The 114,011-nt window shown below is 71.7% G+C and carries 110 protein-coding genes, 1 tRNA gene and 1 pseudogene (1 of these 112 running past the window's edge); 72 read left to right on the top strand and 40 right to left on the bottom strand.

Annotation, left to right across the window (positions count from 1 at the left end):
• The 5 genes from modA to CLV40_RS26135 all read right to left on the bottom strand — a co-directional run.
• Window positions 1-540 carry the 5' portion of a molybdate ABC transporter substrate-binding protein gene (gene modA, locus CLV40_RS26155; protein WP_104481637.1) on the bottom strand. The gene continues 240 nt to the left of window position 1, outside the view, so 540 of the gene's 780 nt are visible here — the first part of the coding sequence; its start codon is at window positions 538-540; its stop codon lies beyond the left edge, outside the window.
• A 73-nt stretch (window positions 541-613) separates the two neighbouring features.
• Window positions 614-1,186: a hypothetical protein gene (locus tag CLV40_RS26150; protein ID WP_104481688.1), complete on the bottom strand. Its 573-nt coding sequence runs from the start codon at window positions 1,184-1,186 to the stop codon at window positions 614-616.
• A gap of 54 nt (window positions 1,187-1,240) precedes the next feature.
• Complete coding sequence (locus CLV40_RS26145; protein ID WP_219824117.1) at window positions 1,241-1,912, bottom strand: response regulator transcription factor; 672 nt, start codon at window positions 1,910-1,912, stop codon at window positions 1,241-1,243.
• Complete coding sequence (locus CLV40_RS38350; protein WP_181043746.1) at window positions 1,897-2,988, bottom strand: hypothetical protein; 1,092 nt, start codon at window positions 2,986-2,988, stop codon at window positions 1,897-1,899. The genes CLV40_RS26145 and CLV40_RS38350 overlap by 16 nt, the downstream gene beginning before the upstream one ends.
• Entirely contained in the window at window positions 2,985-4,142 is a 1,158-nt protein-coding gene (locus CLV40_RS26135; RefSeq protein ID WP_104481636.1) for a sensor histidine kinase, read from the bottom strand. The genes CLV40_RS38350 and CLV40_RS26135 overlap by 4 nt, the downstream gene beginning before the upstream one ends.
• 214 nt (window positions 4,143-4,356) lie before the next feature.
• Here CLV40_RS26135 and CLV40_RS26130 point away from each other — a divergent pair, with 214 nt between their 5' ends.
• From CLV40_RS26130 to CLV40_RS26095, 8 genes are all read left to right on the top strand, one after another.
• Window positions 4,357-4,701: a hypothetical protein gene (locus tag CLV40_RS26130; RefSeq protein ID WP_104481635.1), complete on the top strand. Its 345-nt coding sequence runs from the start codon at window positions 4,357-4,359 to the stop codon at window positions 4,699-4,701.
• Window positions 4,702-5,021: 320 nt separating this feature from the next.
• The gene (locus CLV40_RS26125) at window positions 5,022-5,396 is read left to right on the top strand and encodes a YegP family protein (RefSeq protein ID WP_181043745.1); all 375 of its coding nucleotides are present in this window, start codon (window positions 5,022-5,024) and stop codon (window positions 5,394-5,396) included.
• A 265-nt stretch (window positions 5,397-5,661) separates the two neighbouring features.
• Window positions 5,662-6,672, top strand: coding sequence for a phosphate ABC transporter permease subunit PstC (gene pstC, locus CLV40_RS26120; RefSeq protein WP_104481633.1), 1,011 nt, complete (start codon window positions 5,662-5,664; stop codon window positions 6,670-6,672).
• 51 nt (window positions 6,673-6,723) lie between these two features.
• Window positions 6,724-7,899 carry a phosphate ABC transporter permease PstA gene (gene pstA / locus CLV40_RS26115; RefSeq protein WP_181043744.1) on the top strand — a complete coding sequence of 392 codons (1,176 nt, stop codon included), beginning with the start codon at window positions 6,724-6,726 and terminating at the stop codon, window positions 7,897-7,899.
• Window positions 7,899-9,596 carry a phosphate ABC transporter substrate-binding protein PstS gene (locus CLV40_RS26110; protein WP_104481632.1) on the top strand — a complete coding sequence of 566 codons (1,698 nt, stop codon included), beginning with the start codon at window positions 7,899-7,901 and terminating at the stop codon, window positions 9,594-9,596. The genes pstA and CLV40_RS26110 overlap by 1 nt, the downstream gene beginning before the upstream one ends.
• A 26-nt stretch (window positions 9,597-9,622) precedes the next feature.
• A complete protein-coding gene (locus tag CLV40_RS26105) occupies window positions 9,623-12,211 on the top strand; it encodes a hypothetical protein (RefSeq protein ID WP_104481631.1) in 2,589 nt (862 codons plus the stop codon).
• Window positions 12,208-13,092 (top strand): sortase domain-containing protein, encoded by an 885-nt coding sequence (locus CLV40_RS26100; RefSeq protein WP_104481630.1) that lies wholly within the window; start codon window positions 12,208-12,210, stop codon window positions 13,090-13,092. The genes CLV40_RS26105 and CLV40_RS26100 overlap by 4 nt, the downstream gene beginning before the upstream one ends.
• Window positions 13,093-13,428: 336 nt before the next feature.
• Window positions 13,429-13,992 carry a hypothetical protein gene (locus CLV40_RS26095; protein WP_146108250.1) on the top strand — a complete coding sequence of 188 codons (564 nt, stop codon included), beginning with the start codon at window positions 13,429-13,431 and terminating at the stop codon, window positions 13,990-13,992.
• Window positions 13,993-14,062: 70 nt separating this feature from the next.
• Here CLV40_RS26095 and CLV40_RS26090 read toward each other — a convergent pair whose 3' ends face one another.
• Window positions 14,063-15,103: a substrate-binding domain-containing protein gene (locus CLV40_RS26090; RefSeq protein ID WP_104481628.1), complete on the bottom strand. Its 1,041-nt coding sequence runs from the start codon at window positions 15,101-15,103 to the stop codon at window positions 14,063-14,065.
• A 295-nt stretch (window positions 15,104-15,398) separates the two neighbouring features.
• Between CLV40_RS26090 and CLV40_RS26085 the strand changes: the two genes are divergently transcribed.
• Window positions 15,399-16,199 carry a phosphate ABC transporter ATP-binding protein gene (locus CLV40_RS26085; RefSeq protein ID WP_374066588.1) on the top strand — a complete coding sequence of 267 codons (801 nt, stop codon included), beginning with the start codon at window positions 15,399-15,401 and terminating at the stop codon, window positions 16,197-16,199.
• A gap of 2 nt (window positions 16,200-16,201) precedes the next feature.
• On the opposite strand, the gene cutA is transcribed toward CLV40_RS26085, so the two are convergent.
• The 7 genes from cutA to CLV40_RS26050 all read right to left on the bottom strand — a co-directional run bounded on the left by cutA (window position 16,202) and on the right by CLV40_RS26050 (window position 20,524).
• Window positions 16,202-16,522: a divalent-cation tolerance protein CutA gene (gene cutA / locus CLV40_RS26080; protein ID WP_104481626.1), complete on the bottom strand. Its 321-nt coding sequence runs from the start codon at window positions 16,520-16,522 to the stop codon at window positions 16,202-16,204.
• A gap of 259 nt (window positions 16,523-16,781) precedes the next feature.
• A complete protein-coding gene (locus CLV40_RS26075; RefSeq protein WP_104481625.1) occupies window positions 16,782-17,360 on the bottom strand; it encodes a GNAT family N-acetyltransferase in 579 nt (192 codons plus the stop codon).
• Between the two features lie 289 nt (window positions 17,361-17,649).
• Window positions 17,650-18,423, bottom strand: a complete 774-nt coding sequence (locus CLV40_RS26070) for an SDR family oxidoreductase (RefSeq protein WP_104481624.1) — start codon at window positions 18,421-18,423, stop codon at window positions 17,650-17,652.
• A 132-nt stretch (window positions 18,424-18,555) separates the two neighbouring features.
• Window positions 18,556-18,864, bottom strand: coding sequence for a hypothetical protein (locus CLV40_RS26065; RefSeq protein ID WP_104481623.1), 309 nt, complete (start codon window positions 18,862-18,864; stop codon window positions 18,556-18,558).
• A gap of 132 nt (window positions 18,865-18,996) precedes the next feature.
• On the bottom strand, window positions 18,997-19,341 hold the full coding sequence (gene trxA / locus CLV40_RS26060; protein ID WP_104481622.1) for a thioredoxin: 345 nt from the start codon (window positions 19,339-19,341) through the stop codon (window positions 18,997-18,999).
• Window positions 19,334-19,762 carry a MerR family transcriptional regulator gene (locus tag CLV40_RS26055; RefSeq protein ID WP_104481621.1) on the bottom strand — a complete coding sequence of 143 codons (429 nt, stop codon included), beginning with the start codon at window positions 19,760-19,762 and terminating at the stop codon, window positions 19,334-19,336. The genes trxA and CLV40_RS26055 overlap by 8 nt, the downstream gene beginning before the upstream one ends.
• Before the next feature lie 57 nt (window positions 19,763-19,819).
• Window positions 19,820-20,524, bottom strand: coding sequence for a GntR family transcriptional regulator (locus CLV40_RS26050; RefSeq protein ID WP_104481620.1), 705 nt, complete (start codon window positions 20,522-20,524; stop codon window positions 19,820-19,822).
• A gap of 111 nt (window positions 20,525-20,635) precedes the next feature.
• Here CLV40_RS26050 and CLV40_RS26045 point away from each other — a divergent pair, with 111 nt between their 5' ends.
• Complete coding sequence (locus CLV40_RS26045) at window positions 20,636-20,917, top strand: metal-sensitive transcriptional regulator (RefSeq protein ID WP_104481619.1); 282 nt, start codon at window positions 20,636-20,638, stop codon at window positions 20,915-20,917.
• Window positions 20,918-20,998: 81 nt separating this feature from the next.
• Here CLV40_RS26045 and CLV40_RS26040 read toward each other — a convergent pair whose 3' ends face one another.
• Both CLV40_RS26040 and CLV40_RS26035 read right to left on the bottom strand, forming a co-directional pair.
• The gene (locus CLV40_RS26040) at window positions 20,999-23,236 is read right to left on the bottom strand and encodes a heavy metal translocating P-type ATPase (RefSeq protein WP_104481618.1); all 2,238 of its coding nucleotides are present in this window, start codon (window positions 23,234-23,236) and stop codon (window positions 20,999-21,001) included.
• On the bottom strand, window positions 23,233-24,186 hold the full coding sequence (locus CLV40_RS26035) for a hypothetical protein (protein WP_104481617.1): 954 nt from the start codon (window positions 24,184-24,186) through the stop codon (window positions 23,233-23,235). The genes CLV40_RS26040 and CLV40_RS26035 overlap by 4 nt, the downstream gene beginning before the upstream one ends.
• A 158-nt stretch (window positions 24,187-24,344) precedes the next feature.
• Here CLV40_RS26035 and CLV40_RS26030 point away from each other — a divergent pair, with 158 nt between their 5' ends.
• From CLV40_RS26030 to CLV40_RS26020, 3 genes are all read left to right on the top strand, one after another.
• A complete protein-coding gene (locus CLV40_RS26030; protein WP_104481616.1) occupies window positions 24,345-25,133 on the top strand; it encodes a PIG-L deacetylase family protein in 789 nt (262 codons plus the stop codon).
• A gap of 64 nt (window positions 25,134-25,197) precedes the next feature.
• A complete protein-coding gene (locus CLV40_RS26025) occupies window positions 25,198-26,769 on the top strand; it encodes an alpha/beta hydrolase (RefSeq protein WP_104481615.1) in 1,572 nt (523 codons plus the stop codon).
• 93 nt (window positions 26,770-26,862) lie between these two features.
• Window positions 26,863-27,648: an SDR family NAD(P)-dependent oxidoreductase gene (locus CLV40_RS26020; protein WP_104481614.1), complete on the top strand. Its 786-nt coding sequence runs from the start codon at window positions 26,863-26,865 to the stop codon at window positions 27,646-27,648.
• Here CLV40_RS26020 and CLV40_RS26015 read toward each other — a convergent pair.
• Together CLV40_RS26015 and CLV40_RS26010 are read right to left on the bottom strand one after the other, a co-directional pair.
• Entirely contained in the window at window positions 27,645-28,172 is a 528-nt protein-coding gene (locus CLV40_RS26015; protein WP_104481685.1) for a DUF2510 domain-containing protein, read from the bottom strand. The two genes, CLV40_RS26020 and CLV40_RS26015, sit on opposite strands and share 4 nt — an antisense overlap.
• On the bottom strand, window positions 28,172-28,339 hold the full coding sequence (locus CLV40_RS26010) for a hypothetical protein (protein WP_245931579.1): 168 nt from the start codon (window positions 28,337-28,339) through the stop codon (window positions 28,172-28,174). The genes CLV40_RS26015 and CLV40_RS26010 overlap by 1 nt, the downstream gene beginning before the upstream one ends.
• A 760-nt stretch (window positions 28,340-29,099) precedes the next feature.
• On the opposite strand from CLV40_RS26010, the gene CLV40_RS26005 reads away from it, so the two are divergent.
• From CLV40_RS26005 to CLV40_RS25960, 10 genes are all read left to right on the top strand, one after another.
• Window positions 29,100-30,512, top strand: coding sequence for a glutamate-cysteine ligase family protein (locus tag CLV40_RS26005; protein ID WP_104481613.1), 1,413 nt, complete (start codon window positions 29,100-29,102; stop codon window positions 30,510-30,512).
• A 212-nt stretch (window positions 30,513-30,724) separates the two neighbouring features.
• Complete coding sequence (locus CLV40_RS26000; protein ID WP_181043743.1) at window positions 30,725-31,657, top strand: beta/alpha barrel domain-containing protein; 933 nt, start codon at window positions 30,725-30,727, stop codon at window positions 31,655-31,657.
• 21 nt (window positions 31,658-31,678) lie between these two features.
• Window positions 31,679-32,440: an iron-containing redox enzyme family protein gene (locus tag CLV40_RS25995; protein WP_104481611.1), complete on the top strand. Its 762-nt coding sequence runs from the start codon at window positions 31,679-31,681 to the stop codon at window positions 32,438-32,440.
• A 21-nt stretch (window positions 32,441-32,461) separates the two neighbouring features.
• On the top strand, window positions 32,462-33,379 hold the full coding sequence (locus CLV40_RS25990) for an aminotransferase class IV (protein WP_146108249.1): 918 nt from the start codon (window positions 32,462-32,464) through the stop codon (window positions 33,377-33,379).
• Window positions 33,376-34,698, top strand: coding sequence for a hypothetical protein (locus CLV40_RS25985; RefSeq protein WP_104481609.1), 1,323 nt, complete (start codon window positions 33,376-33,378; stop codon window positions 34,696-34,698). The genes CLV40_RS25990 and CLV40_RS25985 overlap by 4 nt, the downstream gene beginning before the upstream one ends.
• 14 nt (window positions 34,699-34,712) lie before the next feature.
• Window positions 34,713-35,813: an o-succinylbenzoate synthase gene (menC, locus tag CLV40_RS25980; protein WP_181043742.1), complete on the top strand. Its 1,101-nt coding sequence runs from the start codon at window positions 34,713-34,715 to the stop codon at window positions 35,811-35,813.
• Window positions 35,814-35,836: 23 nt separating this feature from the next.
• The gene (locus tag CLV40_RS25975) at window positions 35,837-36,496 is read left to right on the top strand and encodes an RraA family protein (RefSeq protein ID WP_104481607.1); all 660 of its coding nucleotides are present in this window, start codon (window positions 35,837-35,839) and stop codon (window positions 36,494-36,496) included.
• Entirely contained in the window at window positions 36,493-37,992 is a 1,500-nt protein-coding gene (locus CLV40_RS25970) for a M81 family metallopeptidase (protein ID WP_104481606.1), read from the top strand. Before CLV40_RS25975 ends, CLV40_RS25970 begins: the two co-directional genes overlap by 4 nt.
• Window positions 37,989-38,588 carry a nitroreductase family protein gene (locus CLV40_RS25965; RefSeq protein ID WP_104481605.1) on the top strand — a complete coding sequence of 200 codons (600 nt, stop codon included), beginning with the start codon at window positions 37,989-37,991 and terminating at the stop codon, window positions 38,586-38,588. Before CLV40_RS25970 ends, CLV40_RS25965 begins: the two co-directional genes overlap by 4 nt.
• A 47-nt stretch (window positions 38,589-38,635) precedes the next feature.
• A complete protein-coding gene (locus tag CLV40_RS25960) occupies window positions 38,636-39,748 on the top strand; it encodes an aminotransferase class I/II-fold pyridoxal phosphate-dependent enzyme (protein WP_104481684.1) in 1,113 nt (370 codons plus the stop codon).
• A 9-nt stretch (window positions 39,749-39,757) separates the two neighbouring features.
• Here CLV40_RS25960 and CLV40_RS25955 read toward each other — a convergent pair whose 3' ends face one another.
• Window positions 39,758-40,195 carry a DUF2000 family protein gene (locus tag CLV40_RS25955; RefSeq protein ID WP_104481604.1) on the bottom strand — a complete coding sequence of 146 codons (438 nt, stop codon included), beginning with the start codon at window positions 40,193-40,195 and terminating at the stop codon, window positions 39,758-39,760.
• Between the two features lie 158 nt (window positions 40,196-40,353).
• On the opposite strand from CLV40_RS25955, the gene CLV40_RS25950 reads away from it, so the two are divergent.
• From CLV40_RS25950 to CLV40_RS25925, 6 genes are all read left to right on the top strand, one after another.
• Window positions 40,354-41,205, top strand: coding sequence for an AraC family transcriptional regulator (locus tag CLV40_RS25950; protein ID WP_146108248.1), 852 nt, complete (start codon window positions 40,354-40,356; stop codon window positions 41,203-41,205).
• Window positions 41,202-41,915, top strand: a complete 714-nt coding sequence (locus CLV40_RS25945; protein WP_104481602.1) for a PhzF family phenazine biosynthesis protein — start codon at window positions 41,202-41,204, stop codon at window positions 41,913-41,915. The genes CLV40_RS25950 and CLV40_RS25945 overlap by 4 nt, the downstream gene beginning before the upstream one ends.
• Before the next feature lie 91 nt (window positions 41,916-42,006).
• Entirely contained in the window at window positions 42,007-42,606 is a 600-nt protein-coding gene (locus CLV40_RS25940; RefSeq protein ID WP_104481601.1) for a toll/interleukin-1 receptor domain-containing protein, read from the top strand.
• Window positions 42,603-44,255 (top strand): tyrosine-protein kinase family protein, encoded by a 1,653-nt coding sequence (locus tag CLV40_RS25935; RefSeq protein WP_104481600.1) that lies wholly within the window; start codon window positions 42,603-42,605, stop codon window positions 44,253-44,255. Before CLV40_RS25940 ends, CLV40_RS25935 begins: the two co-directional genes overlap by 4 nt.
• A gap of 11 nt (window positions 44,256-44,266) precedes the next feature.
• Complete coding sequence (locus tag CLV40_RS25930; protein WP_104481599.1) at window positions 44,267-44,893, top strand: hypothetical protein; 627 nt, start codon at window positions 44,267-44,269, stop codon at window positions 44,891-44,893.
• Complete coding sequence (locus CLV40_RS25925) at window positions 44,890-47,964, top strand: ATP-binding protein (RefSeq protein ID WP_104481598.1); 3,075 nt, start codon at window positions 44,890-44,892, stop codon at window positions 47,962-47,964. Before CLV40_RS25930 ends, CLV40_RS25925 begins: the two co-directional genes overlap by 4 nt.
• A 57-nt stretch (window positions 47,965-48,021) precedes the next feature.
• Here the strand turns inward: CLV40_RS25925 and CLV40_RS25920 are convergent, their stop codons facing one another.
• Window positions 48,022-48,954: a type 1 periplasmic-binding domain-containing protein gene (locus CLV40_RS25920; RefSeq protein ID WP_104481597.1), complete on the bottom strand. Its 933-nt coding sequence runs from the start codon at window positions 48,952-48,954 to the stop codon at window positions 48,022-48,024.
• 284 nt (window positions 48,955-49,238) lie between these two features.
• Between CLV40_RS25920 and CLV40_RS40420 the strand changes: the two genes are divergently transcribed.
• Window positions 49,239-49,367 carry a hypothetical protein gene (locus CLV40_RS40420; RefSeq protein WP_281261693.1) on the top strand — a complete coding sequence of 43 codons (129 nt, stop codon included), beginning with the start codon at window positions 49,239-49,241 and terminating at the stop codon, window positions 49,365-49,367.
• Between the two features lie 103 nt (window positions 49,368-49,470).
• Window positions 49,471-50,670: a helix-turn-helix domain-containing protein gene (locus CLV40_RS25915; RefSeq protein WP_104481596.1), complete on the top strand. Its 1,200-nt coding sequence runs from the start codon at window positions 49,471-49,473 to the stop codon at window positions 50,668-50,670.
• A 33-nt stretch (window positions 50,671-50,703) separates the two neighbouring features.
• On the opposite strand, the gene CLV40_RS25910 is transcribed toward CLV40_RS25915, so the two are convergent.
• Window positions 50,704-53,637 (bottom strand): AfsR/SARP family transcriptional regulator, encoded by a 2,934-nt coding sequence (locus CLV40_RS25910; RefSeq protein WP_104481595.1) that lies wholly within the window; start codon window positions 53,635-53,637, stop codon window positions 50,704-50,706.
• Window positions 53,638-53,799: 162 nt separating this feature from the next.
• Between CLV40_RS25910 and CLV40_RS25905 the strand changes: the two genes are divergently transcribed.
• Window positions 53,800-54,390 carry a vWA domain-containing protein gene (locus CLV40_RS25905; protein WP_104481594.1) on the top strand — a complete coding sequence of 197 codons (591 nt, stop codon included), beginning with the start codon at window positions 53,800-53,802 and terminating at the stop codon, window positions 54,388-54,390.
• A gap of 82 nt (window positions 54,391-54,472) precedes the next feature.
• On the top strand, window positions 54,473-55,336 hold the full coding sequence (locus CLV40_RS25900) for a hypothetical protein (RefSeq protein ID WP_104481593.1): 864 nt from the start codon (window positions 54,473-54,475) through the stop codon (window positions 55,334-55,336).
• Between the two features lie 5 nt (window positions 55,337-55,341).
• Here the strand turns inward: CLV40_RS25900 and CLV40_RS25895 are convergent, their stop codons facing one another.
• Window positions 55,342-55,677, bottom strand: a complete 336-nt coding sequence (locus CLV40_RS25895; protein ID WP_104481592.1) for a hypothetical protein — start codon at window positions 55,675-55,677, stop codon at window positions 55,342-55,344.
• A 471-nt stretch (window positions 55,678-56,148) separates the two neighbouring features.
• Here CLV40_RS25895 and CLV40_RS25890 point away from each other — a divergent pair, with 471 nt between their 5' ends.
• Genes CLV40_RS25890 through CLV40_RS25860 form a run of 7 tightly spaced genes read left to right on the top strand, consistent with a single transcriptional unit; the run spans window position 56,149 to window position 63,676 of the window.
• Complete coding sequence (locus CLV40_RS25890; protein WP_219824116.1) at window positions 56,149-57,039, top strand: fatty acid desaturase family protein; 891 nt, start codon at window positions 56,149-56,151, stop codon at window positions 57,037-57,039.
• Window positions 57,036-58,130, top strand: a complete 1,095-nt coding sequence (locus CLV40_RS25885) for a 3-oxoacyl-ACP synthase III family protein (RefSeq protein WP_104481590.1) — start codon at window positions 57,036-57,038, stop codon at window positions 58,128-58,130. The genes CLV40_RS25890 and CLV40_RS25885 overlap by 4 nt, the downstream gene beginning before the upstream one ends.
• Window positions 58,121-59,191 carry a MupA/Atu3671 family FMN-dependent luciferase-like monooxygenase gene (locus CLV40_RS25880; protein ID WP_219824115.1) on the top strand — a complete coding sequence of 357 codons (1,071 nt, stop codon included), beginning with the start codon at window positions 58,121-58,123 and terminating at the stop codon, window positions 59,189-59,191. Before CLV40_RS25885 ends, CLV40_RS25880 begins: the two co-directional genes overlap by 10 nt.
• Window positions 59,188-60,939: a beta-ketoacyl reductase gene (locus tag CLV40_RS25875; protein WP_104481589.1), complete on the top strand. Its 1,752-nt coding sequence runs from the start codon at window positions 59,188-59,190 to the stop codon at window positions 60,937-60,939. Before CLV40_RS25880 ends, CLV40_RS25875 begins: the two co-directional genes overlap by 4 nt.
• Complete coding sequence (locus tag CLV40_RS25870) at window positions 60,939-62,144, top strand: beta-ketoacyl-[acyl-carrier-protein] synthase family protein (protein ID WP_104481588.1); 1,206 nt, start codon at window positions 60,939-60,941, stop codon at window positions 62,142-62,144. The genes CLV40_RS25875 and CLV40_RS25870 overlap by 1 nt, the downstream gene beginning before the upstream one ends.
• 21 nt (window positions 62,145-62,165) lie before the next feature.
• Window positions 62,166-62,756, top strand: coding sequence for a sterol desaturase family protein (locus CLV40_RS25865; RefSeq protein ID WP_104481587.1), 591 nt, complete (start codon window positions 62,166-62,168; stop codon window positions 62,754-62,756).
• Entirely contained in the window at window positions 62,753-63,676 is a 924-nt protein-coding gene (locus CLV40_RS25860) for a phosphatase PAP2 family protein (RefSeq protein ID WP_104481586.1), read from the top strand. The genes CLV40_RS25865 and CLV40_RS25860 overlap by 4 nt, the downstream gene beginning before the upstream one ends.
• Window positions 63,677-63,703: 27 nt before the next feature.
• On the opposite strand, the gene CLV40_RS25855 is transcribed toward CLV40_RS25860, so the two are convergent.
• The 6 genes from CLV40_RS25855 to CLV40_RS25830 all read right to left on the bottom strand — a co-directional run bounded on the left by CLV40_RS25855 (window position 63,704) and on the right by CLV40_RS25830 (window position 69,690).
• Window positions 63,704-65,827, bottom strand: coding sequence for an MMPL family transporter (locus CLV40_RS25855; protein WP_104481585.1), 2,124 nt, complete (start codon window positions 65,825-65,827; stop codon window positions 63,704-63,706).
• A gap of 16 nt (window positions 65,828-65,843) precedes the next feature.
• The gene (locus CLV40_RS25850) at window positions 65,844-66,605 is read right to left on the bottom strand and encodes an SDR family NAD(P)-dependent oxidoreductase (protein ID WP_104481584.1); all 762 of its coding nucleotides are present in this window, start codon (window positions 66,603-66,605) and stop codon (window positions 65,844-65,846) included.
• Complete coding sequence (locus CLV40_RS25845; protein WP_104481583.1) at window positions 66,602-67,360, bottom strand: SDR family NAD(P)-dependent oxidoreductase; 759 nt, start codon at window positions 67,358-67,360, stop codon at window positions 66,602-66,604. Before CLV40_RS25845 ends, CLV40_RS25850 begins: the two co-directional genes overlap by 4 nt.
• Window positions 67,361-67,572: 212 nt before the next feature.
• The gene (locus CLV40_RS25840) at window positions 67,573-67,830 is read right to left on the bottom strand and encodes a hypothetical protein (RefSeq protein WP_104481582.1); all 258 of its coding nucleotides are present in this window, start codon (window positions 67,828-67,830) and stop codon (window positions 67,573-67,575) included.
• Between the two features lie 91 nt (window positions 67,831-67,921).
• Window positions 67,922-68,572: a response regulator gene (locus CLV40_RS25835; protein ID WP_104481581.1), complete on the bottom strand. Its 651-nt coding sequence runs from the start codon at window positions 68,570-68,572 to the stop codon at window positions 67,922-67,924.
• Window positions 68,569-69,690: a sensor histidine kinase gene (locus CLV40_RS25830; protein ID WP_245931578.1), complete on the bottom strand. Its 1,122-nt coding sequence runs from the start codon at window positions 69,688-69,690 to the stop codon at window positions 68,569-68,571. Before CLV40_RS25830 ends, CLV40_RS25835 begins: the two co-directional genes overlap by 4 nt.
• A 146-nt stretch (window positions 69,691-69,836) precedes the next feature.
• Here CLV40_RS25830 and CLV40_RS25825 point away from each other — a divergent pair, with 146 nt between their 5' ends.
• Window positions 69,837-70,757: an ATP-binding cassette domain-containing protein gene (locus CLV40_RS25825; RefSeq protein WP_104481579.1), complete on the top strand. Its 921-nt coding sequence runs from the start codon at window positions 69,837-69,839 to the stop codon at window positions 70,755-70,757.
• A complete protein-coding gene (locus tag CLV40_RS25820; RefSeq protein ID WP_104481578.1) occupies window positions 70,754-71,536 on the top strand; it encodes an ABC transporter permease subunit in 783 nt (260 codons plus the stop codon). Before CLV40_RS25825 ends, CLV40_RS25820 begins: the two co-directional genes overlap by 4 nt.
• A gap of 507 nt (window positions 71,537-72,043) precedes the next feature.
• Here the strand turns inward: CLV40_RS25820 and CLV40_RS25815 are convergent.
• Window positions 72,044-73,203: pseudogene (locus CLV40_RS25815) on the bottom strand (IS3 family transposase).
• A gap of 453 nt (window positions 73,204-73,656) precedes the next feature.
• Between CLV40_RS25815 and CLV40_RS25810 the strand changes: the two are divergent.
• Complete coding sequence (locus tag CLV40_RS25810) at window positions 73,657-74,436, top strand: transposase (RefSeq protein WP_104481577.1); 780 nt, start codon at window positions 73,657-73,659, stop codon at window positions 74,434-74,436.
• A 283-nt stretch (window positions 74,437-74,719) separates the two neighbouring features.
• Here CLV40_RS25810 and CLV40_RS25805 read toward each other — a convergent pair whose 3' ends face one another.
• The 3 genes from CLV40_RS25805 to CLV40_RS25795 all read right to left on the bottom strand — a co-directional run bounded on the left by CLV40_RS25805 (window position 74,720) and on the right by CLV40_RS25795 (window position 76,332).
• Entirely contained in the window at window positions 74,720-75,268 is a 549-nt protein-coding gene (locus tag CLV40_RS25805) for a hypothetical protein (RefSeq protein ID WP_104481576.1), read from the bottom strand.
• Between the two features lie 22 nt (window positions 75,269-75,290).
• A complete protein-coding gene (locus CLV40_RS25800) occupies window positions 75,291-75,869 on the bottom strand; it encodes a hypothetical protein (RefSeq protein WP_146108246.1) in 579 nt (192 codons plus the stop codon).
• Window positions 75,870-76,260: 391 nt separating this feature from the next.
• A tRNA-Arg gene (locus CLV40_RS25795) sits at window positions 76,261-76,332 on the bottom strand.
• Between the two features lie 251 nt (window positions 76,333-76,583).
• Between CLV40_RS25795 and CLV40_RS25790 the strand changes: the two genes are divergently transcribed.
• Window positions 76,584-77,684, top strand: coding sequence for an ABC transporter ATP-binding protein (locus CLV40_RS25790; RefSeq protein WP_104481574.1), 1,101 nt, complete (start codon window positions 76,584-76,586; stop codon window positions 77,682-77,684).
• 55 nt (window positions 77,685-77,739) lie between these two features.
• Here the strand turns inward: CLV40_RS25790 and CLV40_RS25785 are convergent, their stop codons facing one another.
• The gene (locus CLV40_RS25785) at window positions 77,740-78,870 is read right to left on the bottom strand and encodes a lytic transglycosylase domain-containing protein (RefSeq protein ID WP_104481573.1); all 1,131 of its coding nucleotides are present in this window, start codon (window positions 78,868-78,870) and stop codon (window positions 77,740-77,742) included.
• 149 nt (window positions 78,871-79,019) lie between these two features.
• Between CLV40_RS25785 and CLV40_RS25780 the strand changes: the two genes are divergently transcribed.
• A complete protein-coding gene (locus CLV40_RS25780) occupies window positions 79,020-79,937 on the top strand; it encodes a cation diffusion facilitator family transporter (protein WP_104481572.1) in 918 nt (305 codons plus the stop codon).
• Between the two features lie 680 nt (window positions 79,938-80,617).
• Window positions 80,618-81,205: a transposase family protein gene (locus CLV40_RS25775; protein ID WP_245931576.1), complete on the top strand. Its 588-nt coding sequence runs from the start codon at window positions 80,618-80,620 to the stop codon at window positions 81,203-81,205.
• A gap of 103 nt (window positions 81,206-81,308) precedes the next feature.
• Here the strand turns inward: CLV40_RS25775 and CLV40_RS25770 are convergent, their stop codons facing one another.
• The 3 genes from CLV40_RS25770 to CLV40_RS25760 all read right to left on the bottom strand — a co-directional run bounded on the left by CLV40_RS25770 (window position 81,309) and on the right by CLV40_RS25760 (window position 83,713).
• Complete coding sequence (locus CLV40_RS25770) at window positions 81,309-81,995, bottom strand: DUF305 domain-containing protein (RefSeq protein ID WP_245931575.1); 687 nt, start codon at window positions 81,993-81,995, stop codon at window positions 81,309-81,311.
• Window positions 81,992-82,861: a thioredoxin-like domain-containing protein gene (locus CLV40_RS25765; RefSeq protein ID WP_104481571.1), complete on the bottom strand. Its 870-nt coding sequence runs from the start codon at window positions 82,859-82,861 to the stop codon at window positions 81,992-81,994. The genes CLV40_RS25770 and CLV40_RS25765 overlap by 4 nt, the downstream gene beginning before the upstream one ends.
• Window positions 82,862-83,011: 150 nt before the next feature.
• Window positions 83,012-83,713, bottom strand: a complete 702-nt coding sequence (locus tag CLV40_RS25760; RefSeq protein WP_104481570.1) for a thioredoxin-like domain-containing protein — start codon at window positions 83,711-83,713, stop codon at window positions 83,012-83,014.
• A gap of 58 nt (window positions 83,714-83,771) precedes the next feature.
• Between CLV40_RS25760 and CLV40_RS25755 the strand changes: the two genes are divergently transcribed.
• The 6 genes from CLV40_RS25755 to rho all read left to right on the top strand — a co-directional run bounded on the left by CLV40_RS25755 (window position 83,772) and on the right by rho (window position 91,948).
• Window positions 83,772-84,638: a DALR anticodon-binding domain-containing protein gene (locus tag CLV40_RS25755; protein ID WP_104481569.1), complete on the top strand. Its 867-nt coding sequence runs from the start codon at window positions 83,772-83,774 to the stop codon at window positions 84,636-84,638.
• Between the two features lie 7 nt (window positions 84,639-84,645).
• Window positions 84,646-86,082: a diaminopimelate decarboxylase gene (gene lysA / locus CLV40_RS25750; RefSeq protein WP_104481568.1), complete on the top strand. Its 1,437-nt coding sequence runs from the start codon at window positions 84,646-84,648 to the stop codon at window positions 86,080-86,082.
• A gap of 14 nt (window positions 86,083-86,096) precedes the next feature.
• Window positions 86,097-87,410 carry a homoserine dehydrogenase gene (locus CLV40_RS25745; RefSeq protein ID WP_181043741.1) on the top strand — a complete coding sequence of 438 codons (1,314 nt, stop codon included), beginning with the start codon at window positions 86,097-86,099 and terminating at the stop codon, window positions 87,408-87,410.
• Window positions 87,407-88,483, top strand: coding sequence for a threonine synthase (thrC, locus tag CLV40_RS25740; protein WP_104481566.1), 1,077 nt, complete (start codon window positions 87,407-87,409; stop codon window positions 88,481-88,483). Before CLV40_RS25745 ends, thrC begins: the two co-directional genes overlap by 4 nt.
• Window positions 88,480-89,394, top strand: coding sequence for a homoserine kinase (gene thrB / locus CLV40_RS25735; protein ID WP_104481565.1), 915 nt, complete (start codon window positions 88,480-88,482; stop codon window positions 89,392-89,394). Before thrC ends, thrB begins: the two co-directional genes overlap by 4 nt.
• Before the next feature lie 457 nt (window positions 89,395-89,851).
• Window positions 89,852-91,948: a transcription termination factor Rho gene (gene rho / locus CLV40_RS25730; RefSeq protein WP_104481564.1), complete on the top strand. Its 2,097-nt coding sequence runs from the start codon at window positions 89,852-89,854 to the stop codon at window positions 91,946-91,948.
• Between the two features lie 7 nt (window positions 91,949-91,955).
• On the opposite strand, the gene CLV40_RS25725 is transcribed toward rho, so the two are convergent.
• Window positions 91,956-92,447: a hypothetical protein gene (locus CLV40_RS25725; protein WP_104481563.1), complete on the bottom strand. Its 492-nt coding sequence runs from the start codon at window positions 92,445-92,447 to the stop codon at window positions 91,956-91,958.
• Between the two features lie 251 nt (window positions 92,448-92,698).
• Here CLV40_RS25725 and rpmE point away from each other — a divergent pair, with 251 nt between their 5' ends.
• The 3 genes from rpmE (at window position 92,699) to prmC (ending at window position 94,971) form a co-directional block, all read left to right on the top strand.
• Entirely contained in the window at window positions 92,699-92,920 is a 222-nt protein-coding gene (gene rpmE, locus CLV40_RS25720) for a 50S ribosomal protein L31 (protein ID WP_104481562.1), read from the top strand.
• An 84-nt stretch (window positions 92,921-93,004) separates the two neighbouring features.
• Window positions 93,005-94,081: a peptide chain release factor 1 gene (prfA, locus tag CLV40_RS25715; protein ID WP_104481561.1), complete on the top strand. Its 1,077-nt coding sequence runs from the start codon at window positions 93,005-93,007 to the stop codon at window positions 94,079-94,081.
• A gap of 20 nt (window positions 94,082-94,101) precedes the next feature.
• The gene (prmC, locus tag CLV40_RS25710) at window positions 94,102-94,971 is read left to right on the top strand and encodes a peptide chain release factor N(5)-glutamine methyltransferase (protein ID WP_104481681.1); all 870 of its coding nucleotides are present in this window, start codon (window positions 94,102-94,104) and stop codon (window positions 94,969-94,971) included.
• 142 nt (window positions 94,972-95,113) lie between these two features.
• Here prmC and CLV40_RS25705 read toward each other — a convergent pair whose 3' ends face one another.
• Complete coding sequence (locus CLV40_RS25705) at window positions 95,114-95,704, bottom strand: hypothetical protein (RefSeq protein WP_104481560.1); 591 nt, start codon at window positions 95,702-95,704, stop codon at window positions 95,114-95,116.
• Window positions 95,705-95,871: 167 nt separating this feature from the next.
• Between CLV40_RS25705 and CLV40_RS25700 the strand changes: the two genes are divergently transcribed.
• From CLV40_RS25700 to atpD, 11 genes are all read left to right on the top strand, one after another.
• Entirely contained in the window at window positions 95,872-96,744 is an 873-nt protein-coding gene (locus CLV40_RS25700; RefSeq protein ID WP_104481559.1) for a tetratricopeptide repeat protein, read from the top strand.
• Between the two features lie 34 nt (window positions 96,745-96,778).
• The gene (locus tag CLV40_RS25695; protein ID WP_104481680.1) at window positions 96,779-97,426 is read left to right on the top strand and encodes an L-threonylcarbamoyladenylate synthase; all 648 of its coding nucleotides are present in this window, start codon (window positions 96,779-96,781) and stop codon (window positions 97,424-97,426) included.
• Between the two features lie 205 nt (window positions 97,427-97,631).
• The gene (locus tag CLV40_RS25690) at window positions 97,632-98,786 is read left to right on the top strand and encodes a glycosyltransferase family 4 protein (protein ID WP_104481558.1); all 1,155 of its coding nucleotides are present in this window, start codon (window positions 97,632-97,634) and stop codon (window positions 98,784-98,786) included.
• The gene (locus tag CLV40_RS25685) at window positions 98,783-99,388 is read left to right on the top strand and encodes a Cg1360 family ATP-synthase-associated protein (RefSeq protein ID WP_146108245.1); all 606 of its coding nucleotides are present in this window, start codon (window positions 98,783-98,785) and stop codon (window positions 99,386-99,388) included. Before CLV40_RS25690 ends, CLV40_RS25685 begins: the two co-directional genes overlap by 4 nt.
• Before the next feature lie 211 nt (window positions 99,389-99,599).
• Window positions 99,600-100,382 carry a F0F1 ATP synthase subunit A gene (gene atpB, locus CLV40_RS25680; RefSeq protein ID WP_104481556.1) on the top strand — a complete coding sequence of 261 codons (783 nt, stop codon included), beginning with the start codon at window positions 99,600-99,602 and terminating at the stop codon, window positions 100,380-100,382.
• Window positions 100,383-100,445: 63 nt separating this feature from the next.
• Window positions 100,446-100,706 (top strand): ATP synthase subunit c family protein, encoded by a 261-nt coding sequence (locus tag CLV40_RS25675; protein ID WP_104481555.1) that lies wholly within the window; start codon window positions 100,446-100,448, stop codon window positions 100,704-100,706.
• A gap of 41 nt (window positions 100,707-100,747) precedes the next feature.
• On the top strand, window positions 100,748-101,302 hold the full coding sequence (locus CLV40_RS25670; protein ID WP_374066585.1) for a F0F1 ATP synthase subunit B: 555 nt from the start codon (window positions 100,748-100,750) through the stop codon (window positions 101,300-101,302).
• A gap of 12 nt (window positions 101,303-101,314) precedes the next feature.
• Window positions 101,315-102,151, top strand: coding sequence for a F0F1 ATP synthase subunit delta (locus tag CLV40_RS25665; RefSeq protein ID WP_104481554.1), 837 nt, complete (start codon window positions 101,315-101,317; stop codon window positions 102,149-102,151).
• A gap of 45 nt (window positions 102,152-102,196) precedes the next feature.
• Window positions 102,197-103,837: a F0F1 ATP synthase subunit alpha gene (gene atpA / locus CLV40_RS25660; RefSeq protein ID WP_104481553.1), complete on the top strand. Its 1,641-nt coding sequence runs from the start codon at window positions 102,197-102,199 to the stop codon at window positions 103,835-103,837.
• A 13-nt stretch (window positions 103,838-103,850) separates the two neighbouring features.
• Window positions 103,851-104,789: a F0F1 ATP synthase subunit gamma gene (locus CLV40_RS25655; protein WP_104481552.1), complete on the top strand. Its 939-nt coding sequence runs from the start codon at window positions 103,851-103,853 to the stop codon at window positions 104,787-104,789.
• Window positions 104,789-106,219, top strand: coding sequence for a F0F1 ATP synthase subunit beta (atpD, locus tag CLV40_RS25650; protein ID WP_104481551.1), 1,431 nt, complete (start codon window positions 104,789-104,791; stop codon window positions 106,217-106,219). Before CLV40_RS25655 ends, atpD begins: the two co-directional genes overlap by 1 nt.
• Before the next feature lie 59 nt (window positions 106,220-106,278).
• On the opposite strand, the gene CLV40_RS25645 is transcribed toward atpD, so the two are convergent.
• On the bottom strand, window positions 106,279-107,655 hold the full coding sequence (locus tag CLV40_RS25645; protein ID WP_104481550.1) for a hypothetical protein: 1,377 nt from the start codon (window positions 107,653-107,655) through the stop codon (window positions 106,279-106,281).
• A complete protein-coding gene (locus CLV40_RS25640) occupies window positions 107,652-108,161 on the bottom strand; it encodes a SigE family RNA polymerase sigma factor (protein WP_104481549.1) in 510 nt (169 codons plus the stop codon). The genes CLV40_RS25645 and CLV40_RS25640 overlap by 4 nt, the downstream gene beginning before the upstream one ends.
• Window positions 108,162-108,283: 122 nt before the next feature.
• Here CLV40_RS25640 and CLV40_RS25635 point away from each other — a divergent pair, with 122 nt between their 5' ends.
• From CLV40_RS25635 to ggt, 4 genes are all read left to right on the top strand, one after another.
• A complete protein-coding gene (locus CLV40_RS25635) occupies window positions 108,284-108,649 on the top strand; it encodes a F0F1 ATP synthase subunit epsilon (RefSeq protein WP_181043740.1) in 366 nt (121 codons plus the stop codon).
• Between the two features lie 30 nt (window positions 108,650-108,679).
• A complete protein-coding gene (locus CLV40_RS25630) occupies window positions 108,680-109,117 on the top strand; it encodes a DUF2550 domain-containing protein (protein WP_104481547.1) in 438 nt (145 codons plus the stop codon).
• A gap of 65 nt (window positions 109,118-109,182) precedes the next feature.
• Entirely contained in the window at window positions 109,183-110,451 is a 1,269-nt protein-coding gene (gene murA / locus CLV40_RS25625) for a UDP-N-acetylglucosamine 1-carboxyvinyltransferase (RefSeq protein WP_104481546.1), read from the top strand.
• Between the two features lie 217 nt (window positions 110,452-110,668).
• Window positions 110,669-112,465: a gamma-glutamyltransferase gene (gene ggt / locus CLV40_RS25620; RefSeq protein WP_181043739.1), complete on the top strand. Its 1,797-nt coding sequence runs from the start codon at window positions 110,669-110,671 to the stop codon at window positions 112,463-112,465.
• Window positions 112,466-112,517: 52 nt separating this feature from the next.
• On the opposite strand, the gene CLV40_RS25615 is transcribed toward ggt, so the two are convergent.
• Complete coding sequence (locus CLV40_RS25615) at window positions 112,518-112,733, bottom strand: hypothetical protein (RefSeq protein WP_104481545.1); 216 nt, start codon at window positions 112,731-112,733, stop codon at window positions 112,518-112,520.
• Window positions 112,734-112,882: 149 nt separating this feature from the next.
• Between CLV40_RS25615 and CLV40_RS25610 the strand changes: the two genes are divergently transcribed.
• Together CLV40_RS25610 and CLV40_RS25605 are read left to right on the top strand one after the other, a co-directional pair.
• Window positions 112,883-113,749 (top strand): helix-turn-helix domain-containing protein, encoded by an 867-nt coding sequence (locus CLV40_RS25610; protein ID WP_181043738.1) that lies wholly within the window; start codon window positions 112,883-112,885, stop codon window positions 113,747-113,749.
• Window positions 113,746-113,925, top strand: coding sequence for a DUF397 domain-containing protein (locus CLV40_RS25605; protein ID WP_104481543.1), 180 nt, complete (start codon window positions 113,746-113,748; stop codon window positions 113,923-113,925). The genes CLV40_RS25610 and CLV40_RS25605 overlap by 4 nt, the downstream gene beginning before the upstream one ends.
• The last annotated feature ends 86 nt before the right edge of the window (window positions 113,926-114,011 follow it).

Here is a 114,011-nt window from a genome sequence, read left to right as displayed (position 1 = left end):
CGCGGCCTTCACGTCCTGCTCCAACGTGTCCGGCGCGGCGGTGATACCGGCCGCGGTGAAGACCTTCTTGGCCGCGGCGCCACAGGGCACCTGCTCGGCGCACAAGGCGATCTTCTTGCCCGCGTCGGCGAAATCCTTGAGCCCGGCGACCTTTCCCGGATTACCCTGCGGGACCGCGATTTCCAGCTTGTTGCGCGCGAAAGCCGTCGGCGACACCGCGTCCGCCACCTGCTGCATGTTGGCGGGCGCGGCCGAGGCGAACACGTCGACGGGCGCGCCCTGGGTGATCTGCTGGGCCAGCGCGGAACTGCCCGCGAAGTTGAAGGTCACCTTCACCCCGGGGTTGGCCGCCTCGAAATCCTTCCCGATCCGCGTGAACGACTCGGTCAACGACGCCGCCGCGAACACCGTCACGGTCCCGGTGACACCCGTACCCGGGGCGCTGCTCCCCGTTGGTGTCCCACCACTCCCGGTCGACGATTCGCTACACCCGGCAACGAGCAACCCCACGCTCACCAGGGCGGCAACTAACCGGCGCACGACAACCTCCCGTAGATGCGGATCCCGGACGCAGCCTAACCCCGCAGATGCGGTTGGACCACGGCCCGGGCGCTCAGGCCGAGGTCGGGTGCAGGCGTGGCCGGTAACCCGCCGCCAGGACCGCCGCCGTCGAGGGCGGGGTCAACATGGCCACCGCGCTCGACGGCACCGGCAGGCGGTCCGCGTAGCCCGACGGTGTCCACCGAGCCAATCGGTCACCGGTCACCAGCCAGCACTCGTCGTCCAATGCCACGAACGCGCCCGCGGGCGGGTCGACGGTCTCCGTGGCCCGGCCTCTTTCCCGGGCCAATTCCCGGTCGATCTCGTCCGCCCGCCGACCGGTCCCCGGCCACAACCGCCGGAACTCCCGATAATCCCCATGCCTGCACTCCGCGCACGGCCGGTGCCCGGCCGCGAAAGCCACCGCCTCGTCGAGGAAGAAGAGTTCCGTGTACCGGCCCGGCGCCATCACCTCGCGGCGCCGCCCCCGGAACTCCACCTCGCACGTGATCCACCGCCGAACCTGCGAGTTCCGCACTATCCGGCCGGTGTCGTCGTGCAGAACCCCGCGATTGCCCATCATCGTCCCACGGGCGGCCGTCGAGATCAGGTTTCCGGCGGGGGTAACCCGGTTCTGCCGCGTCATGCGCACAGCACAACACCGAATCCACCGGACGTCCGGCGGATTCGCGACATCACCCTATTCCGCGGCGTGCGACCGGTACTCCCCGATCTCGTCCGCCCGGATCAACCCGTCCTCGATGGCCCTGGCCAACAGCGCCGTCTTGGTCGGCGCGGGCCTGCCCGACTTCGCGTACTTCACCCGGGCCCGGTCGATGTACTGCCGGACCGTGGCCTCGCTCAGGTTCATCCGCTTGGCCACCGAGGCCTTGGACATCGACTGGAACCACAGCAGCAGCGCCGTGCGTTCCCGTTTGGACAGTTGCGGCGCCTTCTCGTCGGACAGCAACGCGCCCGCCACCGACGGCGTCACGTACGGCCGGTCCCGCGCCGCCGCGATGATGGTGTCCACGCAGTGCCCGCGGCCCTCGTGCTTCGACAGGAACGCCGACGCCCCCGCCTCCAGCACGGTCAGGATCGTGTCCGGGTCGTCGAGCCCCGAGTACACCACCACCCGCCGCCCCGCCGTGCACAGCTCCGCGACCCGGTCGGTGGCCACCACGTCGCCGAGGTGCAGGTCGAGCAGGACGACGTCGGCCGCGCCGCCCGGGCCCGCCAGCACGTCATCGATGCTGTCCCCGGCGGCGACCACCACCGCCCGGCGCTCCGGGTCGGCCTCGATCCAGGTGCTCACCCCGTCGATCACCACCGGGTGGTCCTCGATGATGGCCACCGTCACTGGGTGCGCCACACCGTCTCCAGCCACAGGTTCTCCCCCTCTCGGTCCTGGGTCAGCCGCACCCCCGGCCGCGGCCGGGCGGCCACCTCGGGGGCGTCGGCGACCACCGCGATGGCCACCTCGCCGTCGGCGGAGACCACCGTGACGCGGGCCGTGGTGCGGGCGGTGCTCAGCGCCATGATCGGGGCCTCGGTCAGCGCGCGGCGGAACTCCACCGGTAGTTCGGGCACCGTACCGACAACCGACAGCGTCACCACCACCCCCCGGCGCTCCGCGACGTCCGCGCCCGCCCGCAGCTCGTGCAGCAGCGGGTCCGGCACGTCGTCGGTCTCCGCCAGGAGACGCCGCAGCCGGGCCGCGCCCGCCAGGCAGCGGTACCGCACGGCCGGGTCCGCCGGGTCCGCGCCCGCCGCCAGCTCGCCGAGCAGCGCCGCCGTGGTGCGGTGCAGTTCCTGGTACCGCTGCGCGCGCGAGGCCGCCACCGCCTCCGCCGCCGCGCGTTCCGCCGTCGCCTTGGCCCGGGCCGCCGAACTCGCCGCCGCCCAGCCCGCCGCGGTGCCCAGGCCGTGCGCGCCGACGCTGTAGCCGATCTGCAGCGTCACCGCGCCGAACACGACCATGATCGCGCGCGAGACGTGCTCGCTGCCGGTCACGTCGAAGGTGACCATGGACACCGCCAGCACCACCGCGTTGGCCACCGAGAACGCGACCAGGTGCCGCACCGGGTGCCACCAGAACAGCACCACGGCCAGCCAGCCCACCGCGCCCCAGGCCCAGTTCGCGGGCCGCAGCAGGTTCTCGTCCGGCGCCGCGGCCACCAGCAGCACGTCCAGCGCCAGCGCGCACACCGCCAGCGGCCAGGCGAACCGGTGTGACCGGTCGCGCAGCAGCCAGGTCGCCGCCACGCCGATGGCCAGGAACAGCACCCAGGCCAGCGCGGCCAGCCACCGTCCGGAGTAGACCGACCAGCTGCTCACCGTCGAGGTCAGGTCGTAGCCCAGGTGCCAGCAGGTCACGACGACCACGGCCGCCACCATCGCCCCGTGCGCGTAGCGCTCGGCCACCACGACCGACGACTCGGTGCTCACGCGGGCCACCGCAGCGTGACCGTGGTGCCGCCGGAGTTCGACGACACGTCCGCGTCGCCGTCCACCGCCCGCATCCGCCCGACGATGCCCTCCCGCACCCCGTAGCGGTGCAGCGGCACCTCCGCCGGGTCGAAACCCGCGCCCGTGTCGGACACCACGACGCACACCGCCGCCCGCTCGGCGTGCTGGCGCAGCCGCGCCGACGCGACCCCGGCGTGCCGGGCGATGTTGGTCAGCGCCTCGGCCACCGCCTCGGCGAAGGCCGCCGCCACCCGCAGCGGCACCCGGCACGGCACCAGGTCGCAGTCGACCGCCACGGCCGAGGAGTCCACCGCGGCCTGTAACTGCGGGCGCAGGTCGACGTCCGTGCCGGACTCGTTGAGCTCGCCCAGGTTCTCGATGACCAGCAGGTCCGCCGCCGCCCGCGCGCGCAGCCCCGGGGTGGACGCGGTGATCCCGCCGGTGCCGACGGTGGTCAGCGTGGCCAGCACGGTGTCGTGCAGCTTGCGGTTCTGCGCCCGCTCGTCGGCCCGCCTGGCCCGCAGCACGGCGGCGGCCCGCTCGGTCTCCCGCAGCTCGGCGAGCGCGTCGTCGGCCAGCGCGGCGGCGTGCCGCAGCAGCGTCATCAGCGCCGCCGACGCGGTGATCTGCACCAGGTAGATGCCGATCGTGCCGGGCACCGCGCCCGCCCCCGCCTGCCAGGTGCCCAGCACGTGCGCGGCGGCCAGCCCGAGACCCGCGGGCACGGCGACCCGCGGCCGCCAGGCCAGGCTCGACACGATGATCGTCATGCTGGTCAGCTCGTCGACCCAGCTGATCCCGCCGACCAGCAGCGACTCGGGCACCAGCCACGGGATGCCCGCGCACAGCAGCGTGGTCACGGCGATGTCCGCGGCCATCACCGGCGCGCGCAGCCCCCGGCGGACCGCCAGCCACGCGAACACCGCCGACCAGACCAGGTTCAGCGCGACCGCGGGCAGCAGCCACGACGGCCGCACCGGCGGCGCGGCACCCGCCAGCGCGGCGACCGCGCCGGTGGCCGCGACCGCGACGCGCATCGCCGCGGCGCAGCGGGCGATCAGCCGGTCGAGCGCGACCCGCGCCGCGCCCGCTTCCGGGGTCGATGGGGCGTTCGCTGGAACCTTCCCTGGCACCTTGGTGAGATCGAGCGCGGGGTCGGGTGTGTTTCTTTCCCCCGGTCGGCGTGTCGGTCGATCGGCTGTCAGCCGAACAACCGTCATCCGCCCTCCCGGTGGGGACCGCTCTACTGGAGGACGCGTCGGCCGCGTGCGCGTTGTCCCGATCCGCACCCGGGGTCCGAGTCGAATCCGGGCCGGTGCCGCGCCGGAGAGTGGACTGGGGGCAGCGATGGGCGCCGGGCGGGTACCGGGCGAGGCCGCGGTGATCGCGCGGCTGGCCGCCGCCGTCGGCGGGATCTCGGCGGCCGCGGCCCGCGCGGTGGGCGACCCGCCGGACTGGGGGTGGGCGGGCACCCGGGCGGGCGACCTGTCCCAGGGCTTCACCGTGGTGGCCGAGGCGGCCGGGCTGGCCGTCGGCCTGCGCTGGTTGATCTCGGTGCTGCACCCGGACCCCGGGGTGGTCGGTCTGGTCGCGGTGCTGCGCGGGTTGCTCGGCGCGGTGGAGACCGGGGAGCCGCACCGGGTCATCCTGCACGCGGTGGCCGCCGTCGAGACCGCCGTCGCCACCCCCTGAGGCCGATCCCACCGTCACCGCGCCATAGTGCTCGCCCGATTGACGCCGGGGGTGAAACCGAGTCGAACTCACCATTTCCCCGCACGCCGGCCCGGTCCACTTGATCACGGGAGCGTGAACGCCCCCACTCCGCCCGGTGTTACCCGGCGACGGAAGGGAACCGTTATCGGGCAAGGGAAATGCTTTGGGCGGTTCATCCGATGTAGGTTGTCGCCATAGCTCTCGGGCAGTCCCGGAATCACCCGCATTCGGGTTACCGCGTTTGCTCCATCCGCCGCCTCGGCGCCGATTGTGGCTCGTTCTAGGGAAAGGGAATCCGCGTGGCGCGCTTCCAGTGCTATCGGGTCGACGGCTCGGGGGTCCGGTGGCGGCTGCTCGGCGGCAACAACCGGGTACTCGGCCTGGGCATCGGCGAGCACCGCAACCGCGACGAGGCGCTGGTCGAGATCGACCGGGTGCGCCGGGTGGCCGGGGTGGCCTGGGTCGAGGTGCAGCACGCGGAGAACGGCCAGTGGTGGTGGCGGCTGTGCGTGGAGGCCGGGGAGATAGTCCAATCGGCACAGGGGTTCGCCCGCCGGATCGACGCCGAGCACGCCGCCGCCCGGTTCCAGGTCGGCGCTCCCGACGCGGAGGTCACCCCCGTGGTCGCCGTCTTCAACCACAGCCGCCGGGGCAGGATCGCGCGCTTCGGTTAGGCAACCCCGACGGTCCGCACTGGTCGGATCGCCCGTGCGTCGACGTGCCCACTCGCCCGCGTTCCGGTTGGCGTGCCGAGTCGGGACGGTGCCGGGTGGCGGGAGGAAGTGAACACCGACGTGTTGGGGCAGCGGCTGGTTGTCCGGTGGTTCACCTTGGTCACCGAGGTACTTCACCCTGCGGTGTTCGGATGGGACCCGCGCGGGTCGGTACCCCTGGCCCGTACCGGCAAACCCGATCCAGCAGCCGAGGAGTGCGCGCGCCGTGAGCGGTACGGAAGAGGCGTCACCGGTCGGAACCGCCGACCGGCCGCGCCGGGTGCGGGTGCGGCCCACCGGTGACGACCGGGTGTTCCGGGCCGTCGCGCGCGGCACCGGGGTGCTGGTGCTGGTGCTCACCGCGGGCATCGGCGCCTTCCTGGCGATCCGCTCCAGCGACGCGTTCGCCGCCTACGGCTGGGACTTCTTCACCGAGACGCAGTGGAACCCCGAGGTCAACCGGCTCGGCATCGCGGCGGTCCTGCCGGGCACCATCGTGGTCGCGCTCATCGCGATCGCGGTGTCGTTCCCCCTGGCCATCACGACCGCGCTCTACATCTCGGAGTACGCGCCGCCGCGGGTCAAGTCGGCGCTGGTGAGCGTGCTCGACCTGATGGCCGCGGTGCCCAGCGTCGTCTACGGCCTGTGGGGCTTCTACTTCCTCCAGGACGAGATCATCTACCTGGCCCGCTGGCTGCACCAGGCGTTCGGGTTCCTGCCGTTCCTCAGCGTCGGCACCGACCCGGACGCGGCCAACTGGGCGGAGTCGCGCTACACCTCGTCGGCGTTCATCGCGGGCGTGGTGGTGGCCATGATGGTGCTGCCGATCACCGCGTCGATCATGCGCGAGGTGTTCTCCCAGGCCCCGGTCGGCGAGCGGGAAGCCGCGCTGGCACTGGGATCCACCCGCTGGGGCATGATCCGCTCGGTGGTGCTGCCGTTCGGCCGGGGCGGGATCGTCGGCGGCACCATGCTCGGCCTCGGCCGCGCGCTGGGCGAGACCATCGCCGTGGCGATGATCATCTCACCGGCCTTCGACCTGGACTTCCGGATCCTGGAGAACGGCGCGATCACCGTGTCCTCGCTGATCGCCCTGCGGTTCGGCGAGTCCTCGGCGCTGCAGCTGTCCGCGCTGCTGGCCGCCGGACTGGTGCTCTACGTGTTCACCCTGGTGGTCAACACCCTCGCGGCGATCGTGGTCTCCCGCAGCCGCAGCGGATCGGCGACGGACCTCTAGCGAACCCATGCGGACACCGGAGCCCAGGCGGAGACAGGAGCCGAAGGCGAGATGACCCGAACCCTCCCCGAGCACGAGCGCGTCGACGGGTTCGACGACGACCGCGACAGCCACGACACCGCTGACCGCGGCCACGACGACGGCGACCACACCGACGACACCGACCGCTTCCCCCGCGTCGACGAGGACGAGCCCCGGCGCGTGATCCGCGCGCGCGGCCCGGCGGACCGCGTCGCGCTGATCGGGTCGGCCGCCGCCGGGTTCGCCCTGGTCTGGGTGGTCTACCAGCGGCTGCTGCCCACCTCGGGCCTGCTCGGCTTCGCGGTCTGCTGGTACGCGGCCTTCCTGCTCGTCTACACCCTGGTCACGCTCCAGCGCCACGGCGCGGTCGAGGTGGTCGACCGGATGGCCGCGGTGGTGGTCCGCACCGGCGCCGCGCTGGTCGGCGCCAGCCTGGTGCTGGTGATCGGCTACACCATCATCAGCGGCCTCGACGCCATGCAGTACGCGAACTTCTACACCGAGGAACTCATCTACACCGACCCCGCAGACCTGCGGCAGGGCGGCATCCTGCACGCCGTGGTCGGCACGCTGGAGCAGCTGGCCATCTCGGTGGCGATCACGCTCCCCCTCGGCATCGCCTGCGCGGTCTACCTGACCGAGGTCGGCGGCAGGCTCGCCAAGGTGGTGCGCACGCTCATCGAGGCGATGACGGGCCTGCCGTCCATTGTGGCCGGGCTGTTCATCTACGTCGCCGCCATCCAGCTGCTCGGCGTCCAGCGCAGCGGGTTCGCCGCCGCGCTCGCGCTGAGCGTCATGATGCTGCCCATCATCACCCGGTCGGCCGATGTGGTGCTCCGGCTGGTGCCCAACGGGTTGCGCGAGGCCAGCCTGGCGCTGGGGTCGTCGCAGTGGCAGACGATCTGGCGGGTCGTGCTGCCCACCGCCCGGCCCAGCCTGGCCACCGCGCTGATCCTGGGCGTGGCGCGCGGCGCGGGCGAGACCTCGCCGGTGCTGCTCACCGCGGGCTACAGCCAGTTCCTCAACGCCAACCCGCTCGTGGACTGGCAGACCTCCCTGCCGCTGTTCGTCTACCAGGTCTTCCGGCTGCCGGACGAGGCGATGGCCGCCCGGGCCTTCGGCGCCGCGACGGTCCTGCTCCTGCTCGTGCTGCTGCTGTTCGTCATCGCCCGGCTGGTCGCCAGGGGCAAGCGGGGCGAGCGCTGATGTCGGTCAACCGAAAGTGGGTCAGCACCGTGTGGTCCGTCCGTTTCCCCGCCGCGCGCCGTGCGGTCGCGCTCGGGGCCGCCGCCTCGGTGGTGGCCACCGTCGCGCTCGCGAGCCCGGCGGCGGCGCAGCCGTACGAACCGATCCGCGGTTCCGGTTCGACGTGGAGCGCGAACGCGCTGGGCACGTGGATCGGTGACGTCTCGGCCAACGGCATCCGGGTCAACTACGAGGCCGTCGGCTCCACCCGGGGTCGGACCATGTACGCCCAGCGGCAGACCGTGTTCGGCGTCTCGGAGATCCCGTTCCAGCAGGGCGCCGACGACCGCGGCGTGATCGACGACTCCGGCGGCCGGGCCTTCGGCTACATGCCGATCGTGGCCGGTGGCACCGCGTTCATGTACAACGTCAAGGTCGGCGGCCAGCCCTACCGGGGCCTGCGGCTGTCCACCGAGACCGTGGTGAAGATCTTCACCGGGGCGATCACCAACTGGAACGACCCGCAGATCACCCGGGACAACAACGGGTTCGCGCTGCCCGCCCGGCCGATCATCCCCGTGGTCCGCTCGGACGGCTCCGGCACGACCGCGCAGTTCACCACCTTCATGGACAAGCGGTACCCGGACCTGTGGCGCCCGTTCTTCGGCCGCTCGGGGCTGACCTCGTACTACCCCAACCCGGGCAACAAGTTCATCGCGCAGAACGGCAGCGACGCGGTCGCGGGCTACGTCTCGGCGAACTACGGCGACGGCGCCATCGGGTACGTCGAGTACTCCTACGCCAAGAACAAGCGCGACTGGCCGGTCGCGAAGATCCTCAACGAGGCGGGCTACTACACCCTGCCCACCGACTACAACGTCGCCGTCGCGCTCACCAAGGCGCGCATCGAGACGCAGAACCACGACCCCAAGGTCTACCTGACCCAGATCCTCGACGGCGTCTACACCGACCGGGACCCGCGCACCTACCCGCTCTCCTCGTACTCGTACATGATCGTTCCCGCGCAGGACGACCAGCAGGCGCCACCCGACCCGCCGATGACCAGGGAGCAGGGCCGCACCCTCTCGGCGTTCGCGTTCTACTTCCTCTGCGAGGGCCAGCAGAAGGCGGGCGCGCTCGGCTACTCGCCGCTGCCGCTGAACCTCGTGCAGGCCGGGTTCGACCAGGTGAAGCGGATCCCCGGGCACGAGGAGCGGTTCCTCGACCCGTCCCGGTGCAACAACCCGACCTTCGACCCGGCCAACCCCAGCCGCAACGTGCTCGCCGAGCGCGCCCCCAACCCGCCGGACTGCGACGCGACCGGGAAGGGCCCGTGCCGCGAGGGCGGGCAGGCCGGTCCGGCGGGCAACAACGGCGGCGGCGGGGGCGGCGGTGGCAACGGCAACCGCAACAACGGCAACGGGGCCAATGCCCCTGGGGCGAACAACCCCGGCACCGGGGGGACCAGCCCGGGCGCGAACGGCAACACCGTGCCCGGTGCGGGTGGTGCCGTCGACCCGGAGACCGGTCTGCCCGTCGGGTCGTCGTCCGACGGTGCCGCGAGCGGCGCCGCGTACGGGACCGCCACCGAGCTGGCCGCGTTCCGCGAGGACTCCAGCACGTCCCTGTTCGGCGGGATCGCCGCACTGGAGCTGCTGGTCCTGCTCGTCCTGCCCGCCCTCGTCGCCCGGGCCATCCGCAGGCGGCGGCAGTCATGAGAACGCTCCACAAGGGACGGTTGACGATGAAGACCAGCGACCCCCGGCCGCGCCGGGTGACCCGCCTGCTGGCCGCGGTCGGTCTCGTGCTGGCCACCGGCTCGTTCTCGCTCGCCGCGCAGCTGCCCGCCGCGGCCCAGGCCGACTCGGGGGTGACCAAGGAGGTCACTTTCGAGAACGGCGACAAGGGCCGGGTGACGGTCAACAAGACCGAGAACATGCGCCGCGAGACCGTGCGCGTCGAGTGGTCCGGGTTCCTGCCCACCAACAACGTCAGCGGTCTGCCGTTCAACGCGTTGCAGCCCAACAGCGAGCGGATGCCGGTGGCGGTCATGCAGTGCCGCGGCAAGAACCCGACGCGCGAGCAGTGCGTCTGGTACGAGTACGGCGCCGACCGCTACGCCCTGGAGTTCGACCCGGCCGAGGCCGCGACCGACGGCGTCTACGAGACCGGCTACGTGCCGTTCGTCGACACCAAGGGCGAGACGCACTACCTCGACGACTGCCCGCCGGTCGGCGGCGAGTGCGGCGACGGCATCACCGACCACCCGGGCGACTGGTTCACCTTCGGCAGGCAGGCCCGCCTGGCCTTCACCGGCGCCGACGGCAAGGGCGCCATCGACTTCGAGGTCCGCACCGGCGACGAGATGCCGAACTCGCTGGGCTGCGGCCGGGTCATCGTCCCGGGCACCGCGCCGATCGAGTGCTCGCTGGTCGTGGTCCCGGTCCGGCCGATGCCGTGCACCAGCCCGGACGTCCCGGCGGGCTGCCCGGACTCGATCTCCGACGACTACACCCTGCTCAACAGCTACGTGATGGCGATGTCGGGGTCGAACTGGAAGAACCGCTTCGTCTTCCCGCTGGACTTCCTGCCGCAGGAGGGCTACTGCCCGCTCGACGCCAACGCGCGACTGCCCATGGCGGGCAGCGAGATCGCCGCGGAGGCGGTGTACCGGTGGATCCCCGCGCTGTGCACCGGCGCGGCGGCGATCCCGTCCAGCTACACGCCGGTCGGCGAGGGCGAGGCGCGCCGCCAGTACCACCAGGGGTTGCAGAGCTTCGTGGTGGGCAGCAGGCCGGTGCGGCCGGAGGACACCGACCGGGCCACCGCGCACGCGCCGCTGTCCATCGGCGGGTTCGTCTTCGCCTACATGATCGACCGGCCCGACAACCAGCAGCAGGTCACCCACCTGCGGCTCAACGCCCGGCTCGTGGCCAAGCTGATCACCCAGAGCTACCGCGGCCGCTGGGGCGGTGAACCCGACCTGAGCGGTGTCGACCCGACGACCCGGTTCCTGCCCAACCAGCCGGAAACCCTGTTCGGCGACCAGGAGTTCCTGTCGCTGAACCCGGACCTGACCGGCCTGATCCTCGACAGCACGATGTCGACCCCGCTGCTGGTGACCGGCGACGGCGACCTCCCGCACGCGGTGACCTCGTGGCTGCTCGCCGACCCGGACGCGGCGGCCTTCCTGAAGGGGACGCCGGACCAGTGGGGCACGAAGGTCAACCCCGCGTTCCTCGACTGGCCGACCCCGGCCGACCAGTTCGACTACCGGGACACCTTCGTCGGCAACCGCGACGCGCGCCCGGCCAAGGACGGGCAGTGCACGGTGACCAACCCGACCACCGGCGCGGAGGAGCGGTACACCTGCGCGCGGCACGCCGCCCAGCTGCACGAGCTGCTGGCCCAGCGGTCGTCCAAACTGCGCGACATCGGCACGAACCTGCTGAACGGGCAGACGTTGCAGAGCACCGAGTGGGACCTCAACGCCGGTGTCTGGAAGCGCCCGGCCCCGCAACGGCTCGGTGGCCGCTCGCTGATCGGCATCACCGACTACGCGACCGCGCTGCGGTACCGGGTCCCGGTGGCCGAACTGGCCAACGGCAAGGACGCGACGGGTCGACCGGTGTTCGTCACGCCCAACGACCAGAGCATGCTGGCCGCCGTCCGCTCGGGTGTCCTGGACCAGACCACGGGCACCATCGGCCTCGACTACACCAAGCTCGGCGCGGCCGCCTACCCCGGTACGACCATCGACTACGCGGCGGTCGCCACCACCGGCCTGACCGCGCCCACCGCCGACCGGTACGCGAAGATCCTCGAGTTCGCGGCGAGCCCGCAGGCCCAGACCACCGGCCCGAACCTGGGTGCCCTGCCGCTGGGCTACCTGCCGCTGCCGGAGGAACTGCGCGTCCAGACCCGCACCGTTGCCACAGCCGTGCGGGAGCAGAAGGCGGCGGTCCCCCCGCCGCCGTTCACCGACCCCAAGACGATCGGCACCAGCGGCGGGGCAAGCGCGCGGGGTTCGGTTGGCAACACCGTGAACGCGGCTGGTGGCAACAACAACAGCGCACCCGCGGCGGGCCCGGCCGCCCAGGCCGCGGCCCCGGCGGGCGCCGCCCCGGCGAACGCCGAGCAGGCCACGGCGAAGCGCGCGGTGGTGAACACCCAGGCCGACCGCAGCGGTTTCCTGAAGTGGGGGCTGCCGATCGCCCTGGCCCTGGGTCTGCTGGCGGCCGTCGCGGTTCCCCTCGGCTGGTTGGGTTCCCAGCCCGGCACGCCCGTCAACCGCTTCTTCCTGGGCCTGCGAGACGCGGTGCGCCGCCGATGACGATGGTCCGAACACGGCCCACGGAGGTGCTGACCGGCCGCAGGTCACTGCCCGTGGCCTTGGTCGCGGTGGCCACCTTGGCCGGTCTGGCTCTGGGTTTCGTGGCTTTCGCCTTCCTGCTGACGCCTTTGCAGGCGAACCACGAGCAGGACCGGCTGTACGACCAGCTGCGGGAGCAGTTGGGTGAGGCCACCGCCGCGCCCTTCAGCGCCGACGGGCCGCTCCGGGTGATCGAGCCGGGAACCCCGGTCGCGGTGCTGGAGATCCCGGCCCTGGGGCTGCGGAAGGTGGTGGTCGAGGGGACGACGTCGGGGGACCTGACGGCGGGCGTCGGCCACCGCCGCGACACGGCCCTACCGGGCCAGTACGGCGTTTCCCTGGTCTACGGCCGCCGCGCGGCCTACGGCGGCCCGTTCGGCGAGGTGGTGAACCTGGTTCCCGGCAACGAGATCCACGTGGTGACCGGCCAGGGGACGTTCACCTACCTGGTGGACGGCACCCGCCGGGACGGCGACCCGGTCCCGGCCCCGCTGACCGACGGCGGCGCCCGGCTGACCCTGGTGACCGCGTCCGGCAGGCCGTTCATGCCGGAGTCCACAGTGTACGTGGACGCGACCCTGGCGGAGGGGGACGCGCAACCGGCCCCCGTCCGCCGCCCCCAACTGGTCCCACCGGACGAGAAGGCCATGCGCTCGGACCGCGCGGCCGTCCCCCTGCTGGCCCTGTGGATCCCGGCCCTGGGCTTGGCGGTGGCGGCCACGGTGTGGCTGCGACACCGCTTCGGCCGGGCGGAGGGTCTGCTGATCGGCGTCCCGATCTGCCTGGCCGTCCTGTGGAACGTCTACGACACTGGCCTGCGACTCCTGCCCAACCTCCTGTAGCGAAGCGAACTGTGGGACATGAGCGCAGGCGCAGATGGATCCATTGTGTACAGTTCTATGCGCTCCTCTGGTCCGAGCTCGACCAGCGTTGCGAGATCGCGCCGGTTTCTGGACTGAGCGGTTTCGCGCGGCCCCCGGCCGTGCGAAACCGGGAGGGAAGAAATCGGCTCAAAGGCGATCTCGCCGCCTCGGCGAAGCCGAGGCCATGTAACGGTTAACCGGCAGCTATCCCGACCCGGCGAGTTCGCGAATCGTCCACAGAGGTCTTCCGGGCGGTCCCCGCTTCCCGACATCCTCCTCGCGACGCAGTTAGCGTCTGGTCGAGGAGGAGAACAAATGCGTACTCGTCTGGTGTCGGGTTTGGCTGTTGTCGCGATGTCCGCGGGGGTGCTGCTCGGAGGCGCGTCGGTCGCGTCCGCCCAGGCGGCGCCGCGGGTGCCCGCGGCCGTGGTGGCCTCGGCCAACCAGGCCGCGGTGGGCAAGACGACGATCATCGTGGACCCGTCGCTCGTCGAGGGGCTGGGCTACTACGGCATCCAGTCCCTCGTGCTCTTCGGCACCTCGCAGGTCGTCGACGGCTACACCACCCAGACCTTCGACGTGATCGGTGACCCCACCGACGGCACCGTGGAGCACCGCGGCGCGCTGGTCCTGGCCGACTCCGACGGCGTCGAGGTGCTGTGGCAGCTCGTCATCGACAACAACCGCCGGGTCGTGGTGGCGCAGGACAACCTGCGCGGCCGCATCGACCTGTTCACCTTCGGCAGCAACACCTCCGCGGGTGTCCCGCTGCTGCTCACCGAGGCCGGTGCCGCCGCCATCAACCGGGGCCTGCGCCTCGACGGCGTCTTCACCAGCGGCATCACCTACGGCTACGTCAAGACCGCGCTCAACGCCTGATCCGCGAAACGAACCGAGGCCCGTGGGGGATCCCCACGGGCCTCGGTCCATTCAGGACTGCTCGGCGAGCTTACGCGACCTTGCCGCAAGCGGTGCCGGAGAGCTGGGTGAAGCCCTGGGCGGCGATGACCGAGGTCGCCGCGGAGCTGCAGATCCAGTTGTTGGTGGCGGTGGCCAGGCCGCCGGTGCCGTCACCGAAGAAGCGGTGCAGGCCGGCGTCGACGCCCTTGTTCAGCACGCCGCCGCCGTTGACGTCACGCACGACGTTGAACAGCGAGCGGGTGGCGGTGAAGCCACCGGTGTTCAGCACGATGGTCGACTGCTGAGCCGGGGGCAGGATGCTGTAGCGGCCGGTGGAGAACGGCGCGATCTTGTTGGCGTTGCCCGCGACGGCGGCCGGGTCGTGCTCCTGCGCGGTCTGGTTGACGCAGGAACCGACGCTGGTGACGCCGATCTCGGTCAGGAAGAAGCTGCGGGTGCCCGAGCCGGACTGCGGCAGCACCGGCAGGATGGTCACCGCGGGCAGGCCCGCGCGCACGTTCGACCACAGGTCCGGGGTGGCCGGGTTGCCGTCGGCGTTGCACTCGTAGATCTTCTTCAGCTCGGCGTTGGTCAGGTCGACCGGCGCGTTGCTGGCGGGCGAGGTGGAGCGGGCGTAGCGCAGGCCGTCGGTGGCGTACGGCAGGAACAGCACGGCGGTGCCGGTGTTGTCCGAGGCCTGGCGGGCGCGCGAGGAGCGGGCGAAGGTGGTGGCGGTGCCCGCGCGCTTGAGCTCGGTGATGCCCGCGGAGGAACCGTTCGGCCGGGTGATCGCGGTGGCGCCCGAGCGCGGGACGATGGTGGCGCCGGTGTCGGTCGGCAGCACCGGCTGGCCCGCGGCCGGGACGGTGGCGTTGAACGAGTGGACCAGCACGCCGCCCGCGGGGACGGTCGGGTTGTACGCCGCGGCGAGCGCGTTGAGCGCGTACTCGGTGGTGTCCGAGCCGACGCCGACGGCGTCGTTGGCGTCCGCGAGCACGCCGGAGTCGGCGACCGCGGTGGACGAGAGGATGACGGACAGCGCGGCGGCGCCGATGACGGCGGCGACACCCTTGCGGAAGGTGGAGCGCATTGCGTGGTTCTCCCTTGTCCTTCAACACATCGTGCCCCGTGCGGGGCGAAACCCACTGTGGCGGAACCGGTTTGTGACAAACCACCACGACGCAGCGACTTTTGAGCACGGGCCACACGCAGCGGCGGTGAACTGGCACCCAACTGTCACGGCCCCGCCAACGGCCATGGCGAACGCACACCGCTCGGGCGACCGGCACGGCCATGTGGGGTGCACCGCGGTTTCACGAAATGGTTGCCGCCGCTGGATAGCGTTTCCCGCTGTGACCACCGATACCCGGCTCGACGTCCACCCCATCGGCCCCGACCCCGGCACGCGGCGCGGTTCCACGCTGGAGGCCGTGGGCGTCTCGGCCTGGTTCGGCGACCGCAAGGTGCTCGACCGGGTGTCGCTGACCATGTCGGCCGGTCAGGTCACCGCGCTCATCGGACCGTCCGGTTGCGGCAAGTCCACGTTCCTGCGCATCCTCAACCGGATGCACGAGCTGGTCCCTTCGGCGGCGCTGGCGGGTGAGGTCCGCCTGGACGGCACCGACATCTACGACGAGTCCCAGCGGATCACCGGCACCCGCAGGCGCGTCGGCATGGTCTTCCAGAAGCCGAACCCGTTCCCCGCCATGACCATCGCGGACAACGTCCTCGCGGGCCTCAGGCTGACCGGTACCAAGGTGTCCCGGGGCCACCGCGACGACGTGGTCGAAGAGTGCCTCACCCGGGCCGGGTTGTGGCAGGAGGTCAAGGACCGGCTCAAGAGCCGCGGCGGCGCGCTCTCCGGCGGTCAGCAGCAGCGGCTCTGCATCGCCCGCTCGCTGGCCGTGCGGCCGGACGTCCTGCTGATGGACGAGCCGTGCTCGGCGCTGGACCCCACCTCGACGCGCCGCATCGAGGAGACCATCGCCGTGCTCAGCCAGGAGGTGACGATCGTGATCGTCACCCACAACATGCAGCAGGCCGCCCGCGTCTCCCAGGACTGCGCGTTCTTCCTCGCGGAGGCGCGCCAGCCCGGGCACATCGTGGAGTCCGGGCCGACGAAGAAGATCTTCAGCACGCCGGACGACCCGCGCACGTCCGACTACATCAACGGCCGCTTCGGCTGAGGTCAGCCCCGGGTCTCGTCGCGCACCCAGGCCAGGTACTCGTCGCTGCCCGCGACGACCTCGGTGGCCACCACCTGCGGGACGTCGTAGCTGTGGTTGGCCTTGATGTAGTCGACCAGCGGACGCAGCCGGTCGGCCGCGGTCTTGACCACCAAGCGGAGTTCGAGGTCCCTGGTGACCTTGCCCGCCCAGCGGTAGACGCTGGTCACGGGGTGCACGTGCACGCAGGCACCGAGGTGGTTCTCGACGATCCCCGTGGCCAGGCGGTCGGCCTCGTCCTGGGAACCGGCGGTGGTGACGACCTGGTAGTAGTCAGCGGCCATGCCCCGACCCTACTGCCGACCTGGCGATCGATGCCGCCGCTCAGGAATTTCTCATACCCGGCCCGGGGTGGCCGAAGGACACGTTCGCACAGGTGGTCGTCACTCCGGGGGTGACCACGGCGGCCGCGAACCCACTCCCTCGCGGCCGTCGTGGTCCATCGACGAGCGCTGTCGCACCGACCGGTCATGCCCCGGTCGAGCGCTCGGTTGGGCGCGCGCACCCCCCGCCGCGGTGCCGCGCCCAACCTGAGCTGATTGTCTACTGTGGACCGACCAGCAGTCCGAACATGATCATGTCGCGGTTGGTGCCGCCGATGCGGTGGTAGCCGCGCAGGACGCCCTCCGCGGTGAAGCCGAGGGCGCGGCAGGTGGCCTGGGACGCCGCGTTGTCCGGCTCCACGAGCGCCTGCAGGCGGACCAGCCCGAGGTCGCGGGCGAGCTCGGGGAGCAGCGAGACGGCCGACTTGGCGTAGCCGCGGCCGCGGTGGCGGTCCAGCACCCAGTAGCCGATGCTGCCGCGGCGGTCGTGCCAGTCGATCGAGTTGATCGTGACCATGCCGACGGCCTCGTCACCCGCCGAGATGGCCAGCGGGCAGCCCCGGCCGTCGGTCGCCTGGTCGTGCTGGCGGCGCAGCCAGGCGTGGCCGCCCTCCGGGGTGTAGTCGCGGGGGATGGTGGTGATGAGCGGGATGTACGGGTCCCGGCCCGCCTCGGCGATCACCGGCAGGTCGTCGACCCGCCAGGGGCGCAGGGTCACCAGGTCGTTGCCACGCGGGCCGATCGCGCGCAGGTCGGGGGTGCCGGGGTCGTTCATGCTCGCCTTCCGGTCGCGGGTCACGCGGCTGACGAGCGCGATTATCGGGTACGACCGGGGCGGTGCTGGTCTTGGCCGGTGATCTTGGCGCGCCTCCGGCCCCCGGAATCCATGATACCGGGGCGGGGCGACAGTTCGCGGAGAAGGCGATCTTGGCTGTGGACAACCGTCCCAGTGTGGCGGCAACGGTTCGCTCGCGGCGGGTCGGTTCGCCGGAGCGGGTGCGAGCGTGCGTAGTGTCCACAGTGGACGTGTGATTGTCTCGGCCGGATGGCACCCCGCAGGCGGGGAAGCGGGGTGGTTGGTGCCGGGCCTAGGCCCAGCGGCGGAAGCCGCCCTCGGAGTGGATGACCTGACCGGTGATCCACCCCGCGTCGTCGGTGGCCAGCCAGGTGAGCAGGCGGGCCGGGTCGTCCGGGGCGCCCCAACGGCCGCTGGGGAAGCGGGGGAGCAGGGCCTCGCGGTCCTCCGGTGAGGCCCAGCCGGTGTCCACGGGGCCCGGGTTGACCGCGTTCACCGTCACGCCCCGGCCCGCGAAGTGGTCGGCCAGGGTCCGGGTGATCGCCGACAGCGCGCCCTTGCTGGCCGCGTAGGCCACCTCGTGGATCATCGGGCCGAGGTCCTGGCCGGACACCAGGAACAGCACCCGGCCGCCGGGGCGGCGGTCGTGCTGGTCGCCGAAGGCCTGGGTGAGCAGCACGACCGACCGGGTGTTCGCCGCCCAGTGCGCGTCCAGCATCTCCGCGTCCAGCGTGCCGAGCGGGCCGTCGCCGCCGCCGCGGGCGTGGTTGCAGACCAGGACGTCCACGTGCCCGTACGCCTCGACCGCGGCGGCCATCAGCCGCTCCGGGGCGCCGGGGTCGGTGAGGTCGAGGCCGAGGTGCCGGACGTCGTCGCCCAGGCTCGCGGCCAGCGCCGCCGGGCCGTCCGGGTCGGCGCCCCAGGTCTGCTCGGCGTCGTGCGGCGCGTGGTGGTGCAGGAACAGCCGCGCCCCGGCGTCGGCCAGTCGGCGCGCGGTGGCGTACCCGATACCCGCCCGCCTGCTGACCCCGGTCACCAGCGCGACCCGGCCGTCCAGCGCGCCCATCGCCCACTCCTCGCCTAGTGCCGCCGGGCCCGGTTGCCCGGCAGCACACGGTAGTCGGTCGGCGCCGTGCCGTGCTCGGTGTGCCCCCGGGTCGAACCGGTTCCGGTACGCCTTTCCACCGCGGCGGTGTCGCTAGGACCTCGACCGCGGCTCGACCATGACCGGCACCACCCCCGCGTACGGCGAGTCGTCGAGCTCGACGCGGGCGGGCGCGGCGCCGGTCAGGGTGAGCGACCAGAAGTGGTCGACGTCGATGTTCTCGTTGCAGGCGTTGCAGGAGACGCGCACGACCCCTTCCTGCTCGCTGGCCTGCGCGCGGTAGCCGACCCGCGCCAGGGAGTGGGTGCCCACCTTGCAGGTGGCGGGCAGTATCGCGATCCGCTCACCCACGTTGCTCGTGCGGTAGCGGACGGGGGTATCCGGGGGACGGTCGTCGAACATGCCCCGAACCATAGCCCGTCATTCGAACTTGTGTTCGATTGAGCGGTGGTGGATCACCCGCACGTGTGGACCGGTTGCCCGTACGGTCGCAAGTGGACACCGCGCCGCCACGGACCGTGGCGGCGGCGGTCCTCAGGCGGGGAGCGCGAGGTCGTCGAGGACCCCGGTGAGCTCGCCGAGGAGCTTGGCCTTGGGGCGGGCGCCGACGAAGGAGCGCACCGGCAGGCCGTTGTGGAAGACGAGCAGGGTCGGCAGCGACATCACCTGGTAGTCCCGGCCGGTCACCGGGTTCTGGTCATTGTTGATCTTGACGATCCGCAGCCGACCCGCCAGCTCGTCGGCGAGCTGGGCCAGCACCGGTGTGATCATGTGGCACGGCGGGCACCACTGCGCCCAGAAGTCCACCAGCACCGGGATGTCCGAGGCCAGCACCTCCCGCGCGAACGTCTCGTCGGTCACCACGGTCAACTCAGCCATCGCTGCCACTCCTGGGGGTTCGCTCGGTGACGGTGTCCGCGGCGCCGTCGACGCCGCAGGTACCGGGTTGCCTGGCCAGCGCGCGGGCGAGCTTGGCCAGCAGGTCGGCGCGCACCTCGTCGAGCCGGGCCAGGCACTCGTCGACCTCGGCGAGCTTGCGCCGGTAGACCTCGACCGAGTCGGCGCACGCGTCGCCGCGGTCGTGGCCGGAGCGCAGGCACTCGACGAACGGCCGGGTCTCGTCCAGGCTCAGGCCCGCGGCCTGCAGCGCGACGATCTCGCTGACCTGCCGCAGCTCGGCCTCGCCGTAGTCGCGGTAGCCGTTGACCGCGCGCGGGGCGTCGATCAGGCCGCGCGACTCGTAGAAGCGCAGCGCCCGGGGCGTGGTCCCGGTCCGCTCGGCCAGCTCGCTGATGCGCATGCCCGAACGGTAAACCTTGCCCCGCGCGTCAAGGCAAGGCCGGAACTGCCGCCCACCTCACGCGCCCGACTCCCGCATGCGGGAGACCAGGTGCCGCTCCGCGACGCCGAAGTACGCGGCCAGCCGGTCCCCGGCGGCGGCCACCTCCCCGGCCTCCAGCAGGGCCAGGATCTCCCGGTTGAGCCGGACGTAGTCCTCGTGGAACTCGCGCGGGTCGCCCATGTGGTGGAACATCAGCCGCAGCTCGGCCAGCAGCCGCCGGACCTCCTCGTCCAGCCGCGCGCTGCCCGCCAGACCGGTGACCGCCTGGTGGAAGGCGATGTTGCCGGTGGCCACGTCGTCCCACCGCTGCGCCTCGGCGGCCTCGCGCTGGTAGCGCACCGCCGCCCGGACCCGTTCCCGCGCGGCGTCGTCGGCCGACGGCCAGCGGGCGAGCGCGCCGCCCTCGATGATCCGGCGGGCGGCGTAGAGGTCGACGACGTCGGCGGTGTCCGGGGTGCGCACGAACACGCCCCGGCTGTGCTCGTGCACCAGCAACCGCTCGTGGGTCAGCAACCGGAACGCCTCGCGCAGCGTGTTCCGGGAGACACCGAGCGCTTGGCCGATCAGTTCCTCGGAAAGGCGGAGCCCGGGCCGCAGATCGCCCTCGAGCACCCGCGTCCGCAGGATGTCCGCGACCCGCTGCGCGGTGCTGGCCCGCCCAAGCGCCACCGAGTCCGCGGACAGCGGTGCCAACCAGTCGGAAGAGGGCGTGCCAGTCATGCGAACACCTTAATGTCCCGAACCCCGCGCGAGGCCGTGGGAACCCCCGCCGCCGCGCTCTATGCTGGGAGGACCAGGCGGCGGGGTGTGACAAGAGAGGCGTGGAACGCGATGCGCGGCTACACCGACGACAAAGAGGCATACCTCAAGCGCCTGAGGCGGATCGAGGGCCAGGTCAGGGGTCTGCACCGGATGGTGGAGAACGACGAGTACTGCATCGACGTGCTGACCCAGATCTCCGCCGCCACCAAGGCGCTGCAGGCGGTGGCCATCGGCCTGCTGGACGAACACCTCAAGCACTGCGTGGCGTCCGCGATCACCGACGGCGCGGAGTCGGCACCGGACAAAATCCGCGAGGCCACCGACGCCATCGCCCGCCTGGTCCGTTCCTGAAACCGGGAAAGGCGCGGGACCGATTTCACCGGTGCTCCCGCGCTTTCCCCTTTCCGCCCTTTCGCCGAATCGGTCGGCGGATCAGATCGAGGAACGGAAGCCGCGCAGCCGCAGGCTGTTCGACACGACGAATACCGACGACAGGGCCATCGCCGCGCCCGCGATCATCGGGTTGAGCAGGCCGAGCGCGGCCAGTGGCAGCGCGGCGACGTTGTAGGCGAAAGCCCAGAACAGGTTGCCCTTGATCGTGCCCAGGGTGCGGCGGGCGAGCCGGATGGCGTCCACCGCGGCCCGCAGGTCGCCGCGGACCAGGGTCAGGTCGCCCGCCTCGATCGCCACGTCCGTGCCGGTGCCCATGGCCAGCCCGAGGTCGGCCCTGGCCAGCGCCGCGGCGTCGTTCACGCCGTCGCCGACCATGGCCACCACCCGGCCCTCCCGCTGGAGCCGGGTCACGACCTCGACCTTCTCCCGCGGCAGCACCTCCGCGATCACCTCGTCGATGCCCACCTCGGCGGCCACCGCGCGCGCCGCGGCCTCGTTGTCGCCGGTCAGCAGCACCGGCCGCAGCCCGAGCGCGCGCAGCTCGCGCACCGCCTCGGCGGAGGTCTCCTTGACCGCGTCGCGCACCGACAGCACGGCCCGCGCCTCGCCGTCCCAGGCGAGGAGCACGGCGGTCCAGCCCTTCGCCTCGGCCGCCCGCCGCGCCGCGTCCAGCGCCGGCGGCACGGTCACCGCCCGGTCGGCCAGCAGCTTGGCCCGCCCGACCACGACGCCGCGGCCGTCGACGACCCCCTCGACGCCGAGCCCCTCGACGTTGCGGAACTCCGCCACCTCCGGCAGTGCGCCCAGCCGCTCGGTCGCCGCCTGGCTGATGGCCCGCGCGACCGGGTGCTCCGACGCGTGCTCCAGCGCCCCCGCGATCCGCAGCGCCTCGTCCTCGTCGCCGACCGCCTCGACGGCCGCCAGCGCCATCCGGCCCGTGGTGACCGTGCCCGTCTTGTCCAGCACGACCGTGTCCACCCGCCGGGTCGACTCCAGGACCTCGGGGCCCTTGATCAGGATGCCCAGCTGCGCGCCGCGACCGGTGCCGACCAGCAGCGCGGTCGGGGTCGCCAGGCCGAGCGCGCACGGGCAGGCGATGATCAGCACCGCGACCGCCGCGGTGTAGGCCGTCGCGGTGCCCGCGCCCGCGCCGAGCCAGAACGCCAGCGTGCCGACGGCCAGGGCGATCACGACCGGCACGAACACCCCGGCGACCCGGTCGGCCAGCCGCTGGACCGCGGCCTTGCCGTTCTGCGCCTCGGCGACCAGGCGGGCCATCTGCGCCAGCTGCGTGTCCGAACCGACCCGCGTCGCCCGCACGACCAGGCGGCCGCCCGCGTTGACCGTCGCGCCGACCACCTGGTCGCCCGCGCGCACCTCGACCGGCACGGACTCGCCGGTCAGCATGCTCGCGTCGACCGCGGAGTTGCCCTCGACCACGACACCGTCGGTGGCGATCTTCTCCCCGGGCCGGACCACGAACTCGTCGTCGACGGCCAGCTGCTCGACCGGGACCCGCCGCTCGACGCCGTCGCGGCGCACGGCGACGTCCTTGCTGCCCAGCTCCAGCAGCGCCCGCAGCGCCGCCCCTGCGCGCCGCTTGGCCCGGGCCTCGAAGTAGCGGCCCGCCAGGAGGAAGGTGGTGACCCCGGCGGCGACCTCCAGGTAGAGGTTGCCCGTTCCGGACACGCGCTCGACGGTCAGCGTGAACCCGTGCCGCATCCCGGGTGTCCCGGCCGTGCCGAGGAACAGGGCGTACAGCGACCACAGGTAGGCGGCGCCGACACCGAGGGAGACCAGGGTGTCCATGGTCGCCGCGCCGTGCCGGAGGTTGACCCAGGCCGCGCGGTGGAACGGCCAGGCGCCCCACACCACGACCGGGCTCGCCAGGGCCAGCGACAGCCACTGCCAGTAGGTGAACTGCCACGTCGGGACCATGGCCAGCGCCACGACCGGCACGGTCAGCACCAGCGAGCCGAGCAGGCGCTGCCGCGGCGCGCGGTCCGGGACCTCGGGGGTGTCCCCGGTGTCGGGGGCGGGCGGCGCGGGCAGCTCGGCGGTGTACCCGGTGGCCTCGACCACCCGCACGAGGTCCTGCTCGGTGACCGAACCCGGGAACGTGACCCGGGCCTTCTCGGTGGCGTAGTTGACCGTGGCCGTCACGCCGTCGACCTTGTTGAGCTTGCGCTCGATGCGGGCGGCGCAGGACGCGCACGTCATGCCGCCGATCGACAGCTCGACCTCGCGCACGGTCGCACCTCCTGTCGTCGCGGTCATCGGCCGCCCTCCCCGTGCGCGCCGCCCTGAGTGTCCACAGTGAACTCGGCGGTCCGGACCACGTCATTGTGCCTGAAGTCGAGGAACACCCGGTACCGGTCGTCCGTCGGCACCTCGACCGCGAAGCGGATCTGCGGGCCCGCCTTGGTGACGCCGTCGCCGGGTTCACCGATCGGGTGCACGTGCAGGTAACCCAGGTCGGTGGCGCGCAGCGCGACCAGGTGGCCGTAGGCGCCGAGGTGGGGCTGGAGGTCGGTGACCGGCACACCGTCCTTGGTGACGGTCAAGGTGACCGTCGACGCCTTGCCCGCGATCAGCTCACCGTCCAGCTTGACCTCGAACCCGTCCACCGTGAACGTCCGAACAGGACTGTGGGTGACCGGGTCGAACCGGCCCGCCGCCTGGATGTCCGCGCCCAGGGTCGTTTTCGCGGCACCCGTTGGCTTGAAGTCGGCGAACACGCGGTAGCTGCCCGCGGCGGGCACGGTCAGCGGGAGCCGCCACGTGCCGTCGGCGGCCATCTCCGGGTGCAGGTGCTGGAAGCCCGAGCCGTCGCGGCGCACGAGCACGAGGTGCAGGCGCTTCTCGTGCTCGACGTCGAACGCGGTGACCGGCGCGCCGCCGGGGCCCAGCACGCGGAAGGTGAGGTCCTCGGTGGCACCGGTCGTCACGGTGCCGCGGCCCAGGTCGAGGCGGTAGCCGCCCGCGGCGGAGGACAGGCCGGGCAACTGCGCCGGGTCGGCGGCGGCGTGGCTGTGGTCGTGCCCGTCGTTGTGGCCCGGGTCGCCGGCGGGCGCGGCGTCGTGGCCGTGCTCCGGTGGTGGGGCGGCCCGCGCGTGCTCCGCCGGGTCGTCCCCGAGCGGGCCGACCACCGCGCCCGCCGCCCACGCGCCCACGAACACCACGGCCAGCGCGAGGCCGAAGGCGGACACCTTGGTTGCGGTCTTCACGTCGTCTCCTCGAGGTCTGCGGTCGGCCCGTGCCGGGGCCGTGCCACCTTTATACCCTAGGGGGGTAGGGCAGTGGCAACCGCCCGCTGAGCGCACTTGGCTGATACCCATAGGGGGTATATACAGCCTTTCCGGGCCGGAACTGGGAGAATGGGGCGATGGCTACCGTCATCGCGTTCCACGCGCACCCGGACGACGAAGTGATCCTGACCGGCGGCACGCTCGCCAGGGCCGTCGCCGAGGGCGACCGGGTGCTCATCGTCGTCGCCACGCAGGGAATGGACCCGAACGGTCCGACGCCACGTCAGGGTGAACTCCAGGCCAGTGCCGCCGCGCTCGGCGTCGAGCGGGTCATCCGGCTCGGGTACGCCGACAGCGGCCACGGCCCGCTCCTCTACCCGGACCCGCCCGGCTGGACACGGTTCGCGCGCGCCGACACCGAGGCGGCCGCCGAGCGGCTGGCCGCGATCCTGCGGGCGGAGCGCGCCGAGGTGCTGATCGGCTACGACCCCAACGGCGGCTACGGCCACCGCGACCACCTCAAGGTCCACGAGGTCGGCAGGCGCGCGGCCGAGCTGGTCGGGGTGCCGACCGTGCTGGAGGCCACCGCGCCGCGCGACCTGGCCGTCCGGGTCGGCCGGGTCCTCCGCGCGCTGCGCGTCCCGTTCCGCTTCGACCTCGAGGGCACCTTCAGCCCGTCGGCCGCCATCACCCACCGCGTGGACGTCCGCCGCTACGCCCGCCAGAAGCGCGCCGCCCTGCTGGCCTACCGGTCGGTGGTCCACGGCAAGGGCCGCCTGGCCCCGGCGCTGCGCCTCCTGCTCCGCCTGCCCCTGCCCGTCTTCGCCCTCTTCGCGGGCCGCGAGTGGTTCGTCGACCCGGCGCGGACACCGGTTCCCTACGAGCGGCGGCGAACCGAGGACTTAATCGGCCGGACCTGGGTTTGACACAAACTACGAAGTTTCCCGTGCCGCAGCCGCAAATCTCGGTCGAGTCCATACCGTCGACGGCATGACGACACGGCTGCGCAAGGCGTTCTGCGCTGTTGTAGCGGTGGTCCTCGCGGGTGGCCTGGCCACGGCCGTGCCCGCGTCCGCCGCGGAGGGGGATGTCGGCTCGGGGCTGGAGTGGGGGAGCTGTCCGCCCGACCCGAGCGGGTTCCCGATCGACCCGCGCCTGCGGTGCGCCACGCTGCGGGTGCCGCTCGACTACCGGGAGCCACACGGCCGGAAGATCGACATCGCGGTGTCGAAGCTGGCCTCGGCCACACCGGGGACGCGCCGCGGCGTGCTGTTCCACAACGCGGGTGGACCCGGCGGGGCCAGTCTGAACCTGCCGAGCATCTACGCCCGGTTCTACCCCCAGGAGGTACTCGACCGCTACGACCTGGTCAGCTTCGACCCGCGCGGTGTCGGGTACAGCACCCCGATCACCTGCGGGCGCCGCCTCGGCGGCGACATCGGCCAGCTGCCCGCGGACCTCGTCTTCCCGTTCCCCGCACCGGACGGCTCCATCCAGCGCAACGTCGCGTTCGCCGGGGCGCTGGCCCGTGACTGCCTCGACAAGGGCGGCGAGGTGGTCCGGTACGTCACCACCGCCAACACCGCGCGGGACATGGACCGCTTCCGGATCGCCCTCGGTGAGCCGAAGTTGTCGTACAACAGCGGTTCCTACGGCAGCTACCTCGGCGCGGTGTACGCCGAGCTGTTCCCCGGCCGCGTCGACCGGATCGTCCTCGACGCCAACGTCGACCCGAACCGGGTCTGGCACCGGCAGTGGGCGCTCTGGGACCCCGGCGCCGAAGCGCGGTTCCCCGACTTCGGCCGGTGGGCGGCCGACCGCGATGCCGAACTCGGGTTCGGCGCCACCCCGGAACAGGTGCGCGCCAACTACCTGGCGCTGGCGAAGCGGCTCGACGCCAACCCCGTGCGGCACCCCACAGGCAGGCTGCTGACCGGCGCGCTCTTCCGCGCGATCTACCGGGCCGCGCAGTACCACGTGCTGCTGTTCCCGCAGATCGCCGGTTGGTGGAAGTTCGCCGCGCAGAACGGCCCGCCGCCGCCGTTGGGGCCGGTCGCGGAGACCCCGGGGATACCGCAGGACAACAACCTCGCCGTGCTGCTGGCGGTGGTCTGCGGCGACGCGGAGTGGCCGCGCGACGCCGAGCACTACCAGCACGACGTCGACCGGAACCGTCCCCGCTTCCCGGTGCTGGACGGCATGGGCGCCAACATCTGGCCGTGCGCGTTCTGGCCCGGGCCGGTGGAGCCGCCGGTGCGGGTGACCGACCACGGGCCGCGCAACGTGTTGATGTTGCAGACCCGGCGGGACCCGGCGACGCCGTACGAGGGTGCGCTGGGGATGCGTGCGGCGTTGGGGAAGCGGGCGGTGATGGTGTCGGTGAACACCGGCAACCACGGCGCGTACGACCCGAGCACACCGTCGTGCGCGACCACCGCGGCCCACCGCTTCCTGGCGCTGGGCGAGCTGCCGTCGCGGGACCTGTCGTGTGAACCCGACACGCCCCAGGCTCGGGCGTCGGCGGGCCTGCCCCCGCTGCTGCTCGCGAAACTCGCGCGCTGACCGCGCTCCTTGAGGTCGGCCCTGGCGGGGTCGACCTCAAGGAGTACGCGCCCCGCGTTGGCACCGAGGTCCCGGTCGGCGGAGGATGCGGGTATGGCACGGGTCTTCATCACCGGATCGACCGACGGGCTGGGCCTGCTGGCCGCCCGCCACCTCCTCGACGACGGGCACGAGGTGACGCTGCACGCCCGCAACGACCGCCGGGCGTCCGATGTCCGCCGCGCCGAACCGCGCGCGTCCGCCGTGGTGGTCGGCGACCTCTCCGACATGTCCGCCACCCGCGACGTCGCGGCCCAGGTCAACGCGCTGGGCAGGCACGACGCCGTCATCCACAACGTGTCCCTTGGCCACCTCGAGCGCCGCCGCGCCGAGACGGTCGACGGGGTGGAGCACGTGTTCGCGGTCAACGTCATCGCCCCGTACCTGCTGACCGCGTTGATCACCCCACCCGACCGCCTGGTCTACGTCAGCTCCGGCATGCACCACGGCGCCGACACGAGCCTTGGAGATCTACAGTGGACCCGACGCCACTGGAACGGCTCCGCCGCCTACAGCGACTCGAAGTTCCACGAGATCCTGTTGACCAACGCCGTGTCCCGGCGGTGGCCGCACATCCCCGCCAACTCGATCAACCCCGGCTGGGTGCCCACCCGGATGGGCGGCCGCGGCGCCCCCGACGACCTGACCCTGGGCGCGACGACGCAGACGTGGCTCGCCACCAGCGCGGACCCGGCGGCGCGGGTCACGGGTCGGTACTTCTTCCACCGGGAGGAAGTAGACCCCCACCCGGACGTCTACGCCACCGAACTCCAGGACGAACTCCTGTCCTACTGCGCGGACCTCACCGGAACCCCGCTACCCCAAGCCCAACCGGCCTAGTCGACAACGTCCAACCTCGGCGCCGCCGACGCCGCCACCGCCGCATTGGCAATGGCTTCCGCGTCCTTCACGGACAGCGCGGGCACTGCTCGCTTGGTGCGTTTGGTGGTGTAGACGGCGAACTGCCCGAGGTCCCGGTGGTAGCAGACCTCGCGGGCCTCGCTCCAACCGACTTCGAGGAACTGTCTGCGCAGCAAGCCGACGAACAGGAACAGGAGTCTCAGGACACCCGTGCCGTCGCTCATCGCCCCGGTCAGGGCCAGGACCCGTTCTTCCGGCTGGAGGTAGTCGGCCGGCAGCCGCACCTCCTTCATGGACCCGACCAACATCCCCTTCACCCGCCCCAACGCGGCGGCCACATCGGGCCGCAACACGGGCACCTCCTGTGCCACTGGCTCCGCAGGCTCAGGCACCGGCCGGACATCCGTGTGGAACGTCCAGCGGTGGCCGTCCCAGTAGCGCAGCAGGGCTCCGTCCATCGGGTCCACGAACCAGCCCGCGGGGCGGTGGGTTGTCTGGTTCATCATTCGGTCCCGTCGTCGGACAGGTCGCCGTCGCCACCCGCGTCCGTGCCCACGGCACCGACCGCCGCCGGTACCCGACCGTCACGCCGCCCGGGCTCCGACGCCCGCCACTCGACCGCCTCAGCCACCTCGGTGTAGTCGAGCACGTGGTCATTCCCCAACCCCACCAACAACTCCCGAACCTCAGCAGGCGTCGCATAGAAGAACTCCCGCCGCGGATTGACCATGTTCACCCGCCGATGCGCCCGTGTAGTGCGCCCGCTCCTTGGCCGGCCGCGCGCGCTCCCGCTCGATCTCCTCCATGACCTTGGCTCAATTCCCCGCGACCGCAGACGATGATCCTTCGACGCCATTGCGCCACACATGTGGACACCCGGCTCCCCGATGGGTTCCCAGGTCGTGACCAGCCGCTTCGCACTGTCCCCGTGGTGCCACAACTCCCCGGGTGTGCGACATACCGCCGCCACTTGTCGACCTCCGCCCGCAGCTTCGGGCCGGCCGCGTCGAGCGCGCTCGGCTTGGTGGATCGGTCGCGTGCGTGTCGCGGCTCCGCACTCGCTGCCGTGGTCCCGGCGCCGCCCAGCTGCTCGACCCACCCTGGCAACTCCGCGGTGGTGGTGCACGCGGTGGTCACCTGCTGCTGGAGCGCCGACACGTCAGTGTTCTCCCGGTCATTGCACGGCGGGGCCCGCCAATTCGGTCCACAGTGGTCAACTCCGCCCGAGTCCACGTGCGGGTGCTACTCGATCGGACATCCGCTCACGGAGTGTGAAACGGCCCGGGCCACTCCGGACCGCGCGACCCATCAATGGGGTACTGCTCCCGTCCCCGGCTTGCCCCCACCCCCCGACACTGCCAGCGTGGGGCCGCGCCGCGCGGGGGCTGGGGGCCGCGGTGTCCGGGTCGGCGAGCGCAGGGAGCCGAGTGATGGGTACGCAGGTCAGCAGGCAGTACCCGGCCTTGTCGCCGGGGGATCCGGCGGTTCGCGCGGTGCTCTCCGCGTGCGTCGACGAGGTGCGCGAGGTCTTGCGCACCCCCGGGTTCGGCGACGGCGCCCCCACCATCGGCGCCGAGTTCGAGATGTTCCTCGCCGACGCTTCCGGCAGGCCGCGCCCGGTCAACCTCGACGTCGTGGCCACCGCCGCGGATCGGCGGGTTGTGGTCGAGGGGTCGCGGCACCTGGTGGAGGCCAACCTCACCCCGATCGCCCTCGCCGGTTCACCGTTCACCGCACTCGCGACCGAACTCGCCGAATGCACGGGAATCCTGCGCGCCGCGGCGGCCGAGCACGGCGCGCTCGTCACCGCCATCGGCACCCTCCCCACGCTCACCGCCGCGGACCTGCCCGCCGACTCGTTGACCGCGTTGCCCCGCTACGGCGCGCTCGACCGCGCCATCATGGGTCTCCGGGGCACACCGGTCCGGATCGATGTCGACGGCGTGGATCCGTTGCGGTTCAACTGGGACAGCATCGCCATCATGGGCGCAACCTGCTCCTGGCAATTGCACCTCGCCGTCCCGCCTGCCGACTTCGCCCGGTTCTACAACGCCGCGCAACTTGCCATCGGACCAGCGCTCGCGGTCTCCGGCAACTCGCCCCTGCCGTTGGGGCACCGGCTGTGGGTCGAGTCCCGGATCCCGCTCTGGGAGCAGGCGGCCGACGACCGGGCCGCCGTCCGGCGCGGCGACTTCGGCACCGGGTGGCTGGTCGGCGGCGCCGAGGACCTGTTCGCCGAGCTCGTCCGCGACCACCCGCCGCTGCTGGCCGACCTCGCCCCGGAGCCGGACCCGACGCCGTTCCCGGCCTTGCGCGCGCTGCGGTTGCACCAGAGCACCGTGTGGCGCTGGAACCGCCCCGTCTACGACCCGGCGGGGAACGTGCGCGTCGAACTGCGCGCGCTCCCGTCCGGTCCGACGCCCGTGGACATGTGCGCGAACGCCGCTTTCCTGCTGGGACTGATCAACTGGGTCGCCGACGAACTCCCCGACCTCGCCACCACCGCGCCGTTCGAGCCGGTCCGGACCACCTTCTACCGGGCCGCGCGGTCCGGTCTCGGCAGCGAGCTGCACTGGCCCGGCGCGCACCGCGACACCCCGGCCCCGGACCTCGTCCGCAGGCTGGTTCCCTTGGCGGCAGAGGGTTTGCGCCGCCGCGGCGTCACCGACGCCGACCCGCTGCTCGCCGTGGTCGAAGACCGCGCGACCTCCGGCCGCACCGGCGCGGCCTGGCAGATCGGCGCGTTCGCCACCGCGCCGGGGTCGCGACCGGCCGCGCTCGCCCATACCCTCGCCCGGTATCGCGAACTCGCCGCGGGCGGCGAGCCGGTGCACACCTGGTGAGGCGCTGAAAAGTCCTTTATGGACGGAGCAAGGACGTGCAAGCTATTACACCCGTCCGGTGGTATAGAGCGGTCGCGGAGCGGCAATACCATTGCTAGCCATCGGCCGCCCACCCGCGGCCTCAACGGCAATCGACACCCAGCCGGTTGCGTTCGACCAATCGCGCCCAAAACCTCGAACTACGCTGCCTTCCCTATTCGGGGGTGAGTGGTGTGCCCGACCCTGTCCTGCTGGACGTGACCCTGCGCGACGGCGGCTACCTCAACCGCCACCGCTGGACGCGCGGGCAGGCGCACGCCGTGCTCGCGGCCTGCGCCGCGGCCCGGGTCGACCTCTGCGAAGTGGGCTACTTCCGCCCACGCCACCACGAGCGCGGGGACACCGCCGCGCCCGTGGCCTGCTGCCCGCCGGACTACCTCGCCGAACTGCGCGAGCGGCACCCCGGCGTGCGCCTGGTCGTGATGGCCAGACCCGGCGACACCGTGCCGTCGGACTACCGCGCGCTGGCCGCCGCGGGCGCGCACTGCCTGCGGCTGACGACCGCGCCGAACCACCTCGACGCCGTCGCCGCGCACGTCGAGGCCGCGAAGGCGGTCGGCCTGCGGGTGACGCTCAACCTGGTCCGGGTGAGCGAGTTGACCGCGACCGACGTGACCAGGACCGCCGCCGCGGCGCACCGCTACGGCGCGGACGTGCTGTACCTGGCCGACTCCAACGGGAGCCTGTTCCCCGAACAGGTCACCGAACTCGTCGCGCTGGCCGCCGCGCACGCGGGGGACGCCGGGCTGGGGTTCCACGCGCACGACGGGCTCAGCCTGGCCTTCATCAACTCGCTCAGCGCCGCGGCGGCGGGCTGCCGCTACCTCGACGCCTCGCTCGGCGGTGTCGGCAAGGGCGGCGGCAACCTCTCCCTCGAACTGATCGCCGGGTACCTGCGCACGCGGGCGACCGCCCGCTACGCCACGGTCCCGCTCGCCCGCGCGGTCCCCGCCGTGCTGCACGCGTGCGGCGACGACGTCCCGGCCCGGTTCGACGCCATCGCCAGCGGGCTGCTCGACCTGAACATCGATGACCTGCGCGTGGTGCGCGAGCAGAACGGCGAACTCGCCGCGCTCGTCGACGCGCGCACCGCCCCGAACCCATGAGAGCACAAGGAGACGACAGCCATGTCTGAAGCGTTCGTCCAGGAGTTGGAGGAGCTGATCCACGCCCGGCGCAAGAACACGAGCCCGCTCTACCAGACCATCCTGGCGGGCAAGGCGACCGAGCGGCTGCTCCGGGTCTTCGTCGAGCAGCGCTGGCCGATCAAGAGCTGGTGGACGCGGAACCTGGTGGGCGTCGCGGCCCGGATGGACGACCTGGACATCCGCCGCTCGCTCATCGAGAACGCCTACGAGGAGGAGTTCGGCGCGCTGTCGGACTCCAAGCGGCACGTCGACACCTTCGAGGACTTCGGCCGCGCGGTCGGCGTCGACCCCGCGACGCTGCCGACCCTCGAGCTGTTCCCGGAGACCGTCGCGGTCATCGAGCACAACCGCCGCGCCTGCAACGACACCAACGTGCACTTCACCGAGGGCGTGGCGTCGGTGCTGCTGCTCATGGAGGGCCAACCGCCGATCACCGACGAGCGGGGCCGGAGCATGATGGCGGTCATCCGCGACGACTACGGCGTGCCGGAGTGGGGTTACGAGTTCTTCAAGCACCACGCCTCCGCCGACGCGGGCGAGTCCGGGGTCAGCGAGTTGGAGGACGAGCACACCGCCCCGCTGCGCGTGGTCATCGACCGCTACTGCGACACCGACGAACTGCGGACCGGCGCCCGCCACGCCTTGGAGACCGCGATCGAGTTGCGGCACGCGCACTTCGACGCGATCCTGCGCGAGGCCTACGACCCGGCCGAACCCGTCTTCCGGTACACGGCCGACTAGCCGAGCCGGTGGGAGGCAGCGGTGACCGGATACCCGCACGTCTACTTCGCAGGCGCTTGGCGGCCCCGGGGCCAGGCCGTGGCGTCGATGGACAGCCTGGCGCTGCGCTACGCGCTCTCGGTCTTCGAAGGCGTGCGGCTGTACCGGGGCATCGACGGCGCGCGCCCGCGGCCGTTCCTGCTCGCCGAGCACCTGGACCGGATGCGCACCTCGCTGTCCGCCATGCGGTTGCCCGACCCGGGCGTCGACCAGGTTCCCGCACTGGTGCGGGAACTGGTCGACCGCAACGGCATCGACCAGGACGCGTACGCGCGGATCACGGCGACCCCGCTCAACGCGGGTGGTCTCGGTGACGACGCCGAGACCGCGCTGACCGTCACCGCGACCCCCATGGGCCGCAAGCGCTGGCTGGCCGAGGGCATCGGCATGTCCCTGGCCGTCAGCGCGACGCAACGGGCGCCCAGTGCGGCCTTCCCCGCAGCGGTGAAGAACATCTCCAACTACGCCGGTCCCCGGCTGGCGCTGCTGGCGGCCAAGGACGCGGGCCACGACGGCTGCGTCCTGTCCAACCGGTGGGGACGGCTGTGCGAGGCGCCGACCGCGGCGCTCTTCCTGGTGCGGGACGGCACTTTGCTGACCCCAGCGCTGACGGAGGACGTCCTGCCCAGCATCACCCGGGCCTGGCTGCTCGCCGAGGCCGCGCGGACCGGACTGCCCGCGCGCGAGACCACCCTGACCGCCGAGGACGCCTACCGCTGCGACGAGGCTTTCCTCTGCGGGACGGGTATCGAGCTGGCACCCGTCCGCGCGTTCGACGGCAGACCGTGCGGGCACTGGCCCGACGACCGGGTGACCAGGTTGCTCGCGGTGCGCTACTTCACCGCGGCCCGGGGCGGTGCCGGGCCGCGCTCGGCGCTGCTGGCCGAGACCGCGCCATGATCGACTGGGGGACGGCGACCCGGGGCGCCGCCGCGCTCGCCGAGCGCCCCGAGATCGCGTCCGGGGCACTCGCCGCGGCCGCCGCGCGCGCGGGCCGCTGCCAGAACACGGCGTTTCCCCTGTCCCCCTTGCCGGTCTACGCGGCCGCGGCCCCGGCGCGCGCGGTGGTCCCGGCGTTGGAGCGGTACGTGGGACTGCTGCGCCGGATCGTCGAGGTGTTCCGCGCCGAGCCCGCCGTGCGCGCCTGGTACGGGCTGGGCCCGGCCGCCGAGGCGCTGGTGGCCGCGGACCCGCGCGACGACGTGCCGGTGTGCAGGCTGGACGGCTACCTGGAGCAGGGCACGGAACGGTTGTGGCTGCTGGAGAACAACGCCGACGCCCCGGCCGGGACCTTGTTCACCCCGAGGGTCAACCGGATCGCCGCCGAGACCCTGGCGGACGCGGGCTCCCCCTGTCCACAGTGGTCGGACCTGACGTTCACCGACGAGGCGGCACTGCTCGGGGCCGTCTGCGCGGACCCCAGGGTGGGCAGGGACCCGGCCGTGGCCGTGCTCGCTCTGGCGGGCGCCGTCAGCGCGGAGGTCGAGGAGATGGTCGAGGTGTTCCGGTCGGCGGGCGCGCACGCGTTCGTCGCCGACCCGCGAGCCGCCAAGGTCCGCGCGGGACGGGCCTACTTCGACGGGGAACCGGCGGACGCGTGCTGGAACAAGGTGAACACCGCCGGGTGGCGCGCGGTCGTGGAGTCCGACCCGGACCTCGTGCGGACGTGGTCGGAGGCCGTGTCGGGCGGGAACCTCGCGGCCGCCAACCCGTTCGGCGCGCGCTACGCCGCCGAGAGCAAGTTCGCCCTGGCGCTGCCGCGCGACCCCGGGTTCGCGGACCTGTTCACCGAGGAGGAGCGGGCGGTGGCCGACCTTGTGCCGTGGTCCGTCCGAGTGGACGAGCGAACCCCCACGCCGGAAGGAAACGGATCCCTGGTAGCGGAACTGCTGGAGAACCCCGCCGACTACGTGATCAAGCAGGCGTACGACATCCGAGGCGACGGCGTCACCGTCGGCCGCGCCGCAAAGCGCTCGGTGTGGCGCGCGGCGGTCGAACGCGCGGTGCGCGAACGCCTCCTGGTCCAACGGTATGTCCCACCCGCGGCATATCCCGTGGTGCGACTGGCGGACAAGCCGGTGGTCGCCGCGATGCCGATCAGCTTCGACACCTACGTGCTGGGCGGGAAAGTCGTCGGTTTCGGCTCGAAAGCCAGTTTTCACGCCCGGCTCAACGTCTTCCGCGGCGGGCGGAAACTCGCCGTGCACGTCCTGCGATGAGCACCGGAGGCGCCATGCCCGTCGAACGGATCACGCTGCGCTTCGTCACCACCGAGCTGACCCGCCCGTTCGAGAACCGCTGGCAGCGCTACCACACCTGGACCAAGCTCGTGCTCGAAGTGGACGACGGTGCCGAGACCGGTCTGGGCGAGTGCGCCGCGATGGAAACCCCGTTCTACAACTACGAGACCATCGACACCGCGTGGCACATCACCGAGCGCTACCTCGCGCCGATGGTCCTGAGCGCGGGGGCGTCCACGCCGGAGGAGGCCGCCGCCGCGTGGGCCGAGGTCGACGGCCACGAGGAGACCAAGGGCGGTGTCGAGGCCGCGCTGTGGGACCTGCGCGCCCGCAAGGCGAACCAGCCGCTGTGCGTCGCGCTGGGCGGCGCGGTCCGGCCCGTCCCGGTCGGCGCGACCGCGGGCATCGAACCCACCGTCGACGAACTCCTGGCCAACCTCGACCGCCTGCGCGGACGCGGCTACCAACGGGTGCGGGTGAAGATCCGCCCCGGCTGGGACGTCGAACCGCTGCGCTCGGCCGTCCGCGCCTTCCCCGACCTGCCGCTGCTCGCCGACGCCAACGCCGCGTACCCCGAATCGGCCGTCGACGACCTCGCCGCACTCGACGACCTCGGCCTCGCCGGGATCGAACAGCCCTTCCCGCGCCACCTCCTCGACACCACCGCCGCCCTCCAGGCCCGCATCGCCACCCCGATCTGCCTCGACGAGCAGGTGCACTCCACGCACGAGGCCCGGCGGGTGTGCCTGCTCAAGGCGGGCCGGATGGTCAACATCAAGGTCGGCCGGGTGGGCGGGCTCGCCGAGGCCAGGAAGGTCCACGACATCTGCCGGGACGAGGGCGTCGACCTGCTCGTCGGCGGGAAGTGGGACCAGGGCGTCGGCCGCTGGTGCGCGCTGGCCCTGGCCACGCTGCCCGGGATCACGCTGCCCAGCGACATCGGCCCGAGCGGCGACTACTACCTGGACGACGCCGCCGACACCAAGGTCGAGTTCGACCGGCCCGGCTGGGTCACCCCGCGCGACGCCCCCGGCCTGGGCACCCGGCTGGCCGCGAACGCGCGCATCGAACGCGAACTGCACATAACCGCGTAACCGCTTGAACGACAGGAGATCCGGTGACCGATTGCGCCGCACTGTTCGCCGAGCACGGCACGTCCGCGGTCAGCGACGCGCTCGACCGCCTCGGTGTCGACGGCGGCCTCCCCGGCCTGGCCGCGCGTTCCAGCGCCCGCCGGGTCGCGGGCCCGGCCTTCACCGTCCACTTGGAACCTGTGGCGCCCGGCACCCCGGCACCCGCCGCGGACTACATCGACGACGTCCCGGCTGGCGCGGTCGTCGTGCTGGCCAACGCGGGCCGTGACCACTGCACGGTCTGGGGCGACATCCTCACCGAGGTCGCGCTGCGCCACGGCGTCCTGGGCACGGTCATCGACGGCGTCTGCCGCGACCTCGACGCGATCCGCGCGCTGGACTATCCACTGTGGAGTCTCGGGTCGTACATGAAGTCCGGCAAGAACCGGGTCCGGATGGTCGCCGCGCAGGTCGAGGTGACCGTGCGGGGGACGGCCGTGGCACCGGGCGACCTCGTGGTCGCCGACGCCAGCGGCGTGCTCGTCGTGCCCTCCGGCCTCCTCGACGACACCGTGCGGGAACTGCGCGACGTGCTGCTCGTCGAACAGGCCGTGCGGGACGCGGCGGCAGCGGGCGTGCCGCTGCGCGCGGCGCGGCGCGAGCACGGCTACAACCGCCCGCCGCTGTCCGGGGCACGGCCGTGACCAGGGCGCTGATCGCGGGGCTGGTGCACGAGTCCAGCACCTTCATGGTCGAGGTCATGGGGCCGACCACCGCCGACGACTTCACCGTGCACGCGGGCTCCGACCTCGTCGCCGCCTTCGCCGACACCAACACCGTCGTCGGCGGCTACCTCGCCGCCTGCGCCCGCCACCGCGCCGCGGGCGTGCCCGCGCTGCACGCCCGCGCCGAACCCGGCGCCGCCCTGGCCCAGGACGCCGTCTCCGTGCTGCTGGAGCGGCTGCTGGACCGCGCCAGCCGGGTCGGCGCCGTCGACGTCGTGCTGCTCGACCTGCACGGCGCGGGTGCCACGGCGGCGGGGGAGAGCGTGGACCTGGTCGTGCTGCGCGCCGTCCGCGCCATGGTCGGCACCGGCGTACCGATCGCGGCGACGCTGGACCTGCACGGCAACGTCGGCGACGAGGTGGCCGCCATCGCGGACGTGGTCGTCGGCTACCAGGAGTACCCGCACACGGACATGGCCGCGCGCGCCGAACGCGCCGCGGACATCGCCTTCGCCCAGCGCGCGGGCCGCGCCCGGCCGGTGACCGCGGTGCTGCGGCTGCCGATGCTCATCCCGCCGTCGACCACCGCGTCCGGCGCCGCCGCCGACGCCCGCGACCTCGCCCGGGCCGCCGAGGCCGAGTCCGGCGTGCTGGCCTGCACGGTCTTCCACGGCTTCCCCTACGCCGACACACCGCAGACGGCCGTCTCCGTCGCCACCGTGGTCGACGGCGACCGCGCGCACGCCGACCGGGTCAACCGGCGCCTGGCCGACTGGCTGTGGGCGCACCGCGCGGACTTCACCGTCCCGACCCGCGCGCCCGAGGAGGTCGTGCCCGCCGCCCTGTCCGCGCCGACGTTCCCCGTGGTCATCGGCGACGGCACCGACAACCCGGGCTGCGGCGCCCCGGGGGACGGCACCTACCTGCTGCGGGCGCTGCTCGACCACGACGCGCGCGCCTGCTTCGCCACCATCCACGACCCGGCCGCGGTGTCCGCCGCGATCGCCGCGGGGGTCGGCGCGCGCGTGCCGGTCGCGCTCGGTGGCCGCCACGGCTGGGCCAGCGGGCCACCCGTCGAGGCCGAGGCCCTGGTGCGGTCGATCACCGACGGCCGGGTCGTGCAGCAGGCCATGCGCCGCGGCAAGGCACTCGACTTCGGCCGGTGCGCGCGGCTGCGCGTCGGCACGGTCGACGTCGTCGTGGCCACCCGGCGCAGCCAGGTGTTCGACCCGGAGATCCTGCTGCTGCACGGCATCGACCCGGCCCGCTACGACCTGGTGGCGGTCAAGTCGGTCACGCACTTCCGCGCGGGCTTCGCCGCCGTCGCCGCCGACCTCGTCGTGGCCGACGCGCCGGGACCGCTCAGCCGCGACATCACCGCGCTGCCGCGCACGGGCCCGACCGCCGCGCGCTGGCCCGTCGACCCCGGGACCCGTTTCCCCACACCGAACCGCCCGAGGGAGTCCCTCCGATGAACGCGCCGACCCCGACCGTCCGGGACGCCATCCGGCTGCGCCGCAGCGCCACCCGGCTCACCGGCCCGGCCCCCACCGACGCCGACGTGGTGTCCCTGCTCGCCGCCGCGGCCAACGGCCCAGACCACGGGCTCCTGCGCCCGTGGCGGTTCATCCTGGTGCGCGGCGACCGGCGCGCCGACCTCGGCCGCGCGCACGCGGGCGGGCTGCCGCCGGGGGCCGCGCGGGACCGCGAGGTCGGCAAACCGCTGCGCGCGCCGCTGCTGATCTCGATCGTGTTCGCGCCCCGGGTGAACCCGAAGGTGCCGGAGTGGGAGCAACTGGCCGCGACGAGCGCGGTCGTGCACAACCTGGGGCTGCTGCTGCACTCGGCGGGCTGGGGCTCGATCTGGCGCACCGGCCCGGCCAGCCGCTGCCCCCGGGTGGCGGCGGCGCTGGGGCTGCGGCCGGGGGAGCGGTCGCTGGGCTGGCTCTACGTCGGCACGGTCGAGCGCGTGCCACCACCGCGGTCCGGTCCCGACCTCCGCGACCGGGTCAGCACGTTGTCGGCGCCGGGCGCGGCCACGCCGCTGGCGCCCGCGGCGGTGCTGTCGTGAGCGGGGCGAGCAGGCTGCGCGGCTTCGGCGCGTCGGTGTTCGTGGAGATGACCGAGTTGGCGAACCGCACGGGCGCGGTCAACCTGGGACAGGGCTTCCCGGACAGCGACGGGCCACCGGAGCTGTTGGCGGCGGCCAGGGACGCCATCGCGGCGGGCCACAACCAGTACCCGCCGGTGAGCGGGGTCCCGGTGCTGCGCGCCGCGGTCGCCGAGGACCGGGCCGCGCGGTACGGCACCGAGTACGACCCGGCCCGCGACATCGTGGTCACCACCGGCGCCACGGCGGGCATCGCGGCGGCGGTGCTGGCGCACTGCGAACCCGGCGACGGCGTGCTGGTGTTCGAACCCGGCTACGACTCCTACGCCGCCAACATCGCGATGGCGGGCGGCGTCGCCCGACCGGTCCGGCTCGACCCCGGCCCGTCCGGCTTCAGCTTCGACCCGGCGGACCTGCGCGCGGCGACCGGCCGCGGCACCCGGCTGCTGATCTTCAACTCCCCGCACAACCCGACCGGGAAGGTGTTCACCGACGCGGAACTGGCGCTGATCGCCGAGCACTGCGTCGCGCACGACCTCATCGTCATCACCGACGAGGTGCACGAGCACCTGGTGTTCGACGGTCGGAAGTCCCGCTCGCTCGCCGAGTGGCCGGGCATGCCGGAGCGGACGCTGGTGGTCTCCGGCGCGGGCAAGACGTTCAGCGTGACGGGGTGGAAGGTCGGCTGGGTGTGCGGGCCCGCCGACCTGGTGGACCCGGTCCGCACCGCGCACCAGTACCTGACCTTCAACTCCGGCACGGCGTTCCAGGTCGCGGTCGCGCACGGCCTGCGCGAACTCGGGCCGTGGGTCGACGGGCTGCGCGCGGACCTGCAGGACCGCCGCGACCTGCTGGCCGCGGGCCTGGCGGGGGTGGGGCTCGACGTGCTGCCGTCGGAGGGCACCTACTTCCTGCAGACCGACATCCGGTCCTGGGGCCACACCGACGACCTGGCGTTCTGCCGCGACCTCGCGCCGCGCGGCGTCGTCGCGGTGCCGACCTCGGTGTTCTACCTGGGTGAACCGCTGCGGACGCTGGCCCGGTTCACCTTCTGCAAACGGGTCGAGGTGCTGACCGCCGCGATCGAGGCGCTCCGCGCCGACACCGCGCGCAGGCGATAGGGATCGCGCTCAGGGGTGCAGGGACGCGCCTTTGACGATCTTGTCGACGGATTTCCGGTCCGCCCGGAAGGCCAGGCCGACAATGGCGAGCTTGTCGGTTTCCACGCGGCGCACGGCGGCCCGGTTGTCCACGTCGTTGTTCGTCACGAACAGGTCCTCGGTATAGACCGAACAGGTGACCTCACGGCGCAGGGCGCGTTCGTGGACCTTGGCGACGGTCTCGTGGTCGGCGACGAAGACCAGCACCGGCTGGACGAACATCGGCAGGTAGCGGACCCCGGAGGCGTCCTCGTACGGCTCGCCCGTCACACCGCCCACGGTCGCCGCGATACCGCTGGTGGTGAACGCGGTGACGTTGAGCTTCTGCCAGTCCTTCAGGTCGTCGCGCAGCACTACGGCGATTTTCGTGTCCCATACGACCGGGGAAGGGCCCTGCGCCTCAGTCAACTCGAACTTCTCCTCGAATACCGCCGGTCCGGTGCGCCGGACCGCGCGCGTGCCACTCTCGGGGGTCGCTACACCCGCCGTCTTGTACGATCTTGCTGCTTTTCCGCGCACTCCCCATTGGAGGGGGCGCGACAACGCTTTCCGGTAGACTTTCGCCCGTGACGCCCGGGCTTGAGGTGGGACCGAAAGCGGCGGACGCGTCGGCGATCTGGCGGCCGGGGTTCTCCGGGATCGAGGTCCTGCACGCGCGGTTCCGCAGGCACCGGTACTCCCGCCACGCGCACGACGCGACCACGGTCGCGGTCGTCGACGCGGGCGCGGCCGAGTTCGAGTGCGCGGGCCGCCACCACGTGGCGCCCCGGGGCAGCGTGTTCCTGATCAGCCCGGGGGTCGTGCACACCGGCGTGCCCGGCGACCCGGACGGCTACCGGTACCGCGTGCTGTACCTGACCGACGAGGCCTTCACCCGGCTGCGCCCCGGCCAGGCCCCACCGCGCTTCGCCGCGGCGGACACCGTGGTGCGCGACCCGGAGCTGTACCTCCGCCTCGACGCCGCCCACCGGCTGCTCGCCGGACCAGCCGCCCCGGCGGCCCAGCGCGCGGCCCTGGCCGCCGTCGCCGCGCGGTTGGGCGGGCACGCCGTGCGGGGACCGCAGGTCGAGGACGCGCGCGGCCACCGCGCGGTGGCGGCGGCGCGGGCGTACCTGGAGGCGAGGGCCACCACCAAGGTCACCCTGGCCGACCTGGCGCGGGCCAGCGAGGTGAGCCCGTACCACCTGGTGCGGGTGTTCAGCGCTGAGCTGGGCGTGCCACCGCACGCGTACCAACTGGGCTTGCGCGTCCGGATCGCTCGGGGCCTGCTGGAAGCGGGCGCCACCGCGGCCCGGGCGGCGAGCGAGGCCGGGTTCTGCGACCAGGCCCACCTCTCGCGGGTGTTCAAGAGCTACACCGGGGTCACCCCCGGCCAATTCGCGCGCGCCACCCGGCGCGCGAACCGGGGGGCACCGTGATCGAGGTCCACGTCCTGCGCGTGTTCACCGACGAGCACGGCCGCTTCGGCAACCCGCTCGGCGTGGTGCTGGGCGGCCCCGAACTGGCCGGACCGGTGCGCCAGGCCATCGCCACCGAGCTGGGCTACAGCGAGACGGTGTTCGTCACCGACCCGGCGACGGCCCGGCTGCGGATCCACACGCCCGCCGTGGAACTGCCGCTGGCGGGCCACCCGCTCGTCGGCACGAGCTGGCTGCTGGCCCGCGAACTCGGGGAGCAGCCGACCGAACTGCGCCCGGAACTGGTGTCCGACCCGGTACCGACCTTCGTCGAAGACGACCTGACCTGGATCCGCGCCGCCACCGCCGACGCACCCCCGTGGCTGCACACGCGCCTGGCCGACCCGGCAGCGGTCACCGCCGCCGAACCGGTCGCCCCCCACGCGGCCAGGACCCAGTTGTGGGCCTGGTCGGACGAACCCGCGGGCCACATCCGAGCCCGGATGTTCGCCGCCGACTTCGGCGTCGTGGAGGACGAGGCCTGCGGCTCCGCCACCCTCCTGCTGGCCGCCACCCTGGGCCGCGAAATCCAAGTCCACCACGGCGCGGGCTCCCGTGTCTCCGCCCGCCCCGCCGGTCCCACCGCGGCCGAAATAGGCGGCCGCGTCACCCACGACGGCACGATCACCGTCGACGTACCGGACGCCGCCGCGCCCGCGAAGGACGAATAGCCGCTTTTTGACCACTCTTTGGCCACTGCGGAATCGGCTGCCCACTTTTCTGTCTGTTTTCGACGTTGGTGTGCTGCCTAGCATTTGACTCGTGTCCGGTTACCAGTTCGATGTGTTCATCAGCTACAGCCGCAAAGGGACGGCGCAGAGGTGGTTGTTGAATCATTTCTACGAGCGCCTCGTCGACTGCCTCGCCGATCAGATCGCTCCCGCGCCCGCGGTGTACATCGACCGGTCGATGTCGCGGGGCGTGCACTGGCCGTCCAACCTCCGGCAGGCGCTTCAGCGCAGCAAGATCATCGTCCCGATATACACCCCGCCCTACTTCCAGTCTCCGTGGTGCATGGCCGAGTGGAGGAGCATGCGGGAACGGGAGAGGGTGCTGGGGCTGGCGAGCGCCGATGTGCCGCAAGGGCTGATCCTCCCCATCCTGTTCTCGGACTCCGACAACTTTCCGATGGAGGCGCGAGATCGATCCTGGGTGGACTTCAAGGCGGTGGCCAACCCGGATCCCTCGTACCAGACGAGTCGGGGGTTCGCCGACTTCCACCAGATGGTGGTCGGTTTCGCGACCGAACTGGCGAAGCTGCTGCCGCAGGTGCCCGAGTGGCAACCGGACTGGCCGCTGGTGGTCGAACCGGATCCGGTCTTGATTCCCCCACCGATGATTCCGAGGTTCGAGAGGCTATGACCGGGACCGTTATCACCTTCTACTCCTACAAGGGTGGCGTCGGTCGCAGCTCGACACTGGCCAACATCGCGGTGTTGCTGGCGCGCTGGGGTCACCGGGTGCTCGCCATCGACTGGGACCTGGAAGCGCCCGGACTGCACCACTACTTCGCGCCCTTGTTGCGGACCATGCCGACCGGCGGCGTTGTCGATCTCGCGCACGACTTCCTCGCGGGCGCGCAGAGCCCTGGTCCCCACATCGTCGAGCTCGATCTCGCCGACGACTCGGGCGGCAGCCTCGCCCTGTTGGTCGCGGGCATCCTCCACCCCGACGATCCGCGTCGCACGCACCCCTCGTACGCGGGTCGCATGCAGCAGATCGACTGGGAAGACCTCTACCGACGCGGCTTCGCGACCTTCTTGGAGCAGTGCCGGGAGGAGTGGACGGATGCTTACGACTTCGTCCTCATCGACAGCCGGACCGGTATCTCGGACATCGCGGGCATCTGCACCGCGCAACTGCCGGACCGCCTGGTCGTCGTGTTCACCGCCAACGACCAGAACCTGGTGGACGTCGTCGACGTCGTGCACCGCGCCGACCGCGCCCGGGACCGCCTTCCCTACGACCGACCCCGGCACGTGGTCCTGCCGATCCTGTCCCGGTTCGACAACCGGGTGGAATACGAGCGCGCCGAGACTTGGCAGCGCCGGTGCGCCGAGGTCGTCTCGCCGTTGTTCGGCAACTGGTTGGCCAAAAGCGTCTCGGAGGAGCTGATGCTGCGGCACCTCACGCTGCCGTACGTCTCCTACTGGAGCTTCGGCGAGCAGCTCCCGGTGCAGGACGAGCGCACGCCCTCACCGGATCAGATCTCCTACGCGCTCGAGACAGTCGCCGCCGTCATCGGCCAGCACTTCGATCGCACCGACCTGCTGGCCGACAACCGTGACGCCTACGTGGCCGCCGCCCGCGCCCGCCACCGCGAGTTCGACTTGGACCTCCTGGTGTCCAGCCGCCGTTCGGCACAGCGCGCCGCGACCGAGCTGATCGACGAACTCCGCGCACTGGGCCTGCGCGCCGACCGCTCCTTGTCCGCCGATGCCGAGTTCCTGGACCACCTGCGCGAACCCGCCAAGCATCTGTGCCTCATGGTGGACGGCGAGGTGAGCCGCTGGCAGATCACCGAGGCCGAGCGCTTCCTGCGCCACGCCCTCGACCCGGACGGCGACGAACGCCAGCTGTTCTGCGTCCTCACCCGCGGTACCGACCGCGAACGCCTCCCCGGCTTCCTGCGCAACCTCCGCCACCTGGAGTTCACCCCGCAATCCGGCCCACTCCCCGTTGCGCGCGAACTGCGCAACCTGATCACCGGAACCCCGGGCGCCGACCCGGACCAGGACGTCCTGAGCCAGGTGGCCGCCAGCCTCCGCGCGGTCCCGAGCGAAATGCCCTACGCCGGGCGGTTCGTTCTGGTCGAGCAGGTCGTCACCGACCTCACCGCCGCGCTCGACAACGGCGACCTGTCCCTGCTCCGTGACCTCGCGGTCGACCTAGACCTCCTGGCCAAGGTCCACACCGACGGCGCCCGGCTCTCCACACCGGCACCCCTGCGCACCGCGATCGAGACCCTGCTGGACCGGCTCGACCGCAGGCTCCAAGCACACACCGACTGAGAGGTGGCGACATGCCGAAGAAGTACGCGGCAGCCGAGAAAGCCGCGTTGATAGCCCTGTTCCTGGCCGACACCGACGTACCGAACCCGGAGTTGACGGCCAGGTACGGCGTTCGGCTCGACAAGCCGGGCCGCGATCGGTTGAACACCGATGGGTTGATCACCAGCCAGGTGGACCGGAGGCCGTTCGTGCACCGGATCACCCAGGGTGGGATCGACTGGTGCGAGAAGGAGTTGGCCGCGGTCGAGCCGACCCCGGCATCTGGTGGCCTGGGCCGGGTGGGGTTCGAGTTGCTGCGAGTGCTGGTCCGGTACCTGCGCGCCCAGGGCTCGATCTACGACGTGGTGCACCCGGGGGCGGCGCGGTCGCTGCCGGAGGACCTGGAATCCCTGATCCTCCACGTCTGGCAGGACCTGGCGGTCAAACCGAGGGACTGGGTCCGGCTGGCGAGGATCCGCCCCCAGCTCAACGGCGCGGACAGGTCCGAAGTGGACGAGACGCTGCTGGACATGGTCCGGGCGGGCATCGCGCACCTCGCACCGGACTCGAACCGCAAGGTGCTGACCGAGGCCGATCACACCGCGGCCATCCGGGTCGGCGGCGAAGACAACCACCTGTTGGCGATCGAGGAATCATGACCGAGGAACTGCGGGAAGCGCTCGCCGCGCTCCGCTTCAACTCCGCCGAGACGCCCGATGACGTCTGGCGCACCTCACCGTCGCATGTGGAGGAGCTGCACCTCAAGGCGCAGCGCCAGATCCGGGCGAGCTTGAACGACGCGAGGGACAGCACCGGTCCCAGTCCGATCGGCCTCGTCCTGCAGGGGCGGAGGGGCGTGGGCAAGACGCACCTGCTCGGTTCCGTCCGGACCATGGCGCAGGCCGTGGACGGGTACTTCTTCCTGGTCGAGCTCACGACCGGGCAGGCGTTCTGGGATGACGTCGCCAACGCCATGCGCAGCGAGTTGCAGCGGGCCGGGGATGACGGCCAGGTCCAGGTGGTCCGGTTCCTCCGGCAGGCTTGCGCGGTCGCGAACGTGCCCGACGCGGTGGCGGAGGCGGTGCTCGGCGTGGGCAAGCTGACCCCCGAGCACCTCCGTGACTTCCTCGGCTGTGTGCGCAAGGTGGATCCGCGAATCGCGGTCGAGTGCGGTGACACGATCCGCGCGCTGGTCCTGTACGCGTCCGAGCACGCCGAACTCGGGCGCGCGCACCTGGAGGGCGAACCCGCCGCCGAGTTGGGCAAGTGGGGTATCCACACGGCCGCGAAACCGGCACGGGTGCTGGTCCGCGACTTCTCCCGGGTGCTGGCCATCACCGGCCCGTGCGTCGTGGCCGTCGACCAACTGGACACCCTGGTCAACAAGGGGCAGGACGCCCTCGACGCCGCTGTGTCCGACGCCGACCTGAAGCAGGAGATCGCCCTGCTCGCCGACGGGATGATGCAGCTGCGCGAGACCACGCGGCGCACCCTGTCGATTGTGGCCTGCCTGCCCAACACGTGGAAGCTGATGTACTCGGCGGCGAGCGACTCCTTCGCCGACCGCTTCGCGGAGACCCCGATCCTCGGCTCGATCGTGGATCCCGCCCTCGGCCGGACCTTCGTGCAGCGCTGGCTGAACGCGGTCTACCAGCGCATCGGGTTCACCCCGCCGCACCCGACCTGGCCGGTGGCACCCGCCGCCTTCAGCAAGGGGGCGTGGGCTCCCTACACCCCGAGAGAACTGCTCAAGCGGATCCACGCCCACGCCGAGGCGTGCGTGCACGGCGAGGTCAGAGAGCTGACCTCGTTCGACAAGAAGCAGCCCGAGGTCGTCGAACACGTCATCGCCGACCTCGCCGACCTCGCCGACCTCGACGAGTTCGCCGAACTCGACGCCGAGTTCGCCCGCCTGCGGTCGGGCGCGGCGCTCTCGGCGCCCGACCTCACGGGCCTCAACGCCAACGACCTCGTCCCCGGGCTGTTGCAGGCCGGGCTGAAGTGCTGGGTCGCCGAGGTCGGCAACGACGACATGGCGTGGTCGGTGGAAGTCTCGCCCGGCGGGCACGACCTGCACGCGGTGCTGCACCGGTCCGTGGACGAGCAGCTGGACGTCGTGGAGCGCTGGGGATTCCGGTTCATCGCGCCCGCGCACGGCAACACCGTGCTCAGGAACCTGCGTTCCGCCCGGGTCGCGGTGGGGATCCGGCCCGGTGTCACCAGCCGGTACCTGGTCATGCTCACCAACGGATCCCGGGGGTGGACCGGGAACGTGACCAGGAACGAGGTCGCGGGCGTGGTCGGGGCCGGTGGACGTCGCGTCGAGATCTCCGATGACGACCTGCGCACCTTCGCGGCGCTCCGGGAGATGCTGCCCAGGCAGACCCACCGGCTCCTCGCCTGGTTGGTGGCGCGCAAACCCGTCAGCAGCACCACCTTCCTCCGGCACATCCTTCCCACCCCGGCCCACGCCGCCGCAGGCCACCAGGAGACGCGGCCCCCGCCCGGCCACGACGAGATCGCGCTCGGCACGGCGGGTGAGATCCGGATCGAGCTGGAGTCGCTGCGCAAGCACGTCATGATCATCGCGGGGAGCGGGAGCGGCAAGACCGTGCTGCTCCGGCGGATCGTCGAGGAGTGCGCGTTGCGCGGGGTGTCGGCGATCGTGCTCGACCCCAACAACGACCTGGCCCGCCTCGGTGACGCGTGGCCGTGCCCGCCCGACGGCTGGCTGGCCGGTGACGCCGACACCGCGGCCGACTACCTGTCCGCCACCGAGGTCGTCGTGTGGACCCCCGGCCGCGAGACCGGCAGGCCGCTCAGCTTCCACCCCCTGCCCGACTTCGCCGAGGTCAGCGCGGACGCCGACGAGTTCGCCGCGGCCGTCGAGGCCGCCGTGGCCCGGCTGGTCGCCCACGCGGGCATCGGCGGCAAGGCCAAGGGCGCCGTGCGCGGCCGCGCGGTGCTGCGCGAGGCGTTGCGGCACTACGCCCGCACGGGCAAGCGCGACCTGTCCGGGTTCGTCGACGTGCTCGCCGAGCTGCCGGACGGCGTCAGCGGGCTCGCCACCGGCCAAGCGACCGCGGCCGACCTGGCCGAGACGCTGCGGGCGGCCATGGTCAACGACCCGCTGCTCGGCGGGCCGGGCGAACCGACGGACCCGGCGATGCTGCTGACCCCGTCGGCGGGGCACCGGGCGCGCGTGTCGGTGATCAACTTCATCGGCCTGCCCACCGAGGAGCAACGGCAGGGGTTCGTCAGCCAGTTGCAGCTGGAGGTCTTCGCCTGGCTCAAGCGCAACCCGGCGGTGGACCGCCCGCTCGGCGGCCTGATCGTCATGGACGAGGCGCAGACCATCGCCCCGTCGGCGGGCTGGACCGCCAGCACCCAGAGCACCATCCTGCTCGCCTCGCAGGCGCGCAAGTACGGGCTCGGCCTGGTGCTGGCCACCCAGGCGCCGAAGGGCGTGCACAACCAGGTCACCGGCAACGCCACCACCCAGTTCTTCGGCAGGCTGAACAACGCCACCCAGATCGCCGCCGCGAACGAGATCGCCCGGGCCAAGGGCGCCGCGATCACCGACATCGCCAAGCTCGACCACGGCGAGTTCTACGTCACCGGCGACGGCATCGCCTTCCGCCGCATGCGCGCCCCGCTCTGCCTGAGCCACCACCCGCCCAGCCCCCTCCGGCTGGAGGAGGTGCTGGAGCGCGCTCGTCAACCGGAGTGACCGCGCAACGGGACGCGCTCCCCACCGAGTGGTGGGGAGCGCGTCCCTTTCACCTGCTCAGCGGACGGTGTCCGCCAGCACCTCGTTGATCCGCCGCCAGAGCACGGTGAAGAGCTCCTCCCGGTCGAGGATCCGCGTGTCGCCGCCGCGCCCGAGCAGGGACAGGTCGCGCAGCTCCAGCAGGGCACCGGTCCCGGGGGCGTAGACCGGGCGCGCCCACCCGTTGCTGCACGCGCTGCCCACGTCGTGCCTGCCGACGACGAAGTTCACCGTCTCGTCGCCGCCGATGCCGCCGCGCTGGATGTCCAGTGCGTACACGGTGTCACCGGCCTGCTCGACCCGCACGGCGATCCGCGCGTCGCCGACGTGCGCGGTGCCGGTGAACCGCTCGCGGTCCAGACCCGGCAGGGCCGCCGCGAACTGCTCGCCGAGGTAGCGCAGGGTCGCGTCCTGCTCGGCGTAGCGGCTGAACCCGACCGGTGTGCCCGCGGGCGCGGTGAGCGCCCGGGCCTCGCGCACCACGTCGGCGACCCGCGCCCGGTCCCGGCCCGCCGCCTCGGCCGCCTCTACCCGCGCGGCCAGCACCTCCACCAGCCGCCGCGCCCCGTCACCGGTGCGCGGGTACGCCACGTGCGGGTGCAGCAGCTCCGGGGGCACGGGCACGTCGTCGACCAGCACGGGGAGCACGTGCTCGGCGCCCGCCTTGACCGCGCGCAGCACGGATTCGCCGAACTCGTCCACGGTGGACACGAACGCGACGAAGTAGCGGACCCGCGCGTCCGGCAGGTCCCGGGCCGCCTCCCGGGCCCACCACGCGTGCGTCCGCTCGGGCCCGTGCAGCAGGGTCAGCCCGTGTTGCACCCCCGTCTCGACCACCTGCTCGACGAGGGCGCGCTGCTCCTCGGCGAAGGAGATGGCGATGTCGTAGTCGGGGGTGGCGGGGACGGCGGTGTCCGTCGGCGCGATCTCCGGTGTGGCTAGGTCGGTCACTCGATCTCCCTGGTTCGTGCCCGCCTCCGGCGGGCGGACTGGAGGTACCGGCGCAGCATCGGACAGGCCTGTCGACCGGACGTGGATGGATCGTGGATGCCGGGCGCGGCCCCGTTGCCCATCGCGTTGGGAAACGGTCAACGCCTTGTTGGCGCTGTGGTGGTGATGAATCCTTATTGGCAGGGGCCGGAAATACCGGAGGCCCCGAAATCAACCAATCACATCCACCGTAGGGATTCGCCATGTCCAAGTCCACGCGTATTTTTCTGGCCAAGCTCTGCACGGTGCCCGCGGCGCTGTGCTTCGTCGTCGCGGCGACCGCCGGGACCAGTTCGGCCACCCCGTCCGACGACGACCCCAAGCCCCCGCCCACCACGACCGTCACCACCGAGGGGAACCCCTGGCACGGCTGACCGTGGCTAATCGCCCGCCGCGCCGCGCGCGGCGCGGCGGGCGATTGCGTGCCGGAGGTGGTGAGTGGTGTACTCGGTTTGCCGTAGAAACGGGGAGGAACGGGTGGCCGAATCATTTGCCGAGCGCCTGCGTGAATTTCGTACCGCGGCGGGTGTCTCACTGAGCGAGCTGGCGAGGCGGGTCAATTACAGCAAGGGCTACCTCAGCAAGATAGAGAAGGGGAGCAAACCGCCGAACGAGCCGCTGGCCCGGCTCTGCGACGCGACCCTGGGCGCGGGCGGCAAGCTCATCGAGGCCGCCCGCACCGCGCGCGACCGGGACCCGGACGAGCCGACGCTCGACCGCAGGAAGGTGCTGACCGCGGGCACGGTGCTGGGCCTGTCGCTCGCGGGCGGCCCGCGCCCGGAACCGGACGAGCTCGTCATGGACGGTCTGCGGACCTCGTTCGACCACCTGCGCGCCCTGGGCGCGCGAACCAGCCCGGCCACGGTGCTGCAACCGCTGGTCGCGCAGGTGCGCACCCTGCACGGGCTGGCCAAGGAGAACCCGGAGCCGACCCGCGCGCGCCTGCTGCTGCTCGCGGGCCGGGTCGCCGAGTACACCGGGTGGATGAACCAGGAGGCGGGTGACGACCGGGGCGCGCTGTGGTGGACCCGGCACGCGGCCGACCTGGCCCGCGCGGGCGGCGACCAGGAGATCGCGAGCTACGCCCTGGTCCGCGAGGCGGGCCTGGCGCTGTACCGGCAGGACCCGATCCGCACGATCGACCTGGCCCGGCACGCCCAGCGGGTGGGCAGGCCCGGCCCGCGCACCCTGGCCATGGCCGCCCGCCGCGAGGCGCAGGGCCACGCCCTGGCGGGCGACCGCGACTCCTACGAACGCGCGATGGAGCGGGCCGCCGAGCTGATCGACTCGGCGCTCCCGGACACGCGGGCCTACCCGGTGCTCGGGTCGACCGCGCCGGAACCGGTGGACCTGGCCCGGGGGTGGTCGCTGTGCGACCTCGGCCACGCGGCCGAGTCGGCCGCCGTGCTGACGCGGGCGATGGCGCACCTGCCCGCCACGGCCCGCCGCGCCCGCGCGCGGTTCGGCGTCCGCCGGTCCCTGGCGTACGCGCTGTCCGGTGAGATCGACCAGAGCTGCGTCACGCTGGCCGCGACCCTCGACGACGCGGCCCACGTCGATTCCGCCACCGTGCGGATGGACCTGCGCGAGCTGAGCAGGACCCTCAGCCGCTGGCGCACCCACGGCGCGGTCCGGGACATCCACCCGGACCTGAGCCGCGTCCTGCACCGGAACTGACCGGGGGAGGGGCACCGGGATCGCGGTGCGCGCTCACCGCGATCCCGGGGGTGCCTGGCACGGGCAGCCCATGGCCGCCCGCTCCGCGCGGACCTCCGCCGCCTCCGGCTGGTCGAGCGCCGCGAACGCGGTCTCGGCGAGCCCCCAGTGCGCCGCGGCCTCGGTGTGCTTGCCCATGGCGTGCAGGGTCCGCGCGAGACCGTGGTGGGCGGGCGCCTGGTGGGTGCGGTTCCCGGCGCCGTCGGCCAGGTCCAGCGCCGCCTGGTAGCCGTCCCAGGCCCGGAGCAGGTCGCCCGCGGCCAGGGCCGTCGTGCCGCGGTCGTGGTAGAGCTGGATGCGGAGGTCGGCGTCGGAGAGCTTCGCCGCGACCTTCCCGGCGCGTTCCTGGTGGTGCCTGGCTTCGGCCAACCGTCCCTGGGACCGGTGGACGTTGCCGATGTAGTTGAGCGCGTAGGCCTCCGCGCAGGTGTCTCCCGCCTCCCGCGCCTTGTCGTAGGCCTCCAGGTGGTTGTCCAGTGCCAGGTCGACCTGGCCGAGTCGGCGCTGGACCGAGCCGAGGTTGTTCAACGCGTGCGCGAGTCCCTGCGTGTGGCGGACCTGGCGCAGCATCGGCACCGCGGCCTCGTGTTGGCGCAGCGCGACGTCCAGCTCGCCGCGTTGCTCGTTGATGTAGCCGAGGGTGCTCAGCGCGTGCGCTTGGCCGCGCAGATCGGAACACTGCTCGTACTTCGCCAGCGCGGTCGTCAGTTGGTCGGTGGCTTGGTCGTACCGGCCGAGTTCCATGGTCGGGATGGCCAACGCGCACAGCGTGGCCGCCTCGCCGCGCACGTCCCCGAGCCGCGCCCAGAGGGGGAGCGCCTGTTCGGCCAGCTCCCGCGCCTCGACGAGCCGCCCGAGCCGGTTGTGCGCCGTGGTGAGCCGGAGCAGCAGGTGCGCCTGGCCGTACTCGTCCGGGGTAGCCGCCACGATCTCCCTGGCCAGCCCCATGGTCTCGATCCAGTCCTCCATCTGGCTCGTGGTGTTGAAGTAGCGCCAGATCAGCACCGCGAGCCGCCACGCGTGCCCGCGGGAACCGTGGTTCGCGGCGTAGCGGATCGCGGCGACCAGGTTGTCCCGCTCGGCGTCGATCCAGCCCAGCGCGGCCTCCTGACCGGTGAACACGGGCGTCAGCGCGCAACGGCGGTCCGACGCGGGCTGCATGGCGCGGTCGAACGGGTAGGCGGTGCCCACCGCCGAGGACAGGGAGACTAGGTAGTAGTCGAGCAGGCGCCCCAGTGCGCCCGCCCGTTCGGTCGGGGTCGTCGGTGGCTGCGCGGCGGCGAACTCCTTGAGCGGGTCCAGCATCTGGTACCGCTCCGGCGCGACCTCCTCCAGCAGGCACACCTCGTGCAGGTGGTCGAGCAGCGCGCGGGCACCGTGGATGTCGTGGTCGACCAGCGCCGCCGCGCCCACCACGTCGAGGTCGGGCCCCGGGAGGTGGCCGAACAGGCGGAACATGTGCTGTTGCGGGCGTTCGAGCAGCCGGTAGGAGACGCGCGCCGCGATCGTGACCTCGTCGGCCTCCGTGCGGCACGGGCCGCTTTCCTCCAGCAGCTGGACCAGGTGCTCCAGCGGCCAGCGGGCGTGCCTGCGGAACAGGGCGGCCGTCACCACGATGGACATCGGCAGGTACCCGCACCGCTTCACGACCAGGTCCAGCTCGGCCGACTTGCCGTGCAGGCGCGGCGAGTCGGCCAGGCCGCGGAACAGCTCGACCGCCTCGGCCCGCGGCAGCGGGGCGAGGCGGAGGTGTGCACCGACGCCCGGTTCGCCCATCCGCCTGCTCGTCACGATGGCGAGGCAACCGGGGTCGGTGGGGATCAGCGGGCGGACCTGCTCGGGGGACTCGGCGTTGTCCAGCACCAGGAGCCTTCTGGTGCCGTAGAGTTCGGTCTGGTAGGCCGTGCACTTGCGACCGAGCGTCGGCGGGATCTGTTCCACCGGGACCATCTCGGCCAAGAGCTGGGCGAGCGCGTCCTCCTGCGTCGTCGCGGACACGTTCGGGGTGTAGCCGTTGAGGCGCACCAGGAGTTGGCCGTCGGGGAACCGGTCCCGCAACCGGTGGGCGGCCTCGATCGCGAGACCGCTCTTGCCGACGCCCGGCGCCCCGCTGATCCACACCACCCGGCACCCGGCCGCCGCGGCCGCCTCGATCGCGGCGAACTCCTCGCCCCGGCCGGTGAACCCGCCCGGTCGCGACGGCAGCGAACTGACCGGCTCGCCGCGTTCGGCCCGGGCGGCGAGGTTGCGCAGCAGCGTGCCCGGCTCCAGGCCGAGCTCGGCCAAGGCGGCCTGGGCGTCGGCGAACACCCGCAGCGCCGCGACCCGGTCGCCACCGGCGATCAGGGCGCGCATCAGCAACTCGGCGTGGGGCTGCCGCGTCGGGTCCATGCGCACCGCCGTGCGCAGCCGGTCGCGCGCGGACCGGTGGTCACCCGACTCCAGTTCCAGCTTGGCGAGGTCACCGACGGCGTCGAGGTAGGCCACGTCCGGGGAGACGAGGTCGGTGCCGCCGATCCGGTCGTGGTCGATGTCCGCGAGGAACTCGTCGCGCCGCAGACCCACCGCGGCGCGCAGGAGTTCGATCTCGCGCCGCGGGTCGCAGGCGGCGCGCGCCGCCTCCCGCAGCCGGTTGAACCTGAGGAGGTCGATCCGGTCCTCGTCGACGCGCAGCACGTAGCCGGTGGGCGTGGTCTCGATCGCGACGTCGTCGGCGCCCGCGTCGCGGAAGGTCTTGCGCAGCCTGTTCATGTAGTTGCGCACCGAGCCACCGCGTTCCGGTTTGCCGTCCCAGACGATGTCGGTGAACCGGTCCACGGACACCGGCATGTTGGCGCGCAGCAACAGCACCACCAGGACGAACCGCTGCTGCGGGTCGCCCAGGTTCAACGGTGTGCCGTTGTGCCACGCCTCCAGCGGGCCCAGCATTCGAAACTCCACTCCGCGCCTCCCCGGCTGCGAGCTTGATGTCTGCCGAACACATCGCGCAATCGGCCGTCCGGGTATCGGGGGATCGGCGATCCGTCCACTTTTAGTCGACAAGGGTCGGAGACGATCCGGTCGCCGGTCCCCCAGCAGAGGAGTGCGAACATGCGGCCAGACATCTCGCCGTGCTACGTGGTCTGTGACATGTCGTCGTCGGTGGTCGACCACATCGATGAGCTCAACGCCGGGTTGCGGGAGTTCCGCGGCGCGGTGCACGCCGACCGGTCGGCGATCGACCGGGTCCGGGTCGGCGTGGTCGGGTTCGCCGGGGCGCCCCGGTTGCTGCACCCGTTGCGGCCGGTCGTCGAACTGCCGGAGGTGACCGCGCCGAGACCGCGGGTCGGCTCGAACTTCGGGCTGGCGTTCACCTTCCTGCGGGGTGTCATCGACCGCGACGTGCGCGAGTTGACGGCGGAGCGGTTGGTGGTGCGCCGCCCGGTCATGTTCTTCGTCTCCGACGGCAGGCCGACCGACCCGGTGACCTGGCCCGCGGCCCACGCGGCGCTCACCGACCCGCGGTGGCCCGCGCACCCGACGGCGGTCGCGTTCGGCGTCGGCGCCGCCGACCAGGGCACACTCGCCCGGATCGGCACCGCCCAGGTGTTCCTCGGCCGCGACGGCGTGCGCGTCGGCACCGCCCTGACCGTGTCGATGGCGTGGTCGGCGCCCGCCGCCGACCCGGTCCAGGGGCACTAGGGCATCCACGATCTGTCCACTTCCGGTCCACGGGCCTGCCGCAGCCTCTGCGGGCACTGGCGGTCCATCGGGAGGCGAGCGGATGAACGGGCACGTGGACTTGGTCCGAGAGTTGAAGTCGCTGCGCAAGGGGCGGGGCCTGTTCGTGGGCCGCATCGAGGACCGCGTCGGTCCCACCCTGCGGCTGGCCTGCGCGATCACCGAGTTCGACGGGCGGCCGGTGATCCGCCGCAAGGTCACCGACCGGCTGGCGGACCTGAGCAACCGCCTCCCCGAGGACCTGCGGCTGGCGGCCCGCGTCGCGTTCGCCATCGAGGCCGACGCGCGCTTCCCGCTCTACCAGGACCGGGTCCGCTGGGCGTCCGAGCAGATCGACCGCGACGTCCGCACGGTGCGCCGCCGCGTGGACGAGGCCATCGACCACCTCGCCGAACTGGCCAACGACACCCCGGCCCCCGAAGCCGGGGCGCCCGCCGCGTGGCACCTGGTGGCGCTGAGCGCGGCGCTGGCGCTGGACGGCCCACGACCCGAGGTGCTGGAGCACCACCGGATCACCGCGGCGGGGGACGGCCTTCGCGAGCTGGACCTGGAGACCACGTGCCGTGCCGCGGACCTGCGCGTCCACTACGGCGGCACCCTGACCGACCAGGGCAGGTTCCGGCTCCCGTTCCCCCTGGCCCGGGGCGAGTCGCACACGTTCGCGATCCGCGCGCAGCCCGCCACCCCGCCGACGCAGTTGCTGTTCCGGCCCGACCAACCGGGCACCCGCTTCGACCTGCGTGTGCGGTTCGGTCGGGAGCGGGTGCCCGCGCAGGTGCGGTCGGTGCGCGGCGCGGCGGGGGGCGAGTTGCCCGGCGGCAGTCCGCACCCGGTGGACGACGCGGGCGAGGTCCACATCCGGTTCGACGAACTGGTGCCGGGGCGGGTCTACGGCGCCCGGTGGTGACCTCGTCAGCAGGGGCCGGTTTCGCCTCCCGCGTAGAACGCGTTCACGCTGTTGGGGTAGCTGCCGAGGAGTTGGTCGGTGTTCGCGGGGACGCACCGGTAGCCCTTGTCCTGGCTGACCGGCAGCGTGCTGCCCGGGGGGATGTAGTACGAGAAGACGTGGATGTTGACCGGGTGGTCCGCGCAGTTCCCGAAGTAGGAGTAGTGGTTGTCCGCGTCGCGTGTGGCGTGGTTGCCGCAGGTGATGTCGGCGGGCGCGGCGGCGACGGCGGTGGAGGTCGCGGCGCAGGTCAGGGCCGCGGCGAGGGCGGTGGCGGTGGTGAGTCGACGGAGCACGTTCATCCCCGATTCTGTGGTGAGGGTCCTGCGGAGTCGACCACGCGGCGGTTGGGGAAACCCCTAGCCTGCTTTCGCGGAGCAATTCTCGGGTGTCCAGGACAAAATATGGACAGATCGCCGACAATCGCGGCGTTCGAACTCTGTCTGCTCCTCAAGTCCCGACCGTACTGGTGGTCGCTGCCCTTCTCCGTCCCCTCCCGACCGTCCCCACCGCGACACCGACCGCCCGCTCCGCCAGCGGTCCCAACGGTTTCGTTGTGGACATCCCAGGAATTCGAGGAACAGACAAACATGTGTTGAGAAGCAAGACATGTCCGCGGACGGCCCGAGAAACAGATCTTGGGCGGCTCGCTTTCGGTTGAGACTGAAGGGCGTTGCCCGCCCCCGCCCCCCGAGGTAGCTTGGGCTATTGCTGAATGACACCACACGGGGGGAGTGTCACAGTTGGTTTCCGTAACCAGGCGCCGGGGTGGATTGGCTCCGGAGCACTTCGTTCCCGTTGCCTGGCAGAAGTGGAAGCTCGTCGGCTACCTGGCGGTGCTGGCTCTCTCGATCATCTTCGGGTCCGCCTACGCGGGCCCGCTCGCCGCGCCCGTCAAGGTCTTCTTCGTCGTGCTGGGCGCGCTGCAGTTCATCGGCGTCTTCGGGCTGATGCACGAGTCCGCGCACGGGCACCTGGCGGCCAGCCGGAAGGTCAACCGGTGGCTCGGCGAGGCGATGTCGGTCATCGTCGGCACGTCCTACCCGGGGTACCGCGCCGCGCACCTGACCCACCACGCCAAGTTCCGCACGGAGGCGGATCCACAGGAGATCATTTTCCCCCGGCGGTCCGCGCCCGCCACGATGGCGCTGCTCACGGTCGCCTCGGTCGTCGGCGCGCCGGTGTTCCTCCTGGTCCGCGCCCCGATCATCGCGTTGAAGCACACCGGTGTGGTCCGGGCGCTGTGGGGACCGGTCGCGGCGGTGGCCCTGTACGCCACGCTCAGCCAGGTCCTGCCGAGCGCGCAGTGGTACTTCCTGCTGTGGACGCTCATCGCGGGGTCGGTTCTCGGCAGCCTCAACGACATGGTCTACCACCAAGGTTTGGTCGCCGAGGACACCCTCCAGGCGTGCACGTCCTTCGACTGCGACCTCTTCGGCCAGGTGTTCCTCAGCGGTGCCAACCGGCACGCCGAGCACCACGCGTACCCCGACGTGCCGGGGCCGCGGTTGGTCAAGGTGGCCAAGGTCCTGCGGGAGGACTTCCACGCCCGCGGCATCCCCTACGAGCGCAGCTTCACCGTGGCCTATCTCAGGCGCTTCACCACCAACCCGCTGTTCCTGCCGCCACGGTCCGCGGTCGAGCCCGTGCGGGTCGAGAAATGAGCCGGGCGCCGCGGCTGCTCCCCGCCCGGCTCGGCGTGCTCGGCACCGGCGTGGCCATGCCGGGAGTCCCTGTGTCCAATGCGGACATGGTGCGGTTCATGTCCCTGGGCGTCAGCGCGCACCAGTCCCAGTTCGTCGGGAAGATCGCCGACCAACTCGGCGTGTACCAGCGGTTCCTGGCCCGCGACCGCCTCGCGACCCGCGAACTGCCCCGACCCGGGGACACCAACCCCGAGCTGTCCGAACGCGCCGTCCGCGCCGCGCTCGGGCAGGCCGGGCTCACGATCGACGACGTGGACCTGGTCATCGGTCACACGACCTCGCCCCACACCCTGCTACCGCCCAACGTCTCCTGGGTCGCCGACCGGCTCGGCTACACCGGCCAGTACATGGAACTGCGCCAGGCGTGCACGGGCTTCGCCAACGCGCTGACCATCGCGAGTTCGATGCTGACCACCACGGCCGCCGACCGCGTGTGCGTCGTCGGCAGCGAGACGGGCTCGGTGCTGTTCGACGTCGAGGAAGCCCGCGCGGACCGCGGCCAGCTGGTCAACGCGGCGCAGATGGGCGACGGCGCGGGCGCCGTCATCCTCTCCCGGTACCCCGGCGACGGCGCCTACCTGTCGAACGTCTACTTCGGCACGCTGGGCCTGGGTAAACCGTCCGCCTTCAGCCTCGTCACGGGCGGTTCGGCCAAACCGGCGCACGCCATCGACCAGCCGGGTTCCATGGGTTTCGTCAACGACTACAACCTCGCCCGGGCCGAGGGCCTGGACCTGTTCCGCGCGGGCTTCGAGGCCTTGACGTCGGTGGGGCTGGACGAGCCGCGGGTCGACCGGTACCTGACCCACCAGGCGAACGGACGCATGGGCGAGGTGCTGTCCCCGGTGCTGGGCATCCCGGAGAAGAAATTCCACAACTGCGCCGCCGACTACGGCAACACCGGCTCCGCCTCGACCTGGATCGGCCTGCACAGCGTCCGCGAGCAGCACGTGCTGCGGCCCGGGCAGGTGCTCGGCGTGCTCGGCGCGGAGGCGACCAAGTTCATGTACGGCGGCTTCACCTACGTGGAAGGTGAACCATGCGACTGAGCCTGATGTTCTTCGCGGGCGCGTTGGAGTCCAACGCCGCCGACCAGTACCGGACCGTCCTGGACCTGGCCGCGTTCGCCGACCGCAGCGGGTTCGCGGGCGTGTGGCTGCCGGAACGGCACTTCTCCAGCTTCGGCGCCCCGTTCCCGAACCCGGTACCGCTGCTGGCCGCCGTCGCCGCGCGCACCGAGCGGCTGACGCTGCGCACCGGCAGCCTGGTCGTCGCCCTGCACGACCCGCTGCGGGTGGCCGAAGACCTGTCCATTCTGGACAACCTCAGCGGCGGGCGGCTCGAAGCCGGGTTCGCCTCCGGCTGGTCGCCCGCCGACTTCGCCTTCCACCCCGACCGCTACGAGCGCAGGCACGCCGTGCTCTTCGAGCTGATCGACCAGGTGCGGGCCCTGTGGCGCGGCGGCCTGCACGAGGCCCGTTCCGGTTCGGGCGAGGACATCCGCGTGCGCCCGCTGCCGCGCCCGGTGCAGCCGGACCTCACGGTGTGGATCGCCGCGTCGCAGAGCACGGACACCTTCCGCGGCGCGGGCAGGCGCGGTGAAGGCGTGCTGACCCACGTCCTCGACGGCAACCTGGACAAGCTGGCGGAGAACATCTCGGCCTACCGCCAGGAGTTCGCGGCCGCCGGTCACGACCCGGCGGACGGCCGCGTCGCGCTCATGCTGCACACCCACCTCGGCACGGACCGCGACGAGGTCGTCGGCCTCGTCCGCGACCCGTACCGCGACTACCTCAAGAGCATCACACCGCTGGCGCGCGGACTGGCGAAAGCGCGCGGTCGCGGCGTCGACCTCGACCGGTTCACCGCCCGGCACGTCGACCAGTTCGCCCAGGCGCACTTCCAGCGCGCCATCGACGGCCGTTCCCTCATCGGCACCGTCGACGACGCGCACCGCACCCTCAAGACCGTGCGCGACCTCGGCGTCGACGAGGTCGCCTGCCTCGTGGACTTCGGACTGCGCGGCGCCCAGGTGCGCGCGCAGCTGCCGCTGCTCGCCGAGCTGAACGAGTCCCTCGCCCACGTGCCGACATCAAGGAGCCCGCGATGACCGGCGTCCACGAGGACGACCAGACCCGAATCCTTGGCCTGAACTGGGAGAAAGCCGCCGAGTTCGAGCCCCGGCCTGCTGCCGCCACCGAGTCCGAGTGGGTTCTGCTGTCGTGGGGGCCGAGTCGGAGCGCGGACGCCCTCGCGGCGGCACTCGGTGCGACGGACCCGAGCACCCGAGTCCACCGCGCGGATCTCGCGGCAGCGCCCGACGAGATCCAGGGTCAGCGGTGTGTGTTCTTCCTCGACGAGACCGCGCCACTGACCGGATCCGACCTGACCGGCGACGAGGGTTGGGCCTGGGCGCACGCGGCCGTGCGCCTGTGTCAGCGGGTGGCCAACGCGGGCGCGAGGCTGTGGATCGTCACGCGGACCGGCCTGCACGGCCCGGGCGCGCGCGAGGCGGTCCGGCCCGAGCACGACTTCGCCTGGGCGCTGGGCCGGTGCCACGCCGCCGAACGCCCCGAGAGCTGGGGCGGACTCGTCGACCTCGACGTCGACGACCCGACCGCGGCGGGCAGGCTGCTGGCGGACTACCTGCTCTCCGACTCCGCCGAGGACGAGGTCCTGCTGCGCGACGACGGCCCACTCGTGGCCCGGTTGCGCGCCTCGGCGCTGCCCCCGGTCGCCAGCGGCCAAGGCCTTTCGCCGCGACGGTTGCACGTGGTCAGCGGCGGCGCGGCGGGGCTCAGCTTCGAAGTCCAGCGCTGGCTGGCCCGACGCGGCGCCGAACGCCTGCTGGTGCTCGGCCGCAGTCCGCTCGACCGCGACCGCGAGCGCAACCTCCGGCTGCTGGCGAACCTGGGCTGCGCGGCGGAGTACGAGGTGCTCGACGTCGGCGACCCGGCGGCCGTGCGCGCGCTCACCAACCGCTTGCGCGCCCGAGGTGACGCCATCGGCGGCGTGTTCCACCTCGCCTCGAACTGGCGGATCGACGGGCTGTCCTGTGTGTCTTCACTGATGAACTCCACCGAGGAACAGACCAGGGTATTGTTGTCGGCTAAAGCAAGTGGCGCGCTGCTGCTCGGCGAACTCGCCGAAGAACTCGGCGCGGAAGCGATGGTGCTGTTCTCCTCTGCCGCCGCCACCTTCGGCTCACCGGGGCAGGCGGGCTACGCGGCGGCGAACGCGGTCCTCGACGGCGTGGCGCGCCGCCTGAACCGTGGACGGGTCCGCGCCGTCAGCATCGCGTGGGGGCCCATCGGCGAGGTGGGGTTCGGCGCCACACCGGACGGCGCGCAACTGCACGAGGTCTGGGAGCGGCTCGGCCTGCGGCGACTGACCGTCGACCAGGTGCTCTCGACCGTCGACATGGCGCTGGCGCGGGACGAGCCGAACCTCGCCGTGGCCTCGTGGGACGACTCGGCCGCGGAGTTGTTGACCTGGGCCGGTTCGCGGCCCGTGCTGGAGCCGCTCGCCGCCACCCAGCCGGTCGGGCTCTCGCTGGAGCGGTTGGCGGAGCTGCCGGACGCGGAGCGCGTCGGGTACATCGTCGAGGTGATCCGCGAGCAGCTCGGGCAGATGCTCTCGTGCGCGCCGAGCGACCTCGACCCCGCGCTGCCGCTGGCGTCGATGGACATCGACTCGCTCATCGCCCTGGAGATGCTCTTCGTCATCGAGCGCGAGTTCGCCGTCCGGCTCGGCCTCGACGAGTTGCTGCTGGGCATGAACAACACCCTGGTGGCCATGGCCGAACTCCTCGACCGACGCGTCCGCGACGACGCGCTCGCGGTGTCCGGGACCGCCTGATGCGGGGCGTGCACGTCAGCGGGCTCGGGGTGCTGACCCAGTCGGGGTCGAGCCTGAAGCGGTTCTGGGACGGGCTCGTCGACCCGTCCCCGGTGTTCGCGCCGCCATCGGGCTGCCCAGGGGTGGACGTGCCGGTGGCGGAGATCCGCGGCACGGAGTGGATCGCCGGAGCCGGGGTCGCGCGGCCCGCGCTGTGCGACCGGTCGGCGTTGCTGGCCGTGGCCGCCGCGCGCGCCGCGCTGGCCGACGCCGCTCTGGACGCGGATCTCCCCGACCCCGACCGGGTCGCGGTGGTCGTCGGCAGTGGCGCGCCGGGCATCGCGACCTTGGACGAGCAGTACGAGCGGCTGTACCGGCAGCGCGCCAACCGGTTGAGCCCGCTGACCGTGCCGAAGAGCATGGGCAGCTCGGCGGCGAGCTGGATCAGCATGACGTTCGGCTTCCGCGGCCCCGCCTTCGTCGTGGCCAGTGCCTGTGCCGCGGCCACGCACGCGATCGGGGTGGCCGCGCAGCTCGTGGAGTCGGGTGCCGTCGACGTCGCCGTGTGCGGTGGTTCTGAGGCGTGCCTCGTCGAGGGATCCCTGCGGGCCTGGGAATCCCTTGGCGTGCTGGCGAAAGACACCTGCCGCCCGTTCGCGGCGGGCCGCACCGGGCTCGTGCTCGCCGAGGGCGCGGGCATGCTCGTGCTCGAATCGGCCGCGCACGCGCGGGCGCGGGGATTCACACCTCGAGCGCAAGTGGCGGGTTTCGGCGCGAGCGCGGACGCCGGGCACCTCACCCGGCCCTCCGCGAGCGGGATGGCGGCGGCCATGACGGGCGCGCTGCGTTCGGCCGCGGTCGCGCCCGACGAGATCGACTACGTCAACGCCCACGGCACGGGCACACCGACCAACGACCCGGCCGAGACCACCGCGCTCAAAACCGTTTTCGGCGCGGACTCGGTTCCCGTGATGTCCTCGACGAAGGGCACCACCGGCCACGCGCTCGGCGCGTCCGGCGGCATCGAGGCCGTGGTCGCCGTGCTGGCCATCGAGCACGGCGTGGTGCCGCCGACGGCCAACTTCGACGGCCCGGACCCGGACTGCGACCTCGACTGCGTGCCGAACACCGCGCGGGAGCACCGGACCCGCCTGGTGATGTCGAACTCGTTCGCGTTCGGCGGACTCAACGCGTCGATCGTGTTCGGCCGCCCGCAGGCGGCTTGACGAAGACAGGGGGAACGCACCATGGCTCTGCTCGGGTACTTCGCCGCGGGGGTCCTCACGTGGACCTTCCTGGAGTGGTTGCTGCACGGGCGGCTCTTCCACTCCCGCGGGCTCCGCAACCCGTTCGCGAAGGAGCACGCGCTGCACCACGCGGACCCGCTGCACATGGTCGGCTGGCCCCGGAAGCTCATCGGGGTCGTCTTCGTGGTCGGTGTGCTCGTCGCGATCCTGCGACTGTCCCTTGGGGACTTCGAGGCGGCGGCTTTCCCGTGCGGGCTCGGGTTCATGTACCTCGTCTACGAGTCCGTCCACCGCGTCATCCACACCAGGGCCCCGCGCACGTCCTACGGTCGGTGGCTGCGGTTGCAGCACGTCCAGCACCACTTCCACACCCCGAAGCGCAACTTCGGCGTCACGTCGGCGGTGTGGGACCACGTCTTCCGCACCCACGTCCCCTTCACCAAGCCCCTCGCCGTCCCCGAGCGCCTCGCCATGCCCTGGCTGCTCGACCCCCAGAGCGGCGGACTCGCCGACGCCTACACCCAGGACTACGTCCTCGTGCGCCGCGTCCGCGACCTCCCCGACTCGACGACGGCGGCCTCCGCGCAGTGAACCGCTGGCTGGTTCCCGCCGTCCGCATCGCGGGCGTGGCCTACATCGGCTTCCTGCTGCTCTCCGGCGCCCCCCTCCTGTTCCGGCTGGTCCTGGCGGCCACAGCGGCCACCATCGTCCTCACCTGCCACCGCTGGCGGGCCTTCGCCCTGTTCGCCTCGCCATTCCTGATCCAACTCCTCATCTACGACCGCCAACGCGTCCTGTCCCCGGCCGTCACCCGGCGGGCCATCGACGTCACGGGCCCCCGGGACTGGGAACTGGCCTGGTTCAGCGTGCGCACCGCCAACGGCCCGATCACCGTGGCGGAGTGGTTCCAGACCCACACCACCCCGATCCTCGACTTCCTCTGCGGCATCGTCTACTTGGGATTCATGCCCGGCTTCGTCCTCCTGGCCGCCTGGTGGCGCTTCAAGGAACGCCGCACGGACGCGTGGGTCATCATGTGGGCCCTGCTCGCCCTACATGTCATCGGGTACACCATCCACCAACTGCACCCGACGGCCCCACCCTGGTACGTCACGGAATACGGCACGGGCCCCGCGGTCGTCACCGCCCCACCCGAACCCGCCGGCGGCACACGCTTCGACCAACTCCTCGGAGTATCCTGGTTCTCCGGCCAATACAAGGCCAGCTCAAGCGTCTTCGGCGCGCTCCCATCCCTCCACGTGGGACAGACCTTCCTCGCCGCCCTCTTCGCCACCCACTACCGCTCCCTGCGCACCGTGGCCTGGGCCTTCTTCGCCTTGGTCCTACTGGCCTCGGTCTACCTCAACCACCACTACCTGGTCGACGGCTTGGCGGGCATGGCCATCGCGGCCGTCATCTTCACCGCCACCATGGCTTTCACCGGTTGGCGTCCCCGCCTGCCCTGGCGCGCGAAACGGCAAGACAGCCCAGGCGGGGCGTCCGTGGGGTAGCCGACCCCTGGAGTTCGACGACGCGGCTCAGGCGGGCAAGCGCTTGCGGCCCGGTGTCCACCAGTTGCGGTCGCCGAGCATCGCCATGGTGGCGGGCACGAGCAGGCACCGGACGACGGTCGCGTCGACGGCGATCGCGACCGCCATCCCCACCCCGAACATCTTGATCGTCGGGTCGTTGTTCGGCACGAACGCGAGGAACACGCCGACCATGATCGTGGCCGCCGCGGTGATCACCCCACCCGTGCCGAGCAGCCCCTCGCGCACCGACCGCAGGTTGTCGCGGGTCTGCGTCCAACGCCGCCGCACATCGCTGAGCAGGAACACCTCGTAGTCCATCGACAGCCCGAACAGCAGTGCGAAGAGCATCAGCGGCACGAAGCTCGGCACCGGCACCGGACCGGAGAGCCCGATCCACGTCACCCCCCAACCCCAGGTGAACACCGCAGTCAGCACACCGTAGGCCGCGCCGATCGAGATGAAGTCCATCACCGCCGCCTTCAGCGCGAGCAGCGGCGCCCGGAAAGTCAGCAGCAGCACCGCGACCGACAGCAGCAGCACCACCGCGATGACCAGCGGCAACTTGTCGCTCACCCGGTCGGCGAGGTCCACCCGGGCCGCCGTGGTCCCACCGACGTGCACGGTCACCTCCGGCACGGACCGCTCACGCAACCGGTGCACGAGGTCCGCCGTCGCGGGATCCCCGCCCGCGGTCGAGGGAACGACCTGAACCGCGAAGGCCAGCCCGTCCGCCGTCGGCGTCACGGGTCCGACCGCCGCGACCTCCGGCTGGTCACGCACCATCGCCACGAACCGGCCCACGCGCGGGTCCTTGGCATCGGTGACCGGCGTCGACACCTGACCGAGCACGGTGAGCGGCGTCCCCGTCCCCGGCCCGAACGCCGCCGAGATCGCGTCGTTGGCCTGCCGGACCGCCGTGACCTCCGGCGACGACCCCGCGTCGAGTTGACCGAGGCGCAGGTCGGTCGCGGGCGCGGCGAGCAGCGCCAGCAGCACGAGCGCGAGCCCGCCCGCCAGCCACGGCCTGCGCGTCACCCGATCCGCCTGCCGCGCCCAGAAACCGGAACCCGCGCGGCTGGTCAGCCGCCGGTGCAGCCGCCCGCCGCGCGCGAGCCGGGTGCCCGCGAGCGAGGTCAGCGCGGGGAGCAGGGTGAGCGCGGCGAGCACGGCGAACGTGACCGCGATCCCGCACGTCCAGGCCAGCGTCCGCAGCAGCGGCACCTCGGTCAGGCCCAGCCCCGCGAGCGCGACCGCCACCGTCACCCCCGCGACGGCCACCGCCGTGCCGGAGTCGGCGACCGAGCGCTCGATCGCGTCCGGCACCGACAGCCCGGACCGCGTCAGCGTGCGGAACCGGCTGAGCAGGAACAACGAGTAGTCGATGCCGACGCCGAGGCCGACCATCAGGGCCAGGGTCGACGCCACGGCGGGCATCGAGGTCAGGTTCCCGGCGAGGCCGACGGTTTCCAGCGTCGCGAGCACCGACAGACCCGAGGCCAGCAGCGGCAGCAGCGCGCCGACGATCCCGCCGAGCGCGAGGAACAGCACCAGGGCGGCCAGGATCAGCCCGAAGTACTCGTTGCCCGTGCTGCCCGAACCGTCGACGACCTGGGCGAAGGCGCCGCCGGGGAGCACGCGCAGACCGGCGTCGGCGGCGGGCCGCGCGGCGTCGGTGACGGTGCGCGCCACGGGTTTGGTGAGTTCCGCCCGGCGCACGTCCATGCCCACCGTGAACCAGCCGGTGCGCCCGTCCGCGGACAGTGAACCGTCCCGCGTGGAGGGTGGTTTCACCGTGGTTACGTGCTCGGTCCCGCGCAGAGCGGCCGCGGTCGCCGCGACCACGCCGGAGCGGGCCTCGTCGTCCAGCCGTCCTTGCTCGGTGACCAGGATGACGGTCCCGGAGGTGAGGGGAGCGGACGCCGACGTGGTCAGGTCGCGGACGAGCTGGGCGTCGGTGCCCGGCAGGCTCACGTCGTTGTCCGTCGGCGTGCCGATCAGCCGCGCGCTCGTCAGCAGCGCCGCCACCAGCAGCACCCACGCGCCGATCACGACGAACCGGTGCCGGGCGCTCGCCCGACCGACCGCCGCGACAGCCCGGGCGAACCGGCCGTCGTGTACCGCAGCACTCACAGGGGTCCTCCAGGCCTCACCGCAGGGGTGGGCGGTGGTCGGTGATCTTCCCGCCGCTGCGGACGAACCGCCGCGGCGCGATCCGGGCGAGCCAGGAAAGTCCTTTGTAGACCCGACTGGGCACGGAGACGACCTTGCCCCGGTCGACGTCGGCGAGGCAGTCGCGGACGACCCGCCGCGGGTCGAGCCACAGGGCGTCCGGCAGCTTGTCGACGCTGATCCCGGAGCGCCGGTGGAACTGCGTGCGGACGAACCCGGGGCACAGCACCGTCACGGTGACACCGGTGCCCGCCAACTCGCCCGCCAGGCCCTCGCTGAACGCGATGCTCCACGACTTGGCCGCCGAGTACGTGCCGCCCGCCACCCAGCCCGCGATGCTGGCCACGGTGATGATCGAGCCGCGGCCCCGCGCGCGCATGCCGCGCCCGGCGGCGTGGCTGACCACCAGCACCGCGCGGCACAGCACGTCGAGCAGCCGCTCCTCGTCGGCGCGCTCGTTGTCGAGGAACCACTTCCGCAACCCGAACCCGGCGTTGTTGACCAAGACGTCGACGGCGCGCGCCCGCTCGGCGACCCGCTCGACATCGGCGCGCGCGGACAGGTCGGCGTGCAGGGCCTCGGTCCCGACGCCGTACCGCTCGGCCAACTCAGCGCGGACCTCGTCGAGCCGGTCGGCCTCGTTCGAGACGAGCACGAGGTCGTGGCCGCGCGCGCCGAGCAGGCGGGCGAACTCCAGCCCGATCCCCGAGGTCGCGCCGGTGACCAACGCCGTGCTCATCCGCGGCGGGCCTTCGCGACGCCGGTACCGCTGCGCCGCACCAGTTGCCGAGGCGCCAAGCGCGCGGCGAGCACGATCGCCTTGTACAGCGTGCCCGGGACCGAGATCACCTTGCCCTTGCCCGCGTCCCGCAAGCAGGTGCGCACGACCCGCCGGGCGTCCAGCCAGGCCCGGTCCGGGATCGACCCGGTTCCGATTCCGGCGCGCTGGTGGAACTCCGTGCGGATGAACCCGGGGCACAACGCCGTGACCGTCACCCCGGACGGCGCGCACTCACCCGAGAGGCTCTCGCTGAACACGGTGACCCACGACTTGGCGGCCGAGTACGTGCCGGAGGTCAACCACCCCGCCACGCTGGACACGTTGATGATCCGCCCCCGACCGCGCTCGCGCATGCCCTGACCCGCCGCGTGGCAGATGGCGAGGACGGACCGGCACAGGACCTGGAACAATTCCTCCTCCGCGGCGATGTCGTTGTCCAGGAAGCGTTGCCGCAGGCCGAAACCGGCGTTGTTCACCACGGTATCGACGGTCCTGGCCCGCTCGGCCACCCGATCGACGTCGGCCCGATCCGCGAGGTCGGCGACGAGCACCTCGGTCGCGACGCCGTAGGCGGCCGCAAGCTCGGCGGCCACCTCGCGCAACCGGGCTTCGGTCCGGGCGACGAGCACGACCGCCTCGCCGCGCGCGGCCAGCTGACGTGCGAATTCCAGCCCGAGGCCCGCCGTGGCACCCGTGACGAGAGCGGTTGGCATTGCGCAATGCTAGCGAGGAATCCAGCCTTTTTCCGGTATTTCAGCCACAACTGCATTCCCCCCGGTCACGCGGTGATTTCCCGTGTCCTCCGCGCGGTCGACCCCGCACGCCCCGGCCACCGCCGCGCCGACCACACCGTGAACCCGACGGCATAGCCATTCCCACGCGCGTCAACTCGCGGACGAATGACTTCGCAACGCCCCACAGCACTTCACGCCGAGTGGAACGGTCGCCCCAGCCGCTCCCAGAACGCGTACCAGCGGTGGTCCGACGCCCGTACCGCCAGCACCACGCTCACCGCGACCCACCCCACGGCCAACGCGACCACGACCCAGCCCACCACCGGCCGGACTTGGAACCCCGCGTAGCTGAACCCCACGAGCAACAGCACGGACACAAATGCCCTCGGCCCCACCACCAGCCACCGGCTCTCCGGGTAGTCCGGGTCCCTCGGATCCTTCGAGTCCACTCGATCCTCCTCAACACGGACGGCCAGAGCCCCGCGCCGATCCTATTCCGACCTGCGCCCGCGTACGAGCGACCGCCGCGTCCTTCCTCGTTCACACCGCGGCGAGGCCGGTCTGGTACGCGAGGATCACCAGGTGCACGCGGTCGCGCGCGGCCAGTTTGAGCATGAGGTGCCCGACGTGGGTTTTCGCGGTCCCGGTGGTGATGTGCAGTCGTAGTCCGATCTCGGCGTTGGACAGCCCGGCCGCGACCAGGGTGAGGACTTCCCGCTCCCGCGCGGTGATCGTGGTGGGCAGGACCGCGCGCGGGGACGGCCGGGCGGATTGGGTCGCGAACTCCGCGATGAGCCTGCGCGTCACGCCGGGGGCCAGTAGTGCGTCGCCGGACGCGACCACCCGGATCGCCGCCAGCAACTCGGCCGATGGGGTGTCCTTGAGCAGGAAGCCGCTCGCGCCCGCGCGCAGGGCCGCGAACACGTACTCGTCCAGGTCGAACGTGGTCAGCACGAGTACCCGCACCCCGGTCAGCTCGGCGGTGATCCGCCGGGTCGCCTCGATGCCGTCCAGTTCGGGCATCCGGATGTCCATCACCACGACGTCGGGCCGGTGGGTCGCCGCCAACCGGACCGCCTCCGCGCCGTTCGCGGCCTCCCCGACGACGTCGAGATCGTCGGCCCAGCCGACGATCTCGCGGAAACCGGCCCGGACGAGCGCCTGGTCGTCGGCGACGAGCACCCGGATCACCGGCCGTCCCCGTCCGGCAGCCGCGCGGCGACCTCGAACCCGCCGGGCACCGCGCCCGCGCGCAACTCGCCGCCGCACAGCGCGGCCCGCTCACGCATCCCGACCAGCCCGTGCCCACCTGGGCCGTGCGGCCCGCCGCGCCCGTCGTCGTTGACCGTCAGCAGCACGGCGTCCTGCCCGTAGACGACCGTGACGCGGCACGTCGGGGTCCCGGCGTGCTTGACCACGTTCGTCAGGGCCTCCTGCACGATCCGGTAGGCCGAAACATCGACCCCGGCGGGCAGCGGCCGTGGCGTGCCGCGCACCACGACGTCGACGCTGATTCCGGCGGCCGCCGTGCGCGCGACCAGGCCGTCCAGTCCAGCCAGGCCCGGTGCCGGTTCGAGCACGCCGCGCACGTCGTTGTCCCGCAACACACCCAGCATCCGACGCAGCTCTGTCAGCGCTTCGCGACCGGTGGTCTCGATGACGCCGAGCGCGGCGGCCGCGGCGGCGGGCTTGCGGTCGAACACCAGCCTGCCCATGTCGGCCTGCACGGTGATCACGCTCATGCTGTGCGCGACGACATCGTGCAGCTCCCGCGCGATGCGCAGGCGCTCATCGGTGACCAGCGCATCGGCTTCGCGTTCCCGTTGCGCCGCAAGGACTCGCGCATACCCGAGATACTGCGCCCGCAACAACCCCGCACTCCACCCGATCACCACGACGGCACCGGGGAGCAGAACCGCCACCCACTGTCCATTCCAGGTGGTAGCGGCGGCGACCACGACCACGACCGCCGCGAGCGCCGCGTACGCGCGGCGGGATCCTCGTGCCGCGGACGAATACGCGACCACCGCCATCGGCACGGACGCGAACGGCACCACCGGCACCACCGACGTCGCCAGCGACATGCCGAACGCCGGAATGCCCAGCCCGAACGCCACCCACGGCCACCGTCGTCGCAGCAAGAGCGGCACGGCAAGAAGAGTGGCACCGAGCAGACCGACCCACCGCGGCGCCTCGCCGTGCCCACCGAGTAGCGGGCCGCCCCACACCAGCGCGACCGCGACGGCCGCGACGCAGTCCAGCGCGAACCAGTGTCCCGGCCGCAGCGGCGGGCGCACGTCGATCCTCATCGCCCGACCGTAGCCAGGCACCACCGCCGCGCACATCACTCTCCAGGCGTATGCCCACGGGCATACGCCGCGGGGCGCCTGCCCGTGCGGCGATGACGGAGCAGGCACCAACCCGGCACGGTGGGTCAACCAGAAGGGGAGTGCCCATGATCGAAGCTGATGAGCTGACCAAGACCTACGGCCGCCACCGCGCGGTGGACCGCCTGACCTTCCGCGTCCTACCCGGGCGGGTGACCGGTTTCCTCGGCCCGAACGGCGCGGGCAAATCCACCACCATCCGACTGATCCTCGGCCTGGACTCGCCAACACACGGCCGCGTGCGGATCAACGGACGGCCATACCGCGCACTGACCCAACCGTTGCGGCAGGTCGGCGCCCTGCTCGACGCGCACGCCACCCACGGCGGCCGGCGCGCCCGCGACCACCTGCTGTGGCTCGCGCAGACCAACGACATCCCACGCGGCCGGGTCGCCGAAGTGCTGCGCCGCACCGGCCTGACCGAGGAAGGACACCGACGTGTCGGCGGTTTCTCGCTCGGCATGAAGCAGCGGCTCGGGATCGCCGCGGCCCTGCTCGGTGACCCCCAGGTCCTGATCTTCGACGAACCGGTCAACGGCCTCGACCCCGACGGCGTGCACTGGATCCGCGGGCTGATCCGGTCGCTGGCCGCCGAGGGCCGCACGGTGCTGATCTCCAGCCACCTGATGAGCGAGATGCAGCTGACCGCCGACCACGTCCTGATCCTCGCCCGCGGCAGGCTGCTGTCGGACTCCGGCATGGCGGATTTGGTCCGCTCAGACGGCGGCGACGTGCTGGTCCGCACCGCCTGCGACACACCGCTCGCCACGCTGCTCACCGCTCGCGGGGCCACAGTGGCACCGGAACCCGCCCACGGCCTGGCGGTGACGGGTCTCGACCCGGCCGAGATCGCCGCCACGGCCGCCACACACGGCATCGCGCTCGTCGAACTGACCCCACGCCCACCCTCACTCGAGGAAGTCTTCCGCCGCATCACCGACCCCGAACTCCGATACCGCGCCGAGCCACGCCCACAGGACGCCCGATGACCCGTTTCCCGACAAGCCTGGTCGCCGCCGAGTGGACGAAACTGCGCTCGGTCCGATCGACCCCCTTGATCCTCGCCGTCGCAACGGTCGCAACCATCGCGATCGCCGTACTACAGGCCCGCTCGACGATCAGCGCATGGGACAGTTGGACAGCACGCGCCCGTGCCGAGTTCGACCCCGTTTTCACCACGTTCACCGGATTCCAATTGGCACAAATGGCTTTCGCGCTCCTCGGCATCCTGGCCGTCACCGCGGAATACAGCACAGGCACCATCCGCTCGACGTTCGCCGCGGTACCCCGGCGCGGCCGAGTGCTCACAGCAAAGCTGCTGGTCCTCGGCACCGTGGCACTGGTGACCGGCCTGGCCCTGGCCTTCACCGCCTTCTTCGCCGCACAGTCCGTCCTGGCAGGCAAGCACTTGGACGTCACCCTGGACACCCCAAACGTCCTGCGCGCGTTGCTGGGCCAGGGTTTCTACCTGTGCACAGCCGCGATCCTCGGCGCCGCGATCGGCACCCTGCTCCGCCACACCGCAGGCGCGACCACACTCACCACCGGTTTGATGTTCCTCTCCACCACGGTCTTCAAAGCGATCTCCCCCGACGGCTCCACAGCCCTGATCCACTGGTCTCCAGCCGCGGCAGCGGAAGGCCTCACCTGGACAACGTTCCACGACCCCGACTGGCCACCCCCGGGATCAGCCCTGATCGTCTGCCTGACCTACCTCGCCGTCGGCATCACGGCAGCCACCTGGCGCCTGACCCGCCGCGACGTATGAACCCACGCTCAACACTTCGAAACGCAACATCACGGCAACCTGGCCCAGGCATCGCCCGACGGCACAGCCCCCGACCCAGCCGGAACGCGGGTCGCCGACACCCGTTTCGTACTAGACCAACTGCAACTGCTCAACACCGGAACCAACCCCGACGCCGAACACCGCGAACTACCCGACGCCCTGGACCTACGCCGAATCGCCATGTTCGGCGTATCCGCGGGCGGCAGCACCACCGCCAACACCATGTTCGAGGACCAACGGATCAAAGCAGGCCTCAGCATGGACGGCCCCATGTTCGGCCCAGTGACCACCGGCGGCCTGGATCGCCCATTCCTCCTAATGGACGCCAACCGAACTACCCGAAAACTACAAGCCGACCAACAAAGTTTCTGGTCAAGCCTACGCGGTTGGCGACTCAACACCGGCCTCTCTGGCGCCGCACACATCTCCTACGGAGACGAGGAAGGGGCTGCCCAGACTTCGGTTGACACCGGTGTTGACGGGTTCTCAGGCCGCTGCTGCGGTTGTGTAGATGGTCTCAAACTCGACCGGTGTGAGCTTGCCCAGGGCGCGTTGTCGGCGTTTGCGGTGGTACTTCGTTTCGATCCAGGACACGATCGCCAACCGCAACTCCTCCCGGGTGCGCCACCGTCGGGTATCGAGAACGTTCTTCTACAGCAGAGAAAAGAACGATTCCATCGCGGCGTTGTCACCACAGGCACCGACCCGGCCCATCGACCCGGTTAGCCCATGGTTGCGTAACAGACGCCGGTAGGCTCCCGACCGAAATTGAGCGCCGCGGTCGGAGTGGACCACGACATCGCGCGGGTCGCGCAGCGCGATGGCGTTGCGCAGAGCGCTGACCGCGAGTGAGGCCCGCATGTGCGAGGCGATGGAGTATCCGACGATCTTGTTGGAGTAGCAGTCCTTGACCGCACACAAGTACAGCTTGCCCTCACCGGTGGGATGCTCGGTGATATCGGTCAACCACTTGATGTTCGGTGCGGTGGCGGTGAAGTCACGGCGCACGAGGTCGTCGTGCACCGGCGGCCCCGCCTTGTGGAAACGGCCTTTCCTCTTGGCGTGCAGCGAGAAGATCTGCTGCATCGAGCAGATCCGCCACACCCGGTTCTCCGAGGCGCTGAAGCCCTGCTGGGCGAGCTCGTCGGCGATGAACCGGTACCCGTCGGCCGGGTCGTCGGCGTGGATCTCGAGCGCGGCGTTGATCAACTGCGCGTCGTCCCAATCGCGCCGGCAGACCGGAGCCGAGCACCATTGGTAGTAGGCCTGCCGGGAGATCCCCAACACCCTGCACGTCACCGCGACCGGCACCCTGATCGAGGCGCCGGCCGCGGCCAGTTCACGGACGAGCGGGAAGACTATTTTACCAGCAGGTTGCCCTGCGCCAGGTAGGCCGCGGCCTTGCGCAGGACCTCGTTCTCCTGCTCCAGCAACCGGTTGCGCTTACGCAACTCGCGTAGCTCGGCGGACTCATCCCGGGTCACGCCGGGCCGCGCGCCGTCCTCGACATCGGCGGCACGCAGCCAATTGGCCAGGCACGACTCGGAGATCCCGAAATCCTTCGCGACCTGCTTCAACGGGGCATCACCTCGACGAGCCACGGCCACAACATCGTCGCGGAACTCACGGGGATAGGGCTTGGGCACGATGACATCCTTCCAGGCGAGGCCGAAGCCTCACACATGAGGTGTCAACCAAACCCTGGGCAGACCCGAATTCCTCATTCCCCAAATCGCCCCCTTACTCGGCTGGTCCCAAAACGACATCGCCAAACAAATCGGCACACTTCCCCCACGTTGCGCCGAAGCAGTACAACGCGCCTACCCACTGGCCTTCTACGATCTACACCTCCGACACAAAGGCCACCTACTAGACGCCCCATCCCCCCGCTACCCAGAGGTAACCTTCATCCCCTAACCGGCACCGTCCGAGTCCAGTCCAACCCCGACCACACCGCCTCAGACCGACTCACCTCTACCCCAACCGGCCACACCGCAGCCGATGACCGCGCCCCTGCGGAGTTCATGCAGGCACGTCCGACCTATACGAGACTAGAAGCTGTCCCGTAACGGTGTCTCGTCAAGATCGATGATCTTGGTGTGGTGCAGGTGATCAGTGCGGACCGGCCGGAGTGGGTGCCGGTGTTCACGGGTTTGTCGGTGCGGGCGTTCCGCAAACTGGTGCGGGCCGTGGCCGCTCGGGGTGGTGAGCAGACCGGTGCTGGCCGGTGGTGGGGTCTGTCGCTGGCGGATCGGGTGTTGCTGGTGGCGGTGTACTACCGGACGAACCTGACGTTTCGGCAGGTCGCGCTGTTGTTCGGGATCTCGAGGTCGGCCGCGAACCGGGCGGTGGATCATCTGGCGCCGCTGCTGGCACTCTCCCCGGTGACCCGGAAACACAGCCCGGACACGGTGCTGATCGTGGACGGAACACTGGTGCCCACCCACGACCGCGGCATGTCCGCCTCCAGCAAGAACTACCGCTATTCGGTGAACATGCAGGTCGTCATCGACGCCAACACCCGCCTGGTCATCGCGGTCGGCGAACCCACGCCCGGCAACCGCAACGACTGCCGCGCCTACACCGACTCCGGCGTCGATGAGCAATGCCGGGGCGCGAAGGTGATGGCCGACGGCGGCTACCAAGGCAACCCCGAGGTGATCATGCCCTATCGCAAACCCCGCAAGGGGCAACCGCCGCTGCCGCAATGGAAAGAAGATCTCAACACCATCCACAAGAGCGTCCGCGCCCGGGTCGAGCACGCCCTGGCCCATATGAAGTCCTGGAACATCCTGCGCAACTGCCGCCGCAAACGCGACGGGGTCTGGTACGCCACCCGTGGCGTCGCCCAGATGCGCAACCTGGCCATGACGGCCTGACGGTCGTCCCCGGTAGCGCACCGCCACCGTCGTCTATGCCCACCAAACACACTTGATCATTACGGGACAACCTTTAGGTGCCTAGAACGCATACAACCGACGCCGTCGCCGCCCTCATCCTGCTCGGTGCGGACCTCGACGTGCCGTGCGGCGAAGACCCGGATCACCGTGGTGGTGGCCAGGCTGCCGGCAGTGCGGCAGGACCCGCATCGCGTGGGTGTGGCGCACCAGGCGCTTTCCTGGTCGTGGGATCGGCCGCCGCGCCGGTGGGGCGGCCGGGTCGTCAGGTGATCAGGATCAGCGTGCCCTGGTCACGGTCTACCGCCAACAGGTATCCGTCGCGGGCGGTGAAGATCGAAGATGCCTGTTCGATGAGGTCCGCCAGGTTGGGGTGGGCGCTCAAGGCGTCTTGTTTGGTCGATTCGGTGAACTCCCCGGCCTGGGGTTGGCGCGGGTACTCGGAGTGGGCGATGAGCAGCAAGGCGAGTTCGTCGTCCGGCAGCTCCCGGTTCACGATCTCGAACGTCAGCCGACCGTTGCGGTTGTCCCGTAGCGGGAGGATTTCGTCGGCGAAGTTGGCCATGCCGTGGCTCCGCTGCCCCTCGTACTCGGCCAGCTCGGTCGCCAGGTACTTCAGGTCGGGATCGAACCGCATCCCCAGGCGTTCGGTGAGCACGGCCTGGATCGGCCCGGTCACCTCGCGCATGTACCCGTCGAAGTAGGTGTGTTCGTCGAGGCCGAGCAGCCGGGCGAACTCGGCGTTCGACATCCCCTCGACCTGGACCTCGCCCACGCCCATGCCTGAGCGGTCATAGCTCTCGATGTACCACATGGCCCCTCCCGATCCGATCGTGTCACCCCGCAGGAGCGGGCGTCACGTCACCTTTGCCCTTGATGAGCGTCACGGTTGCGCTGCCGCGGTCGATCAGGAGCACGTAGTCCTCGGTGGCCGTGAACACCGAGGATGTCCGCGCGATCAGGTCGGCATCCTCGGGGAGGACGCGCAGGACCTCCTCCCGGCTCGTCTCGGTGAACTCGAAGCCGTGTGGTGGGCGCGGGTAGCGCGAATGCGAGGTCAACAGCAATGCCAACTCGTGATCCTCGACGTCCGTGTCGGCCACGCCGAATACCAGTCGGTTTCCGTGTTCCTCCTGGAATGGGAGGAGTTCATCGGCGAAATTGGCCATGCCGTGGAGGACCTGGCCATCGAAGTCGGCCAGATTGTGGGCGAAATAGTCCAACTCCGGATCGAATCGGAAATTGAGCCGCTCGCCGAGCGCAGCCTTCATCGGCTCGGTTATCTCCAGCATGTTCCCATCGTGGCAGGTGCGCTCATCGAGCCCCACCACACGGGCGAAGTCGGCGGGCGACATCGCCTTGACCGGGACCTGGTCGACCATCGCGGTGCTGGTGAAACTCTCGATGTGCCACACGGTAGACCCCCTCATGCGCGGACCCGGGCGAGTGCGTCACTTCTCCAGTGAACCCAACTCGGTACGGCAGGCAGCTACCCGTCCAGCGACTGGCGCACCGGCCCGCACGTGCATTTCGAGATGTACTCCAAGCACAACTAAGCCTGCTTCAACCATATACGGCATCCACACGCACGCCGATTGGGGCGAAGCCTCCCGAGCGGGTTTCGGGTCGCACCCCAGAAAAAACAACGAACGACCCGTGCGCCCGGTAGGCTCATGCAGCATCCACACGAGTCCCGATTGGGGGTCCGGGGGCGAAGCCCGCCGGGCGGGTCTGGGGTTGCACCCCAGAAGAAATGACGAGCGACCCGGTTCGCGCTTTCCGCGAACACAGGCCGCCAGAGTCTCGTGCCCCCGGCAGGATTCGAACCTGCGCTCCCGCCTCCGGAGGGCGGTGCTCTATCCCCTGAGCTACGGGGGCGGCCGGTCGCCGTGGCGACGGGGGGAAGCGTAGCGCATCGGGGGTGGCGGGCTCGGGGGTGGGGGCCTAGTTTTGGGGTTGTGGTGTTGACCTGGGGGTTTTCCCTCGCGATGGGTCACGGTCGGGAGACGGCCGGGGAAGTGGTCTGGACCTTTTCGCGGGGTGCCTCTAAGGTCACACCTCGATTGCTGAGGCATTCTGGCCTCTCAGGGCGTCTGAATCCATTCGGACGCGACGGCTAGGAGGGTGTTGTGGCCGAGGTCCGGTACGAGGCAGCGTCGAGGGTGTACCCCGGGTCCCCGCCGGTGCGGGCGGTCGATGGGCTCAACCTGTCGATCGAGGACGGGGAGTTCCTGGTTCTGGTGGGGCCGTCGGGCTCCGGCAAGTCGACGGCGCTGCGGATGCTGGCCGGGCTCGAGGACGTCGACGAGGGCGCGATCCGGATCGGGGACCGGGACGTGACCGCTGTGCCCCCCAAGGGACGCGACATCGCGATGGTGTTCCAGTCCTACGCGCTCTACCCGCACATGACCGTCGCCCAGAACATGGGTTTCGCGCTCAAGCTGCAGGGGCTGTCGAAGCAGGTCATCGCCGAGAAGGTGACCGAGGCGGCGAAGATGCTCGACCTGGAGAACTACCTCGCCCGCAAGCCGAAGGCGCTCTCCGGCGGCCAGCGCCAGCGCGTGGCCATGGGCCGGGCCATCGTCCGCGAGCCCGCCGTCTTCCTGATGGACGAGCCGCTGTCCAACCTCGACGCCAAGCTGCGCGTCGAGACCCGGGCGAACATCGCCAACATCCAGCGCCGCCTGGGCACCACCACCATCTACGTCACGCACGACCAGGTCGAGGCCATGACCATGGGCCACCGCGTCGCGGTGCTCAAGGACGGCATCCTCCAGCAGTGCGACACCCCCCGCGCCCTCTACGACCGCCCGGTCAACGCCTTCGTCGCGGGCTTCATGGGCTCGCCGTCGATGAACCTGCGCTCCGCGCGCGTCGGCAACGGCACCGTGCGCATCGGTGAGCTCGACGTCCCGCTGACCCGCGAGACCTTCGCCGCCGTGCAGCGCGAGAACCTGTCCGAGGTGACCGTCGGCGTCCGCCCCGAGTCGCTCGGCCTCGTGTCCCCCGGCTCGCCCAACGCCCTCGACCTCGTCGTCGAGCTGGTCGAGGAGCTCGGCGCCGACGCCTTGGTGCACGGCTCCGTCGCGCACGACCCCGACGGCCCCCGCCTGGTCCTGCGCGTCGACGGCCGCACGCCGCCGCAGCTGGGCCAGACCGCGCGCGTCGTGCTGCGCGACCCGTCCGAGATCCACCTGTTCCACCCCGAGTCCGGCGACCGGCTCATCTGACACCCCCGGGGGTCGTGATCGGGCCGCGCACCGCGAGGTGCGCGGCCCGACGTCTTCACCCGGTCGGCCGCTCGCGGGCCCGGCACGGCGCCTCCGGCGTCGACTCCACGCCCACGGCGCACAGCCGCAGCGGCGCGGGCCGTCCCGCGGGCGCCGGTTCCGCCGACGGCTCCGCGCTGGGCTCCACCGACGGCGACGGCGACTCGGCGGGCTCCGACCCCGCGGGCGGCTCGGACGACGCGTCCGGCGAAGGGGTCGCCTCCGCCAGCGTCTCGGCGGACGGCGTCGGTTCGACCGACTCCGTCGGCGCGGGCACCGGATCCGGCTCCGGCGGCGGCGCGGGCTGCTCCGCGACCGGGTCGACGACCGGCGGCGCGGGCGGGACCGGCGTGACGCCGTTCGAGTACGCCGTCATCCACGTCGTCACCGCGACCACGTAGTCGCCGGAGTTGTTGTACCGGAAGATCGCCGCGCCCAGGTCGTCCGGCTTGGTCAGGTCCAGCCCGCCGGAGCACAGGTACCGGGCGGCGGCGACGGCCGCGTCGTAGATGTTGTTCGGGTCCGACTTGCCGTCCTTGTTGCCGTCCGCGCCGTACTTGCGCCAGGTCGACGGGATGAACTGCATCGGACCCACCGCGCGGTCCCACACCGGGTCGTCGTCGAACTCGCCGCCGTCGGTGTCGGCGATCGCGGCCACGCCCGGCGCGCCCGACAGCACCGGGCCGAGGATGTGCGGCGCCGTGTCGCCCTCCGGCGTCGCCTGGCCGCCGCGCGCGTGCCCGGACTCCACGCGGCCGATCGCGGCCAGGTGGTACCAGCGCAGCCCGCACGCCTTGCCGACCGCGCCCTCGGCGCGCCGGTACGCCGCGAGCATGTTGCGCGGGATGCCCTGCTCGCCCACCGGCGCCGGGTACGCGCGCGGGACCTGCGTCCGCGCGACCGGCGCGGGCTCCGGGATCTGGGCTATCGGACCGACCGGCGCGGGCTCGGCCCGCTGGGCCTCACCGTGCGCGGCGGCCGTCGGGTAGGGGCCCGCGACCTTGGGTGGTGGGGCGTCCGCGCGGGCGGGCGGGGACACGGGGCCGGAGGCCTGGGCGGCGGCCGTGGCGATGGACAGCAGCACGAGCGCCAGTGCGGTGACCGGGCGCGCGCCCCCCGGCTCGGCCGTGCGCGAAGTGGTAACCACGGTTCCCGTTTACCAGAGCGCTGACAAGCCTCTGGGACCTCAGCCAGCATGATCCCTCGTTCGAGTGGCGTTCAGCGCCGATCGGGTCACACCCCGTTGCACTTATGCGCATGTGACTATATGTTCGGCGAGTCGGGAAGGGGACAGTCGTGGGACACGGTCACGGGCACGGCACGACCGCCGCCGCCAGCGCCTCGGGGCGGCTGGTGGGCAGGCTGTGGGTGGCCTTCGGCATCGCCGCGGCGATCATGGCGGTGGAGTTCGCCGTCGGCGTCGCCACGGGGTCGCTGGCGCTCATCTCCGACGCCGCGCACATGCTCACCGACGTCGTCGGGGTCGGCCTCGCGCTGGCCGCGATCGTGGTCGCGCGGCGGGCCCGCAGCAAGCCGGGGCGCACCTTCGGGCTGTACCGGGCCGAGGTGCTCGCCGCGCTGGCGAACGCGGTGCTGCTGTTCGGCGTGGCGGCGTACGTGGTGTACGAGGCCGTCGAGCGCTTCACCGACCCGCCCGAGGTGGCGGGCCTGCCCGTGCTGCTGGCGGCGACCGCGGGCCTCGCGGCGAACGTCGTGTCGTTCTTCCTGCTGCGCGACGGCGCGCAGGAGAGCATCAACGTGCGCGGGGCGTACCTGGAGGTCGTCGCCGACCTCATCGGCTCACTCGGCGTGCTGGTCAGCGCCCTGATCACGCTGGCCACCGGCTGGCGCTGGGCGGACCCGATCATCGGCGTCGCGATCGGCCTGTGGGTCCTGCCCCGCACCTGGTCCCTCGCCCGCCGCGCCCTGCGGATCCTGTTCCAGCACGCCCCGGAGCGGGTCGACGTGGACGAGCTGGCGGCCCGGCTCGGCGGGGTGCCGGGGGTGGCCGAGGTCCACGACCTGCACGTGTGGACGCTGACGTCGGGGATGGAGGTGGCGTCGGCCCACCTGACCACGACGGAGTGCGCGGACCAGGCCGGTGTCCTGGACACCGCGCGGGAGCTGCTGCACCACGACTACGGCATCGAGCACGCGACGCTCCAGGTCGAGCACCGGGCGGCGGCCTCGAAGTGCAAGCAGCTGTCCTGGTGAGGGGAAGCATGTCTGCCTGATCGGGCAGACCTGCTCCAGGCCCGGCGGCTCCACGGCCCCGCCGCGAACGTTTGCGAGGCCCAGCGGGCGCCCGCTCGTTCAGGGCAGCGACCGGGCTTGTCAGCCGCAGGTCTGGTGGCGGGTTCACGGCCGACCTGCCCAACAGAAGCCTGCGGTAGCGGTCCACGTGGCGGCCGTTCAGTCGCGCGACGAGCGCTCCGAACGCGGCGGTACTCGTTCTGGATCTCCAGCCAGGATCCGCACCTTGCCGGCCTGGCAGGCGCCCGCAGCCTCAATCCGCTCTACCGGTCCTTCAGCGCCCGCGAGGGGTCCCCCGCAATAGGGGGAACCCCTATTTCTGATCCTATTTGGAATGCCCGGCGGGTCGGAAGCCGTTGTTCGGCGCCTGTGAGGCTTATTCACAACCCCGGGGTGAGTAACCAAAAGTAAGAGGTGGCGGCCCGTTTGAGAGAATTCAGTTACCACACCTGGTTCTCGAAAACGGACCGCCTCCATGTATCACACAACCGGCCTCGTGCGAGACCGTGCCGAAGAATTGTGTGCTCTGATCCGCGAAGCCATCAGCGAATCGATTCGCCTGTGGCCGCCGGTTCTGGGTTTATATCGCTCCGTGGTGGTCACGTTGGCGTACTTGCGGCGGAATCGGGTTCAAGCGGAGTTTGGCGGAAGCGTTCGAGGTGTCACAGCCGACGATCAGTCGGGCGATCGCGGCGGTGACACCATTGTTGGCCGGCGTGCTCGAACAGTGCGTTCCGACGGCCGACGATCTCGACGACCGCAATTCCCCCATAGTGGATGGGACACTGCTGCCGTGCTGGTCCTGGGCTTCCCGTCCGGAGTTGTTCTCCGGGACACACCGCACGACCGGGCTCACCGTCCAGGTCGTGTGCACGCCGGACGGACGTCCGAGATGGGTGTCGGATCCTAGGCCGGGATCCCGTAACGACATCGTCGGCCTGAACGCCTCGCGGGTTCTCGACGGACGAGAGCCCAGCGCCCGGCTCGGCGACAAGGGCTACATCGGCAGCGGCATCCTGACCCCGATCAGAAAACCCAGAAACCGAGAACAACCCGACTGGGAAGTGGAGTTCAACCGACACCACAACTCCCTCCGAGTCGTGGTCGAACGCGCCATCGCCCAACTCAAAACCTGGCGTGTTCTCCACACCGACTACCGGCGTCCCACCGACACTTTCACCGACACCATATCGGCCGTTATCGCCCTCTGCTTCTACGCCGCTGAATAAGCCTCTGTGGACAACCGCAGCGGATGGGGATGGAGCCTTCCGGGGCGCGAGATCAGAAATGGCCGGTCTCGACTGATCCGAGGCCGGCCATTTCCGTGGTCCGCTAGTTGGGCAGCGGTGAGCCGCCCCGGTCGCTCAGCATCCTGGTCAGCAGGCCGGTCTCGGCGCGCTGGCCCTCCTGGATCTTGCGGGCCAGGTTGCGCACGTAGTCGGCCCTCGCGTGGTCCGCCGCGTACGACGCCATCTCCAGCCCGCCCTGGTGGTGGCGGAGCATGAGCTGGAGGAAGTAGACGTTGAACTCCTTGCCCTGCAGGCCGCGGAGCTTGGCCAGTTCCTCGCTCGTCGCCATCCCGGGCATCAGGTCGACGCCCGCGCCGCCGCCGTGGGAGTGGGCGGTGGCCATCCAGCGCATGTGGGGCTGGTCCGTGGGGGCCAGGGTCGGCTGACCCCAGGCCGTCAGCCAGCCGCTGAACTGGCCGCTCTGGTCCAGCTGGGTCGACTCGATGTCGAAGGCCAGCTGGCGGACCTCGGCGTCGTCGCTGCGGTCCCTGGCCAGGCCCGCCATCGTGATGGCCTGCAGGTGGTGCACCCGCATGTCCTGGGAGAACCCGACGTCGATCGAGTCGGGGCCGGGGTGCTCGTCGTCACCGCCGACCGCGGCCAGGGTGATCAGCATGCCCGCGGCGGCGCCGACGAGCAGGACCACCAGGGCCGCGATCGCGTAGACGAGACCGGACCGGCGAGCCCCCTGGGTCGAGGGGAGCTCGCTGTCCTCCGGCTGTTCGGTCACTGCGACGACGGGACGGAGGTCGCGGAGGCGGGCGCCGGGGCCGATGCCGGGGCGGACCCGGGCGCGGAGACCGCGGTCGTCGGGATCATCGCGCCCTCGGAGGCCGCCGGGCTGGAACCCTTGCCGTCCATGGGGATCGCGTCCGCGCCGGGCTTCTCGGCGACGAACGGCGGCGGGTTGGACGGGTCGAACCCGGTCTGGTTGCTGTCGCAGCGGCCACCCGGCTCGGGGGTCAGGTAGCTGTTGGTCCGCAGCGACTTGATGAACTGGTCGACCCGCTCGTCATCGGCGCTGTCGACCTTGAGCTGGTGGCCCCACGACTGCAGCGAGATCGGCTTGTCCAGGCCGGGGTACGGCGACATCACCATGTACGGCTTGCCGTCCACCCGCGTCTTCAGCTTGTCCAGCTGCTCGCCCTGCACCTTGTCCGGGTTGTAGGCGATCCACACCGACCCGTGCTCGAGCGCGTGCACCATGTTCTCGTTGCGCACCGCCGACGGGTACACCACACCGGAGCAGTCGGCCCACACGCCGTCGTGCGGCCCGCCGAAGGGCGGGCTCTGGTCGTAGGCGACCCGCTGGGTGGCCTCGACGTGCTGGCCGGAGGTGTACTTGATCCGCAGCACCCCGTTGATGTTCTCCGACGGGTCCTTGTTGTCGTCGGAGGCGGTGAACTCCTTGGCCGCGTTGATCTTGACGAAGGCGTAGGTGAACACCCCGCCCGCCAGCAGCGCGATGGCGGTGATGCCCGCGATCAGCCCCCAGGGCGCGCCCTTCTTGGACACCACGGACGAGCGCGCGGCCTTGACCGCGTCCACGCCGCCCTTGCCCCCCTTGGGGCCGTTCTTCTTCGTTCCGCTGGCCATGCCGTCCCTCGGACCCTCGCGTCGGCTCCCCGCTGCAGGGGACGCACCAGGTGGGTGCGGTGGCCAAGTCTAGGGAACCGGTGTCTGGTGGGTGTCAACGGCCACGTGAACCGGCTGGTCAGCCGACCCGAACGGGAAAACGGGAACGGGTCAGGACCCGCCGCCGACCGGCACCGCGTCGGGCCCCGGCGGCGTCGGGTCGAACGGCGGCGGGTTGTCCTGGCTGAACGCCTCCGGGTCCGCCTCGTCGCAGCGCGCGCCCGCCTCGGGGGCCAGGTCCGGGTTGCCGCGGGTGGCGGTGATGAACTGGTCGATGCGCGGGTCGTCGACCCCGTCGACCTGCACCTGCCTGCCCCACGCCTGCACCGACACCGCCGTCGGCTGGCCCGGGTAGGGCGAGAGCACCGAGTACGGCTGGCCGTCGACCTTCTTGACCAGCGTGGCGAGGTCGGCGTCCTTGACCTTCTTCGGGTCGTAGGTCAGCCACACGGCGCCGTGCTCGAGCGAGTGCACGACGTTCTCCGTGCGCACCGCCTTCTTGTAGACGACACCGTTGCACGGGGCCCACAGCTGGTCGTGCGGGCCGCCCAGCGGGGGCGTGTGGTCGTAGGCGACCCGCTGGGGGCTCTTCACGTGCTGGCCCGCCTTGTACTTCAGCGACAGCACGCCCTTGATCCGCGCCGTCGGGTCGGCCTTGCCCCCCGACGTGGTGGGCTCCTCGCTCGATCCGCTCGCCCGCGGGTCCGCGGCCCGGGTCCCACCGGGGACGGTCTCCCCGTTCGTGGTGCTCGAACAGCCGACGAGCAGCAGGCAGGCGGCACCGAGCGCGAGCCGTCGCGCGTAGCGAATCATGCGGCTGAGTGTATGGACCCGCAGGCTCCGCCGGGACCCCGCTACCTAGACTTGCCCGGTGACCCCTGCCGCGCTCGCTGACCTGGTCCGTTCCGCCGCCGTGCGGGCGCTGGGCGCGCGCGGGCTCGATCCGGGCGCCGTCCCCGCCGAGATCACCGTCACCCGTCCGCGTGATCCGGCGCACGGCGACTACGCCACGGCCGTCGCGCTGCGGGTGGCCGGTCCGGTCGGCGCGGACCCCCGCGAGGTCGCGGGCTGGCTGGCCGACCTGCTCGACGCCGACGCCGCCGTGGCCGCCGCCGAGGTCGCGGGCCCGGGGTTCGTCAACCTCCGCCTCGCCGCGGCCGTGGACCACGACGCGGTGCGCCGGGTGCTCGCCGAGGGCCCCCGCTACGGCGTCGGCGACCGCACCCCGGACGACTTCCACCCCCGCGCCGCGCCCACCGCCGCGCAGACCGCCGCCGTCGGCGCCGAGACCGCCCGCTACGCCGCGCTGAACACGAACAAGTCCACTGTGGACATCGACCCGGCCGTCTGGGGCAAGCGGACGGACAGCAACCCGCTCTTCCGCGTCCAATACGCACACGCGCGGCTGGTCTCGCTGTCCCGCAACGCTTCCGACCTCAATGTCACACCTTCCACAGGGGACCTCGAACTCCTCGACCGGCCCGCCGAGCGCGCGCTCGCCCGGCTGCTGGCCGAGTTCCCGGACGTGGTCGCGCACCGCGAACCGCACCGGCTCACCCACCACCTGGACGACGTCGCCGACGCCGTGCGCGGACCGGTCACCGACCGCGCGCTGCCGATCGGCGACGAGGAGCCGGGCCCGACCCACGGCGCGCGGCTCGCGCTGTGCGCCGCAGCCCGCCAGGTCCTGGCCACCGGCCTGGGACTGCTCGGCACCACCGCACCGGAACGGATGTAGGTCAACGATGAGGGCACACCCGGCGGGTCCGCGGCACGCGGAAGTCCTGCCGCCCACCAGCACCGCGGCCGAACGGCCCACCACCGCGGCCGCGCTCGACGGGCTCGTCCCGGCGGTCTGGCCGCGCAACGCCGCCAGAGCCGACGACGGCGCCGTGCGGATCGCGGGCGTCGACGTGCGCGAGCTGGCCGCCACCCACGGCACACCGCTGTTCGTCGTCGACGAGGACGACTTCCGCGCCCGCTGCCGCGAGCACGCCGCCGCGTTCGGCGACCCGGCCCTGGTGCACTACGCCTCCAAGGCGTTCCTCTCCGTCGAGATCGCCCGCTGGGTCGCCGACGAGGGCCTGAGCATCGACGTGTGCAGCGGCGGCGAGCTGGCCGTGGCGCTGCGCGCGCAGTTCCCGCCCGAGCGGATCACCCTGCACGGCAACAACAAGTCCACCGACGAGCTGGCCCAGGCGCTGGACGCCGGGGTCGGCGCGATCGTGGTCGACTCGTTCTTCGAGATAGCCCGGCTCGACCAGCTGGCCCGCGAGCGCGGCAAGGTCGCCGACGTGCTGATCCGGGTGACCGTCGGCGTCGAGGCGCACACCCACGAGTTCATCGCGACCGCGCACGAGGACCAGAAGTTCGGCTTCTCGCTGGCCGGTGGCGCCGCCGCCGAGGCCGCCCGCCGGGTGCTCAAGTCCGGCGGCCTGCGCCTGGTCGGCCTGCACAGCCACATCGGCTCGCAGATCTTCGACGCCGACGGCTTCGAGGTCGCCGCGCACCGGGTCATCGGCCTGCTCGCCGAGCTGCACGCCGAGCACGGCGCCGAGCGCCTCGCCGACCTCACCACCGTCGACCTCGGCGGCGGCCTGGGCATCGCCTACACCGCCCAGGACGACCCACCGCCCCCGCAGTGGCTGGCCGACCAGCTGCGCACCATCGTCACCAAGGAGTGCGAGCAGGCCGGGCTGCCGCTGCCGCGCATCGCCGTCGAGCCCGGCCGGGCCATCGTCGGACCGGGCACCGTGACGCTCTACGAAGTCGGCACCACCAAGGACGTCTCGCTCGGCCACGGCACCGGCCGCCGCTACGTCAGCGTCGACGGCGGCATGAGCGACAACATCCGCACCGCCCTCTACGACGCCCTCTACGACGTGCGCCTGGTCTCGCGCTCCAGCGCCGAGGGGGAGCGCGGCGACGAGGCCGTGCTGTCCCGAGTGGTGGGCAAACACTGTGAGTCCGGTGACGTTGTGGTGCGAGACTGCTGGCTTCCGGACAACCTTGCTCCCGGTGACCTGCTGGCGGTGGCCGCGACCGGCGCCTACTGCTACTCGATGGCGAGCAACTACAACCGGCTGCCCCGGCCCGCCGTGGTGGCCGTGCGCGACGGCGCGGCGCGGCTGCTGCTGCGCCGGGAGACCGTGGACGACCTGCTGAGACTGGAGACCGAGTGAATTCGGCGGCGAGCGTGACTGCCAAACCCATCCGGGTCGCCCTGCTCGGCTGCGGCACCGTCGGCACCCAGATCGTCCGGCTGCTCACCGAGCAGGCCGACGAGCTGGCCGCCCGGGTCGGCACCCGGGTGGAACTGGTCGGCATCGCGGTGCGCAGGCCGAACAAGCACCGCGAGGTGCCCGCCGAGCTGCTCACCACCGACGCGGCCGGGCTGGTCGCGAGCCCCGACGTGGACGTCGTGGTCGAGGTCATCGGCGGCATCGAGCCCACCCGCACCTGGCTGCTGGCCGCGCTGACCGCGGGCAAGTCCGTGGTCACCGCGAACAAGGCGCTGCTGGCCGAGCACGCCGGGGAGCTGTTCGAGGCCGCCGACGCCAGCGGCGCCGACCTCTACTTCGAGGCCGCCGTCGCCGGTGCCATCCCGCTGCTGCGCCCGCTGCGCGAGTCGCTGGCGGGCGACCGGATCACCCGGGTCATGGGCATCGTCAACGGCACCACCAACTTCATCCTCTCGGCCATGGACGAGACCGGGGCGGGCTACGCCGAGACCCTCGACGAGGCGTCCCGGCTGGGCTACGCCGAGGCCGACCCGACCGCCGACGTGGACGGCTTCGACGCCGCGTCCAAGGCCGCCATCCTGGCCTCGCTGGCCTTCCACACCCGGGTCACCGCGGGCGACGTCTACCGCGAGGGCATCTCCGCGGTCACCTCCGCCGACTTCGCCGCCGCCCGCGCGCTCGGCCGCACCATCAAGCTGCTGGCCATCTGCGAGCGCGTCTTCACCACCGGCGAGGACGGCGCGCCCGAGGAGTCCGTCGCGGTGCGCGTGCACCCGGCGATGATCCCCCGGAGCCACCCGCTGGCCGGGGTCAGCGGCGCGTTCAACGCGGTCTTCGTGGAAGCCGAGGCCGCCGGTCAGCTCATGTTCTACGGGCAGGGAGCGGGCGGTGCACCCACCGCCAGCGCCGTGCTCGGCGACCTGGTGGCGGTAGCCCGCAACCGGGTCGTCGGCGGGCGCGGACCGCGCGAGTCGGCCTACGCCGACCTGGCGGTGCGCCCGATCGCGCAGGCCTCGACCAGGTACCACATCAGCCTGGACGTCGCGGACCGCGCGGGCGTGCTGGCGGCGGTCGCCGCCGAGTTCGCCCAGCACGAGGTCAGCATCGCCGCGGTGCGCCAGGAAGGGCGCGCCACCGACGCCAGCCTCGTGATCGTCACCCACTCGGCACCGGACGCCGCGCTACGCTCCACAGTGGACAAGGTAGCGGGGCTGCCGTTCGTGCACGACGTGGTCAGCGTGATGCGGGTCGAAGGCGAGGACTCATGACCATCCCCACCGATGTGCGGCCGGGCTGGCCGGGCATCATCCAGGCGTACCCGGACCGGATCACCATCCCACCCGGCGCGAAGGTGATCAGCCTCGGCGAGGGCAACACGCCCCTGCTGCCCGCGCCGTACCTGTCCGAGCGCACCGGCTGCGCCGTCTACCTCAAGGTCGAGGGCCACAACCCGACCGGGTCGTTCAAGGACCGCGGCATGACCGTGGCCATCACCCACGCCCTGGCCAACGGCATGGAGGCGGTCATCTGCGCCTCCACCGGGAACACCTCGGCCTCGGCGTCGGCCTACGCCGCCCGCGCGGGCCTGACCTCGGCGGTACTGGTGCCCCGCGGCAAGGTCGCCCAGGGCAAGCTCGCGCAGGCCGTGGCCTACGGCGCCCGCGTGCTGCAGATCGACGGCAACTTCGACGACTGCCTCGAACTGGCCCGCAAGACCTCCGCCGAGTATCCGATCGGCCTGGTCAACTCGGTCAACCCGGTGCGGCTGGTCGGGCAGAAGAGCGCCGCGTACGAGATCTGCGACGTGCTCGGCCGCGCGCCGGACATCCACTGCCTGCCCGTCGGCAACGCGGGCAACATCACCGCGTACTGGCGCGGGTACCGCGACTACGCCGAGGACGGCATCATCCCGGCCACGCCGCGGATGTTCGGCTTCCAGGCCGCGGGTGCCGCGCCGATCGTGCGCGGCGAGCCCGTGCCCAACCCGGAGACCATCGCCACCGCCATCCGCGTCGGCAGCCCGGCCTCCTGGGCCGGTGCGGTCGCCGCGCGCGACGAGTCCGGCGGCTTGATCGACGCGGTCACCGACGAGCAGATCCTCGAGGCGTACCGGCTGCTGCCGGTGCGCGAGGGCGTGTTCGTCGAGCCCGGGTCGGCGGCCAGCGTCGCGGGCCTGCTCGCGGTCGCCGCCGACGGCCGCCTGCCGCGGGGGTCCGTCGTCGTCTGCACGGTCACCGGCCACGGCCTCAAGGACCCGGACACCGCGCTGGACGGGCTCGTCGAGGTCGAACCGGTCCCGGTCGACGCCTCGGCGGTCGCCTCCGCGCTGGACCTCACGTGAGCGCAGGGGTCGCGGGGGTGCGCGTCCGCGTCCCCGCCTCCTCGGCCAACCTGGGCGCCGGGTTCGACGCCCTAGGCCTCGCGCTGGGCCTCCACGACGTCGTGGAGGTCCGGCGCACCCCGAACCCGGGCTTGGTCGTCCGGGTCTCCGGCGAGGGCGCCGAGGACGTGGCGCTCGACGAGAGCCACCTGGTCGTGCGGGCCCTGCTCGCGGCCTGCTCCCGGCTCGACACCGCCCCCGGCGGCCTCGAGCTGACCTGCGCGAACGCCATCCCGCACGCGCGCGGCCTCGGCTCGTCGGCCGCCGCCGTCGTGGCCGGGATCGCCGCCGGGTACGGCCTCGCGGGCGTCGCGCTGACCGGCGCCGCGCTCGACGACGCGCTGCACCTGGCCGCCGAGTTCGAGGGCCACGCGGACAACGTCGCGGCCAGCCTGCTCGGCGGGCTCGTCCTGGCCTGGTGCGAGGAGTCGGACGGCGACCGGCGGTTCCGCGCCGCGCGCGTCGAACCGCACCCGGACCTGCGGCCGGTCGCGATCGTCCCGCGGGAGCAGTCGGCCACCCACGTGACCAGGGGCCTGCTGCCCGAGGTCGTGCCGCACGCGGACGCCGCGTTCGCCGCGGGCCGGGCCGCGCTGGCCGTGCACGCGGTCTCCGCGCGGCCGGACCTGCTGCTGCCCGCCACCGCGGACTCGCTGCACCAGGACTACCGCGAGAAGGCGTGGCCGGACTCGCTGCGCGTGGTGCGCGCGCTGCGCGCGCACGGTGTCGCGGCGGCGATCTCGGGCGCCGGGCCGACGGTCTTGGCCCTCACGGCGGGTACCGCGCTACCCCAAGCGGTCGATCTGGGCGGCTTCACCGTTCTGCCGCTGCCGCTCGACCGTACGGGTGTAGTGGTGGACCCACTCGGCTGAACCGGAATACCCGACGTCACCGAGGCGTTGTGCCATCCGGGTCACGTCACTCGGGACACGAGTGACTCAGATCACCGCGCCACGCCGGGAAACGGGGGCGACGCGCTGTGAGCCGGTTGTTGCACGTCGAGTGACGGCCGTCTACCCTCGGGGGCGTTCAGTCACCGCGCGCACGGGCGCCCGGTGTCGTTCCCGGGGATTCTTCCCGGGTCGCGCATCATCTGCCGGAGATTCGGCTCCGTCCTTGCCAAGGTCGAGAGTCGGGGCTCCCAGGTACCCGACGACCGTGGTGACCAGATGCTCCCCGTTTGGCGACCGGGTCGCCCGGTGGCCGTGCCACGGCCACCCCCGTGCCCCGACCTGCTGGGTCAGGGGCGCAGCCACGCCATCTCGCGTTCCGACGGGTGGCGGTCCGCTGGTCCGCGTTGGAGGCGGGGACCGGTCAGGAAGGACATGTGTGAGCAATACCGATCTACTGAGCAGCGACGCCGAGTCGCAGGTCCCCGCTGAGAAGGCCGCGGGCAACGGCACGACCAAGCGCCGCGCGGGCCTGTCCGGCATGGTCCTGGCCGAGCTGCGCGAACTCGCGGGTCAGCTGGGCATCGCCAGCACCACGGGCATGCGCAAGGGCGACCTGATCGCGGCCATCAAAGAGCGGCAGGGCGGGGGCTCGGGCGGAGCCACCGCGCAGCAGCTGCCCCTCAACGGCACCGACGCGCCCGCGCCGACCAAGGCGCGGCGCACCGCGGCGAAGGCCGAGCAGCCCGCCGAGGTCCGGCCGACCGAGGTCGCCCCGGCGCCGCCGGTCGCCGCCGAGGCCGCGCCGGAGTCCCGGGCCGCCGAGGGCGGCCGGGAGAGCCGTCGCCGCCGGGCCAGCCGGGCCGCGGGCAGCCCCGAGGGCGCCGCGCCCGCCGCGCAGCCGCAGGCCACCACCGCGCCGACCGCGCCCGCCGAGGCGGAGCGGCAGCCGGAGGCGCGCCCGGCGCGCACCGACGAGCGCCCGCAGGGCGAGCGCGGTGACCGCAGGCGCGACCGCAACGACCGGGGTGACCGGGGCGACCGCCAGGACCGGGGTGACCGCAACGACCGCGGTGACCGCCAGGACCGGGGCGACCGCAACGACCGCAACAACGACCGCGGTGACCGCGGCGACCGCAACAACGACCGGGGCGACCGCCAGGACCGCGGTGACCGCAACGACCGCGGTGACCGGGGCAACCGGCAGGACCGCCACGACCGCGGTGACCGCAACGACCGCAACGACCGGCAGCAGGACAACCGCGCCACCGGTCCGGACGACGACGACGAGGACGGCGGCGGTCGCCGCGGTCGCCGGTTCCGCGACCGCAGGCGTCGCGGTGGCCGCGTCGAGGGCGGCGGTGGCGGCCAGAACGACACCGAGGTGCGCGAGGACGACGTCCTGCTGCCCGTCGCCGGTGTCCTGGACGTGCTGGAGAACTACGCGTTCGTCCGCACCTCGGGCTACCTGGCGGGCTCCAACGACGTCTACGTCTCGCTGTCGCTGGTCCGCAAGCACGGGCTGCGCCGCGGCGACGCCATCACCGGCCTGGTCCGCCAGCCGCGCGAGGGCGAGCAGCAGCGGCAGAAGTTCAACCCGCTGGTGCGGGTGGAGTCGGTCAACGGGCTGGAGCCGGACCAGGCGCGCAACCGCCCCGAGTTCACCAAGCTCACCCCGCTCTACCCGAACGAGCGACTCCGCCTGGAGACCGAGCCGCACATCCTCACCACCCGCGTCATCGACCTGGTGATGCCGGTCGGCAAGGGGCAGCGCGCGCTCATCGTCTCGCCGCCCAAGGCAGGCAAGACCTCGGTGCTGCAGGCGATCGCGAACGCGATCACCACCAACAACCCCGAGATCTACCTGATGGTCGTGCTCATCGACGAGCGGCCGGAAGAGGTCACCGACATGCAGCGGTCGGTCAAGGGCGAGGTCATCGCCTCGACCTTCGACCGCCCGCCGGGCGACCACACCTCCGTCGCGGAGCTGTCCATCGAGCGCGCCAAGCGCCTGGTGGAGATGGGCCACGACGTGGTGGTGCTGCTCGACTCGATCACCCGCCTCGGCCGCGCGTACAACCTCGCGGCCCCGGCCTCCGGCCGGATCCTGTCCGGTGGTGTCGACTCGACGGCGCTGTTCCCGCCGAAGCGCTTCCTCGGCGCGGCGCGCAACATCGAGGGTGGCGGCTCGCTGACCATCTTCGCCACCGCGCTGGTCGAGACCGGCTCCGCCGGTGACACGGTGATCTTCGAGGAGTTCAAGGGCACCGGCAACGCCGAGCTCAAGCTCGACCGCAAGATCGCCGACAAGCGCATCTTCCCGGCGGTGGACGTCGACCCGTCCAGCACCCGCAAGGAGGAGCTGCTGCTCTCGCCCGACGAGCTGGCGGTCACCGTCAAGCTGCGCCGGGTGCTGCACGCGCTCGACAGCCAGGCCGCCATCGAGCTGCTGCTCGACCGGCTGCGCAAGTCCCGTACCAACATCGAGTTCCTGATGCAGGTGGCCAAGACCACCCCCCAGGGGAACGACGACTAGTACGGCGTCAGTCGAACTCCACACGGCCGAGTCCCCGCGCGCGCCAAGCGTGCGGGGACTCGGCCGTTTCGGCCGCCGGTACCGGTGCCCCCGGGGGCGTCGGTGCGGGAACCGGTACCGGCGGAGGAGGTGGCGTTCGGGTGCCGCGCAGCCGCGCGCCGCCCGCGGCGATCGCGGCGGCGGCCGGGACGCCGACGCCCACCGCCCACGCGGCGGGCACGGCGACGTGGCCGACGAACAGCCCGGCGGCGAACCACACCGCCGGGTAGGGCAGCGCCAGCGCCGCGCGCTGCCCGGCCGTGCGCCAGGGCACCGCGCCCGCCAGCACCCCCGCGGTGGCCGCGGCTGCGCCGAAGACCCCGCTGGAGAGCGGGACGGCCCAGGTGGACCCGAGCAGGAGCCCCCCGAGGCCGGTGAGCCCGAGCACGGCCGCGATGAACAGCAGGGGCACCGCGAGCCAGACCGGGACCGGCAGCGGGGTGCCGATGGCGCAGCGCACGCGCCCAGTGTGGGAGGCGGCCGGGGGGTTGTTCGACGGCGCGTTCGAGGGCCGTCGGCGAGCGGCCAAAGGGGTGCGGCGGGAGGTCGAGTACACCGGACGAACGGCGGGGGAATACCTGGTCGGGCGACCGCGTTGCAGCCCGTGCCAGGCCTTCTGGCACACTGTCAGGTCGAGTCCGGCACCGGTTCACCTCCGTCGAGAGCCATCGACGCGAGGACCCGGCGGCCATTGATCGAGAGGCGACCACCGTGAAGAACGGCATCCACCCCGAGTACGTCACCACCGAGGTGACCTGCGGCTGCGGGAACAGCTTCACCACGCGCAGCACCAAGTCTTCCGGCAGCATCTTCGTCGAGGTCTGCTCGGCTTGCCACCCGTTCTACACCGGCAAGCAGAAGATCCTCGACACCGGCGGCCGGGTCGCGCGCTTCGAGGCCCGCTACGGCAAGCGGACCAAGACCGCCAAGTAGCTCCGCAGACGGCGCCCACCCGGGATCTCGGGTGGGCGCCGTTCGCGTGTTCCCACTCCGCCACACCCCCGGGAGGTGCCCGTCGTGGACTCGACCAAGCTGGGCGAACTGCGCGCCGAGCACGCCGAGCTGGAGGTCGCGCTCGCGGACCCGTCCGTGCACGCCGACCAGGACCGGGCCCGCAGGCTGGGCCGCCGCTACGCCGAGCTGACGCCGGTGGTCAAGGCCGCCCGCGAGCTCGACGGCGCGCGCGCGGACCTGGAGGCGGCCAGGGAGCTGGCCGCCGAGGACGCCGCGTTCGCCGCCGAGGCCGACGAGCTGGCCGCGCGGATCCCCGCGCTGGAGACCAAGCTGACCGAGCTGCTGCTGCCCCGCGACCCGCACGACGCCGCGGACGTGCTGCTGGAGGTCAAGTCCGGCGAGGGCGGCGAGGAGTCCGCGCTGTTCGCGGGCGACCTGCTGCGCATGTACCTGCGCTACGCCGAGCGCCACGGCTGGAAGGCCGAGGTGCTCAACGGCACCGAGTCCGACCTGGGCGGCTTCAAGGACGTCACGGTCGCCATCAAGAGCAAGGGCTCCGACCCGGACGGCGTGTGGGCCCGGCTCAAGTTCGAGGGCGGCGTGCACCGCGTGCAGCGCGTCCCGGTCACCGAGTCGCAGGGCCGCATCCACACCTCGGCCGCGGGTGTCCTGGTGGTGCCGGAGATCGAGGACACCGCCGACTTCGAGGAGATCCCGGACAAGGACCTGCGGGTCGACGTGTACCGGTCCTCCGGCAAGGGCGGCCAGAGCGTCAACACGACCGACTCGGCGGTGCGCATCACGCACCTGCCCACCGGCATCGTGGTGTCCTGCCAGAACGAGCGCTCGCAGCTGCAGAACAAGGCCCGCGCCATGCAGGTCCTGCGCGCCCGGCTGATGGCGGCGGCGGAGGAGGAGGCGGCCAAGCAGGCGTCCGACGCCCGCCGCAGCCAGATCCGCACGGTCGACCGCTCGGAGCGCGTGCGCACGTACAACTTCCCGGAGAACCGCATCTCCGACCACCGGGTCGGCTTCAAGGCGCACAACCTCGAAGCGGTGCTCGACGGCGACCTGGACGCGGTGCTCGACGCGCTCGCCGACGCCGACCGCGCCGACCGCCTGGCGGGCTCAACCGGCTGAGAGGTGCGATGGTGGGGAACATGACCAGACAGCCCCTCCGGGTCGCGATCCTGGAAGCCGAGCGCATCCTCACCGAGGCCGGTGTCGCGTCGCCGCGCACCGACGCGGAACTGCTGGCGGCGCACGTCCTGGGCGTCGCGCGGGGCAAGCTGGTGCTCGTGCCCCTGGTCGACCCCTCGACCGTGGACGCCATCGGCAAGCTCGTGGCCCGCCGGGCCAAGCGCGAGCCGCTGCAGCACCTGGTCGGCGAGGCCCACCTCGGCCCGATCGCGCTGGCGGTGGGCCCGGGGGTGTTCGTCCCGCGCCCCGAGACCGAGCTGCTGTACGAGTGGGGCGTGTCGGTGCTGGCCAGCCGCGCCGCGCCGGTCATCGTGGACCTGTGCACCGGCTCCGGCGCGCTGGCGCTGGCGCTGGCGCACGCGCGGCCGGACGCGGTCGTGCACGCGGTGGACGTCGACCCGACCGCCCTGGCGTGGACGCGGAAGAACGCGGAGGTCCGCGTGGCCGCGGGGGACACGCCGATCCGGCTGCACGCCGCGGACGTGACGGACCCGGACCTGTTGGTGGACCTGGAAGGCAAGGTCGACCTGCTGGTCTGCAACCCGCCGTACGTCCCGGAGGGGACGGAGGTGCCGACCGAGGTGTCCGACCACGACCCGCGGCACGCGGTCTTCTCCGGTGCGGACGGCTTGGACGTCATCCGGCACGTGGTCGCCGCGGCCGCGAGGCTGCTCGCGCCCGGCGGCTGGGTGGGCATCGAACACGATGACACGCACGGGGAATCGGTGCCGGAGCTGCTCGCCACCCGGCGGGTGTTGTCCGAAGTGGACGATCGAGTTGATTTGGCGGGCCGAGCCCGCTTCGCCGTGGCGCGTCGCCGCGATTCCTGACGCGCCAACGGAACGCCACCAAAACCCCGCCGCAGCGCTCGAAAAGTCGCGCCTGGACCACGAGAGAACGCGACCACGCTGGGTCGAGACGTCCGCGTCCAAGACCACGGGACCGCCCGCTGAGCCGCACCTGAGCAGCGGTCTACGGCGTGGCGTTGTCGACCATGGTGTCGTAGACGGGCTTGGTGTCGGACCACCGTGCGCTCGTCGAGCTGGCGTACAGGACGTACTCGATCCCGCCGACCCGCCAGTACATCGAGTGCGCGCGCCGCCTGCCGGTGGGGGAGTCGTGCTCGAACTCCCAGTCCACCGCCTGCGTGCCGTGGTACGTCGTGGTGCCGAGGCTCAGCCGTGTGAAGTTCGGCTTGGCCGAGCCGAACGTCTTCTCGTACGCCACGTGCGATTCGACGATCCCCGCCGCGGGGGCCGCCGACCCCCCGTACCGCACGTACCGCCCCGGGTCGTCCGGGTCGGTCGCCTGCATCGCCCCCGGGCCACCCGACCGGGTGATCTTCCAGCCGCTCGGGATCGTGGTGACCAACCCGCCCGGGCCCGCTACCCGCTGGTAGCCCTCCGGTACCGGCATGGCCACCCGGGACGGCTTCGGGCTCGTCGTCGGTGTCGTCGGCTCCGGGGTCGGCGCGTCCGTGTAGACGTAGATCGGCGTCGACTGGGCCGTCGGGTCCGGGTCCTTGGGCGCGTTGAGCAGCACGGTGCCCACCGCCGCGCTCACGGCGGCGTAGGCGACGACGAGCGAGGACGCCAGCCAGCGCGAGCTGGGCTGGAGGCTGCGGCGTGGCGTGCGGCTGGTCGTGGTGACTCCCCGGTCGACGGCGTGGCGGGCCGGTATGGCCGATCGGTATGGCGTACCGAGGGTAGCGTGCCGCTCTGGGTGATCCAATGCTTCGCACATGGCAGGACGTCATCGCCAAGTGGCAGTTGGCCACGGGTGACGGTGACCACATCGACTACAACCTACCGCCCGGCGGTGGGAAAAGCGCCAACCACGTGGGTGGCGCCGACGCGCTCGCCGGTGGGCAGTTCGCCGCGGCCGCGCGGTCCGCGCTGCTCGCGGGCCGGTTGGACGAGGCGATAGCGGGGTTCGAGCAGGCCGCCGGGCTGCGCGCGCACCCGCACGACCAGGTGGGCATGGGTGACGTGCTGCTCGCCCGCGGCCGCTGGCGCACCGCCGCGCGGCACTACCGGGCGGCGGTCGAGCTGGACCCGGACAACGTCCTGGCCGTCCTCGGCATGTCCCAGGCCATGGTCGCCGGGAACGAGGCCGAGACGGCCGCCCGGGACCTCGAACGGCGCTTCGGCACGAGCACCGACCCGGTGCTGCGCTACTACCTCGCCAGCACCTGGGCCTCCGCCGGCGACCAGGCCCGGGCCCGCACCGACGACGAGGTCCTGGTCATCACCAGCGAGTACCAGCTCCGGCTCTGCGACCACGCGGCCCGCCGCGTGCTGCAGCTCGACGTCGACGACCACGAGCTGCGGCGCGGCGCCGAGCGGCTGCTCGCCGAGGTCCGCGCGGGCCGCAAGTGGCAGTGGCGGCCGGAGGGCATCGCGGTCAGCCTCGCCGTGCTCGCGGTGTCCCTCGGCCTGATCCTGGTCGCCGTCGGCGGCATCACCGGCAGCGTGGTGCTGGTCGTGCTCGGCATCGTGCTGGGCAGCGCCCTGCTGTTCCTCATCGTGGTGCGCTTCCGCAGGCAGGCCTGGGAGAGCCGGGCCCGGGTGCTCGCCGGGCGGATCACCCGGCGAGGCGCGTGACCGGTCGGTGACGGACACCGCTAGGCTCGCGCGGGTGACGGTCTACGACTGTGGAGAGCGCGGTCAGCGCGAGGACGGCCTCGGCGCGGCGGCCAGCGCGGTCCGCTCCGGTCGGGTCGTGGTCATCCCGACCGACACCGTGTACGGCATCGGCTGCGACGCCTTCTCCGCCACCGCGGTGGCCGGGCTGCTCGCGGCGAAGAACCGCGGCCCGGACATGCCGGTCGGCGTGCTGGTCGGCTCCTGGTCGACCATCGACGGCCTGGTGCTGTCGGTCCCGCACACCGCCCGCACGCTGATCGAGGCGTTCTGGCCGGGCGACCTGTCCATCGTGCTGCCGCACGCCCCGTCGCTGAACTGGGACCTCGGCCGCACCGGCGGCACCGTGATGGTGCGGATGCCGCTGCACCCGGTGGCCATCGAGCTGCTGCGCGAGGTGGGGCCGATGGCGGTCTCCAGCGCCAACCGCTCCGGGCAGCCGCCCGCGGCCACCGCCCTGGAGGCCGTCGAGCAGTTCGGCGACCTGGTCTCGGTCTACCTCGACGGCGGGCCGTCCGGCGACCCGGTGCCGTCCACCATCGTCGACCTCACCGGTGACGACCCCCTGGTGCTGCGCGAGGGCGCCGTCAGCCTGGCCAAGCTGCGCGAGGCGCTGGGCACCGAGGTCCGCACCGCCCGGTGAGGGCCGCCCCCGCCAGTGGCGGGGGCACACCATCCGCTGTGGACGTCGCAGCCGCGGTAGCCGAGAACGCGGTACCCGGTGGGGGACCAGTCCGCCCGCCGACGGAACCGAGCACGACCCGATCGAACCGCCGACGCGAGAAGGAGATGCGACCCGCCGTGCGCACGCCGCCCCGAGACCCGGTCCGCGCGGAGAGCGCCCGCGCGTGAGCCCGGCCGCCGACGCCCTCCCCTCGGTCCTCCCGGTCCGCGAGTACCTGCTGGTCGCGCTCGTCACCGCGGTGCTCACGTTCCTGCTCACCGGCCTGGTGCGGGTCTTCGCCATCCGCATCGGCGCGGTCGCCTACCCCCGCCAGCGCGACGTGCACGTGGTGCCCATGCCGCGGCTCGGCGGGCTGGCCATGTACCTGGGCATCTGCGGCGGCATGCTGCTGGCCCACCAGTTGCCGGTGCTGCGCCGGGCCTTCGACTACTCGCTGGACCCGGTCGCGGTGCTCATCGGCGGCGGCATCATCGTCGGCATCGGCATGCTCGACGACCGCTTCGAGTTGGACTCGCTGACCAAGCTGGCGGGCCAGACCACCTGCGCGGGCATCCTGGTGCTCTTCGGCATCCAGTGGTTCGTGCTGTGGGTGCCGTGGGGCGGCGAGCAGGGCGTGTTCGGCTCGGTGCTGATCCTGGACCAGAACCAGGGCAGCCTGCTGGCCATCCTGCTGGCCGTCACGATGATCAACGCGATCAACTTCGTGGACGGCCTGGACGGCCTGGCCTCGGGCGTCGGGCTGATCGCGGCGGCGTCGATCTGCGTGTTCTCCCTGCACCTGCTCGACCTGTCCGGCGGCGACATCGCCACGTACTCGCCCGCGCTCATCGCCGCCACCCTGGCCGGGGCCTGCCTGGGCTTCCTGCCGCACAACTTCCAACCCGCGCGCATCTTCATGGGCGACTCGGGGTCGATGCTGATCGGCCTGATGCTGGCCGCCGCGAGCACGACCGCCTCCGGCAAGCCGAACCCGTCGCTGTGGGGCGTCACCGACGCGATCGCCATCTTCTCGCCGCTGCTGATCGTCATGGCGGTGCTGTTCATCCCGGTGCTGGACCTGGCGATGGCCGTGGTCCGGCGCACCGCCAAGGGCGTCAGCCCGTTCTCGGCGGACAAGATGCACCTGCACCACCGCCTGCTGCAGATCGGCCACTCCCAGCGCCGCGCGGTCCTGCTGATCTACCTGTGGGCGGGCCTGTTCGCCTTCGGCGCCGTGGCCGTCACCCTCTTCGACGCGTCGGCGGTCATGTGGACGGTCGGCCTCGGCGTCCTCGTCGCGGTGATCGTCTCGGCCATCCCTAGACTGAGGTCACGATGAGCGAGCACAAACCCACCCCAGCGGCCGCCGCACCGGAAAACGCGGCGTCGACGGCACATGACGGGAGCGCGACGGCCGCGGAAAAGGTGTCGTCGGCCGAACCCGCCGCCGAGAGCGCGACCGAGGTCGAGCTGAACACCGTCCCCGCGCCCACCACGCACGCCCAGGCGCAGTTGCTGGTGGCCGACCAGATGTGGCGCGCGATGCGCTGGCCGGTGTTGGGCGCCTGGGTCGTCGGCGTCATCACCTGGACGGTGGTCGGCGGCTCTTCCGGGCTGTGGAGCTCGTTGGTCGGCGGTACCGTTGCGGGGTTGTCGAGCTTGGGCACGGTCCTGCTCGTGCGGCGCACCGTGAATCTGAACGTGCAGATGCTGCTGGTCGCCGCGCTCGGCGGGTTCGTGGTGAAGATGTTCGTGTTGCTGGTCACCCTCGTGCTGCTGCGTGCGGTCCCCGGAGTGCACGTGCTCGCGCTGGGTACCACGATGCTGGCCGTCGTTCTGGTCAGCGCGGCCGCCGAGACGATCTCGTTCCGCCGCACGAAGATCCCGACTTTGATCCTCCCGGCACAGGATTCGGGTCCGGCCGGCACCAGCGAGAACTGAAAGCAGTACGCCTGTACGGCCTCGGGAGCGGGGCTGATATGGTGCGCCCTGACGCCAGTGGCGGCGCCCGAGCCATTCACACTCCGGTGGGAAACCCAGCCGTGGCAGCCGCTGCTAGGTACCCCATGCGCGTCAGGTACGTTACGTCCTGATCGTGACGATTCCCCCGGCGGAGGACCCGACGCCGGCCGGGAGAACCGGAAGGAGCCCTGTGGGCAGGCTTGTGCTGGCGGAGGAAGGCACCTTCGTTCCTCCTGGCGCCAAGGACTTCGATCTTCCGCCGATCTTCGGCGACGTGACCAAGCCGATGGTGTTGATCGTCCTGTCGGTCATCATCATCCTGGCCTTCTTCCTGCTGGCCTCGCGCAAGTTGTCGGTGGTCCCCGGCAAGTTCCAGTTCCTCGCGGAGTCGGTGTACGACTTCGGCCGCAACAACATCGCGCGGGAACAGATCGGCTCGAAAGAGTTCAAGCCGTACGTACCCCTGATTCTCGGTTTGTTCACCTTCACCCTGGTGAACAACATCTTCGGCATCATCCCGATCATCCAGTTCCCGACGTTCTCGCACATCGGGTTCCCGCTCGCGCTGGCGCTGTTGATCGTCTTTCCCACTTACCACATCGTGGGCATGCGCAAGTTCGGTGTCGGCAAGTACCTGAAGAAGTCGGTCATGCCCGCGGGCATCCCGAAGCCGGTGTACTTCCTGCTGACCCCGATCGAGATCTTCCTGAAGTTCTTCATGGACCCGATCACCCTGGCCATCCGGGTGTTCGCGGCGATGTTCGCGGGTCACCTCATCCTGCTGGTGTTCACCCTCGGCGGTGAGTTCCTGCTGATCGAGGCCTCCGCGCCGCTCAAGCCGGTGTCGCTGGTCGCGTTCCTGATGGCGATCGCCATGACCTTCCTGGAAGCCCTGATCCAGGTGCTGCAGGCCTACATCTTCGCCCTGCTGTCCGCGGGCTACATCGGCTCCGCGCTCGCCGCCGAGCACTGAGTTTCAAGACCAAGCCCCGGTCCGTCCGCTTCGGACGGCCCGAGTCTGAAAGGGATAACGCACGTGTCTGCTGCTCTCATCCTCGCCCAGGCCGCCGAGACCACCTCGAACCCGCTCAACAAGGGTCTGGCCATGATCGGCTACGGCCTGGGTGCCATCGGCCCCGGCATCGGTGTCGGTCTGATCTTCGCCGCCGTCATCAACGGCACCGCCCGCCAGCCGGAGGCCGAAGGCAAGCTGCGTGGTCTGGGCTTCCAGACCTTCGTGCTCACCGAGGTGCTCGCCCTGATCGGCCTGGTTCTCTACTTCATCGCCTCCGCCTGACCCAGGTCCAGCGGACCAAGCTTTAGGGAGACGCTGTGGCGCTGTCGTCAACAGTCCTGTTCCTCGCGGAGGATGAGAAGGCCCCACTCCCGGTGGTGCCGCACATCTCCGAGGTCATCCTCGGCCTGATCGCCTTCGGCATCCTGGTCTGGGTCCTGGCCAAGTTCGTCACGCCCAAGTTCGAGGCGCTCTACGCCGAGCGCACCGCCAAGATCGAGGGTGGGATCGAGAAGGCCGAGCAGGCCCAGGTCGAGGCCGAAGCCGCGCTGCAGCAGTACAAGGCGCAGCTGGCCGAGGCCCGTGCCGAGTCCGCGCGCATCCGCGACGACGCGCGCGCCGAGGCCGAGCAGATCAAGGAAGAGCTGCGCGCCCAGGCCCAGGAGGAGTCCGCGCGCATCGTGGCCCAGGGCCAGGCGCAGTTGGAGGCCCAGCGGGCCCAGATCGTCGCGGAGCTGCGCGCCGAGCTGGGGCGCCAGGCCGTCGAACTGGCCAGCCGGGTGGTCGGCGAGTCCCTTGAGGACGAGGCGCGCCGCCGCGGCACCGTCGACCGGTTCCTCGCCGAGCTGGACTCGGTCTCCGCGACCGTGAAGAGCTAGGGGAATCCTTCGATGACCGCAACCGCATCGACATTGCACGCGGCGAGCCGGGAGGCGCTCGCCGCCGTCGAGCTCACCCTGCTCGACGTGCTGGAGAGCAGCCCGACCTCGTCGGGCACCGTCGGCGAGGAGCTGTTCGCCGTCGTCGCGCTGCTGGACCGGGAAATCGGTCTGCGGCGCACGGTGGCCGACTCCTCGACCGACTCGGCGGGCCGGGAACGCCTGGTCGCCGACCTGCTCACCGGCAAGGTCTCCGCCGAGGCGCTCAAGGTGCTGACCACCGCGGCCGGGGCCCGGTGGTCCAGCCCGCGCGAACTGGTCGACGGCCTGGAGTCGCTGGCGGTCACCGCGCTGCTGGTCGGCGCGGAGCGCGCGGGTCGGCTCGACGCCGTCGAGGACGAGCTGTTCCGCCTCGGCCGCATCATCGCCGACCACACCGACCTGGAGCAGGTCCTCACCGACCGGGGCGCGGCCACCGAGGGCAAGGTCGCCCTGGTCCGCGAGCTGGTCGGCGCCAAGGTGGACCGCACCACCGTGGCGCTGGTGGAGAACCTGGTCGGCAGCCCGCGCGGCAGGCAGGTCGTCACGGGTCTGGAGGAGCTGGCCGCCGAGGCGGCCAAGCGCCGCGAGCGCTCGGTCGCGCACGTGATCTCCGCCGGACCGCTCTCGGAGGCGCAGCAGGAGCGGCTCGCCGCCTCCCTGCAGCGCATCTACGCCCGGCCGATCGCCCTGCACCTGGAGATCGACCCCGACCTGGGCGGCGGCCTGGTGGTCAAGGTCGGCGACGAGGTCATCGACGGCAGCACAACCGGACGGCTCGACGCGCTGCGGCGCCGGTTTGCCGGCTGATCCCCCAAGACTTCCCCCAAGCTACGAAGTGAGAGCAGGAACCCCATGGCGGAGCTGACGATCTCGTCGGACGAGATCCGCAGTGCGATCGAAAACTACGTCTCCAGCTACTCCCCGGACGTCAACCGGGAAGAGGTCGGTGTGGTTTCCGACACCGGCGACGGCATCGCCCACGTCGAGGGGCTGCCCTCGGCCATGGCCAACGAGCTGCTGGAGTTCCCCGGCGGCGTGCTGGGCGTGGCGCTGAACCTGGACGCCCGCGAGATCGGCGCGGCCATCCTCGGTGACTACGACAAGATCGAGGAGGGCCAGGAGGTCAAGCGGACCGGCAAGGTCCTCTCCGTGCCGGTCGGCGACGCCTTCCTGGGCCGGGTCATCGACCCGCTGGGCAACCCGATCGACGGCCTCGGCGAGATCCCCGCCGACGGCGAGCGCGTCCTCGAGCTGCAGGCCGCCACGGTGGTGCAGCGCCAGCCGGTCGGCGAGCCGCTGCAGACCGGCATCAAGGCCATCGACTCGATGACCCCGATCGGCCGCGGCCAGCGCCAGCTGATCATCGGTGACCGCAAGACCGGCAAGACCACGGTCTGCGTCGACACCATCATCAACCAGAAGAAGGCCTGGGAGTCCGGCGACCCGAAGCAGCAGGTCCGCTGCATCTACGTCGCCGTCGGCCAGAAGGGCTCCACCATCGCGGGCGTCAAGTCCGCGCTGGAGGAGGCGGGCGCGCTGGAGTACACCACCATCGTCGCCGCCCCCGCCTCGGACTCCGCGGGCTTCAAGTGGCTGGCGCCGTACACCGGCTCCGCGCTCGGCCAGCACTGGATGTACCAGGGCAAGCACGTCCTGATCATCTTCGACGACCTGACCAAGCAGGCCGAGGCGTACCGCGCGATCTCGCTGCTGCTGCGCCGCCCGCCGGGCCGCGAGGCGTACCCGGGCGACGTCTTCTACTTGCACTCGCGCCTGCTGGAGCGCTGCGCGAAGCTCTCCGAGGAGCTCGGTGGCGGCTCGATGACCGGTCTGCCGATCATCGAGACCAAGGCGAACGACATCTCCGCCTACATCCCCACCAACGTCATCTCCATCACCGACGGCCAGTGCTTCCTGGAGTCGGACCTGTTCAACTCGGGCCAGCGCCCGGCGGTCAACGTCGGTACCTCGGTCTCCCGCGTCGGCACCGCCGCGCAGACCAAGGCGATGAAGTCCGTCGCGTCCACGCTGCGCCTGGAGCTGGCCCAGTACCGCGAGCTGGAGGCCTTCGCGGCCTTCGCCTCCGACCTCGACGCCACCTCCAAGGCCCAGCTCGAGCGCGGCACCCGGATGATGGAGCTGCTCAAGCAGGGCCAGTACTCCCCGGTCGCGGTCGAGGAGCAGGTCGTCTCGATCTGGGTCGGCACCAAGGGCCACCTCGACGACGTGGCCGTCGGCGACGTGCGCCGGTTCGAGTCGGAGCTGCTGGAGAACCTGCGGCACCGGCACGCGGGCATCCTCGACGAGATCCGGGTCTCGCGGGCGCTCTCCGACGACAACACCGAGCGGCTCCTCGCGGCGGTCAAGTCGTTCAAGGAGAGCTTCACCGCGGGCACGGGCGGCAGCGTGCGCGACGTGCAGGCGGGCGCCCTCGACGCGAACGCGGTGGGCCAGGAGACCGTCAAGGTCAACAAGCCCTCCCCGACCGAGTAAGGGCGGCGCAGGCATGGCACAGCTCCGGGAGATCCGCCAGCGGATCAAGTCGGCCCAGTCATTCAAGAAGATCTTCAAGGCGCAGGAGCTGATCGCGACCTCGCGGATCAGCAAGGCGCAGGCGAGGGTCGCCGCGGCCAAGCCGTACGCGGAGGAGATCACCTCGGTGCTCACCGCGCTGGCCACCGGCGCGTCGAACCTCGACTCGCCGCTGCTGCGCCCGCGCCCGAAGTACCGCCGGGCGGGTGTGCTGGTGGTGACCTCCGACCGCGGGCTGTGCGGTGGCTACAACGCCAACGCCATCAAGCGGGCCGAGGAGCTCATCGCCATGCTCCGGGAGCAGGGCAAGGAACCGGTCGTGTGGGTGATCGGTCGCAAGGGCCTCAACTACTTCCGGTTCCGCCAGCGCGCGGTGAAGGGCAGTTGGACCGGCTTCTCCGAGCGGCCCAACTACTCCGACGCCGTCGAGGCCAGCCAGACGATGATCCAGTCCTTCCTGCACGGTGAGGACGACGTCGACAACAAGCCGGGCGCCGACGGCGTGCTGGGCGTGGACGAGTTGCACATCGTCTACACCGAGTTCCGCTCGATGCTCTCGCAGCGGCCGGTCGCGACCCGGATCGCGCCGCTGGAACTGGAGTACCTGGAGCAGGAGAAGGAAGCCGGGGGCCTGTCCTCGGCGTACTCCTTCGAGCCCAGCGCCGAGGTGCTGCTCGACCACCTGCTCCCGAAGTACATCAACACCCGCATCTACGCGGCACTGCTGGAGTCGGCGGCGTCCGAGTCCGCGGCCCGCCGCACGGCGATGAAGTCCGCAACGGACAACGCCGACGAGCTAGTCAAGAGCTTCACCCGTGTCGCCAACCAGGTCCGCCAGGCGCAGATCACCCAGGAGATCAGCGAGATCGTCGGTGGTGTGGAGGCGCTCGCCGCCGCAGGAAGTGATGAGTGATGACTGCCATTCAGGAACCGAAGACCGCGGTCGGTCGCGTCGTCCGGGTGATCGGCCCCGTCGTCGACGTGGAGTTCCCGCGCGACTCCGTGCCCGACCTCTACAACGCGCTCAAGGTCGACGTCGAGCTTGAGTCGCTGAAGAAGACCATCACCCTCGAGGTCGCCCAGCACCTCGGCGACAACCTGGTGCGCTGCATCTCCATGGCGCCCCAGGACGGCCTGGTGCGCGGCACCCCGGTGCGCGACACCGGCGAGGCCATCTCCGTGCCGGTGGGCGACGCGGTCAAGGGCCACGTGTTCAACGCGCTCGGCGAGTGCCTCGACGCCCCCGGCCACGCCGCGGACGCCGAGCGCTGGCGCATCCACCGCCGTCCCCCGGCGTTCGACCAGCTCGAGGGCAAGACCAAGGTCCTCGAGACCGGTGTGAAGGTCATCGACCTGCTCACCCCGTACGTCGAGGGCGGCAAGATCGGCCTGTTCGGCGGTGCCGGTGTCGGCAAGACGGTGCTCATCCAGGAGATGATCACCCGTATCGCCCGCAACTTCGGTGGCACCTCGGTGTTCGCCGGAGTCGGCGAGCGCACCCGCGAGGGCACCGACCTCTTCCTCGAGATGGAGGAGATGGGGGTTCTCCCCGACACCGCGCTGGTGTTCGGTCAGATGGACGAGCCGCCGGGCACGCGCATGCGCGTCGCCCTGTCCGCGCTGACCATGGCGGAGTACTTCCGCGATGTGCAGAACCAGGACGTGCTGCTGTTCATCGACAACATCTTCCGGTTCACCCAGGCCGGTTCCGAGGTGTCGACCCTGCTGGGCCGCATGCCCTCCGCCGTGGGTTACCAGCCGACGCTGGCCGACGAGATGGGCGAGCTGCAGGAGCGCATCACCTCGACCCGGGGTCGCTCGATCACCTCGATGCAGGCGATCTACGTGCCCGCCGACGACTACACCGACCCGGCCCCGGCGACCACCTTCGCCCACCTGGACGCGACGACGGAGCTCTCCCGTCCGATCTCCCAGAAGGGCATCTACCCGGCGGTCGACCCGCTGTCCTCGTCCTCCCGGATCCTCGACCCGGCCGTGGTCGGCGACGAGCACTACCGGGTGGCGCAGGAGGTCAAGCGGATCCTGCAGAAGTACAAGGAGCTGCAGGACATCATCGCCATCCTCGGCATGGACGAGTTGTCCGAAGAGGACAAGGTGACGGTGAACCGGGCCCGCCGCATCGAGCGCTTCCTGTCGCAGAACTTCTTCGTCGCGCAGAAGTTCACCGGCGAGGAGGGCTCGTTCGTCAAGGTGGCCGACACCATCGAGGCGTTCGACCGCGTCGCCAAGGGCGAGTACGACCACGTGCCGGAGCAGGCGTTCCTCTCCATCGGTGGTCTCGACGACCTGGAGCGCAAGTACGCGCAGCTCACCAAGAAGTGAGCTAGTCTAGTTCGACGAACCGGGCCGGTGTCCTCTGTGGACACCGGCCCGGTTCGCGCTCACGGCAGGGCGGTGACCTCCGGGAGGCCGGTCGCGCCGCGGTACTCGCAGTACCGGGCGCTCGGGGGCAGGACCGCGACCTGGCTGCCCGCGTCGATCCAGGGGGCGTCGGCGGAGGTGCGGTACCGCAGCGACTTGTCCACCGCGATGACGAGCGTGCCGATGCCGTGCTGGAGCCGGGCGCTCAACGGGATCCGCCGGTCCACCCCCGTCAACCGGCTGATGTAGACCCACTGCGTGACGCCGCCGTCGTAGTTGCGCAGCGCCACGTAGAGCCTGCTGCCGCCGAAGGTGGGGGTGAACTCCAGGGCCACCACGCTGGTGATGCCGGGGAGGTCGGCGATGAACTGGAAGCCCGCCTCGGCCCGCGGGCCGAGCGGGTCGGCGTACCCGGCCCGCACCAGCGCGTCCTGCAGGCTGACGACGGAGTCCTGCAGGGGTGGGGACGTGCTGCCCACGGCCCGGATGGGGGCGTCCGCGGGCAGGTTGGTGCTGCGCTTGGCGATGGGATTGCGCTGCCTGTCGTAGCCCTCGTTGTAGAGCGAGGCGCGGTTGATCGGGATGAGCTTGTCCGCCGCCATCCGCTCCGGGCCCAGCCCCAGGATGACCCGCGTGTCGCGGCTGTCCACCGACGGCGGGAGCGTGAAGAACCCGACGCCGTCGTCCACCTTGGGCACCTCGGTCCACTGGCGCGCGCCCTTGCCGTCCTGGCCGATGACCCACTCCGGCGAGTACCACAGCGTGCTCAGCTCGGCGAAGACCAGGCCGTAGCGGTCGTGGTCGCCGAAGAGGAAGGTGAAGCCGTCGGCCAGGCCGTGCGGCTCGCCGAGCATCGCGGTCACCAGCCGGGGCTTGTCGCCGACGACCAGGCCGATGACGGTCGGCTCCAGGGTGCTCAGGTCGAGGTAGGTGCCGTTCGCCTGCTTCGCGGTGCCGCGCTCCGCCGCGCGCCGCTGGATCACGACGGCCACCCGCCCGGCGGGGGTCTCGTCCGCCCAGTAGACGTGCGGGGTGTCGACGAGCCGCTGGTCGCCGTTGGGGGAGCGGGCCATGCCGTAGGTGAACGCGTCCTCGGCCGCCTGCAGGTAGGCGGTGTCGGTCCGCAGTTCGCCCCGGGTCTTGGTGGTGAGCATGGGGTTGTGGGCGGCGGAGACGAGCGCGCCCGCCGCCGGGGCGTCGTGGTGCCACGGCAGGGTCGCGGTCACCGCGCCCGTCGCCACGACGAGGGCCAGTGTCCCCGCCACGGTCGTTCGGCGGCGAAATCGACGCCTGCGACCGCCGCGGATGACCTCGGTGTCGAAACCGGGGGGTGCGGTGACCTCCGCTGTCGCGTCCCGCAGCAGCCGGGCCAGTTCGGTGGTGTCCAAGGTACTCATCGCCTTGTCAGATCGTGGGTGCCCAGCAGCGCGCGCAGCCGTTCCAACCCGCGCGAGGTCTGGCTCTTGACGGTGCCCGCGCTGACCCCCAGCGCGGCGGCGGTCTCCGCCTCGGACAGGTCGTCGAAGAACCGCAGGACCAGCACGGCGCGCATCCGGGCGGGCAGCCCGCCCAGCGCCCGGGTCACCTCGTCGCGGTCGAGCACGCCGCCCTCGTGGCCGCGCACGCCCGGCTCGCGGGCGGTGTCCAGCGGCGCTTCGGTGACCCGCCGCGAGCGGTGCCGCCAGCGGTTCGCCGAGGCGTTGGCCATGGCGGCGCGCACGTACGGCTCGAGTTCGCCGTGCACCCGGCCGCGGCGCGCGTAGACCCGTTCGAGGACGTCCTGGAGCAGGTCCTCCGCGGCGCCGCGGTCGCCCGCGCAGAGCAGGTACGCGGTGCGCAGCAGCGCGGTGGACCGGTGTGCGACGAACTCGGCGAACTCGTCGTCGGCCTTGATGGTGCCCACCCCCAGTCTTTCGGTGTTCGGTGGTGTGGTCGGTCTGACTGCGTCGACACCGGGCTGGCGGGCGAGGTTGCCGGGGGTGTCGACTAGACTGGCCCGCAACCGGGTGCTTGTGAGGAGAAACCGTGGCTGAGATGTCCGTCCAGTTGGTCGCCGTCGAACGACTCCTGTGGTCGGGCAGCGCCACGTTCGTGGTCGCCCAGACGACCGAGGGCGAGATCGGCATCATGCCCGGTCACGAGCCGGTCCTGGGCAGGCTGGTGGACAACGGTGTGGTGAAGATCCGCACCTCCGCGGGCGAGACCATCTACGCCGCCGTCCTGGGTGGTTTCCTCTCGGTCACCGCGGAGGCGGTCAGCATCCTGGCCGAGTCCGCCGAGCTCTCCGGTGAGATCGACATCGACCGGGCCCGGGCCGACCTGCAGAACGCCGACGAGGCCGAGCGCACCAGGGCCGCGGCCCGGGTCCGCGCCGCCGAGCACGCGGTCTGATGACGGCCTAGCGGGCAGGGGGCGGCGCCGGTGGACATCAGCTTGCTGGTCGTGGCCGCCTTGGGGGTGGTCCTCACCGTCCTCCTCCTGCTCGTGCTGCGCCGCATCCGCCTGCTGCGGGCGGGCGGCATCCACGTGGCCCTGCGGGACCGCTTCGACGACCCGGCCAAGGGCTGGCACCTCGGCGTGGGCCGCTACCAGGGCGACGAGTTCACCTGGTTCCGGGCGCTGAGCCTGCGCACCGGCCCCGACCGGGTGATCCACCGGGACGGCCTGGAGATCGCCTCCCGGCGCGAACCGGAGCACATCGAGACCCCGAACATGCCCACCGGCTCCCGCGTCCTGCGCTTCGAACCCGCCGGTGGCGCCCCGGCCGTGGAACTCGCCATGGGCCCCGACGCCCTCACCGGCTTCCTCTCCTGGATGGAGAGCGCCCCACCCGGCAAACGCCTCCCCTGGGCCTCTTAGGCGCCCGGCGAGCGCGTGGGCACCCGCCCGTCCGGCAGCCGGACGCGGCGGGCATCATTGCCGACGTGACAGAGCATTTCCAGGTCCGCGGCGGGGCGCGGCTCGTCGGTACGGTCGAGGTCGTCGGCGCCAAGAACAGCGTGCTCAAGCTGATGGCGGCGGCGCTGCTCGCCGAGGGCACCACCACCCTGACCAACTGCCCGGAGATCCTCGACGTCCCCCTCATGGCCGACGTCCTGCGCAGCCTCGGCTGCGAGGTCACCGTCGACGGCGGCGTCGTGCGGATCACCACCCCGGCCGAGCTGAACCACCGCGCCGACTCGGCGTCGATGGGCAAGCTGCGGGCGTCGGTGTGCGTGCTCGGCCCGCTGGTCGGCCGCTGCAAGCGCGCGGTCGTGGCGCTGCCCGGCGGCGACGCGATCGGCTCGCGACCGCTGGACATGCACCAGAACGGCCTGCGCCAGCTCGGCGCCAGCAGCGAGATCGAGCACGGCTGCGTGGTCGCCCAGGCGGAGAACCTGCGCGGCGCCCAGATCTGGCTGGACTTCCCCAGCGTCGGCGCCACCGAGAACATCCTGATGGCCGCCGTGCTGGCCGAGGGCACCACGGTCATCGACAACGCCGCGCGCGAGCCGGAGATCGTCGACCTGTGCCTGATGCTGCAGCAGATGGGCGCCAAGGTCGAGGGCGCGGGCACCTCCACGCTGACGGTCCACGGCGTCACCTCGCTGCAGCCCACCGAGCACCGCGTGGTCGGCGACCGGATCGTCGGCGCCACCTGGGCGTTCGCCGCCGCGATGACCCGGGGCGACATCACGGTCAAGGGCGTCAACCCGCACCACCTGGACCTGGTCCTGGAGAAGCTGCGCACCGCGGGCGCCGACATCACCACCTTCGACGACGGATTCCGCGTCGTGCAGCACGACCGCCCCGGCGCGGTGGACTTCGTGACCCTGCCCTACCCGGGGTTCGCCACCGACCTGCAGCCCTTCGCCATCGCGCTGACCGCCATCGCCGACGGCACCTCGATGATCACCGAGAACCTGTTCGAGGCCCGGTTCCGGTTCGTCGAGGAGATGATCCGGATGAGCGCCGACGCGCGCACCGACGGCCACCACGCGGTCGTCCGGGGGGTGCCGCAGCTCTCCAGCGCGCCCGTGTGGGCGTCGGACATCCGCGCGGGCGTCGGCCTGGTCCTGGCGGGCCTGTGCGCCGACGGCGTCACCGAGGTCTGGGACGTTTTCCACATCGATCGCGGATATCCCAAGTTCGTGGAAAACATGCAGCGCCTGGGCGCCGACATCAAACGCGTGGACGCCGAACCCGCCCGGTAGTCGTTTTCTTTGCCTATCGGCCACGCAAGTTGCGCGAGCGCAACTTCTGGTCGCTGAGGATTTCTCGGCGACGAGTGACCGGTCGCTCGCATTCACCCTGATGGCCCATCCGCATACCACCTTCCCGCTGTCCGATCCGGTCCGATTGGCGGTGGTTCCCGTTGTAGTGGCCTAGTACAACGGGACCACCTGTTTTGACCAACGGAAGAGGGTCGTGATGCGGGTCAGGCGCAGAATCGGGATCTGCTCGGTGGCGGCGGTCGCCACCGTCGGATTGGTAGCGGTACCAGGGGCATCCGCCTCCCCGCGGTTGGACAAGGTGCCCGTGGCAAAGGGCTCCGGCGGTGCCGTCGTCTCGGACACGGTGCAGGCCACGCAGGCGGGGCTGGACGTCCTCCGCCGGGGCGGTACCGCCGCCGACGCGGCTGTCGCGGTCGCGGCGACCCTCGGTGTCACCGACCCGAACATGGCCGGTCTCGGTGGTGGCGGCTACTTCGTCTACTACGACGCCAAGAGCGGCAAGGTGTCCACAATCGACGGTCGGGAGACGGCTCCCGCGACCGCCGACGACAAGCTGTTCGTCAACCCCGCCACCGGCCAGCCGTACGCCTTCGCCGACGCCGTGACCAGCGGCCTCTCGGTCGGCACGCCCGGCAACCTGGCCCTGTGGGAGCGCGCCTTGCAGCGCTGGGGCAAGTACGACTTGGACGACGCCCTGAAGCCCGCCATCCGCGTGGCCGAGCAGGGTTTCCCGGTGACGCCGCAGCTGCGCAAGGAGATCGAGCAGAACCAGGACCGGTTCAAGCAGTTCAGCTCGACGTCCGCGCTGTACCTGCCGGGCGGTGCGCCGCCCGCGGTCGGCTCGACGCTGCGCAACCCGGACCTGGCGCGCACGTACAAGGAGATCGCCCGAAACGGCACCCGCGCCTTCTACGGCGGCTCTATCGGGCGGGACGTGGCCAACACCGCGCAGAACCCGCCGTTGGCGCCGGGCGCGACCATCACGCCGCCGAAGGGCAAGCTGGCGGTCGGGGACCTGCGCGCGTACCGGCCGCTGGACCAGGCGCCGACGAAGGTGCAGTACCGGGACTACGACGTGTACGGCATGGCGCCGTCATCCAGCGGTGGTACCACGGTCGGGGAATCGCTGAACATCCTGGAGAAGTTCGAGCTCGCCAACCGCGACCGCACCTGGGCGCTGCACTACTACCTGGAGGCCACGAAGCTGGCGTACGCGGACCGGGGACGCTACGTGGGTGACCCCAAGTTCGTGGACGTGCCGACCGAGGCGCTGCTGTCCCAGTCCTACGCGGACGTGCGGGGCTGCCAGATCGACCCGATCCGCGCCCGGCCCGCGCCGGTCGCCCCGGGCAACCCGCTCTCGCCGGGCCCGTGCTACCCGCCGCCCCCGTCCGCGACGCCGACCGCGGAGAACGAGGTCCACACGAACCACTTCGTGGTGGCCGACGCGCGCGGCAACGTCGTGTCGTACACCAACACGCTGGAGCAGGTCGGCGGCAGCGGCATCGTCGTCCCGGGCCGCGGCTTCCTGCTGAACAACCAGCTCACCGACTTCAACTTCACCCCCACCCAGGGCGCCGCCCCGGACCCCAACCTCCCGGCCGCGGGCAAGCGCCCGAGGTCCAGCATGTCCCCGACCATCGTGCTGAAGGACGGCAAGCCCTGGCTCGCCCTCGGCTCCCCGGGCGGCTCGACCATCATCACGACGGTCCTGCAGATCATCCTCAACCGGATCGATTTCAAGCTCGACCTCCCGTCCGCGGTGGCGGCCCCCCGGGCCAGCCAGCGCAACACCCCCACGGTGACGGCGGAGCCCGCCTTCATCGCGGCCTACCCGGAGCTGGGGAACTTCTACCGCCACCAGTTCACCGAGCAGGCCGAGATCGGCGCCGCGGCGGCGCTGGAGTTCACCGGCAACGGCCAGATCACGGCCGCGGGTGAACCCGTCCGCCGCAGTGGTACGTCGGCCGGGGTCGTCCACCCCGCCCGCTAGCCCTGTTCGCGAACCGGGGCCGACCTCACCGAGGTCGGCCCCGGTTTCGCCTTCACCGGGCGGTCTGGAGCTCCCGGAACTCCGCACGTGCCGCGACGGCGCGGTCGATGAGGGTGTCCAGGCCCTTGGGGCTGAAGGTGATCGTGAGGTCTTCGTCGGAGTTGAAGGTGAAGTCGATGCGGTCGGCGGAGACGGTGTGGGTGATGGGGCAGAAGTCGACCGCCACGGTGAGACCGGCGGAGAACCCCTCGCTGTAGGACCTGGTCATGGATCTACGCTCCTGTGTTGCGGAAAGTTTGCAGGCCGACGGTAGCAAGGTGCAATGCACTCGCGCATTGCACCTATCGAGTGAAGTAGTCGACACCCGACCGGCGGTAAGGTGCGTCCGCAGGTTGCCTAGCACGTCGAGGAGCGGTGTTGCCCAGCGTTCAGACCCGTCGGAAGCGCAAGCTGGGGCGGTATCTAGCCGACCTGCGCGACCATGCCGGGCTCAAGCCCGAGGCAGTGGCCAAGCTGCTCCGCAAGTCCCCGTCCACGGTGTCCCGCATCGAGAACGGCCATAGCCGATGCGACTTCTCCGCCTTGACCGCGATGCTCGGTCTCTACCAGGCCACCGCCGATCAGCGGCAGCACGCGGAGGAGTTGTGGGAGGAAGCAGGCCAGGAAGCCGCGCCTCTAGAGCACTCGTCGGCCATGCCGCCCCGGTACCGAGCGTTCGTAAAGGCATGGAATGAGGCAATTTCCGCGCGCACGCTGCACCTGCTGATCTTGCCGGGACCACTCCAGACGGTGAGCTACCGCTCCGCGTTCTACCGGGTGCTCGACCGGTTCATCGACTCGCCCATTGATGTCGAGCGGGATGCCGCCTCCATGGAGTTGCGGAGGGGGCGATTCGCCGAACCCGACCCCCTGTCGATGGCGGTTCTCCTGGATGAAGCCGTGATACACCGCGTTGTCGGTGGCCCGGTGATCATGGCCGAGCAGCTCCGCCATCTGGTTGCTCTCGGCAGCGCGCCGAACATCTCCATCCGTGTGATCCCCTTCGGGGCGGGGGAATACAGCGTGATTCCAGGAGCGGTTACGCTTCTGGGATTCGCCGAGCCCGCTGTAGATCCGGATGTGGTCTATGTCGAGTACTTCGGTGGCGGGGAGTGGATCGAAGGCGCTCGAGATGTAGCGAAGTTCGCCGGAGCCCTCGATGATGTCCAATCCCTTGCGTTGTCGGAGAAAGATACGGCGGCCCTGTTCAGCCGCAAGGCAGACCAACTGGAGTCGGAACGATGAAGAGCACCATGATGTGGCGGGTCAGCTCATTCAGCTTGCCCAACAACGACTGCGTCGAGGTCGGGCGTGGGCCTGGTGAGACCCTGATCCGGGACACCAAGAACCGCTCCGCAGGCGCCCTCCACCTGACTCCGCACTCCCTCGCCGCCTTGCTCCACTCCGTCAAGCGCGGCTAGGTGTACTGACCCGAGACGTTGCGAACGGTCCGACACGTGATCGGATGATCTTGAAATGAGGGAGGGCCTCCGGGTTCGGTGTGGAT

The organism is Actinokineospora auranticolor, assembly GCF_002934265.1.
Taxonomy (GTDB): domain Bacteria; phylum Actinomycetota; class Actinomycetes; order Mycobacteriales; family Pseudonocardiaceae; genus Actinokineospora; species Actinokineospora auranticolor.
Note: the sequence above shows the minus strand (reverse complement) of the source record. Positions and strands in the feature narration are given on the sequence as shown.

Excerpts from the sequence above, each read along its gene's own strand:
- CLV40_RS26150 (WP_104481688.1), bottom strand. The coding sequence starts at position 1,186 with ATGACGCGGCAGAACCGGGTTACCCCCGCCGGAAACCTGATCTCGACG.
- CLV40_RS26130 (WP_104481635.1), top strand. The coding sequence starts at position 4,357 with ATGGGCGCCGGGCGGGTACCGGGCGAGGCCGCGGTGATCGCGCGGCTG.
- pstA (WP_181043744.1), top strand. The coding sequence starts at position 6,724 with ATGACCCGAACCCTCCCCGAGCACGAGCGCGTCGACGGGTTCGACGAC.
- CLV40_RS26110 (WP_104481632.1), top strand. The coding sequence starts at position 7,899 with ATGTCGGTCAACCGAAAGTGGGTCAGCACCGTGTGGTCCGTCCGTTTC.
- CLV40_RS26105 (WP_104481631.1), top strand. The coding sequence starts at position 9,623 with ATGAAGACCAGCGACCCCCGGCCGCGCCGGGTGACCCGCCTGCTGGCC.
- CLV40_RS26100 (WP_104481630.1), top strand. The coding sequence starts at position 12,208 with ATGACGATGGTCCGAACACGGCCCACGGAGGTGCTGACCGGCCGCAGG.
- CLV40_RS26095 (WP_146108250.1), top strand. The coding sequence starts at position 13,429 with ATGCGTACTCGTCTGGTGTCGGGTTTGGCTGTTGTCGCGATGTCCGCG.
- CLV40_RS26090 (WP_104481628.1), bottom strand. The coding sequence starts at position 15,103 with ATGCGCTCCACCTTCCGCAAGGGTGTCGCCGCCGTCATCGGCGCCGCC.
- cutA (WP_104481626.1), bottom strand. The coding sequence starts at position 16,522 with ATGGCCGCTGACTACTACCAGGTCGTCACCACCGCCGGTTCCCAGGAC.
- CLV40_RS26070 (WP_104481624.1), bottom strand. The coding sequence starts at position 18,423 with ATGGGCGCGCTGGACGGCCGGGTCGCGCTGGTGACCGGGGTCAGCAGG.
- CLV40_RS26065 (WP_104481623.1), bottom strand. The coding sequence starts at position 18,864 with ATGTTCGACGACCGTCCCCCGGATACCCCCGTCCGCTACCGCACGAGC.
- trxA (WP_104481622.1), bottom strand. The coding sequence starts at position 19,341 with ATGGCTGAGTTGACCGTGGTGACCGACGAGACGTTCGCGCGGGAGGTG.
- CLV40_RS26055 (WP_104481621.1), bottom strand. The coding sequence starts at position 19,762 with ATGCGCATCAGCGAGCTGGCCGAGCGGACCGGGACCACGCCCCGGGCG.
- CLV40_RS26050 (WP_104481620.1), bottom strand. The coding sequence starts at position 20,524 with ATGACTGGCACGCCCTCTTCCGACTGGTTGGCACCGCTGTCCGCGGAC.
- CLV40_RS26045 (WP_104481619.1), top strand. The coding sequence starts at position 20,636 with ATGCGCGGCTACACCGACGACAAAGAGGCATACCTCAAGCGCCTGAGG.
- CLV40_RS26040 (WP_104481618.1), bottom strand. The coding sequence starts at position 23,236 with ATGACCGCGACGACAGGAGGTGCGACCGTGCGCGAGGTCGAGCTGTCG.
- CLV40_RS26030 (WP_104481616.1), top strand. The coding sequence starts at position 24,345 with ATGGCTACCGTCATCGCGTTCCACGCGCACCCGGACGACGAAGTGATC.
- CLV40_RS26025 (WP_104481615.1), top strand. The coding sequence starts at position 25,198 with ATGACGACACGGCTGCGCAAGGCGTTCTGCGCTGTTGTAGCGGTGGTC.
- CLV40_RS26020 (WP_104481614.1), top strand. The coding sequence starts at position 26,863 with ATGGCACGGGTCTTCATCACCGGATCGACCGACGGGCTGGGCCTGCTG.
- CLV40_RS26015 (WP_104481685.1), bottom strand. The coding sequence starts at position 28,172 with ATGAACCAGACAACCCACCGCCCCGCGGGCTGGTTCGTGGACCCGATG.
- CLV40_RS26005 (WP_104481613.1), top strand. The coding sequence starts at position 29,100 with ATGGGTACGCAGGTCAGCAGGCAGTACCCGGCCTTGTCGCCGGGGGAT.
- CLV40_RS25995 (WP_104481611.1), top strand. The coding sequence starts at position 31,679 with ATGTCTGAAGCGTTCGTCCAGGAGTTGGAGGAGCTGATCCACGCCCGG.
- CLV40_RS25985 (WP_104481609.1), top strand. The coding sequence starts at position 33,376 with ATGATCGACTGGGGGACGGCGACCCGGGGCGCCGCCGCGCTCGCCGAG.
- menC (WP_181043742.1), top strand. The coding sequence starts at position 34,713 with ATGCCCGTCGAACGGATCACGCTGCGCTTCGTCACCACCGAGCTGACC.
- CLV40_RS25965 (WP_104481605.1), top strand. The coding sequence starts at position 37,989 with ATGAACGCGCCGACCCCGACCGTCCGGGACGCCATCCGGCTGCGCCGC.
- CLV40_RS25960 (WP_104481684.1), top strand. The coding sequence starts at position 38,636 with ATGACCGAGTTGGCGAACCGCACGGGCGCGGTCAACCTGGGACAGGGC.
- CLV40_RS25935 (WP_104481600.1), top strand. The coding sequence starts at position 42,603 with ATGACCGGGACCGTTATCACCTTCTACTCCTACAAGGGTGGCGTCGGT.
- CLV40_RS25930 (WP_104481599.1), top strand. The coding sequence starts at position 44,267 with ATGCCGAAGAAGTACGCGGCAGCCGAGAAAGCCGCGTTGATAGCCCTG.
- CLV40_RS25925 (WP_104481598.1), top strand. The coding sequence starts at position 44,890 with ATGACCGAGGAACTGCGGGAAGCGCTCGCCGCGCTCCGCTTCAACTCC.
- CLV40_RS25910 (WP_104481595.1), bottom strand. The coding sequence starts at position 53,637 with ATGCTGGGCCCGCTGGAGGCGTGGCACAACGGCACACCGTTGAACCTG.
- CLV40_RS25905 (WP_104481594.1), top strand. The coding sequence starts at position 53,800 with ATGCGGCCAGACATCTCGCCGTGCTACGTGGTCTGTGACATGTCGTCG.
- CLV40_RS25900 (WP_104481593.1), top strand. The coding sequence starts at position 54,473 with ATGAACGGGCACGTGGACTTGGTCCGAGAGTTGAAGTCGCTGCGCAAG.
- CLV40_RS25895 (WP_104481592.1), bottom strand. The coding sequence starts at position 55,677 with ATGAACGTGCTCCGTCGACTCACCACCGCCACCGCCCTCGCCGCGGCC.
- CLV40_RS25885 (WP_104481590.1), top strand. The coding sequence starts at position 57,036 with ATGAGCCGGGCGCCGCGGCTGCTCCCCGCCCGGCTCGGCGTGCTCGGC.
- CLV40_RS25880 (WP_219824115.1), top strand. The coding sequence starts at position 58,121 with ATGCGACTGAGCCTGATGTTCTTCGCGGGCGCGTTGGAGTCCAACGCC.
- CLV40_RS25875 (WP_104481589.1), top strand. The coding sequence starts at position 59,188 with ATGACCGGCGTCCACGAGGACGACCAGACCCGAATCCTTGGCCTGAAC.
- CLV40_RS25870 (WP_104481588.1), top strand. The coding sequence starts at position 60,939 with ATGCGGGGCGTGCACGTCAGCGGGCTCGGGGTGCTGACCCAGTCGGGG.
- CLV40_RS25865 (WP_104481587.1), top strand. The coding sequence starts at position 62,166 with ATGGCTCTGCTCGGGTACTTCGCCGCGGGGGTCCTCACGTGGACCTTC.
- CLV40_RS25850 (WP_104481584.1), bottom strand. The coding sequence starts at position 66,605 with ATGAGCACGGCGTTGGTCACCGGCGCGACCTCGGGGATCGGGCTGGAG.
- CLV40_RS25845 (WP_104481583.1), bottom strand. The coding sequence starts at position 67,360 with ATGCCAACCGCTCTCGTCACGGGTGCCACGGCGGGCCTCGGGCTGGAA.
- CLV40_RS25830 (WP_245931578.1), bottom strand. The coding sequence starts at position 69,690 with ATGAGGATCGACGTGCGCCCGCCGCTGCGGCCGGGACACTGGTTCGCG.
- CLV40_RS25825 (WP_104481579.1), top strand. The coding sequence starts at position 69,837 with ATGATCGAAGCTGATGAGCTGACCAAGACCTACGGCCGCCACCGCGCG.
- CLV40_RS25820 (WP_104481578.1), top strand. The coding sequence starts at position 70,754 with ATGACCCGTTTCCCGACAAGCCTGGTCGCCGCCGAGTGGACGAAACTG.
- CLV40_RS25805 (WP_104481576.1), bottom strand. The coding sequence starts at position 75,268 with ATGTGGTACATCGAGAGCTATGACCGCTCAGGCATGGGCGTGGGCGAG.
- CLV40_RS25765 (WP_104481571.1), bottom strand. The coding sequence starts at position 82,861 with ATGGCCAGCGGAACGAAGAAGAACGGCCCCAAGGGGGGCAAGGGCGGC.
- CLV40_RS25760 (WP_104481570.1), bottom strand. The coding sequence starts at position 83,713 with ATGATTCGCTACGCGCGACGGCTCGCGCTCGGTGCCGCCTGCCTGCTG.
- lysA (WP_104481568.1), top strand. The coding sequence starts at position 84,646 with ATGAGGGCACACCCGGCGGGTCCGCGGCACGCGGAAGTCCTGCCGCCC.
- thrC (WP_104481566.1), top strand. The coding sequence starts at position 87,407 with ATGACCATCCCCACCGATGTGCGGCCGGGCTGGCCGGGCATCATCCAG.
- prmC (WP_104481681.1), top strand. The coding sequence starts at position 94,102 with ATGACCAGACAGCCCCTCCGGGTCGCGATCCTGGAAGCCGAGCGCATC.
- CLV40_RS25700 (WP_104481559.1), top strand. The coding sequence starts at position 95,872 with ATGCTTCGCACATGGCAGGACGTCATCGCCAAGTGGCAGTTGGCCACG.
- CLV40_RS25685 (WP_146108245.1), top strand. The coding sequence starts at position 98,783 with ATGAGCGAGCACAAACCCACCCCAGCGGCCGCCGCACCGGAAAACGCG.
- CLV40_RS25665 (WP_104481554.1), top strand. The coding sequence starts at position 101,315 with ATGACCGCAACCGCATCGACATTGCACGCGGCGAGCCGGGAGGCGCTC.
- atpA (WP_104481553.1), top strand. The coding sequence starts at position 102,197 with ATGGCGGAGCTGACGATCTCGTCGGACGAGATCCGCAGTGCGATCGAA.
- CLV40_RS25655 (WP_104481552.1), top strand. The coding sequence starts at position 103,851 with ATGGCACAGCTCCGGGAGATCCGCCAGCGGATCAAGTCGGCCCAGTCA.
- atpD (WP_104481551.1), top strand. The coding sequence starts at position 104,789 with ATGACTGCCATTCAGGAACCGAAGACCGCGGTCGGTCGCGTCGTCCGG.
- CLV40_RS25645 (WP_104481550.1), bottom strand. The coding sequence starts at position 107,655 with ATGAGTACCTTGGACACCACCGAACTGGCCCGGCTGCTGCGGGACGCG.
- ggt (WP_181043739.1), top strand. The coding sequence starts at position 110,669 with ATGCGGGTCAGGCGCAGAATCGGGATCTGCTCGGTGGCGGCGGTCGCC.
- CLV40_RS25615 (WP_104481545.1), bottom strand. The coding sequence starts at position 112,733 with ATGACCAGGTCCTACAGCGAGGGGTTCTCCGCCGGTCTCACCGTGGCG.
- CLV40_RS25605 (WP_104481543.1), top strand. The coding sequence starts at position 113,746 with ATGAAGAGCACCATGATGTGGCGGGTCAGCTCATTCAGCTTGCCCAAC.